Below are 112745 nucleotides of genomic sequence, written 5' to 3'. Positions count from 1 at the left end.
GTGATCCGCAAGCGGGCGGGCACCGCAGGCGGCGATGCCGATCTCGCCGCTGCCCGGATGATCGCGCCGAGGATCGACGAGGATTATGCCCGCTACGGGATCAAGCCGTGAACCCGGTTGGGAGTTTATTCACTCCGCCGCGCTAGGGGAGCAGCATGCCGACGCGTGTGTTCCTGACTGTCGATACCGAGCTGATGTGGCGCCATCACTGCGCCGGGCTCGATGCCGCGACGATCGTCCAGCGCTCGCTCGAGCCGGCGGGAGTCGGTGTCGGCTGGCAGCTGGCGCAGCTGGCGGAGCACGGATTGAAGGCGTGCTTCTTCGTCGATCCGATGCCGGCACTCGTATATGGGCTCGACCCGATAAAGCGCGTGGTGGGATCGATCCTTGCGGCGGGACAGGAAGTGCAACTGCACCTCCACCCCAACTGGACCGGCGCGCAAGCGGACGACCGCGGCGCGGCTTATGGCCCATTCGAACTGATCGACTATAGCCTTGCCGAGCAGCGCGATCTGATCGCTGGCGCGGCGGACATGCTGATCGCGGCCGGCGCGCCCGATCCGGTCGCGTTCCGATCGGGCTCCTATTCGGCGAGCGACGACACGCTGGCCGCGCTGGCGCAGCTCGATTTCGTCTATGATTCGAGCCACAACGGCTCCGAGCATCCCTGGCCGAGCGCGATCAGCCTCGACCCGCGGCAGATCGCGCCCGTTCGGCATCGCGGAGTGGTCGAAGTGCCGGTGACGCTGATCGAGGATCAGAAGGGGCATCTCCGTCACTTCCAGATTTGCGCGCTGTCTTCGATCGAGATGCGGGCGGCGCTCGATCACGCGGTGCGCGAGAACCATGCGGCCGTGACGATCGTCAGTCACGGCTTCGAGCTCGCTAACCGCGCGGGGACGCGGGCCAATGCTGTCCACGTCCGGCGTTTCGAGGCCTTGTGCCGGATGTTGGCCGAGCGTCGCGAAATGCTCGACACGGCGCATTTCGGTGACCGGCCGGAAATGGCGCTGGACCAGGCGGATGTGCCACTCGCGCCGAGCGTGTTGCGCACCCGGCTGCGGCAGGCCGAGCAGCTCTGGTCCAACTGGATCGAGGAACGCGCCGCATGAATGCCGTGCGCGAGATCGCGGCCGCGCCCCGGCCGGTGCGGCTCAAGTTCGAGATCGGCGCGCGTACGCTGCTGAGCGTGCCGCGCGCGCTGGTCCGCGTGCCGCTGACTCTCGCCGAGGCGCGCAGTGGGATCGCGCCAGTGTTGCCACCGATCCAGGACGATGCCGATGGCTATCTGGTGACTTCGCTTCCGGAAGCACAGATGGCCGCGCTGATCGCCGGTTCGGGCACGATGCTGCCCTTCGTGCGCCAGCATTACACGCGCTATTTTCTCGATTTCGCCGGGGATTATGACGGCTGGTTCGCCAGCCTGTCGTCGAACGCCCGGCAGGGATTGCGGCGCAAGGCGAAGAAGATCGCGACTGCCTCCGGCGGCGCGATAGATGTTCGGCGCTTCCGCACCACCGCAGAGCTAGAGGTGTTCCATCCCGTGGCGCGGGCGATTTCGGCGACCACCTATCAGGAGCGGCTGCTCGGCTCGGGCCTTCCCGAGGGCACGGACTTTCTTCGCACGATGGGCACGCTCGCCGCGGCGGACGAGGTTCGCGCGTGGCTGCTCTACATTGCGGGTGAGCCTGCCGCCTATCTCTATTGCCCGATCCATGGCGACACGGTGATCTACGCCTATGTCGGGCACGACCCGAAGTTCAACGACTGGTCTCCTGGCGCGGTGCTTCAGCTCGAGGCGATGCAGGATTTGTTCGGTGAGAACCGCTTCACTGCGTTCGACTTCACCGAAGGCGAAGGCCAGCACAAGCGCCAGTTCGCCACCGGCGGAGTGGAATGCGTGGACCTGCTGTTGCTGCGGCCGACCGTGGCGAACCGCGCGACCATGGCTGCGTTGGGCGGGTTCAACGGCGCGGTGGCGCTGGCCAAGCGGGTGGTGAACAAAGCGGGTCTCGCCGGCATGGCGAAGAAGTTGCGGCGGGGCGCCTGACTGGCTTGTCACCCCGGGGCAAGGCCGGGGTGACGGGTTGTGGTTGGAGGGGTAAGCCCTCCCCATGCATCTGCGCGCCGAAGCCATTCTCCTCAGCGTCCGCGCGCATGGCGAGCATGGCGCCGTCGTGCGGGCACTCACCGAAAGCGACGGGCTCCAGCCGGGCTATGTCCGCGGCGGACGATCGCGCGCGCTGCGGCCGGTGCTCCAGCCTTCGAACCTCGTGCTCGGCGAATGGCGGGCGCGGACCGAGGAGCAGCTGGCGGGGCTCACCGTCGAGCTGATCCACAGCCGCGCGCCTTTGTTCGGCGAGCCGCTGCCTGCCGCGGCGCTGCAATGGACGACGGCGCTCAGCGCGGCGGTGCTGCCCGACGCCCAGCCCTATCCGCGGCTCTATTCGGCGCTCGACGGAGTGCTGGCGGCAATTGAGGCGGCGCCGGCTGCGCGCGGCTGGGCGGTGGCTCTGGTGCGCTACGAATTGCTGCTGCTCGCCGAGCTCGGCTTCGGGCTCGATCTTGAGCGGTGCGTGGCGACCGGGCGCGACGACGATCTGGTCTTCGTAAGCCCGAAAAGCGGAGTTGCGGTGAGCCGGATCGGTGCTGTGGGCTATGAACGCCAGCTGCTGCGGCTGCCGCCGTTCCTGACCGCGGGCGGGGCGGCGGAATGGGACGATATCGTCGACGGGCTGCGCCTCACCGGCCACTTCCTCGAGCGCGATCTGCTGATCGGCAAGGGTGCGGAGATTCTCGCGGCGCGGTCGCGGCTGGTCGATCGGCTGATGCGGGCGGTTGCGTAACGGGGCATGGCTCGGCAAAGCGGCTGCGAATTCATTCTTGAGGAGCGGGAATGCCGCTGATTGCTGTTCTGCCCGGCGACGGGATCGGGCCCGAAGTCACCACCCAGGCGCGCCGCGTGCTCGAAGCGCTCGATCTCGGGCTGCAGTTCGAGGAGGCGCCGGTCGGCGGCGCGGGCTATCTCGCGGCGGGACGCCCGCTTCCGCCCGACACGCTGGCGCTGGCCAAGCGCGCCAATGCCGTGCTGTTCGGCGCGATCGGCGATCCGCGCTTCGAGGCGCTCGACCGGCATCTGCGTCCCGAGGCGGCGCTGCTCGGCATCCGGCGCGAGCTGGGGCTGTTCGCCAATATCCGCCCGGCGTCGTTGTTCCCCGGGCTGGAGGACGCATCGCCGCTCAAGCCCGAGGTGGTCGCCAATCTAGACATCGTCATCGTCCGCGAGCTGACCGGCGACGTCTATTTCGGCGAAAAGGGCCGGCGGACGAATGTCGAAGGACTGCGCCAGGGCTTCGACGTGATGACCTATAACGAGGCCGAGGTTGAGCGCATCGCCAAGGTCGGCTTCGAGATGGCGAAGCGGCGCAAGAAGAAGCTCTGCTCGGTCGACAAGGCCAATGTGCTCGAGACCTCGCAGCTGTGGCGCGACGTGGTCAACGAGATGAGCACGGACTATCCCGAAATCGAACTGACCCACATGTATGTCGACAATGCCGCGATGCAGCTGGTGCGGCGCCCGACCGCATTCGACGTGATCGTCACCGGCAATCTGTTCGGCGACATTCTTTCCGATCAGGCGAGCATGTGCGCGGGTTCGATCGGCATGCTGCCTTCGGCATCGCTGCGCGCGTGGAGCGGCGACAACGGCATGTACGAGCCGATCCACGGCAGCGCGCCCGACATCGCCGGACAGGGCAAGGCCAATCCGTGCGCGGCGATCCTGTCGGCGGCGCTGCTGCTGCGGCACAGTTTGAGCGACGAGGCCTCGGCGCAGCGGATCGAGAAGGCTGTCGGCGCGGCGCTCGCAAAAGGGGCGCGGACCGCCGATCTGGGCGGCAGCCTGAGCACCACCGAGATGGGCGACGCGGTGCTGCGGGAACTCGCGTGACGCCCGACCTGCTCGAGCTTGCAATCGTCATCCCGACGTTCAACGAGCGCGGCAATGTGGCCGTGCTCGTCGCCAAGCTCGATCAGGCGCTGACGGGCCGAAATTGGGAAGCGATCTTCGTTGACGATGACAGCCCCGACGGCACCGCGCAGGCGGCGCGCGAGCTGGGGCGAGTCGACAAGCGCGTGCGCGTGATCCAGCGGATCGGCCGGCGCGGCCTGTCCTCGGCGTGCATCGAGGGGATGTGCGCGACCGCCGCGCCGTTCGTCGCGGTGATCGACGGCGATCTGCAGCACGACGAGACGATCCTGCCGGCGATGCTCGATGCGCTGGAGAGCGACGACACGCTCGAGGTGGTAGTCGGCTCTCGCTTCGTGGCGGGCGGCGGCACCGGCGAATGGGATCGCGACCGCGTCGCCAAATCGGCCTTTGCGACGCGGCTGTCGCGGCAAGTGCTCAAGGCCGATCTCAGCGATCCGATGAGCGGCTTCTTCATGATACGCACGCAGATCGTCCGCGATCTCGTGCCGACCTTGTCGGGGATCGGCTTCAAGATCCTGCTCGACATCATGACCGCGGCGCCGCACCCGCTCAAGTTCCGCGAGCTGCCCTACACTTTCCGCATCCGTACCGAAGGCGAGAGCAAGCTCGATCACGTCGTCGCGATGGAATATCTGATCGCGCTCTACGACCGGATGTTCGGCAAGGTCGTGCCGGTGCGCTTCGCGATGTTCTCGGCGATCGGCGCACTGGGGGCGGCGGTGCATTTCGTCGTGCTCGGGCTGCTGTTCCGCGGGCTCGACTGGCCGTTCGTCACCGGGACGATCGTCGCGACGATCGTGGCGATGACCTTCAATTTCTTCCTCAACAACACGCTCACCTACCGCGAGCAGAGGCTCAAGGGCGCCCGGGCGCTGATCGGCGGCTGGGTGAGCTTCTGCCTCGTCTGTGTGGTCGGCGCGGCGGCGAATGTCGGCGTTTCGGCGTTTCTGCACAACGTCCAGCATGGCGACTGGCGGCTGTCGGCACTGGCGGGAATCGCCGTGGCGGCGGTGTGGAATTTCGCGCTGTCGTCGCGTTTCACGTGGGGGCGGTATTGAAGGCTCTCTCTCCCCTTGTGGGAGAGGGAGGGAGCCGATGAAATCAGCGGAAGGGTGAGGAGGTGTGTCGCAATGGACGTCCCCTCATCCCTCCCACGCCTTCGGCGCGGCCCCCTTCCTTCTCCCACAAGGGGAGAAGGAGTTAGGGTCACCGCCAGCTGGCGAACCACATCCAGCGGGTGAAGCCCTGATCGTTCTGCAGCGGCGACGCGGCGAGGATCGGGTAGAAATAGACGAACATCGCGAGGGCGGCGAAGACGAACCATTCCTCGCGGCCCTTGCCCCGGCCGCGGTCGAAATGGTGGAAAGCGGCTGCCAGCGCGAGGCACAGGAAGATCGCCGAGAGGTGGTAATAATAATAGAAGCCGAGCGACTTGGGGATGACGACATAGATGCCGAGGCTGGCGATCCAGAGGAGCGCCAATGCCAGCGGACGGTGCGCCTTCTCGCGGAACCCTGCCCATAGGCAGGCGAGGACGGCGAGCAACCCGCCCCACATGATCACCGGATTGCCGATCAGCAGCACGCCGCGCTGGGCGCCCTCGTCCCATTCATAGAAATACCAGATCGGCCGGAGCATCAGCGGCCAGCTCCACCAGTCGGATTGATAGGTGTGCCTTTGAAGCACTTGTGTCTGGAGCGCGTACATCTCCTGCTGAAGCGGGATCAGCCCGGCGAGGGTGAGCGGATCGCGTGCGTAGAAGAAGGCGGGCAGGAAGGTGAGGAAATAAGTGGCAATGCTCACCACTCCGAGAAGCATCAAGCCCGGGAAGGTGGCCAGGCCCGGCCAGTGCGGCTGGTTTTTGCCGGAGAATGCCGACGACAAGGGACGCCGCGCGACGCGGGCATCGCGCAGCCGGGTGACGAGGAAGGCGCACCCGGCCAGCGCGACATAGGGGATCGCCGCCCATTTTGTTCCGACCGCCAGCCCCAGCAGCACGCCCGCGCCGACCCAGCGGCGCGTCACTTGCCCCGACGCGCCCTTCGCCGCCCAGAGCATCACCACCATCGCCCAGAGCAGGAAGGCGCCGAGGAAGATGTCGAGCATCGCGGTGCGCGCCTGGACGTAGACGCTCTGGTTCAATGCGGTGAGCACCGCCCCGACGAGCGCGGCGCGCATCGAGCCGAGCAGGAGCCAGAGAAAGGCGAAGGCGCCGAGCACGGTGGCCGTGCCGGCAAACGAGGTAAGGGCGCGCCAGCCGATCGGATTGTCGCCGAACAGCACGATGCCGGCGCCGATCAATTCCTTGCCGACTAGGGGATGCTCGACATTGCGCGGGCCTTCGAGATCGAGCAGCGTCTGGGCGGCGGGGACGTAATGAACCTCGTCGAACATGATCCGGCTCGGCCGGTCGAGATGGACGCTGAAGAGCGTTTGCGCGGCGATGCCGAGCAGCAATGCAACAAGGTACGGGCGGGTGCGGAGAGCCTTGAGGCGGTCGAGCATAGGTGCGGGTGGTAGCGGTTTGCTTCCTTCCCTAAAAGGGAGCGCGTTGTGCCTGTCCGATGGTCACCTCACCCTTCCGCCGCCCGGCGCAGCCGGGTGGGAGGGTGAGAGTGACTTGCGTTGCGGAGGTTGACGCGGGGCGCCTCCCCCCTGCAAAGCAAAATCATGAAGCGTAATACCGGACAGGACCGTAGCGTCACACGCAACTGGAAGCCCGCAACGCAGGCGATCCGCGGCGGAACGATGCGATCCGGGTTCGGCGAGACCAGCGAAGCGCTCTTCCTGACTTCGGGCTATGCCTATGACTGCGCTGGCGACGCCGCGGCGCGGTTCGCCGGCGAGCAGCAGGGCATGACCTATTCGCGATTGCAGAACCCGACGGTGCAGATGCTCGAGGAGCGGATTGCCTTGCTCGAAGGCGCCGAGGCGTGCCGGACGATGGCATCGGGAATGGCGGCGATGACGGCGGCTCTGCTCTGCCAGTTGGAGACGGGCGATCATCTGGTCGGGGGGCGCGCGGCGTTCGGTTCGTGCCGCTGGCTGACCGACACCTTGCTTCCCAAGTTCGGCATCGAGACGACGATCGTCGACGCGCGCGACGCGCAGCAATTCGAGGACGCGATCCGGCCGAACACCAAGGTGTTCTTCTTCGAGACTCCGGCCAACCCGACGATGGACGTAGTCGATCTCGAAGCGGTGTGCGGAATCGCCAGGAAGCACGGCATCACCAGCGTGGTCGACAATGCCTTCGCCACGCCCGCGCTCCAGCGCCCGCTGGAATTCGGTGCGGACGTGGTCGCCTATTCGGCTACCAAGATGATGGACGGGCAGGGGCGCGTGCTCGCCGGCGCGGTCACCGGCAACGAGAAGTTCATCAACGAGACCTTGCTCGCCTTCACTCGCAATACCGGGCCGACGCTGAGCCCGTTCAATGCCTGGGTGGTGCTCAAGGGGCTTGAGACGCTCGACCTGCGCATCCGGCGGCAGAGCGCCAATGCGCTCACGGTCGGGCGTTTCCTCGAAGGGCGGGTGCCGCGGATCAACTTCCCGGCGCTGCCGAGCCATCCGCAGCACAATCTGTTCACTCGGCAGATGGACGATGCCGGCCCGATCTTCTCGTTCGAGGTCGAGGGCCGCCGCCAGGCGCATGCCTTGCTCGACGCGCTCGAACTGATCGACATCTCGAACAATATCGGCGACTCCCGCTCGCTGATGACGCATCCTTCGTCGACCACCCATGCGGGTGTCTCCGAGGAGAAGAGGATCGAGATGGGAGTGACCGAAGGCATGCTGCGTCTCAACGTGGGCCTCGAGGATCCTGAGGATCTGATCGCCGATCTCGATCAGGCGCTGGGCCGGGCCGGCCTGTGAGCGATGCGGTGATGAAGGCGCTGTTCACCGACGAGGCCGAGACCCGCGGCATCGTGGTGCGCGTCTCCGTCTCGTATCTGCCCGAACAATCCGAGCCGCAGCGCGGGCGGTGGTTCTGGGCCTATCATATCCGCATCGAGAACAAGGGTCCGTTCACCGTACAATTGCTCACCCGGCATTGGGTGATCACCGACGGGCGCGGCGCGCGGCACAGCGTCGAAGGCGAAGGCGTGGTCGGCGAGCAGCCGATGATCGAGCCGGGCGCGAGTTTCGACTATGTCTCGGGTTGCCCGCTGTCGACGCCGACCGGGTACATGCAGGGCAGCTATCACATGATCGGTGAGGACGGCGCCGCCTTTGACGTGGCGATCCCGAAATTTGCGCTGACCGCGCCGGCGGTGACGGGGTGACAAATATCGATCGTCATCCCGGCGGAAGCCGGGATCGCGTGCGGCAAGCGCGCGCCATGCGGCATCAGACCCCGGCCTTCGCCGGGGTGACGGTCGATGGAGCGGGGCAGGTATGAAGCGCACCCACCTCCCTCTCAACGGCCTGCGCGTGCTCGACGCGGCGGCGCGGCATTTGTCGTTCACCCGCGCTGCCGACGAACTGGCAGTGACTCCCGCTGCCGTCGGGCAGCAGATCCGCGCGCTCGAGGATACTTTGGGCGTGGTGCTGTTCCGTCGCACCACCAAGGGGCTGGAGCTGACGCCCGAGGCCGAGGCCGGGCTGGTCGCGCTGCGCGCCGGGTTCCTCCAGTTCGAGGAATCGGTGCGGGCGATGCAGGCGGGACAATCGTCCAAGTCGCTGACCATCGCCGCGCCGCGCGATCTGACCGCCAAATGGCTGATGCCGCGGCTCGCCGAGATCGCGCGGGGCGATAGCGAACTGCGCTTCATGCTGGTGCCCGCCGACGAGGCGATCGACTTCACCGAAGCCAATCTCGACCTCGCGATCCGCTGGGGCGAAGGCCCTGGCGAACATGAGGGCGAAGCGCTGGAGAGCGACGGCATGGTCACGGTCGAGCGGCCGGGCGGTGGCACCGACACGCCGATCGCATGGGCGGGCTGCCTTGCCGAGGATGCGGGATCGCTGGTGCGGGTCGCCGATGCCGGGCTTGCGCTCGACGCGGCGGCCGAGGGGCTGGGGCGCGCGACTGTGCCCGAGCTCATCGCGCGCGCCGACCTTGCGGCTGGCCGGGTCGTGGCGGTGGGCGCGCCCAAATCGTCGCGGCTCGGCTATTGGCTGGTCGCGCCGTTGCCGCAATGGCGCCAGAAGAAGGTCAAGACTTTGGTCGACGCGCTGGCGACGTGACGCCGCGCGAGACGCCCGTGCTGGAAAGCGCGCGGCTTCGCCTGCGCCCCGGCGTTGCGGCGGACGCCGAGGCGCTGCACCCCGCTTTTGCCGATCACGAGATGATGCGCTGGTGGTCGAACGCACCGCACGATTCGATCGCGCAGACCCGCGCCGATCTGGCCCAGCGAGCGCCCGAATGGCGGCGCTGGATCATCACGCTGAAAGACGACGATCGGGCGATCGGCTTCGTCGCCGCGGGCGAGAAGCGGCAGGGCAATGTCAGCGAGGTCGGCTATCTGCTGCGCCGCGAATATTGGGGAACCGGCATCGCCGCCGAAGCGGTGACACGCGTGATCGACCAGCTCTTCGCCGAGGGGCAACGGCGCGTGTTCGCCGACACCGACCCGGACAATATTCCCTCCCGGCGCCTGCTCGAACGGCTGGGCTTCCGGCTGGAGGGCGTGCTGCGCGGCGAATGGGAAACCCATATCGGGGTGCGCGATACCACGCTCTATGGCCTGCTGTGCGACGAATGGCGTGGCGCCGCCTGACCTGAAGGATCCGGCGCAGAGCGCTGCCTATCGGCGCGAGCTGGGCGGCGTGGCGCTGCGGATGCGGCGCTGGGGGATCGGGATATCGCTGGCCGGGGCGCTGCTCGTGCTGGCGTATCGGCGGGGTTTCGCGGTGCCGCTCTGGGCCGGCGCGGGGGTGCTCGGCATCGGCGTGCTGGTGCTGATCGCGGCGATCTCGACACGCGCGACCTACCACCGGCTACGGATGCGCGGATAGCCGGGGCTCGGTCTACGGCCTCGGCGCGACAAGCTCGGCGGCGCGGGCGATCAGGCTGGCGAAGCGCGCCTCGTTCACCGCCTGCGCTGGATCGTTCCAGCTGGCGGTGAGCACGTACCAGTCGCCGGCCCTGGCCTGGAGCAGCAGCGTCATGTTCATCACGCCCGGCTCGGATCCCCCCTTATAGCCGACCCATTGCCACTTGCCTGCCACTGTGGGGGAAATGCCCGGGTTCTTCGACAGCATTGCGCGGGCATCGGCGCCTTTGGGGCCTTCGGTGTTGCGACGCAACCAGTCCATCACGCGCACGAGGTCGGCGGGCGACAAAAACCATTCGAGCGTATCGATCCGCACCGGCTTGCCGTCGCGAAACAAGGTGGGGCGGATCATCAGCGCCGGCAGATTGGTGACTTCGCCGTCCAGCATCCGGCGGCGGCCGGCTTCGTCCTGTGCGAGATAGCGGCCGGCGAGGTCGTTCGCCTCGATGCCTTTGAGCTTGAACGCCTCCATCGTCGACAGGAAGGGGCGGTTGCGCGCCGGATCCGCGACACCGACGACCGGCAGCATCGCCTCGACCTTGTCGCGGCCGAGCGCGCTCAGGAGGATATCGGTCGCGCTGTTGTCGCTGATCGATATCATCTGCGTCGCGAGTTCGCGCAAGGAGACCTGCGTGCCCTTGGGCTTCAGGTTGTAGCCGCCACCGGGGAGCATGGATCCGTCGAGGGTGATCATGTCGTCCCATTTGCGCTCGCCGGCATTGGTGGCGCGGACGAGCTCGGCAAGGAGGATCAGCTTGAACGCCGAGCCGATCGCGAAGGGGCGGTCGCCCTGATGCGCAGCGACAGGTTCGGGCGCGCCGCGGCCGAGCCGCGCCAGCGTGTATCCGGTGATGCCGTGCAATTGATCGAGCGCCGCCGTCACCTCGGTCAGCGTGGTTTCGCGGGCGCCGATTTCCCGGATCAACAATCCCGATACGCGATGCGGCGCTTCGGGCTCGACAGCGATCTGGAACGTGACGGTCGCATCGCGATAGCCGACTCGCACCGTGGCCGAATGGGCATCGTTGGCGACGCTGCTGTCGATGCCCCGCACCGGCCCGTTGGCGGTGAGCAGCTGCGCGGTGGTCGCCTCAAACTGCGCCTTGGGGACGTTGGCCTGGAAGCCGGGCGCGAAGAAGCTCTCATAGCTTCCGCTGCCGGACAGAAGTGGAACCAGCTCGCGCACCCGCGCCTCCAGCGCGGGAGAAGGCGTTGGAGGCGCGGGTTGCTGTGGCTGTGGCTGCGTCTGTGCGGCGAGCGGGGACGCCAGCGCGAGCAGCAGCAACGCGAAAAGGCGGCGGTCCATACGGTGTTTCCTTATGTACCGCGGCGCCGCTCAGGGCGTTCCGACGGGCGGCTGGCCGGGAACGGCCCGCGGCGGCGCATCGTCGGTCAGGTCGAGTGACCTGATGCGGCCGCTCGCGGCGCGCTGGCGCAGGCGCGAGCCGGTCGGATCATACACATCATAGACCATGGTGAACCGTTCGATACGGGTCATGCCGTCCGCACCACCCGCGAGCTTGAACGGCGCGTAGCGGCGCAGGGCGAGGTTCTCGTGCACCTTCTTCGGCCAGCGCCCCTCGAAATGCGGCGATTCGCGCACCGTCTCGACGTCGTTCACCGTTCCGTCCGCCGCGATCCGGTAGCGCACGTCGATCCATTCGGGCGTCCTGTTGATGTTCTTGGGCGCCTGGATCCGGCCGTCTTCATGGCCGCTGACGCGATCGAGGCGGAGTGGTGGGGCGAACACCAGCACCGGGCGGTCGAGTTCCTGGCCCTTGAAAGCGGTGAGCGCGGTGTCGAGCGCCTGCTTGTCGCCGCGCTCGGACAGCAGGCGCGCCCGCAGCAGCCTGGCGGCGAAGCGGAACTCGGCGAGTTCCGGCTCGGTGGTCTGCTCTATCGCCTTGATCCGCTGCTCGGTGCCTTCGCGATAGGCCGGGTTCGAATAGCTGGCGGCGCCGTAGAGCACGGCTTCGCGCAGCATCGCGAAGCCCATCACCGCGGGCTGCCCGGCCTCGCGGGCCTGTTTGGCGACCTTGGTGTAGACATCGATCGCGGCGCGGAAGCGGCCCTGCTTGCCGAACTGGTCGCCGACCATGAGCCGCTGCATCAGCACACGCGAATCGCCTTTCTCGAGTCCGGCCTTCAAGGCGTCGAGCGCGTCGATCTGGAGGATGCGCCCGACATTCTGATAGCCATGATGTTCGCTCAGCCGGCCATAAGCGCGGGTGAGGTCGGCGACTTCGACCGGCAGGGTTGCGGCATAGCGCGCATTGCGGCCACGCGCGGCGGCGAGCGTCTGGCGGGCCTCGGTATAATATCCGGCGACGAACTGGTTCTCGGCATGCGCGAGGCTCGCATCGATGTCCTCGCGCGGCGGGCATTTGCGCGCGAGGCAATCTTTCAGGTCCGCTTCGGTTTTCGACAGCGGCGTGCCGGTGACGACGATCGTCTGGTCCGAAGGGCCGTCGCCCTGCGCGCACGCCGGAAAGGCCGCCAGCGCCAGCAACGCCGTGAAACCGCTACGCAAGAGCATGTCCGTTCCCCTGATGCGCCGAAGTATATGAAGACACCGCAACTCGCGGCGATGCTATCATTCACCGGCCGCGCGTCAACGGCGCGATCACGCGTCGATGACTTCCCCGTCGAGCCGCGCGGCATTTTCCTGGATGAAGGCGAAGCGGTGTGCGGGGTTGTTGCCCATCAGCCGGTCGACGAGGTCCTTCACGCCCGCGCGCTCCTCATATTCCTGTGGCAGCGTGACGCGCAGCATCCCGCGCGTCCTGGGGTCCATCGTGGTTTCCTTGAGCTGGTTCGGGTTCATCTCGCCGAGCCCCTTGAAGCGGCTGACCTCGACCTTTTTGCCCTTGAACGCGCCCTCCTCGATCTCGAGCCGGTGCGCGTCGTCGCGAGCGTAGAGGCTCTTCGAGCCGACGGTCAGGCGATAGAGCGGCGGCTGGGCGAGATAGAGATGCCCGCGCCGGACGATGTCGGGCATTTCCTGGAAGAAGAAGGTCATCAACAACGTGGCGATGTGCGCGCCGTCGACATCGGCGTCGGTCATGATGACGATGCGTTCGTAGCGCAGATTGGCCGGGTCGCAATCCTTCCGCGTGCCGCAGCCCATTGCGAGGATCAGGTCGGCGATTTCCTGATTGGCGAGGATCTTGGCCGAGGTCGCGCTGGCGACGTTGAGGATCTTGCCGCGGATCGGCAGGATCGCCTGGGTCTTGCGGTCGCGCGCCTGCTTGGCCGAGCCGCCGGCCGAATCGCCTTCGACGATGAACAATTCGGTGCCTTCGGGGCTGTCGGCGGCGCAATCGGTGAGCTTGCCGGGAAGGCGGAGCTTTCGCGATGACGTCGCGGTCTTGCGCTTGACCTCGCGCTCCTGCTTGCGGCGCAGGCGATCGTCCATGCGGTCGATCACATAAGCGAGCAACGCCTTGCCGCGGTCCATATGGTCCGACAGGAAATGGTCGAAATGGTCGCGGACGGCGCGCTCGACCAGTGCGGTGGCCTCGGGCGACGTGAGGCGGTCCTTGGTCTGCGACTGGAATTGCGGCTCGCGAATGAACACCGAGAGCATCAGCTCGGAGCCGGTCATCACATCGTCGGCAGTGATGTCCTTGGCCTTTTTCTGGCCGACCAGCTCGCCGAACGCGCGGATGCCGCGGGTGAGGGCTTGGCGCAGGCCCTGTTCGTGGCTGCCGCCGTCCGGCGTGGGGATGGTGTTGCAATACCAGCTGTAGCTGCCGTCGCTCCACAGCGGCCAGGCGACCGCCCATTCGACGCGGCCCTGATCCTCGCCGGGGAAATCCTGCTGGCCGATGAAGAATTCGGAGGTCGCGCATTCGCGGCCGGCGATCTGTTCCTTGAGGTGATCGCCGAGGCCGCCGGGGAATTGGAACACCGCTTCGGGCGGGGTCTCGTCGGAGAGCAGCGAGGGGTCGCATTTCCAGCGAATCTCGACGCCTGCGAAGAGATACGCCTTCGAGCGCGCGAGCTTGTAGAGCCGCGCGGGCTTGAACTGCATTTCGCCGAAGATCTCGGTGTCGGGGGTGAACGCCACCGAAGTGCCGCGCCGGTTGGGCGTTCCGCCGAGATGCTCGAGCGGTCCTAGCGTCTGGCCTTGGCTGAAGCGCTGACGATAGAGCTGCTTGTCGCGCGCCACTTCGATGACGGTGTCCACCGACAGCGCATTGACCACGCTGATGCCGACACCGTGCAGACCGCCGCTAGTGGCATAGGCCTTGCCGGAGAACTTGCCGCCCGAATGGAGCATCGAGAGGATCACTTCGAGTGCCGACTTGTCGGGGAATTTCGGGTGCGGATCGATCGGCATGCCGCGGCCATTGTCGACGATCGTCAGCCGATTGCCGGCGTCGAGTTCGATCTCGATGCGAGTGGCGTGGCCGGCGACCGCCTCGTCCATAGCATTGTCGAGCACTTCGGCGGCGAGATGATGGAGCGCGCGTTCGTCGGTGCCGCCGATATACATGCCGGGACGGCGCCGGACCGGCTCCAGCCCTTCGAGCACTTCGATCGAGGATGCGTCGTAGGTCCCCGATGGTACGCCCGGGGCGGCAAACAGGTCTTCAGCCATTTGCAGGGTATAGGGTCACGCTGAATTGCGGCGCAAGGCAAGGTTGCGTCGATCGCTGCGCCTGGCCTTCGTGCGGAGCGACGCGATTTCCCGAATCTCGCTCAGGATCGTCCCGATGCTGCGCGCTTCGGGCGCACGCGTGTCGCCGAGGTTCGACCATTCTCCGGGCTGCACATACATGAGGTTGTCCTCCTGTCGGCATCCCTAGCAGAAGGGTTCGCAGCGGAAAAGAACAAAAATAGAACACGACGGGGTTGCGCGTCGCGAGCGCTGTACGATCGCTTTGCTCGCGGGCGGCCGCATCAACTCGGCCCACCAAAGCAATCGCCCCGGAACCGGGTTCCGGGGCGATGCGAATTTCAGGACGAGATCAGCGCACCCGCGGGCCGCCGAAGGGCAGCGGGGGGGGGGGCGGCGATCGCGGCGCGGCAGCTGCGCCTGATAGGCATGGCCGCAATGCGCGACGCAATAGGGAAAGCCCGGGTTCACCTTGTCGCCGCAGAAATGGAAGTCGGGTTCGCCGGGATGGCCGAGCGGCCATTTGCAGATGCGATCGTTGAGATCGAGCAGGCTGGTCTTGCCCGCGATCGCGTCGCTCGGCTTGGCGGGAACCAGACGGCGCGGCGGCGCGGGGGCGATCGGCGGAGTCTGCTCGCCCGGATTCTGGCGCACGAAGCCGCCCGGACCGACCGAGCGGAGCACGGTGGCACCAGGTTCGCGCGGCTCGGGCGCAGTTGGCGCAGCCGCCGGCGCGGCAGCGCGAGGCGCCGGCTCGGCGGCAGGCGGCTGGGGTGCCGGCGCGGCGGGGGCGGGCGTTGGCGCTGCCGGCCTCGGCGCGGGCGCGGCGGCTTCCGCCTTGGGTTCGTTGGGCTTTACCGGCGAGGGGCGCGACTGGAGGCCCAGCCGGTGCGCTTTGCCGATCACGGCATTGCGCGACACGCCGCCGAGTTCCTCGGCAATCTGGGTGGCGGTCATGCCGCCGTCCCACATCTTCTTCAGCGTATCGATACGCTCTTCGGTCCAGCTCACTTCACTTCCTTCAACTTGCGGGCGGCGCGGGCAGCGTTTACGCGAACACGCGATGAGCAGCCACCCGGAAACAGGTCCCAAAACCGGCCCGATAACGAGCCATAGTCTCCCCGAGCCCGGCGTTCCGGTGATTCGCAACGTGAACTGGGGAGGACTGCGCACCCTCTATATCAAGGAGGTGCGCCGTTTCTTCAAGGTGCAGCTACAGACGGTGTGGGCACCGGCGGTCACGACCTTGCTGTTTCTGGTGATTTTCACCGTCGCGCTGGGCGGCGGTGGCCGTACGATCGCGCTGCAGGGGCGCAGCATTCACTTCGCCGACTTCATCGCCCCCGGGCTGATCGTGATGGCGATGCTCCAGAATGCCTTCGCCAATTCGAGCTTCTCGCTGCTGGTCGGCAAGATCCAGGGGACGATCGTCGATTATCTGATGCCGCCGCTGTCGACCGGCGAGTTGCTCGCGGGCCTGTGCGGCGGTGCCGTGACGCGGGCATTCTGCGTCGGCGGCGCGGTGTGGCTGGCGATGGTGTTCTGGCCGGGGGTGAACATCATTCCCCAGCATTTATGGGCGGTTTTGTGGTTCGGCTTCCTCGGCGCATTGTTCCTGTCGCTGCTGGGCGTGCTGACCTCGATCTGGGCGGAAAAGTTCGATCACGCCGCGGCGGTGACCAATTTCGTCGTGGCGCCGCTGTCGCTGCTCTCGGGCACCTTCTACTCGGTCGACAAATTGTCGCCGGTTTTCCAGACGATCAGCCATCTCAATCCGTTCTTCTACATCATCTCGGGTTTCCGTTACGGCTTTCTCGGAGTCGCGGACTCGCCGATCCTGACCGGCAGCGGAATCATCCTCGCGCTCGACGCGGTGCTGGGGCTGGTCTGCTACACGCTGCTGCGCAAGGGCTGGAACCTCAAGAGCTAGACGACGCGGGCGTACCGCCTTCGTTGGCGGGCGTTTCGAAGCCCGCGGCCGAAGGGATGGTGAAGCAGAACGATGCGCCGCCGCCGGGGCGATTGGTCGCGGCCAGCATGCCGCCATGCGCCTCGACGATGCGCTTCGAGATGTTGAGACCGATGCCGAGCCCGGCAATCCCCCCCTTGCTCGAGGCGAAGCGCTCGCCCAGCCGCTCGGTGAAGCCCTCGGGAAGGCCGGGGCCGTTGTCGGTGATTTCTACCTCGACCATGTCATGGATCGCCCGCGCCCGGATCACGATCAGCGGCTCGCTGTCGCCCTGATCGCATGCCTCGAAGGCGTTGCGGACGAGGTTCACCAACACCTGCTGGATCTGGATCCGGTCGACATAGACCGCCGGCAGCGATGCGGGAATCTCGATGAGCAATGCATGGAGCTTGCGCGATCCGACGAGGAGCAGGTTGACGGCGTCGTTGACCACCTCGCCCAGTTCCTCGCGTCGCAACTCGACTTCACGGTGCGACAGGAAGCTTCTGAGCTTTCGGATGATGTCGCCGGCGCGCAGGATATGGACCGAAATCTCCCGCAGAAACTCGACGGCCCTGGCATGATCCTGCTGCTTCTCCAGCGCCATCGCGGCGGCGGAGGCATAATTGGAGGCGGCGGCGAGCGGCTGGTTGATCTCGTGCGCGATGTCGCCGGCGAGTTCGCCGAGCGCGTTCTGGTGCGACAGCTGCATGAGCTGCAGCCCGAGATCGGCGACCTGATCCTCGAGCGAGAAGCGCTCGGACAAGTCGCGGACGAAGGCGGCATGGACCACTTCGCCGTCCTGCCTTGCTGCTCCCACGCGCAGCTCGGCGGGAAATTCGCTGCCGTCGCTGCGGCGGCCAGTGGTGGTGACGACGCCGCTTTCCGACTTGCCGATGCCGGGGTCCTCGGCGAGCAGCGCGTCGAAATCAGGACTCCTGGCTGCAAACAGCGTCTCGATCCGGGTGCCGCACGCATCCGCTTCGGTGCAGTGCCAGAGCCGCTGGGCGGCGGCGCTGAAGGCGCGGATCACCCGGTCCTGGCCGGTCACGATGAGTGCGTCGGGAACCACGGTCAGAATCGAATCGAGCTCCGCCTGGCGCACCGCGATGCGCTTGTTCTGTTCGGTTGCGCGGACTGTGACGTGGACGAGCAGGATCACGACGACGAGCAGATTGGCGTCGGCGATGAAGTAATAGAGTTCGCTGTCGTCCAGCTTTCCCGCTTCACGCAGGCCGACGAGCACCAGGGTGGGCAGGATCGTCAGGACGATGATTGCCGGCGTGATTTTCTGGAGCGTGTGCCAAGGCGAATCGGTAAAGGGCTGGACCGGATCGGCGAAACGGCTCTGGACGATGATCGCCATCGATAGCAGCAGCGCGGGGACGCCGGAGAGGGCGGAGGGTCCGACGAAGCGCGGCCCGAGCGGAATCTGGTTAGTGAGCGTGAGAGCGACGAGCAGCAGAGTCGCCGCCAGAGTCGCGCTCGCCAACGGCGCCGCCCAGCGCCGCAGCGCGTCGCGCGGCGAGCTGAGCAGATAGAGCGCGATCACCGCCATCGTGACGGCCGACAGCGCCCCGAGCTGGGGGACGCCGCCATTGCGGACATGGAGCGTCACGATCTGATCGCCGAACAACAGCCCGCCGATGCCGAAATCGCCGGCGAAATAGTGTAGGAGCACCAGCGCCCCCAATGCCGCGGGAAGCAGCAGGAAGGCGCGCGCGGCGCGGCGGTGGCCGGCGAGCAGCACCAGGCCTCCGCCCACGATCAGAAGGAAGATGAAGCTGAGCAACGGTTGAAACGCGACAGCAGGGTTGCCGAGCCCGCGCAGCCACGGATTTTGCAGGCTCCATCCAAGCAGGATGGCCGCCGGCAATATGCCGGCGAGCCCGGTCAATACGAGGGCCAGCCTCGATCCCTTCTGCACGTGTCGGGTTCCCCTCGCTTCTTCCGTAATCCGCATGTCTTTCCGTTATCGCGACCAGAGGAAAGGCACAGGCCGGGGAAGCGGCAGTCACAAAACTTGTAAGACTGTGAAGGAGTTCCCGCGTTTTGCAAGCCGGCTCCCGCGCGGTCGCCATGGCCACGGGGCATGGGCTTTGCCGAAACGAATATTGACGCACCTGTGGCGCTGCCCCTAAACACTCGCTCCGGGCGGTCCGGTTGGCCGCCCTTTTGCGTTTCTGGAGCTTCGCCCAGCTTTTCTCGAGGAGGTACCGTTCCCATGCCGATCACTGCGCTCATGCCCGTTTACCCGCGGTGCGGTGTGCGGCCGGTGCGAGGCGAGGGCGTGTACCTCTATGGCGAGCGCGGGGAGCAATATCTCGACTTCGCCGCAGGGATCGCGGTCAATGCGCTGGGTCACGGCCATCCGCATCTGGTGAAGGCGATCGCCGATCAGGCGGCGACCCTGATGCACGTCTCCAACCTCTACGGATCGCCGCAGGGCGAGGCGCTGGCGCAGCGGATCATCGATGTCAGCTTCGCCGACACGGTGTTCTTCACCAATTCGGGGGTCGAGGCGATCGAGTGCGCGATCAAGACCGCGCGCCGCTATCATTATGTTGCCGGCAACCCGCAGCGGCACAAATTGATCACCTTCAAGAACGCGTTCCACGGCCGCTCGATCGGGGCGATCTCCGCCACTGACCAGCCCAAGATGCGCGACGGCTTCGAGCCGCTGCTGCCGGGCTTCGACTATGTGGCGTTCAACGACCTCGCAGGCGCGCTCGCCAAGATCGACGACGAGACCGCGGGCTTCCTCGTCGAGACGGTGCAGGGCGAGGGCGGGATGACCGCGGGCACGCCCGAATTCATCCAGGGACTCCGCAAGGCGTGCGACGAACACGGCCTGCTGCTGATCCTCGACGAGATCCAGTGCGGCTATGGCCGCACCGGCAAGATGTGGGCCTATGAGCATTACGGCATCACTCCCGACATCATGACGGTGGCCAAGGGCATCGGCGCGGGCTTCCCGCTCGGCGCGTGCCTCGCCACCGAGGAAGCCGCCAAGGGCATGGTGATCGGCACCCACGGCTCGACCTATGGCGGCAATCCGCTGGCGATGGCGGCGGGGCAGGCCGTGCTCGACGTGATGCTGGAAGACGGTTTTCTCGAGCATGTCGAGCAGATGGGCGATCGGCTGCGGCAGGCATTCGAGCAGATGATCCCCAACCACGATCATCTGTTCGAGGAGATCCGCGGCAAAGGCCTGATGCTCGGCATCAAGCTCAAGGAGCCGGCAGTGGCACGCGATTTCGTGGCGCATCTGCGCGACAATCACGGGCTGCTGACCGTGGCGGCGGGCGAGAACGTGTTCCGCGTGCTGCCGCCTTTGGTGATCGACGAGAGCCATGTCGCGGAGTGCGTCGAGCGGCTGAGCGCGGGCGCACGCAGCTACGCGCCGCCGAGCGATGATTAGGTCGATCAAATCCTCCCTCGCGCCGCGGGGGAGGGGGACTAGCGAAGCTGGTGGAGGGGGCCTCTCCGCGCGCGTTTCGCCTGAGGAGACACCCCCTCCGTCAGGCTGCGCCTGCCACCTCCCCCGCTTCGCGAGGGAGGATTTTTGACGATGCGCCATTTTCTCGATCTTTCGGACGCCGGGGGCGACGGCGTCGCCGCGATGCTGGCCGATGCGCTTCAGCGCAAGGCTACGCGCCAGGGCTGGCCCAAGGGCAGGCCGGACGCCGACGCGCCGCTCGCCGGCCATGTCCTCGCGATGATCTTCGAGAAGAACTCCACCCGCACCCGCGTGTCGTTCGACATGGCAATTCGTCAACTCGGCGGCACCAGCATCGTAATGGACGCTGGCAGCATGCAGCTCGGCCGCGGCGAGAGCATCGCCGACACTGCCCGCGTACTGTCGGGCTATGTCGACGCGATCATGATCCGCACCGACGATCACGCTAAAGTGGTCGAGATGGCGGAATATGCCAGCGTGCCGGTGATCAACGGGCTCACCGACGCCTCGCACCCATGCCAGATCATGGCCGATCTGCTGACGATCATCGAGAAGGGCAAGGCCCTCCCGGGACTCAAGCTGGCCTGGCTGGGCGACGGCAACAACGTCCTCGCCTCGATCATGGAGGCTGGCGGGCTGATGGGCTTCGACGTCGTCGCGGCCTGCCCGCAGGGCTTCCAGCCGAGCGACGAAGACATCGCGCGGGGCCGCGGGCGTGCGCGCGTCGTCGGCAGCGCGAAGGAGGCGGTCGAGAATGCCGACCTCGTCGTCACCGATACGTGGATATCGATGGGGCAGGCGCATGCCGAGACCAAACTCGCAGCGATGATGCCGTTCCAGGTCACCGAGGCGTTGATGGCCGAGGCGAAGCCCGATGCCGCGTTCCTGCATTGTCTGCCCGCGCATCGCGGCGAGGAAGTGGTCGATGCCGTCATCGACGGCCCGCAATCGCTGATCTGGCCCGAGGCCGAGAACCGGCTGCACGCGCAGAAGTCGGTCCTGCGCTGGTGCTTCGGCCAGATCGGCTGAGTTGAAGCCGGAGCGTCTGTTCCCATATTCCGTCATGCCAGCGGAAGCTGGCATCTCTCTCCACCGAGCTTGCGCTTGCGGCACGAGATCCCGGCCTTCGCCGGGATGACGAGGAATTTGACGTGAATACCATTGCCCCCACCGATCTCGACCGTGTCGTCGGTTTCACCATTCCCAGCCGTCACGCGCGCGGCCGCGTCGCGCGGCTCGGGCCGGTGCTCGACCAGATATTGTCGGCGCACGCTTATCCGCCGGTGATCGAGAAGCTGCTCGCCGAGGCGCTGACATTGACTGCCTTGCTCGGCGCGACGCTCAAGGGCGCACAAGGGCAGATGACGCTTCAGGCACAGGCGCCGGGGGCGATCGTCAATCTGCTGGTGTGCGATTACAAGGACGGCGAACTGCGCGGTTACGTCCAGTTCGATGCCGTGCGGCTGTCGCAGCTGGGCAAGAACCCGACGCTCAACGCATTGTGCGCCAAGGGCTATCTCGCGGTGACTTTCGATCAGGCGACGACCAAGGAGCGCTATCAGGGGATCGTGCCGCTCGACGCGCGCTCGATCGGCGCGGCGGCGGAGCAGTATTTCCTGCAGTCCGAGCAGATTCCCAGCCTGATCCGGTTGGGCACGCATCGCGACCGGCAGGGCAAGCTGATCGCCGGCGGCATCTTCCTGCAGCATCTGCCCGAGGGCGAGGTCGGGCGCGAGCGGCTGCACGTGCGGCTCGACCATCCCGAATGGCAGCATGTCGAGGCGCTGGCGACGACGATGGGCGCCGACGAACTCGCCGACGCGGGCATCCCGCTCGAGAATCTCGTCTGGCGGCTGTTCAACGAGGAGCCCGAGGTGCGGCTGCTGAGCGGCACCGAACTCTCGCGTGGCTGCCGCTGTGATACCTCCTATATCAGCCAGGTGCTCGCCAAGTTCCCTGCAGAGGAGCGCGCGGCGATGGCCGATGAAGATGGCGTGATCAGCGTCGATTGTGCGTTCTGCTCGACCAAGTTCCCGCTGAAGCTCACCGATTTTGTTTCACAACCGTTGTAATCGGGAGGTGGCTTTCCATATCTGCCTCCGGCCGCAGGCGCGGTATTCGTTGGGGCGCCGGATACTGCCGCGCGGTGTGGGGAGTTGTTATGGTGCTTAAGCGTTTGATGCTCGCGGCGGTGATTCTGTTCGGAACCGCGGGCGCGCCTGCCCGGCAAAGCGCGGCGCCGAATGCGCTGGGCGGGATCGAGCGGGGCCAGTGGCAGCTGCGAAGCGTCGACGGCAGCTTGCGCAAGCTTTGCGTCGCCAATCCCGCGATGCTGATCCAGATCGTTCACGGCAACGCCCAGTGCGAGCATTTCGTGATGGAGAACACGCAGCGCTCGGCTACGATCCGCTATACCTGCCCGAGCCACGGCCATGGCCGCACGACGATCTCGGTCGATACCCCGCGCGTGATCAACCTCGAGACCCAGGGCGTCGCGAACGGCGCGCCTTTCGCGGAGCGGTTCGAAGGGCGGCGGATCGGCCCCTGCAGCTGAAATAGCGCTTACGCTTCGTTAACCTTGCTCGTTTAGAAAGGACCTCGCTCCTTCCTGGAGCATTTCCTCTCTGGCAAATTTCCCAACTGGGCCGCTTTACCGCGGCCCATTTTGCGTCGGGCGGCGAAAGCGGCTAGCGGCGGGATCATGACCGACAGCGTTGCAGTTGCCCTGATTTCAGGCGGGTTGGATTCGATGATTGCGGCCGCGCGGGCGCGTGAGGACGGGCACCGGCTGCTCGCGCTTTCGATCGACTATAACCAGCGCCATCATGTCGAGCTCGCCGCCGCCCGCCGGATCGCGCAGACGCTGGGTGCCGAGCGGCACGTGGTGCTGCCGCTCGATCTGCGCGCGTTCGGGGGATCGGCGCTGACCGCCGAGATCGACGTTCCCAAGGACGGCGTCGGCGACGATATCCCGGTGACCTATGTGCCCGCGCGCAACACCATCTTCCTCAGCCTCGCGCTTGGCTGGGCCGAGGCCGCGGGCGCGCGCGACATCTATATCGGCGTCAACGCGCTCGATTATTCGGGCTATCCCGATTGCCGGCCCGAATTCATCCTTGGCTTCGAGAAACTCGCCGAGCTGGCCACCAAGGCGGGGGTGGAGGGTGAGCCCTTTCACATCCGCGCGCCGCTGCAGGACATGACCAAGGCGGATATCGTCCGCGAGGGAATGCGGCTGGGACTCGATCTGGGGATGAGCTGGTCGTGCTACGATCCCGCACCCGGCAGCCTGCACTGCGGCTTGTGCGACAGCTGCCGCCTGCGCGCGAAGGGCTTCGAGGAGGCCGGCGTTCCCGATCCGACGCGCTACGCGACGATTCTATGAGCTATGCGGTCAAGGAGATGTTCCTCACGCTCCAGGGCGAGGGCGTGAATGCCGGCGCGCGCGCGGTGTTCGTCCGGTTCGCCGGCTGCAACCTCTGGTCGGGTCGCGAGCAGGATCGCGCCGCCGCGGTCTGCAGCTTCTGTGACACCGACTTCGTCGGCACCGATGGGCTGGGGGGCGGCAAGTTCGCCGATGCGGAGGCGCTGGCCGAGACCGTCGTCGGGCATTGGGGACCCGATCAGGCGCGGCGCTTCGTGGTGCTCACCGGCGGCGAGCCGATGCTCCAGATCGACGACGCATTGGTCGACGCGCTACACGCCCGCGGTTTCCGTATCGCAATCGAGAGCAACGGCACCTTGCCGGCGCATCCCGGGATCGACTGGGTGTGTATCAGTCCCAAGGCGGGAAGCGAAGTGGTGCAGCGCGCGGGCGACGAGCTCAAGCTGGTCTGGCCGCAGCCGGGGACCGATGTCGAGGCGATCGAGGCATGGGACTTCGCCCATTTCCTCGTCCAGCCGATGGACGATGCCGAGGGCGAGGCCAATATCCGCGCGGCCGTGGCGATGGCGATGGCGCGACCGCGCTGGCGGCTGTCGCTTCAGACGCACAAGCTGCTGGGACTGCGCTGAGGCGTAGGCCGCGGGCGGCGGACGTCTCCCTCTCCCACAAGAAGAGGGAGAAGAGGAGCGCCTGCTACCGAGGTTGTTGCCGCCGTGTGGCTGCCGACTTTAGCGGGTCGCCACGTGCAGGGCGCCGCACTTCTTTTTCTGATAGGTGCCCTTGCGCCAGCATTTGTCGTTGCCGAACGGCGGGAGCTGGGTGAAGCTCAACGCCTGATAGCTGATGCCGCGGCGGAACTGCTCGCCCCACGGGGCAAGACTGGCACGCAGCTCGCGTATCCGGTCCTGCGCCAGCTCGCCAAAAGTGCCGCGGCGCAGAAACAGCGCATCATGGCCGATTGTGGCGGCTGTCTGGCAGAATGAAAGCTGACCAGAGACGGTGGAAAAGCCCGAATAGACACGCGTGCCGAACTTGTCGAGTTCGGTTTGGCCGACCTTCTTGTTCTTGTTCACGCGTGTAAAATATTTCTCGAGCGTCACGTAAGATTCACGCAGTTCGACTTCGTGATCTTTGAGGATCGCATTGTAATTACCCAGCGTCAGCAACGTCGGTTCGAACTGGCATTGCAGCGCAGCGACGTTGAGCGCGGCGCGCAGATTCCACACCAAAGCGGCGCGGAGTTCGGCCGGAGTGGCGTCGGACAAAGCGGGGCCGGTCATGCCGGGCTCGGCGCCGGTTACACGGGCGCCCGAAAAGTCTCTCGATTTGAGGAAGAACTGCGCCGATGCCGGTACGGCGGCAAACAGGCCGGCCATCACGGCCACGACGGATACGATACGCGAAACGAGCATCACGCCCTCTTTTTGGCTGGTTGCACGGGTGGTTAAGGAGTTTTGACTCCGCGCCCAAGCTCTTTTTTCGCGGCCCCCTCCGCGCGCGGGCATTCCCCAATGGAAAAGGGCCGCCCGGTCGCCCGGACGGCCCCTTCAAACACGCTGACGCGCGATGATTACATCGCGTTGCCGACGGTGGTGTTCTCGGTGGTCGTCGTGGTGGTGTTCACCTCGGCGCCAGCGTTCTCGATCGGAGCGGCCGCGTCGATGTTGGTGACCATCGTGTCGGTCGTGGTGACGTTCTCGGTCGGCACGACTTCGGTGGTGTTCGTCACGTTGGTCGACGATTCGTTGCTGGTGCACGCCGAGGCCAGAAGGGCCGCGCCGGCGATCATCGAACCTGCAACGATCTTGGAAAGGACTGCACGCATGTAAAAGCTCCCTAGATAGTGGATTTGGACAGCGGATACGCCGTTAATAACCCAAACCGGACTGGACATTAGTCGGTTTAAGGCGAGCCCTCAAGACTCGATTTGACCTTCAGCCACTCAGAGCCTTCAAAAACGGCGAAAATGTGGCAGCCAGCGCCGAATCGAACTGGGTCGCAGTGATGGGCTTGCCGAGGGCGGCGGCGCTGGTGACGGGAAATTCGGCGATGCCGCAGGGCACGATCCCGGTGAAGTGATCGAGATCGGGCGAGAGGTTCACGGCGAAGCCGTGAAGCGTCACCCATTGCCGGATGCGCACGCCGATCGCGCCGATCTTGGCTTCCTTCCCGGTCTGGTCGAGCGTCCAGATGCCGATCCGGCCGGGCGCGCGGAACGCCGCGATGCCACATGCGTCCAGCGCGGCGATCACCCAGCCCTCGAGCGCGTGGACATAGCAGCGCACGTCGCGGCGGCGGTTGCGCAGGTCGAGCACGACATAGCCGATGCGCTGGCCTGGCCCGTGATAGGTGTAGCGCCCGCCGCGGCCGGTGCGATGGACCGGGAAGCGCGGGTCGAGCAACTCGGCGGTATCGGTGGCGCTGGTGCCGGCGGTGTAGACCGGCGGATGTTCGAGCAGCCAGATCAGTTCGCGCGCCTCGCCGCGGGTGACGGCGGCAGCGCGCGCCTCCATGTCCGCGAGCGCCTCGGCATAGTCGATCCGGCCGGGTTCGATCCGCCATTCGATATCGGATGTCATTCGGGCCGATTGCGCCGGGACGCGGGGTTTCGCAAGCATTGGCAACGTCCGGGCGCGCGGCTAACACGGGCGGTCGGGGTCAAAGGGAATGAATGGCATGGTGAAGATGGCAACCGTTTGGGATCGGACGGCCGAATTCCTGAGCGACAATATCGCCGCCATCGTGCCGATCGCCTTGCTCGCCTTCTTCGTGCCGGCGTCGATCGAAGGCAATTTCGAAGCGGCGATGACCGGGGCGGGGCCGGGTCTCACGGCTCTCCTCTCCGGATTGAAGATCGTGTTCGCTCTGGTGTCGCTCTGGGGATCGCTCGCGATCACCGCGATGGCGCTCGACATCGCCTCCGAGCGCAGCGCCGCGAACATCGCGACGCGGCGGTTCCTGCCGGCGCTGGTGGTTTGGCTGGTGATGTTTGCGGGTGCTGCCTTGCTCGTGCTGCCAATCCCGGCCGTGCTGACTTTCAACGGCTATGACATGGCGGCGATCGCGAACCGCGAGACTGTCGAGATGAGCAGGTCGATGGCCTGGTTCATCGGCATCTATCTCGTCGCGCTCACGATCTTTCTGCTCTGGGTGCTCGCGCGGTTGATCGTGGCGACGCCGGTGGTGGTCCGCGAAAACCGCGTGCTGAGCGCGTTCGGGCAATCGTGGTCGCTGACCCGCGGGACGGCGCTTCGCATCGTCGGCGTCATCCTGCTCTACGCGATCGTCAGCATGGTGGCGGGGCTGGCGGCAAAGACCGTGTTCGGCAGCATCTTCACCCTCGTGGCCGGGAATGACGGAGGGGTGACGCTGGCGAGCGTGATGACCTCGATCGTCGTCGCCGCGGTCCAGTCGGCCTTCATGGTGATTTCGCCGGCCTTCACCGCCAAACTTTATCTGGCACTGACTGCACAAGCCGGCTTCCGGCACGGCGAAACTGCGGTATGACCCTCGGCCTCGTGGGCGTGCTCTCGGACGCGCGCTCTCTCTGGCGCAGCGAGCGCGAATTGCTGGTGCCGATCGCCGGCATGTTCTTCGTCGTGCCGATGCTCGGCATCGTCCTGATGCTCGCCGACAGCGGCTTCGCCGACGTCGCGCCGGAAAAGCTGCGCGAGGCGGTGATTGCGTTCTACGTCGCCAATCTGCTGCCGATCCTGCTCGCCAATCTCGCGATCGACTTCGGCACCTTCGCGGTGCTCAACCTCTATCTGCAGGGCGGCGGACGCACGCTTGGCGAAGTGCTGCTGCTGACGCTGCGGCGCTTCCTGCCTTATGTGCTCATCGACATCACGGCCGCCTTGCTGTTCAGCTTCGGCTCGTCGCTGTTCCTGCTGCCCGGGCTGTTCGCCTTCGCGCGAACCTGGCTGGCGGGGCCTGCCTTCGCCGTGGCGCCCGAACGCGGGGTGATCGAGGCGTTTCGGCAAGGCTGGCGGCGCAGCGCGGGGTTCGGCTGGATCGTGCTGCTGGCCGCCGCCGGGCTAACCTTCCTCGGCGCGATGCTGCTGGTCGTGGTGTCGACCGGCCTGATCGGCGGTCTCGCCGCGCTGATCAATGCGCGGGCGGCCCTGGCGGTCGGCTATGTCGCGACCGCGCTGATCGGCGGGCTGGCCTGGTCGGTGCTCGCGGTGCTGCGCGTGGCGGCCTATCGCCGGAGCGAACCCAGACAGGGGATGTGAGGCGCCGCATCGGGCGCGAGGATCCCGCCGATCCGCGGATCGGCGAAGCTCTCGACGGTGCGCTTATAGGGCACGAAGCCGTGGCGTCGGTAGAAGCCGAGCGCCGCCGGATGATCGAGCGTGCAGGTGTGCACCCAGACCCGCTCCACGCCTTTGCGCCATGCCAGCCCCAGCGCCTGCGCCATCAGCCAGCCGCCATTGCCCTTGCCGGTGAGTTCGGGGACCAGCCCGACATAAGAAAGCTCGCAATTGCCTTCGACGCGAAAGTCGAGCTCGAGCATGCCAAGCTCGATCCCGGCGCGATCGGTAACGGCATAGACCTCGACCTTGTCGTCATCGAGGATCCGGCGCAGCGCCTCTTCCGGGATCACCAGCCGCGAGAACCACAGCCACGGCGCGCCGACCCGGCGGAACAGCGTCTTGTATTTCTCGCTCGCCGGCGCGGGCCAATGGGCGAGGCGAAGCGGCGAGGCCGCCGCCGGGCGCAGCGGCGGCTTGCTCCGCATCTCCAGCGAAGTGACGATCGTCGCGACGTGATCGTCGGGAACGGGGTTCAGGGGCATCTGAGCTTCCCGCACCCACCCTCACCCTTCCGGCGCCTGCGGCGCCTCCCTCCCTCTCCCATTGGAAGAGGGAAGGGGCCCGCCGCCGCAGGCGGTGGGAAGGGCGAGGGTGATGCTCGCATCAGCCCCAGGTCGCCATCGGGGGCAGGCTCATCAGGATCGCATCGACATTGCCACCGGTCTTGAGCCCAAACAGAGTACCGCGATCGTAGATCAGGTTGAATTCGGCATAGCGGCCGCGCCATTCGAGCTGCTGCGCTTTGTCGGCCTCGGTGAAGGGCAGGTGCATCCGGCGGCGGACAATACGCGGGAAAATCTCGAGAAACGCGCGGCCGACATCTTGAGTGAAGGCGAAATCGGCGTCCCAATCGCCTTCGAGATGATCGTAGAATATCCCGCCGACGCCGCGATGGACCTTGCGGTGGGGGATATAGAAATAGTCGTCCGCCCACTTCTTGAAGCGCGGATAATGCTCGGGATCGTGGGCGTCGCACGCGGTCTGCAACGCGGCGTGGAACTCAGCGGTATCCTCGTCATAGGGAATCGGCGGGTTGAGATCAGCACCGCCGCCGAACCAGCGCTTGGTGGTGACAAGGAAGCGCGTGTTCATGTGCACCGCGGGTACGTGCGGATTGGCCATGTGCGCGACGAGGCTGATCCCGGTGGCGAAGAAGCTCGGATCCTCGGCGGCGCCATGGATCGTCCGCGCGAAATCGCCTTCGAAGCTGCCGCCGACGGTCGAGACGTTGACGCCGACCTTCTCGAACACCTTGCCCTTCATCACCCCGCGCACGCCGCCGCCGCCGGGCGCGCCCGAAGGATCGGCGCGGTCCCAGGCGAGATAGTCGAATTTCGCGTCCGAGCCCGCCTCGGCCTCGATCGCCTCGAATTCGGCGCAGATCGACGTGCGCAGATTTTCGAACCAGGTGCGGGCGGCTTGCTGCCGGGGGTCGGGCTCTTGCATGCGCCGGCTGATAGGCGCGGGCAGGGAAGCCTGTCGAGGGGACAGAATGTCCCGCTCAGACCGGCCAGCCATCGGTCTGGCGCAGCGCCTCGCCGAACGCGATGCCGACATTGCCGGCGATATCGGGCTGGAACAAAGCGAGGCGCATACCCGGCCGGGGTTAGCGGCCCCGGTCGCGCGTCATCCTGATTGCTGCATTGTTAGTCATGGCGAGGGATGAAATTGGGTGGACAGCGGACTATCAGGTTTCGACGAGCTATGATGGTTTGCGAGCGCCAGCCATCGCGCTAATCTCGCCGAATGAAGCGTTTCGCCTTGGCATTCGTGGCAGTATGCTCGTCATGCGCAGAGGCGGATCAGCCGGAGAGCGCACGCACGGTGGCAGCATTTGAAGTCCCGCTACCGACGCAGGCAGACAAGCAAGCATTCTTGAACGTCGTCCGGGAAGAGGCTTCCCGCGTCGGCTACCATCTCGATGCGGCCACGCCTGATGAACTGCGGTATCTTTCGGTTGCGTCGCCGATCACGATGAATGCGGCGGTGTGGCGAGGAAACGATGAAGAGGCCGTCGCGTCTGCGATGGACCTGCCCGACAATCTGGGTTTCGTCTGGTTCAGCTTTTCCAAGGGGACCCAACCCGAGCGCGTAGCGGCGTTCCGCGACAGCGTAATGCGCCGCGTCTCGGCTCGTTGGGTGCAAACTATACGACTGCCGATCATGCCGACTGGCGCAATCCCTCATCGAATGGATTTGGTGAGGACCCCATCTGGTTATGAGGTCGATCCTCTGGAGAAAGCCAAGTATCAACTTGATGCCGGTTCTAGATAGGTCTGGGTGGCTTTACCCTCCGACGAGCGCGGTGAAATGAAGGGGAATCGAACCCGCCAAGCACCTCGTCGCCCGACGCGCGCTCGGACGGCGTCGAGGCGAAGACCAACTTACACGATGATCGAACGTCCGCAATCGGGCGGCGCTCTGCTGGCCCGGAATGACGGGAACTGGGGCATAAGCCGACATCCCGCTCAGGCAGGGCCTCGTCCGGAGACTGGCACTGGTAATGTAGGATTTGTTCTGCTTCCATTCGACGATGGACGACGGATGGCAAAAGTGGCGGGCAGCGTCTCCGCGTATCGGGTTGACGCTTGACTGTGTTGACGCGAACGGGTCAAGCGGGTGTCAAGCGCCGCCGCGTCGAGAAGCGCGAAAACCGCGCAAATCCGCGCTTTGTGGATCCAGCCAAAAGGTGGGGGATCGTCGTCCATGCCAACCTTTTGGTTGGCGTCGGCTTGACTCGAAGACGCGCGGCGCCACCGGATCGAAAGCGTGCCGACATTGCCGGGGATCCCGGGGTAGAGCGGGGCGAGGCGCACAAGCGCCCTCGGCGTTCGGCTCCGTCCGCGGGAGAGAGTGCGCGAGTGTGCGCCACACCGCCGACAAAATCCTTGTTGGCAAAGCCGCTTCGCCACGTCTATCAGGCCGGCCAAGCCACCGGGGGCACCGGGCGGCTCTGGGTGCGTATGCGCCTGCGTCCCGTTACCCCGCGCGGTCGTCGCGGATTGTTCTGAAGTGCAAGGGCTGAAGCATGGCAACGCTTGAAGACGGTGTTTCCCCGACCCAGACCGTGGTCCCCCCAGGCGATGTGATCGAGAACCCGCGCCGCCGCGATTATCTGCAGATCGCCGCCGTCGCCTTCGCCGGGGTGGGCGGGGCGGTGACCGTGCTGCCGCTGATCAATTCGATGAACCCGTCGGCCGACGTGCTCGCGCAATCGACCACCGAAATCGACGTTACGGCGATCGAGCCGGGCCAGGCGATCAAGACCAGCTTCCGTAAGCAGCCTTTGTTCGTGCGTAACCTGACGCCGGCGGAGATCGCCGCGGCCGACGCGGTTCCGGTGTCGAGTCTGCGCGATCCGCAGACGCTCGCCGAGCGCACCAAGGAAGGGCACAGCAACTGGCTGATCACGCTGGGCGTGTGCACCCATCTCGGCTGCGTGCCGCTGGGTGCGGGCGAAGGCGAGAATCGCGGGCCGTTCGGCGGCTATTTCTGCCCGTGCCACGGCTCGGCCTACGACACCGCCGGCCGCATCCGTCAAGGTCCGGCTCCGACCAACCTGGCGGTTCCCGATTATGAATTCACGTCGCCCACGGTCGTCGTGGTCGGTTGAGGATAGACGCAGATGAGCTTCCCCTGGGCACGCCATTACCAACCCAAGAACCCGCTGACGCAGTGGATAGACAGCCGTCTTCCGCTGCCGCGCTTCGTCTATAACGCAGTCGGCGCCGGCTATCCGGTGCCGCGCAACCTCAACTATTTCTGGAATTTCGGCGTGCTCGCCGGGGTGTGTCTGGTCATCCAGATCGTCACCGGCATCGTGCTCGCGATGCACTTCCATTCGTCGGCGGCCGGTGCGTTCGAATCGATCAACGGCACGATCATGCGCGACGTCAACGCTGGCTGGTTCCTGCGCTTCGCGCACGCCAACGGCGCCAGCATGTTCCTGCTGGTCGTCTATATCCACATCTTCCGCGGCCTTTATTACGGATCGTACAAGGCACCGCGCGAGATGGTGTGGCTGATCGGCGTGGTAATCTTCCTGCTGCTGATGGCCACTGCGTTCATGGGCTATGTGCTCCCTTGGGGGCAGATGAGCTTCTGGGGCGCGCAGGTGATCACCGGCTTCTTCTCCGCCATTCCGGTGGTCGGCGAATGGATCCGGGTGTGGCTGCTCGGCGGCTACGCGCCGGACGACGCCGCGCTCAATCGCTTCTTCTCGCTCCACTATCTGCTGCCCTTCGTGATCGCGGGCGCCGTGATCCTCCACATCTGGGCACTCCACATTCCGGGCTCGTCGAACCCGACCGGCGTGGAAGTGAAGGGCGAGCAGGACACCGTCCCGTTCCATCCTTACTATACCGCGAAGGATGGTTTCGGGGTCGGCGTGTTCCTGATCCTGTTCTCGACGCTGATCTTCTTCTACCCCGATCTGCTCGGCCACCCGGACAATTACATCCCGGCCAACCCGCTCTCGACTCCGGCGCACATCGTTCCCGAATGGTATTTCTGGCCGTTCTACGCGATCCTGCGCGCGTTCACTGCGGATGTGATCATCCCGGCGAAGCTGTGGGGCGTGATCGCGATGTTCGGCTCGATCCTGCTGCTGTTCTTCCTGCCGTGGCTCGACAAGTCGCCGGTGCGCTCGGCGAACTTCCGTCCGGCTTACCGCATCGCTTTCTGGGTGTTGGTGCTCGATGTGCTGGTGCTCGGCTATTGCGGCGGTTCGGCGGCGACGCCCGCGATCGTCATCATCAGCCAGATCACCGCTGCGTATTATTTCGCGCACTTCCTGATCATCGTGCCGATCATCTCGCGCCTCGAGCGTCCGAAGCCGCTGCCCAACTCGATCACCGAGGCAGTGCTGGGCGACGCCGGCGGCTCGCGGATGACCGAGACGGCGCTGAGCGCGTAAGGGGAAACCAGGACAATGCTTCCGCTCTTCATCCGCTCGATCAAGTTCCTCATCGGCGCCGCATTCGTCGGCGTGCTCGGATGGGCGCTGCTTTGGACTGTGGTCGACACGGTTCAGAACCCGCCCGCCGAGACCGCCGAAGAGGCGATGCACCACCATCCCAAGGAGTTGCACCTCGCTTCGAACGGCCCGCTGGGCAAGTTCGACAACGCCCAGATCCAGCGCGGCTTCCTCGTCTATGAGAAGGTCTGCGCGAGCTGCCATTCGCTGAACCTCGTCTCGTTCCGCGATCTGCAGCAGATCGGCTATAACGAGGCCGAAGTGAAGAAGATCGCCAAGGATTGGCCGATCAAGCAGCCGGTGCAGGATCCGAAGGCAGGCACCTGGGGCGAGCGTGACAATCTCGCTTCGGACCGTTTCCCCAAGGTTTATTATCCGGGCACCGGCACGCCGCCGGACCTGAGCCTGATGACCAAGGCGCGGCATGACGGCGCGGCCTATGTTTATTCGCTGCTGACCGGATATGACGAAAAGCCCTCGGCCGAAGCGCTCAAGCACTTCCCCGAATTCGCCAAGCCGCCCGAGGGGATGTATTTCAATCCCTATTTCGCCAACCTCAACATTTCGATGCCGCCGCCGCTTACCGGCGACGATCAGGTCACCTATTCGGACGGAACGCGTGCGACCAAGGACCAGATGGCGAAGGACGTGGCTGCGTTCCTCGTCTGGACGGCAGAGCCGACGATGCAGCGCCGCCACTCGGCGGGCCTCGCGGTGGTGCTGTTCCTGCTGATCGCGACCGGCCTCGCTTATGGCGCCTATCTGACCGTGTGGCGGGGCGTGAAGCACTAAAGCCGGGACCACCACATCGCTGAACTGACGAAACCCCGCCGCGGCCCTGCCCGGCGGGATTTCTTTTTGGATCGGGACGCACATGGCGAATGACAATGACGACATCCGGCGGCGGATCCGGACCATCCCCGATTTTCCCAAGCCGGGGATCCTGTTCCGCGACATCACCACACTGCTGCTCGACGCCGAAGGGCTCAGGCTGACGATCGAGCGGATGGCTGAAAAGGTCGAGGGCAAGATCGATCTCGTCGCTGGCATCGAGGCGCGCGGTTTCCTGTTCGGCGCGGCGCTGGCGGTGAAGCTCGGCACCGGCGTCCTGCTGATCCGCAAGGACGGCAAGCTCCCCGGCGCGACGATCGCCGAGGATTATGCGCTCGAATACGGCACCGATCGGATCGCCATCCATGCCGATGCCTGTGCGCCCGGCGCCCGGGTGCTGCTGGTCGACGACCTGATCGCCACCGGCGGCACGGCCCGGGCGGCGGTGCGGCTGCTGCGCAAGGCCGGGGCCGAAGTGACCCAGGCGGCGTTCGTGGTCGACCTGCCCGAACTGGGCGGCGCCGATGCGCTGCGTGGCGAGGGGATCGCGGTCAACGCACTGGTGGCGTTCGAGGGGCATTGAGGCCGAAGCGGAACCTCGCTTCCGGCGCAAACGTTCTCAAGCCGTTAATCGTACCTGCGGCTACGCTCGAGAGGATCGTCACCATGTGGATACGCCGCATCTCCGCCGTCGGGCTGCTCGCCGCGCTCGGGCTCACTGCCGCGGCCTGCACCGAAGACGGCTATGGCTATTCGGGTGTGTCGGTCGGCTATTCGAGTGCCGGCTATTATGACGACGACTATTACGGCGGCGGCTATGGGAGCGGCTTCGGCAGCCCCTATTACGGCTGGTACGGCGACTATTATTATCCGGGCTCGGGCTATTACGTCTACGACCGTGATCGCCGTGCGCATCGCTGGAATGATGGCCAGCGGCGCTATTGGGAAAACCGGCGCAGCGGCTGGCGCGGCGACCGGCGCGAGATCCGCGAGAATTGGGGCCAGTTCCGCAACGAGCGGCGCGACGACCGCCGCGCGTATCGGACCGAGCGCCGCGAGGATCGCCGGGCATACCAGCAGGGGCGGGTGACCCGGCCTGAATTTCGCGAGGATCGCCGTCAGGACCGTCGCGAGTTCCGCCGTGACCGGACGCAGGACCGGCGCGAGCTGCGTCGGGAGAACCGCCGCGATCGCCGCGACTGACGGGGCTAGTCGGCCGGACGCCGCCGCATCAGCGCGAGCGCGGTGAAGCGCAGCACCGGTTCGTCGTGCTGGTTGAAGGTAGTCATGCTGTTGCGCACGCTGCCCATTTCGGGGCGGCTCTGCGATGGCCGTACTTCGAGCACTTCGCTCTCGCAGCGCAGCACGTCGCCGGGATAAACCGGCTTGAGCCAGCGCAGATCGTCGACCCCCGCTGCGCCGAGGCTCGCCTGCGGATGGAGCTTCATATGTTCGACGAACATCGCCATCGTCATCGCGCAAGTGTGCCAGCCGCTCGCCGCTAGCCGGCCGAAATGGGTCTGCGCGGCCGCCTCGTCGGAGAGGTGAAAGGGTTGAGGATCGTATTTTTCGGCGAAGGCGAGAACTTCCTCGCGGGTGACTTCATAACCGCCGAAGCTGCGCTTCATGCCGACTGCGATATCGTCCAGATAGAGCATCAGTTGAGTTTTGGATGAAAACTGAAATTTGGCAACCCCCGTTCTGTTTGTCAGACAGGGGGACCACGGTACTCTTCCAAAAATGGGAGGAGATGTCATGATTCGGAATATCGTGCTCGCGGGCTTGCTTGTGCTCGGAACCGGCGCCGCTGTCGCCGGCCCGGATGGGCCGACCAGCGCCCGCGCCGCGCCCTCACCGGCGAAGATCGGTGGCATGGCCGCCAAGGCCTATCTCGCCCGTCCGGACATCGTACCGCTGCGTATCCCGCAGACGCGCGGAGTGCATTATGCCGACGTCGCCTCGGGCTATGGCGCCGCGCGACTTGCCGAGGCCACCGGCGACAAGGCGCTGCTCGACCGGGTGATCGCCCGCGAACGGGTGGCGAGCGCCCTCGAGAATACCGCGAACCATGTCGATGTCAGCGTCTATGGCACCTGGCCGCTCGAAATCGCGCGCCAGACCGGTGACAAGGACGCGTTGCGCCGCGGTCTGGCGCTCGCCGACAATCAATGGGCGACGCTGGGCGATGACGGGCTGACGGCGCAGGCGCGGTACTGGATCGACGATGTCTGGATGATTGGTTCGCTGCAGGTGCAGGCTTGGCGCGCCTCTAAGGATGGCAGATATCTCGACCGCGCGGCGCTGATGGCGCGGCGCTATGTCGAGCGGCTCCAGCAGCCGAACGGACTGTTTTTCCATGGCGACGCGGCGCATTTCTTCTGGGGGCGCGGCAATGGCTGGGTCGCGGCGGGGTTCGCGGAGATCCTAACCGATTTGCCCGCGACGCATCCCGAGCGCGGCGCGATTGAGGCCGGGTATCGCAAGATGATGGCGGCATTGCTCGCCAACCAGGCCAAAGACGGCATGTGGCGCCAGTTGATCGATCATCCCGAGAGCTGGCAGGAAACGTCGGGCACCGCGATGTTCGGATTCGCGATGGCGCGCGGCGTGCGGCTCGGTATCCTCACCGATCCGGCCTATGCCCGGGCTTACAAGCGCGCCTGGTCCGGGCTTGCCGCCTATGTCCAGCCCGATGGTCAGATCAGCGAAGTGTGCGTGGGCACCAACAAGGCGGACAATGTCGCGCATTATCTGAACCGTCCGCGGGCGACCGGCGACTTGCACGGGCAGGCGGCGTTGCTGTGGTTCGCGGCGGAGCTGGCGGACCGGAAGGTGCCTGCGCTCTAGCGTCCGTTGTCATGCTCCGGGGGGCGCGCTCCTTAACCGCTTCGTATGAGTCGCGGCGTTACCAAGCACCTCATGCGGCGTGCTTATTTGCCCGAGGGTAGCGGTTCGAGCCGGTTCTTGCGTGTCGGCGGCTGGCTGCTGGCGGGCGCCGGAGTCGTGGCAGGCGCGGCACTCGGCTATCCGGCGCTCTTTTTTGGCGCGATGGCGGCCGTGTCGCTAGGCGCGGCGCTGCGGATGCGGCGGCGCGTCTCGGCGGTGGCCGCGCGGCTGGCGGGGTTGGCGCGGATCGAGGTGGCGACATCGCCGTGGGAAACCTTGCGGCGCGCGACTGCCCTGCTCGAAGATCGCGTCCGCAGCACCGAAGACCGGCTGGAGCAGCGCCACGCGCTCACCGGCCTGCCTACCCGCGAACCTTTGCTGGTGCAGATGAAACGCGAAGGCGCCGGGACGCTCGGGCTGATTGCGCTCAACGATTTCGACCGGCTCTGCGCATTCGACCCGGCGCTCGCCGATCGCGCGTTGAAGCATTTTGCCGAGCGGATCACCCGGATGGTCGGCGACGCGCGGATGGTTGCGCATGTCGATCGCTCGCATTTCGCATTATGGCTCGGATCGGGCGTATCGGCGGACGAGGCCGAGCGCCAGCTGGTTGCCATCAGCTATGCCTTGGGCGACGTGATGCACGAGGACGGACGCGAGCTGGTGCCCGAGGTCAGGGTGCATCATGCCGAATGGTCGGCACTGCAGGAGGCTGCGCCGGCCACCTTGGCGCGGGTGCTGGCGGCATGCGCGGCGGGAACCGAGGGGCCGCTACAGGTCCAGCGAGTCGATGCGACCTCGGCAACTGCCGAGCGCGATCGCTATGCGCTTGAGCAGGATTTGCGCGGGGCGCTGCACAACAACGAGTTCGAGCTGCGTTATCAGCCGCAGATCGACGCGGCGAGCGGGCGAGTGATCGGCGCCGAGGCATTGTTGCGCTGGCACAATCCGATGCGCGGAATGGTCTCTCCGGGGCTGTTCATCCCGGTGCTCGAAAGCGCGGGGCTGATCGAGGAGGTCGGACTGTGGGTGCTGAACGCAGCCTGCCGGGAAGCGCGGAGCTGGCATCGGCTGGGGCAGGGGCCGCTGACCGTCGCGGTCAATGTCTCGGCGCATCAGCTCGACCGGCCCGACATTCATACCCTCATCAAGCGCACGCTCGAGCGCCATTCGCTTCGCGCGGGATTGCTCGAGATCGAACTCACCGAGAGTGCCGCGGCCGCCGATGTGGGCCGTGCCGAACGCCTGTTCGAGACGCTGCACGGCTTGGGAATCCATATCGCGATCGACGATTTCGGCACGGGTTTCTCGAGCCTTTCAGCGCTGCGCGTGCTCGCCTTCGACAAGATCAAGATCGATCGCCAGTTCGTCACCGAAGTCGAGCACCGTCGCGACAGCCAGGCGATCTGTCAGAGCATCATCGCGCTTGCCCGCGGGCTCGGGATCCGGGTGCTCGCCGAAGGCGTTGAGCGCCAGGAGGAATATCTCTGGTTACGTCGCCACGGCTGTTCCGAATTCCAGGGCTATTATTTCTCGCCGCCGCTGGGTGGTACCGAGTTCCAGTCTTTCGTCTGCAATTCCGCCCCGCTTCGCGACCGGCTCGTGCTCGATGCGCGGCAGGTCCAGACCTCTCTCTCCCGAAAGCTCGCCCGATGAACTATCGCTCGCTCCTGCGCCTCGTCGCGTTCGCCAGCCTGGCGCCGCTCGCCGCCTGCTCGAAACGGCCGGCGCCGCAGCCGGCCGCGGTCCCGGCGCCGCTGGCCGAGAGCGAGATCCAAGGCGTCCAGGCGCTGCTGATGCTGGGTGATCACAAAGGCGCCGAGAAGAGCCTCAAGCCGCTGCTCAAGCGCGAACCGATGAACCCGAAGCTGCAGTTGTTGCGCGATTCGATCTCGGGCGATCCGAAGGAACTGCTGGGGCCGACCAATTACCCCTATACGGTCCGCGTCGGCGAGACGATCGAGCAGTTGGCCGAGCGCCTGCTCGGTAACCGGCTGAAGGCCTATCAACTCGCGCGCTACAACGATCTCGCCAATCCCTCGGCGCTCACCGCGGGGCAGATCCTGCGCATTCCGGGTTCGCCGCCACGGCCCAGACCGCAGCCCGCCCCCGAGCGCGCGTCGCGTCCTGTGCCTGCCGCGCCGCGGCCCAAGGCCACGGCGACGGCGCCCGCTCCAGCACCGGTAAAGTCCGTCGCCAATCCGGCGGCGGCGCAGCGCGCGCGTTCGGCCGGGCTGGCGGCGCTCAATCGCGGCGCGGTCAATCAGGCCGTGGGGCTGCTGCAACGCGCGCACGCGCTCGATCCGGGCAACACGGTGATCCTGCGCGATCTTCAACGTGCGCAGCGGATCGCGGCGACCGTGCGCGCCCGCCAATAGGAAGAAATCCTTAAGTTCCCGCCGCTAAGCTGATTCTCTCAGCAGTTGGAAGGCGTAATGGAAAGGCTGGGCCGGTACAGGATCGAAGCGCGGATCGGCGAGGGCGCGATGGCCGATGTGTTTCGCGCGCACGATCCCGATATCGGCCGAGTCGTCGCGATCAAGGCGCTCAAGCCCGATTATCGCCGTGACCCCGAACTCGGCGCCCGCTTCCTGCGTGAGGCGCGCGCCGCCGGTGCGCTCAACCATCCCAATATCGCCACGATCTACGATGTCGGCGAGGCCGACGGTGTTCCCTATATCGCGATGGAGTTGATCGACGGACGCCCGCTCGACATGGTGCTGCAGGCGCAGGGCCGGATGCCGTTCGAGCGTGTGCTGGCGCTCGGCGCGCAGCTCGCGGACGCGCTGTCCTGGGCGCATGCGCAGGGCGTCGTCCACCGCGATGTGAAGCCGTCGAACATCCTGCTCTCGTCCGATGGCAAGACCGCCAAGCTGCTCGATTTCGGCGTGGCGCGGATCAGCGAGAGCGACGCCGGCATCGCCGATCGCCAGATGGCGCGTACCCAGGCGGGCCAAATGATCGGTACGCCGCGTTATATGAGCCCGGAACAAGCGCTGGGGCTTCCCGTCGATCCGCGCTCGGACCTGTTCTCGCTTGGCGCGGTGCTCTACGAGATGGTCACCGGCAAGATCGCGTTCGACGCCAGCGGGCTTGCGACGCTCGCGCTGCAGATCGCACAGGAGAAGGTCGCGCCGATCGAGCGCTCTGCCGCCGATTGTCCTCCGGGCCTGCGCCAGGTTATCGACAAATTGCTCGCCAAAAAGCCCGATCAGCGCTTCGCTGACGGCGCGCAGCTCCTGCAGGCGCTGCGGCGCGAAACCGCGGCTCTGACCGCTGAAGATACTGTGACGCGTCGCGGGCTTTCGCTGCGCTTCAAGCTGCCGCTGGCGCTGGTGAGCATTACCTTGATCGCGCTGCTGCTCAGCATCTCGACGATCCTGACGCGCCAGCAGCATGCGCTCGAGCATATGGCGATCGCCTCGGGGGAGACGATCGCGACCTTCGTGACCAAGAATGCCGCGGTTTCGCTCGCCGACAATGCGGGGCTTGCGCCCGAGCAGCAGGATTGGACGCCGCTTCAGGCGTTCGTCGCCGCCGCCAGCCAGGATGGCGGCGTGCGCGGCATCATCGTGGTCGACGCGGGCGGCACGATCCGGGCGGCCAGCGACGCCCGCCGCGTCGGGCAGCGTTATGCGGCGCCTGCGGGCGAACAACGACTTAACGATGGAAGCCTCGCGGTGACCAACGTGGCGGACGGGAAAGGCGGGGCGCTGCGCTTCGTTCGGCCCATACGCTATGCCGACGCCGATTTCGGCTCGGTCGACATTCTGCTCCCGCGCACGGCGCTCGATGCGGCGATGGCCAATGCGCGGACGCTGATGATTGCGCTCGCCTCGATCATCATGCTCGTCGTGCTGGCTATCGGCTATATGAGCGGCGCGATGGTGGTGCGGCCGCTGCGCCGGCTCCAGCAGAGCTTCGACGCGGCGCGCGAGCAGGGCTTCGCGCTTCGCATCTCGCATCGCCGCCGCGACGAGATCGGCGCATTGTTCGATGGCTTCAACCAGCTCGCTGCCGAAATCGAGCCGCGGCTGCACGGCACGGCCAGCGAGGAGCCCGCGCTCGACGCCACTTGTATCCAGATCACGCCGAAGCGCGCGGCATAGACATGTACATGCTCCAGCTCTTCGACATGGACGATGCGGTCCAGCCGATCGATGCACGGTTGTTGCGCGAGGGTGCGATCAGCATCGGCCGCGACACCAAATGCGACTGGCCGATCGCCGATCCGGACCGCGCTCTCTCACGCGAGCATTGCCAGGTGGCGGCCTCCGCCGACGGCCTGATCATCCGCCCGATCGGCACCAACGGCGTGTTCGACGATGAGACCGGCGACCGGCTTCCCGACCTGGTTGACGTACCGGTCGGAGTGCCGTTCACGCTCCGCATGGGGCGGTTCCGCATTGCCGCGACGCGGGCGCCGCTTGGCGACGAAGTGACGGACGCGTCGCGGACAATGGTATTGACGCCGCCGCTCGGGGCGTCGGTCGCGATCCCGACCGACTGGGTCGATGCGCAGCCGATCGCGGCGTCCGGCGGCGAATCTTTGCTGGAGGCGTTTTGCCGCGGAGCTGGGCTCGACGCATCCTTGCTGTCGAGCGAGGAGCCGGTGGAGGTGATGGAGCGTGCCGGGGCGGTCTATCGCCAGATGGTGCTTGGTATCGCCGACCTGATGGTCGAGCGCGATCGCGCGCGGGGCCGCTACAATCTCACCCGCACAACGATCGGCGGCTCGGGCAACAACCCGTTCAAATGGGCGCCGACCCAGCGGCTCGCGATTGACTTGCTCCTCTCCGGCGTCGGCGGCTTCTTATCGGGGCCGACGGCGATCAGCAGCTCGCTGCAGGACGTCAAACGGCACCTGATCGCGACTTTCGCGGGATTGCAGGCGTCGCTGCGCCAAGCAGTATCCACCTTCGATCCGCAGGTAATCGACGCTGCGGTGTCGAAGAACAGCAGGCTGTTGAAAAGTCGTCACGCGCTTCAGGCGCAGGAGATCGAGGCGCGGCACGCCGATCTGGCGAAGCAGCTCGACGGCGCCGAGGGTACGCTCGATCGTGCCTTCGTCCAGGCCTATGCCGTCGCCGAGCAGGGCAAGTGAGAATCAGCCTGGCGAACTCAGGCGGCTCCCGAGAGCCATTCCCCGAGCCATTCCGCTCGATATCACGAAGCCATGTCGGGCGCGTGCGTCAGGTCAATGAGGATCGCGTCCTCGACCGGCCTGATCGCGCTCTATGGGCCGTGGCGGACGGGATGGGGGGGCATCGCGGCGGCGACATCGCGGCCGATCTGGCGATCGCAGCGCTTCGAAACCTCGCCGATGCTCCCATCGCAATCACCGGAGCAGCGATCCTCGCCGCGCTCGAACGCGCGAACGAGGATATCCTCGCACGCGGAGAGGGCGTGGGGGGCATCATCGGTTCGACGATCGTCGTGCTGCACATTGCGGAGGGTGAGGCGCATATCTTCTGGGCGGGCGACAGTCGCGCCTATCGCGCGCGCGCCGCCGGCTGGCACCAGGTCACCCGCGATCACAGCCTCGTCCAGCAGCTGATCGATCAAGGCCTGATCGATCGCGAGCAGGCGGCGCGCCATCCGCAGGGCCATGTGATCACGCGTGCTCTGGGGGTCGACAGCCGCGTCGAAGTGGAGACCATGTCGTTTCGAGTGGAGAGAGGTGAGGTTCTGCTGCTCTGCTCGGATGGTCTCAGTCGTTCGTTCGATCCCGAAATACCTGCCGAATTCGACTCGACCGATCCCTGCGTCGCGGACCGGATTCTCGGCGATGCCCTTGAAAGAGACGGTAGCGATAACATCAGTTTCGTGATCGTTTCCCCTCGACGCTGATCGAGCGGACCGAGATCGTCACTGGCGGCTCGTCGGCGGTCTACGGGTCGGACGCGATCACCGGCGTGGTCAACTTCATCACCCGCGACGACTTCCAGGGCGTCGAGACGCGTATGCAGCTCAATGTCGACTATCCGACCGGAACGCCGGTCTACAATGTCGACCTGACTGCGGGCACCAACTTCGCCGATGGCCGCGGCAATATCGTCGTCTCAGGCAATTATCTGATGCGCAACAGCATCACTCGCGGTGAGCGTGGCGACTTCGCGTATGAATCGCTGTCGGACGGCTGCACGGTTCCCGGCTCGGGCGGGCGCGACACGTCAGGCGCGCCCTTCGCGGTGCCCGGTGGGCAGACCTGCACCAGTGCCGGCGGCGAGCTCGGCTTCCTCGCCGGCGGGTCGGGCGATATCCCCAATGGCCGCTTCTCGGGTATCCCGGCTGCGGGCGGAGCCAACGCCGCGCTCAACGCGGCTTATGCGGCTGCCGGACTGAGCGGGCTCGGCTCGCGCGGTTTCACCTTCAACAACCTCGGTAGCGCGGCGCGTCCCGCGATCACCCCGCAGGACGATTTCAACCTCGGCCCCGACAATTACCTGATCCAGCCGCAGGAGCGCTGGATGGTCAACAGCTTCGGCCATTACGACCTGAGCGACAACATCACTGCCTATATGGAGCTGCATTACTCGCGCAATAAGGTCGCCGCGCGGCTGGCGCCGACCAATGTCGGCTCGCCGACCTTGTTCAACGTCAACAACCCCTATCTCACGCCCCAGCTGCGCGAGGTATTCCGCCAGCTCGACCTTGCCGAGACCGGCACGATCACGGTGACCAGCGGCACGGCGACGCGCACCACGGTGGCGGGCGACGGACTCGCACTGGTCACCGCAGGGCGGCGCTATGTCGAGGTGGGCCCGCGCAAGGCGACCGAGACCCGCAACGTCTATCGCGGTGCCTGGGGCATCCGCGGGGATATCGGCAGCGTGTCGGACAGCATGCTGAGCAACCTGAAATTCGACCTCTATTACACCCACTCGCGCAGCGAGAACACGCTGCAGCTCCAGAACGCGCTGTCGCGCAGCCGGCTGCAGGCGTCGTTGCTCTCGGCCGGCGGCGCCGCACCGGTGTGCAACATCTTCGGGCAGAACATCTCGCAAGCCTGCATCAGCGCGATCGCGATCGGCGCGACCAACCGCACCGTCGCCACTCAGCAAGTCGCGCAGGGGAGCCTGACCGGCGACCTGATCGCGCTGCCCGCCGGACCGCTCGGCTTCTCGGTCGGCGGCGAATGGCGCAAGACCAGCGCGACCTTCTCGCCCGACGCCTATCTGTCGTCGGGCGACGTCGCCGGCTTCAATCCCGGACTCTCGACCAAGGGCAGCGTCACGGTCAAGGAAGTGTTCGGCGAAGTCCGCGTGCCGCTGATCCACGATACACCGCTGATCGACAGCCTCGTCGCCAACGGCGCCTTCCGTTACTCCGACTATAATCTCGACGGGATCGGCGGCGTGTGGACCTATCTGGGCGGGGTCGACTGGAAGGTGAGCCCCGACATCGCGTTCCGCGGCCAATATCAGCGGGCGATCCGCGCGCCGAATGTCGGCGAATTGTTCGGCGGGACGACGCGGGTGGTGAGCGTCGCGACCGACCCATGCTCGAGCCGTGCGCCCGCCGCGCAGCAGACCGCAGCCGTCCGGGCAGTGTGCATCGCTACTGGCGTGCCGGCGGTGCAGGTGTTCGGCGCCGGTGTGCAGCCCAACACGATCTTCCCGGCCGATTTCGGCGGAAACGCCAATCTCGGCGCCGAGAAGTCCGACACCTACACGGTGGGCGTAGTGTTCACCCCGCGGTTCGCGCCGCGGCTCAGCATCAGCGTCGACTATTTCAACATCACGCTCAAGGGCGCGATCGCGGCGCTGGGCGGCGGCCTCCAGAACACGCTCAACCTCTGCTACAACGTCCTTCAGGATGCGGGCAGCGAGTTCTGCCAGGCGATCAACCGCAGCCCGACGACCGGCGAGATCAACGACCCCTATGTCGCGCAGATCCGCAACGCGAATACCGGAGCGCTGCGTACCTCGGGCATCGACTTCGCCGCGCGCTATCATTTCGATGTAGGATTCAATCCGTTCGGCGGCACCAGCTCGTTCGATATGAGCACCAACGTCACGTATCTGCATGACTTCACCTCAACTCCGGTCGAGGCCTTCCCGAACATCAAGAATTACTGCGCGGGATCGTTCGGCCCGACCTGCGGCCAGCCGCTGCCGAACTGGCGCGGGATCAGCCGCGTGACGTGGAACATGAACGATCTCAGCCTCAGCCTGCGCCATCGCTATATCGGCAAGGTGACCACCGATCGCTACATCGTGCCGACCCGGCAGGGTTCGGCCTCGGCGCCGGCGCTGTCGAGCATCGCCTATCCGACGCTTGCCGCGCAGAATTATTTCGACGTCTCGTTCGATCTCGACGTGAACGACAAGGTCGAGGTGTTCGGCGGAGTCAACAACGTCACCGGCAACATGCCGCCGGTCACCACGCAGGGGCCGAACGCCAATACCTGGTCGGCGACCTATGACGTGCTCGGCAGCGAGTTCTTCCTCGGCGCCACGTTCAAGTTCTAAAAGGGGCGGGCCGGCGCTTCATGGCGCCGGCCCCGCACGGGAGCATCGGATGACCCTCGATCGGCGTAGATTGCTTCTCGGTGGCACGATCGGTGCGGCGGCGTTTTTCGTCGGACGATCGGCGCGGGCCGCGTTGAGCGAGGCCGAGCGCGCCCGCGGCTGGATCGACGTGCGCGATTTCGGGGCGAAGGGCGACGGCGTCGCGATCGACACCCCTGCGATCAACAAGGCGATCGACCATGCGGCGGCACGCGGCGGCGGGACGGTGTGGTTTCCCGCGGGCATCTGGGCCAGCTACACCATCCGGCTGAAGAGCAAGGTCACGCTGCATCTCGACAATGGCGCGACGATCCTCGCCGCGCCGGCGCCGCAGGACGGCCGCGGCGGCTATGACCTCGCCGAGCCGATCGACCCGGCGATCTCGACCTTTCAGGATTTCGGGCACAGCCATTGGCGCAACAGCCTGATCTGGGGCGAGGGGCTCCACGATGTGGCGGTCACCGGGCAGGGGCTGATCTGGGGCAAGGGGCTCGGCCGCGGCGACGGCAAGGACGCGTGGCTCAAGGATCCCAACGGCCCCGGCACCGGCAACAAGGCGATCGCGCTCAAGAATTGCCGCAACGTGACGCTCAGCGACTTCAAGATCCTCGAAGGCGGCTGGTTCGCCTTGCTCGCCACCGGCGTCGACAATCTGACGATCGACAACGTCCTCGTCGACACCAATCGCGACGGTTTCGACATCGACTGCTGCAAGAATGTCCGTGTCTCGAACTGCACGGTCAATTCGCCGTGGGACGACGCGATCTGCCCCAAGAGCAGCTATGCGCTCGGCTATCCCCGAGTGACCGAGAACGTCACCATCTCGAACTGCCTCGTGACCGGCAATTACCAGGTCGGCTCGGTGCTCGACGGGAGCTGGAAGAAGATGCCGGCCGAATTCGCCAAGGACATTCACGGCCGGATCAAGTTCGGCACCGAGACCAATGGCGGCTTCCGCAACATCACGATCACCAATTGCATCTTCGAGGACAGCCGCGGGCTGGCGTTCCAGACAGTGGACGGCGGCATGGTCGAGGACGTCACCGTCTCGAACCTGACGATGCGCGGGATCGTCAACGCACCGTTCTTCCTGCGGCTGGGCAAAAGGATGCGCGGGCCGGCGGGGCGGCCGATCGGGACGATGAAGCGGATATTGATCCAGAATGTCGTCAGCTCGGGCGCGAACCTGTTGCCCTCGGTGATCGCGGGGCTGGCCGATCATCCGATCGAGGATGTCCGGCTGTCCAACATCTATCTGCAGCATGTCGGCGGCGCGCCCGCTGCGATGGCTGGGTTGACGCCGCCCGAGGCGGAACTCGGCTATCCCGAAGCGACGATGTTCGGCGATCTGCCCGCGACCGGCTTCTTCATCCGCCACGCGCGCCGCATCGAGATGCGCGACGTCGAGGTCGCAGTGGTGGCGCCGGATCCGCGCCCGGCGTTCCGGCTCGAGGATGTCGAGGACGCCGACTTTACCGGCGTGCGGGTGCCCAAGGGGCCGGCTTTCTCGCTGGAAAAGGTCGTCGGCTTCCGCAGCACGGGAAACCGGTGGCTGAAGGACCGGGTGGTTGACGGGCCGGTCTCGGGGAGCTTTTAGGCCGAAAGTTGACTCCCTGCTTGACTCGCTGGCTGATTTTCCGAGGAGTCAACTTCTATTAAGATACTGATTTATAACAATAAAAATCAAGACGAAGTTGACTCGATATCGTCCGCGTCCGTGAGGCGACGCGATGCGAAGGTCACGCGCACCGCTAGTCAAGCGCGCCAAGGCAGCCTGCGCCACGCGCGTTGCGGGATCGCGTAATGCGTTCGGTCCGACGATGTCAAAGAGCAGGCCGGCGACGCCGACCGCCCTGGGCAAGCAGACGAAATCCTACATTGCAAGCATGGCCCGGCGCTTCCCGCACCCTCCGGGGGATACTCGATCCGGCCGTCGGACCCGCGACATGGACTGGCGGACCGCGACAGCCGCGAATGTGGCAAATCCGCAAGCTATGGATATGGTGCGGCGATGTTTGCGCAAATCTTTGCCAGTGGCTCTTTCAACCCTGTTCCTCATTTCATCGCGATGGGCATCGCCTATGTTCTCGCGTTTCCAATCGGCTGGAATCGGGAGCGAGAGGAACGCAGCGCCGGGCTGAGGACCTTTCCTCTGGTCGCCGTTGCCACCTGCGGGTTCATTCAGGCGGCGGAATCGGTGACCGCGCAGAGCCCTGAGGCGATGGCCCGGATCGTCGAAGGGCTGATTACCGGCATGGGGTTTATCGGCGGCGGGGCGATCCTGCGTCTGAAGGATTCGGTCAAGGGAACCGCGACTGCGGCGAGCCTTTGGATAACCGGAGCAATCGGGACCGCGGTGGGCCTTGGCAGCATAGACGTCGCGGTGATGCTTGCGCTGGTGACCCTGATCACCCTTCACCTATTGTCGCCACTAAAGCGGAGCGCGCTCGTCGCCTCCGCTGACGACAAGACTTCCGACGCGATCGACTGATGTGCGATTACCTTGGGGCCGGGATCCGCCACGTCGGAGCAGCAAGGTCTTCTTCTGGTGGGAAGCTGCCGTTCTGCCCAAATGGAGAGTTACGACGGCGAAAGCCCATGTAGGGCGATAATGCCGATGTATCCCACGATCACTGCGATTGTCGCTCTGACCCAAAACCGTGAGATCTTCGCCTCCGCAATACACCAATAGAGAACCGCACCCATGGCAGCAAAAATGGCTCCGCCCGAGCTGATGAAAAGCAGAACGGCGCGGGTTTCCTCCGGCGTCGAAGGTTGCCCGGTATTCCGATTGTGGATGGGCACACCGTAGAAAAAATGGGCGATGCTGATTGCGCCGATAAACAAAACCATGAGCGAACCAACTATGATCCAGCCACGAGCCACACGACGAAGCACCTCCCGGTGATCTTCCATCGATTTCGGAATGTGTCGCTTCATCCAATCCATAAGTGATCAGGGCCTTCGACGCGAATGGCAGCAAGTGGGGCGGAAGCTGCCATGGCATAGACTGGGTGGAAAGCCGATACGGGACTAAGTCGGCGAGCGTTTGCGCCCGACGCACTTCGTGTGCCAGGCTGATGCTATGGGCGAAGGTTACGAACCACCATCGGATTTCCTGAAGGCGATTATGCGGGATGAGGTGCCGTTCATCGGGAGCCTCGGGGATGCGAATGTCGCGAGGCTCATCCAGATGACCCGAGACCCGGATCGAGCGAACCGCGATTGGGCAACCTTGCTCTTGGCGCAGCTAGAGCGGGACACGGAGGAGGTCAGACAGGCTTTGTTCGCTGCCGCCGCCGATGAGGACGCGTACGTTCGCGGAGAGGCCATTTTAGGCATAGCCGAGCGGGAGCCTTCGCTGGCCCTGCCGCTCATCCTTACGGCACTTCAAGAGGAGACGGTCTGCCTTCAGATCTTTGAAGCGGCTGCCGTCGTTGCACACCCTTCTTTAATCGACAGCTTGCGCGACTTCACGGATGGAGAGGATCACATCGATCAACTCGCCCGCGATGCTCTGGCCGCCTGTGAAGAGGGGCGTGCCATCTGAGCTTCAATGTCCGCTACTGGGGCGTTATCAGCCGTTCACGTCAGGGCTTTGCGATCTAGGCGAGGACCCCGACCACCGACTTGACCTCGAGGAATTCGGCGAGCCCGAACTTGCCATGCTCGCGGCCATTGCCCGATTGCTTGTAGCCGCCGAAGGGCAGGTTCGGATCGGGCTGGCCGCCATTGACATAGACCATGCCCGCGCGCAGCCGCGGGGCGACCCGCCTGACGCTCTCCGCGTCGCCGAACACCACTGCCGACAGGCCGTAATCGGTGTCGTTGGCGATGCGGATCGCATCTTCCTCATCCTCGTACGGGATGATCGTGACCACCGGCCCGAAGATCTCCTCACGCGCGATCGTCATGTCGTTGCGGACATTGGAGAAGAGCGTCGGCTTGACGAAATAGCCGGTTTCCACGCCGTCGGGCCGGCCGGGACCCCCGGCTTCGAGCTTCGCGCCTTCCTCGAGCCCCTTGGCGATCAGCCCCTGGATCTTGTCCCATTGGGTCTTGTTGACGACGGGGCCGATATGGCGGCCCTCTTCCGAAGGATCTCCGCATTGCGTGGCCTTCATCACCTCGGCAGCCGCTGCCGCGACCTGCTCCTGCAAGTGGCGCGGGACCAGCAGGCGGGCAGGGGCGATGCAGCTCTGGCCCGAATTCATCAGCACGCTGAACAGAGTCACGGGCACAGCCTTGGCCAGGTCGGCGCTTTCGAGCACCAGCGAAGGCGATTTGCCGCCGAGCTCCTGATGGACGCGCTTGACCGTGTCGGCGGCGTTCTTCGCGACGAGTATGCCGGCGCGGGTCGAGCCGGTGAAGCTCACCATGTCGACGTCGCGGTGCTGCGACAGCGCAGTGCCGACGCCGGGGCCGTCGCCGTTGACGAGGTTGAACACGCCCGCGGGGACGCCGGCGGCATCCATCACTTCGGCGAAGATCGCGGCGCAGCCGGGCGCTTCCTCCGAGGGCTTGAGCACCATCGTGCAGCCCGCGGCGAGCGCGGGCGCGACCTTGGAGACGATCTGGTTGAGCGGCCAGTTCCACGGGGTGATCAGCGCCACCACGCCGATCGCTTCGTGGACTACGAGGCTGTTGCCGATCTGCTCCTCGAACCGGAATTCCTTGAGCGCGCGCGCGGCGGACAGCAGATGGCCGATGCCCGAGCCTACCTGCGCGGTTTTGGCGAGGCTGAGCGGCGCGCCCATTTCGAGGCTGATCGCTTCGGCCATGTCGGCCGCGCGCGCCTTATAGGCTTCGAGGACGTGCTCGATCAGCGCGATGCGCTCGTCGACGCTGGTGCGCGAGAAGCTTTCGAACGCGCGCTTGGCTGCGGCGACGGCCTTATCCACATCGGCGGCGGAGCCGAGCGTGATTTCGCTGACGGCGGCCTCGGTGGCCGGGTTGATCACTTCGTGCCGGGTGCCGCCATCGCTCTCGACCCAAGCGCCGTCGATATAGTGCTTCAGACTGCTGCGCATCCCGCCTCTCCCGATTCGAACTTCCGGTATGGCGACTAGATGGCGGCCGGCGAGGACGGTTGCAAGCTGCAACCCGGACAACGCAAACGCCCGGACCTTGCGGCCCGGGCGCTTCGTTCGTCTAAGGCTCGAAGATTACGAGCTGTAGTACATGTCGTATTCGACCGGGCTCGGCGTCATTTCCCAGCGGGCGACTTCGCCGCGCTTGATCTCGACATAGGCGGCGATCTGATCGCGGGTGAACACGTCGCCCTTGAGCAGATAGTCCTGGTCGGCCTCGAGGCTGTCGAGCGCTTCGCGCAAGCTGCCGCACACGGTCGGGACCTGCTCGAGTTCCGCCGGCGGCAGATCGTACAGGTTCTTGTCCATCGGATCGCCCGGGTGGATCTTGTTCTGGATGCCGTCGAGGCCGGCCATCAGCAGCGCCGCATAAGCGAGATATGGGTTGGCGAGCGCATCTGGGAAGCGGAACTCGACGCGCTTGGCCTTGCTGCCCGCACCATAAGGGATGCGGCACGAAGCCGAGCGGTTGCGGCTCGAATACGCGAGCAGCACCGGCGCCTCATAGCCCGGGACCAGCCGCTTGTAGCTGTTGGTCGACGGATTGGTGAAGGCGTTGAGCGACTTGGCATGCTTGATCACGCCGCCGATGAAATACAGGCACATGTCGCTGAGGCCCGCATAGCCGTTGCCGGCGAACAGCGGGTTGCCCTTGTCCCAGATCGAAATATGGGTGTGCATCCCCGAGCCGTTATCTTCCTTGATCGGCTTGGGCATGAAGGTCGCGGTCTTGCCATAGGCATGCGCGACCTGATGCACGACGTACTTGTAGATCTGCATGCGGTCGGCGGTTTCGACGAGCGTGCCGTAGGTCAGGCCGAGCTCGTGCTGCGCGGCGGCGACTTCGTGGTGATGCTTGTCGCAGGGCAGGCCCATTTCGAGCATCGTTGCGACCATCTCGCCGCGGATGTCGACCGCGCTGTCGACCGGCGCGACGGGGAAATAGCCGCCCTTGGCGCGCGGACGGTGGCCGAGATTGCCGCCTTCATATTCCTTGCCCGAATTGCCCGGCAGTTCGATGTCGTCGATCGCGTAATACGAGGTCGAATAGCTGTTTTCGAAGCGGACGTCGTCGAACATGAAGAACTCGGCCTCGGGGCCGACATAGACGGTGTCGCCGATGCCGAGCGTCTTGAGATAGGCCTCCGAGCGCTTGGCGGTCGAGCGCGGATCGCGCGAATAGAGCTCGCCGGTCGAGGGCTCGACCACGTCGCAGACGAGGATCAGCATCGGCGTCGCCGAGAACGGATCGACCCACACCGCGTCGAGATCGGGCTTGAGGATCATGTCCGATTCGTTGATCGCCTTCCAGCCCTCGATCGAGGAGCCGTCGAACATCAGGCCGTCGGTCAGCTCGTCCTCGCCGAGGATCTTGGCGACCATGGTCAGGTGCTGCCACTTGCCCTTGGGATCGGTGAAGCGGAGGTCGATCCACTCGATCTCGTGCTCCTTCACCATCTTCAGGATGTCATTGGCCGAATTCGCCATCGTAAAAGCCCTTTCGCTCTCTTTCGTCTGCCCGCCGAATCGGGCAATAAAATTACTTGTGCGCGCGTCGCAATATAACAGTGCTGCGCTGCGTCAAATCGCGTTCTCGTTGCGCTCGCCGGTGCGGATGCGCAGCGCGGTCTCCACGGGAATCACGAAGATCTTGCCGTCGCCGATCCGGCCCGTCTGCGCCGCGGCGGCGATCGCCTCGACGACGCGCTCGGCGAGACTGTCGTCGACCACTACCTCGAGCTTCACCTTGGGGAGGAAATCCACCACATATTCGGCGCCGCGATAGAGCTCGGTATGGCCCTTCTGGCGGCCGAAGCCCTTGGCTTCGGTGACGGTGATCCCGCTGACGCCGACTTCGTGCAGCGCCTCCTTCACTTCATCGAGCTTGAACGGCTTGATGATCGCTTCGATCTTTTTCACGTGTTCCCCCAAAGGAGTGAGGCAGTTCCCCTAGCGCGCGTCTGGCAACAACCGTGCCAGAGGCGGAGTCGGGGATGCCCCTCGGGTCGCACGCCGCGCAAGGCTTAACAAGTGCCTGTCAAACGGGCAGCGGCGGCCCGGCTGCCTTATTCGAGGGCAAGGCCCCCGGCCCGCCTCAATAAGGCGGGTTGTGCAGGCCCGTGGGGCTGGTCGTGAAGATCTCGCAGCCGGTTTCGGTGATGCCGATCGAATGTTCGAACTGCGCCGAGAGCGAGCGGTCGCGCGTCACCGCCGTCCAGCCATCGTCGAGCAGTTTCACGTCGGGACGGCCGATGTTGATCATCGGCTCGACCGTGAAGAACATCCCCGGGCGCAGCTCGGGACCGGTGCCGGGGCGGCCGACATGGACCACCTCGGGCGCATCGTGGAAGATCTGGCCGAGACCGTGGCCGCAGAAATCGCGAACCACGCCGTAGCGATGCTTCTCGGCATGCTGCTGGATGGCATGGCTGATGTCGCCGAGATGGTTGCCCGGCTTCGCCTGTTCGAGTCCGAGCATCAGGCATTCATAGGTCACATCGACCAGCCGGCGCGCCTTGATCGGGACGTCGCCGACCAGATACATCCGGCTGGTGTCGCCGTGCCAGCCGCCGAGCATCGGCGTGACGTCGATATTGACGATGTCGCCGTCCCGGAGCGTGCGATCGGACGGAATGCCGTGGCAGACGACATGGTTGATCGAGATGCAGCAGCTGTGCGTGTAGCCGCGATAGCCGAGCGTCGCGGGGACGCCGCCGCCGGCGGTCGTCATGTTGCGGACGATGTCGTCGAGCTCGTCGGTGCGCACGCCGGGGACGACATGCGGCACCAGCGCGTCGAGGATCTCGGCGGCGAGGCGGCCGGCCTTGCGCATGCCTTCGAAGCCCGCGGGTCCGTGGAGCTTGATCGCGCCGTCGCGCGCCTGCGGCATGTCTTCAGTGACAGTGACATATTCGGTCATGGCGGGCGATATAGGCGTTTGCGTGGACGTTTGCGAGGCTCTAGGCCGGGCAAATGAGCGAGCGCATCTGGACCGCGGCGTGTGTGGTGATCGGCGACGAGATCCTGTCGGGCCGCACCCAGGACAAGAATGTCGCGCAGCTCGCCAGCTGGCTCAACGTCCAGGGCATCCGGCTACGCGAAGTGCGGATCGTGCCCGATGTCGAAGCCGCGATCGTCGAGGCGGTCAATGCGCTCAGGGCGCGCACCGACTATCTGTTCACCACCGGCGGGATCGGCCCGACGCATGACGACATCACCGTCGATGCGATCGCCGCCGCTTTGGGCGTACCGGCGGTGGTGCATCCGGAGGCGCGGGCGGTGCTGGCAGCCTATTACGAGACGCGCGGCGGGCTGACCGACGCGCGGCTGCGAATGGCGCGAGTGCCCGAGGGCGCCGACCTCATCCCCAACCGCATGTCGGGCGCGCCGGGGATCCGCTGGGGCAATGTCTTCATCCTCGCCGGCGTGCCGCACATCACCGCGGGGATGCTCGACGCGCTTACCGGCACGCTCGAAGGCGGGCTGCCGGTGCTGTCGCGTACGGTGGGGGCGTGGGTCGCCGAGAGCGAGATCGCGGATCTGCTGCGTGAAACCGAGCACGCGCATCCGGGCGTCGCGATTGGCAGCTATCCGTTCTTCCGCGAGGGGCGGGTGGGCGCGAACTTCGTCGTGCGGGCGACGGAGCAGACGCTGGTGGACACGACGATCGACGCGCTGATCGAAGGTCTGCGCGCGGCGGGCAGAGAGCCGGTCGACGGGGGAATCTAGAGTGTCCAGGTTACAGGACAGTCCTGCCACACTCCCGGCGTGACAGAACGTCGCAAGTGCGACGGCCCTATTTGGCCAGCTCGGTGATCACGCGCTTGTAGAAAGTCACCGCCGGCGCGATCTCGCCGACCGGGATGCGCTCGTTGAGCCCATGCGCGAAGCTGTCGCTCGACTTCATGAACAGCGGGCTGACGCCATAGCTCGCTACGCCCTTGCCGCGAAACCACATGCTGTCGGTCGCGCCCGCCGACATCACCGGCACCACCGGCACATCGGGGAAGCGCGCATGCACCGCTTTGGCGATCACCTTCATCAATTCGGGGCGGAGCGGCGAGGCGTCGCTGGGCACCGAGCCGCTTTCGACCTTGGTCACCATGACCGCGGGATCGGCGATCAGCGCGGCTAGCTTCGCCTGCACTTCGGGGATCGGCGTGCCGGGGAAGATCCGGCAATTGACGTTGGCAGTCGCGCGCTGGGGCAGCGCGTTGGTTGCGTGCCCGGCATTGGCCATGGTCGCGACGCAGGTCGTCCCGGTCTGGCCGACATAGCCCGGATCGCCGCGCAGCAAGCCGCGCGCCTCGGCATCCTCCGGATTGGCGGCGAAGCGGCGCATCGCGTCGGCGAGCTTCGCGTCGGGGGTGCGGGCCGCGGTCGCCAGCCAGCTGGCTTTGGTGATCTCGTTGACCTGACCGGGGAATTCATACGCCTCGATCTTCTGCAATGCGGCGGCGAGCTGATAGATCGCATTGGGCTTGCGCGGCGCGCTCGAATGGCCGCCGGGATTGGTCACGCTCAGCTCGAAATCGGCATAGCTCTTCTCGGCGCCCTGCACCCCGAACATCACCGGCTTGCCGGCCTCGTCCATGTCGCCGCCGCCGCCGTCGATGTTGAGCAGCAATTCGGCGTCGTGGAACTGCTCGGAGAGTGCGGCGGTGGTCTTCATCCCCGTCTCCTCGTCGCCCGAGAAGAGCAGGACCACATCGCGGCCGGGCTTGAAGCCCTCGCGCTTGAGCTGGATCATCGAGGCGACGAAGGTCGAGACGTCGAACTTGTTGTCGCTGGCGCCGCGGCCGAACAGATAGCCGTTCTCGACCACCGGCGTGAACGGGTCGCGCTCCCAATCGGCGGGCTTCGCCTCGACCACGTCCATATGCCCCGAGATCAGGATCGGCTTCGCGCCGTTTTTCGCCTTGCCGGTGCCGCGATAGCGCGCGACCAGATACGCCGTGTCGCCGAGCTTCTCGACGCGAACATCACTATCGGCGAACCCGCCGGCGACGAGCTGCGCCTTAAGATAGTTGGCATAATCGAAGGTCTGGTTGCCCGGCCCCGCGACGGTGCGGAAGGCGATTCCACGCTTTAGCAACTCGAGCGCCTGCGCCTCGGCGGACGAGCTGGTCTGCGCCTGCGCGGGGATGGCGGCGAGCGCCCCGGCGAGAAGGATCGCGAGGTGGCGCATGCGGCGGGCTCCAGTTCAGAAGGGATTGGAGCGGGTGAAGGGAATCGAACCCTCGTCGTAAGCTTGGGAAGCTTCTGCTCTGCCATTGAGCTACACCCGCCCGAGCGGCGGAAATCCGAGCTTTTGCAGCTTGTGTCAAGCGGACATTCCGACGCCGCACTCGTCGGAATGCTGACGCGACCGACATCTGCGGAGCAAGGCGTCGCTGACGCCGCAGGATGCGCCGCCGCTTGCCGAATGGGGTCGCCTCATGGATAGTGGTGCCGGCTATACGGGGAGACCTGTCATGTACCGGTATGCCGTCCTGGGCCTTTTGCTTGCCATGGCTTCGTCGCCTCCGAGTGCCGCGAGAGCACCTACGGCTCTGCTGGACGCCCATCATAAGGTTGCGGCTGCGCACCAGGCGTTGCGCGCGGCGCTGCTGGGCGGCGACCCCGTCGCGCTCGCGTCACGCTACGCCGACGACGCGATCAGCATGCCCGAATATCAGCCTGCGCTGCCCGGCCGGGCGAGCGTGCTCGCTTATTGGCTGGCAATCGCGCCACGGCTGCGGCTCACCGAATATGCCCCGGTTACCGAGGAAGTGATCGATCTTGGGGGCAAGATCCTGGAGACGGGCTCGTTCACGCTGCGCTGGCGGGCGGCGGGTGGCGAGGAACGCAGCGAGACCGGCAAGTTCGCCAATCTATGGGTGCGCGGCCCGGGCGGGCTGCTGCTGAAGGCTGATGTCCGTGGTTTCCATCGCCGGCTCGACGATGCCGCCAGCTTCCACGTCGCCTTGCCTGACAGACCCGCACCGGCGCCGGCCGATACACCGCTCGCGCGCGAGCTGGCAGCCCTCGCCCGCGCCAGTGCCGAGGCGGTGCGGACCTATGACGCGGAGGCGAGGATCGCCCAATATGCCCCGGACGCAATATTCATGCCCTTCGCCGACACGCCGAAGCGCGGCATCGCCGCCATCCGGGCGCATCTGATGCCCTATGTCGAAGGGGGCCGGGGAGTCGTGTTCGACGAGGTGCGCGTGTGGAATGTCGGCCATGAGGATCTCGGCGACCATGTGATCGAATACGGCAAATTCTACGTGGCTTCGCACCAGGGCGCGCAGCATTATCAGACAAGCGGGGGAGGGCTGCGGCTGTGGAAGCGCGGGTCCGATGGCAAGCTGCGGATCTATCGCCAGATCGCAACGCATGATCACCGCGACTGAGGCATGGGATCAGGCAAAGGTCGCCTTGGGGATATGCGTGATCCGGCAAGCGAGGTCGGCTTCGCCCGAGGCGACGACATAATGATCGCCGGCGTCGGCGATGCCGGTGGTGAACACCACGTCGCGGAGGTACATCTTGTCTTCGAGCGGACGAGTGAGCTCGGCATCGGGCTCCAGCAGGGGGACGTGCTCGGTGCGGATCACCTTCGAGGGATCGTCCTTGTCGAGGAGCGACCAATAAGTGCGGTAGATGCCGACGATCTCCTTGGGCTCGACGCCGTGCCACAGCGCCAGCCACCCCTTGTCGGTGAGGATCGGCGGGGTGCCGCCGCCCATTCGGGCGGTGTGCAAGGTCACGGCGTGGGGGCGCAGGCCGGGATCGCGGTGCGGCTTCCAGTGGAGCGCGTCGGGCGAGGTGGCGAGGTTGATCGAGGGGCCACCGCGCCATTCGCTGCCCGGTGGATAGGTGAAATAGAGATCGCCCAAGGGGCGGGTCTGCGCCCAATACCGGCCGTCGATCAGCCCCTCGAAGATCAGCATATCCTTGTTCTGGTGATCGAGGACGATGTCCTCGAAGACCCAGTCGAGCCCGTTGGTGGAGGTGTAGAGCGTGGTGCAATGCCGTTCGGGGCTGACCGAGCAAGTCGTCATCAGCCAGCGATTCCCCACCTTCGAGACGCGCGCGTCCTCGACGCCGTAGCATTGGAAGCTGGCGTGCGGGGCGATCGGCTTGTCGTAGTGGACCGTGACTATTTCGAGCCCGTCGGGCGATAGTTCGACCGGCAGGATCCACGACAGCGAAGTCAGCGCCATCACTTTCCACCGCCCGCCGCGGATCAGGAACTTGCGCGGGTCGGCGGTGTCGACCTGATCGAGCGGCCAGGCGTCGAGCACGTATTTGCCTTCGTGCCAACGGATCGCATGGACATGCCCGTCGAAGATCGGCGTGCGCAGCGCTTCGGCCACCCGCACGAAGATCGCGAGGTTGCCGTTGGGGAGCCGGGTCAGCGCGGGGTTGAACGCGCCGAGCACATAGGTCTCGGCATCGAGATGCCCGGCAAGCGGCGAGCGCGAAAGGTCGATATCGTCGGGGCCGAAGATCAGCCGGTCGGTCGCGAAGCTCATCGAGTCTGGAGGCGCGGCTCGACACGCATCAGCGAGACCGCCGTGCGGCGCGGCTGGGTCAGCATGAAGTGCGTCGCCGCGGCGATGTCCTCGGCACGGAGCATGTCGCCCTTGTGGATCATCTCGCGCTGCTTCTCGGGTGGGATGTCGGGCAGCTGCATGTCCGATCCGGTGAGCCCGGGCTCGATATTGCCGACCTTGATGTCCTTCTCGGCGAGCTCCTTGCGGAGCGCTTCGGCGAATGCCTGCACGCCGGTCTTGGTTGCGGCATAGACCGTCGATTCGCCGCCGCGCGACTGGGCCGACATCGAGCCGATGATCACCACGTCGCTGCCTGGGCCGAGATGCTCCAGCGCGGCCTTGGCGGCGGTCATGTAGGCAGTGAGGTTGGTGTCGACGATATAAGGGATGTCGTCCGCTTGCGTGTCGGAGAGCGAATCGGCGGGGATCGCGGCGTTGAGCACGGCGATGTCGATTCCGCCAAGATAGCGGGCCCCCTCGGCGACGAAGCGCTTCACTTCGGCAGGGTCGGTGAGATCGAGGCTGAGTCCGTCGCCGTCGCCGACTTCGCGGATGCGGGCGAGGGCGTCGTCGAGATGCGTGGGCGTGCGGCCGCAGACGAACACCTTGGCGCCCTCCGCCGCGAGCAGGATCGCGATCGCACGGCCGATGCCGGTGGTGCCGCCGGTAACGATCGCCTTGCGGCCGGCGAGGCCAGGCTGCCCGGTATGCGCGTCGGTTTCGTCGCGGACGGGCGGTTCGGCAAGTTGGGACATGGCTGGGCTCCGTTGTGCAGCTTCGGGGCGGACAAGGATCGGGCGGCGGTTAGGTTCCTCTCACCACGCCACCGTGATGCGACCGTCCGCCGGAACGCGGAATTCGATGCGGTCCTCGACCTCGTGGCCACGCACGCGATCCCCCGCCATCGTCGTGACGGTGAAGGCGGGGAGCGTGGCGCGACCGCTGCGCAGCAGGCACAGTCGCGCCTCGCAGCCTTCGGCGCCGCCGAGCTGGAAGCTCAGCGACTTCTCGCCGGGGCGGTCGCTCGCCAGCAGGAAATGGTCGCAGAAGAGGCGGAAGGGTGCGTCGCTGACGCTGTGGAAAGCGCGGCTGGCGAAGACGAACGCCGCACCCGCCCCGTAGATTTCCTGCCCGACCTGTCCCGCCTTCTGCCCGTCGACATAGAGGTCCTCGACCGGGAAGGAGAGGGCGCGGTCGACATAGGAGTTGCGGACATTGTCGGTCTCGATCGCGTCCTCGGGCAACGCATCGGGGTAATAATACCAGGCGCGATCGAGCGCGTAGCGGCAATATTCGCTGAGCAGCAACCGCACCGCGGGATCGACGTCGGGGCCGCTGTCCTTGAGGAAGCGCTCGAACGCCGCGAAGCTGTCGAAGCACTCGTACATCGCCATGTACGGCGCGTCGTGCAGCGCCGTGACGCCGAGGAAGTTCCTGTAATATTTGGCATAGCCGATCTCGGACTCCCACATCGCATTGTTGTGGAAGAAGCTGGCGAGGAAAACATAGGCCTGATCGAGATAGGCCTTTTCGTTGGTGATCCGCCACAGCCGCAGGCACGCCGCGGCGCCCCAGGCAGTGAGATTGGCCTGATAGTTGAGCTCGAAGCGCATGCCGCGGGTGGCGTCGATGCTCGCCCGCGCTTCGTCGAGGAAGCGCTTGTCGTCTGTCAGCTCGAAAGCCTGGAGCATGACATAGGCATAGATGCCGCCGACATCGGTCTGGCCGAGGCCTTCGTCGTCGCGCGCGGCAGTGATCACCGAGCGATCGGTGACATTGTACTGGATCGGCCATTTATAATCGAAATGGTGCGCGGACTCGATGCCATAGTCGATCGACTGGAGGAACAGCCGCTTCGCCTTCTTGTTGCCGTCGAGCGCGAGGCGGCCGAGGTTGAGCATCGGGTGGTAGAGATACCAGCTGTCGACGGCGTCCTTGTCCTTGTCTGCGCCGACATTAGGCAGATAGCGCCGCATCGTCTTGAGCCGGGGATCGTAGAATTTGCGCAGTCCCGCCGCGAATTCGGCGAAGAGCGGAATCTCTTCCTTCTTCCACGCCTCATAGTCGCGGATCGAGGCGAGCACCGAGAGCTGGACCATCGAGTCGGGATATTCGGCGGCGGTGTAGGGGTGGACGTAGCGGAAGCCGTAGTGGCGGATCGTCGCTGCGGGCGCCTGGTCGAGATCCTTGAGCGCGCGTTCGGCGCGGTCGATCCAATCGTGATAATCGGTCTCGGGATGCTCGAGCCGGCGATACACCGCACCCAGCAAGCTGAGAAAACGCCGCGCCATCGCGGTCTCGTCGCCGCGCGGATCCGCGTGGAACGCCAGATAGGTATCCGAGATCGCCGTTTCCTGCCCCTCGGGAAGCGGGTCGAGCGGCGGCTTGCCCTTTTGCGGCGCGGTCGGCGGCAGATAGCCGATCTCGGGCCATTCGCCGCCCACCGCGCCGTCGGGCGTGGTGCGGGTCGCTTCGAAATAGGGGTTCAGCGTCGTGAAGTTCTGGAAATAGAGCGTGCTGCCGAAGCCGGGCTCGGTCAGCCGGAAATAACTGTAGCCGGCGTTCAATCCACGCTGCGCCGCCTCGACCTGGCCGACTGCGCGCGTGGGATCGTCGTGCACGTCGAGCGGATAGAGGTCGCGCGGCAGGAAAGGGACGAGCAAAGGGACCGCGGGGGTCAAGCGGGTGGTGACGCGCAGGATCGGGACTTCGTCTTCGTGCAGGCGGAACGCCACGCTCTGGCGGCCGATCGCGCAGTCGAATTCCAGCCGCAGCGCTTCGCCTTCTTCCGGCTTGCGGGTGCGGACCTTCCCGCAGCCGCCGGGCGCATGCGCCGCGCGCAGCGCCAGCCCGCCCCGGCCCTTGCGGCGGACGATCGCCCAGAGCGAATCGCGCCCGGCGCTGATCTCGATGTCGAGATCCCCGAGCGCCAGCGTCGCCACCTGTTCCATCGCGTCCGAGCGAAGTTCGTCGCGGAGAAGCAGGACATTGGGGCTGACCCCGGGGAGCTTGCCGGCCTTTGCCGGGCGTACGGGGAGGGTGTCGATATCTGCCATGGCGCCGACAACCCGGGAAAAGTGAAATCGTTTCGCGCGCTAACCTGGTTTAGTCTAACGCCGCTGCCGAGTGCCCGGCGGTGCTTGACGGGTTCCCTGCCTGCGGGGGATGACAGGCATATGTTTCGTTTGCTCGCCTCGCTCCTGTTGTTATTCGCCGCAGCCCCCGCCGCCGCGCAGATGCCGCATCTGAAAAACGATCAGCTGATCGTCGATGGCAAGCCGTTCCTCGTGCTGGGCGGCGAACTGGGTAATTCGAGCGCGTCGGATCGCGCATGGCTCAAGCCGCATTGGCCGCGGCTCAAGGCGATGCATCTCAACACCGTGCTCGCCCCGGTGAGCTGGGAGCTGATCGAGCCGCAGGAAGGCACGCTCGACTTCACGACGGTCGACTGGCTGATCGAGGATGCCCGCGCGCACGATTTGCGGCTGGTGCTGTTGTGGTTCGGCAGCTGGAAGAACTCGATGTCGACCTATGTCCCCGCCTGGGTGAAACGCGACGAGCGCCGCTTCCCGCGGACGATCGGCGCGGACGGCAAGGCGCAGGAGATATTGTCCGCGTTCGGCACGGCGACGCGCGATGCCGACGCCAGGGCCTTCGCGGCGCTGATGCGGCACCTCAAGCAGGTCGACGGTGATCGCCACACCGTGATCATGATCCAGGTCGAGAACGAGATCGGCTTCCTGCCGACCGCACGCGAGCACGGGCCGGTAGCTGATGCCGCGTTCGCCAGGTTCAAGGGATCGCAAGAGGCGTTCACCGCGGATGCCTATGCGCGCTTCACCGAGGCCGTGACGCGCGCTGGCAAGCGCGAATATCCGCTGCCGATGTACGTCAACGGCGCGCAGGGGCGGCCGGGCAAGCTGCCGGGCGAATATCCGAGCGGCGGGCCGCTGGCGCATCTGATCGAAGTGTGGCGCAAGGGCGCGCCGTCGATCGATTTCCTCGCGCCGGACATCTATTTCCCGAACTTCGCCGGGATCCTCGCGGGCTATGCGCGGCCGGGCAATCCACTGTTCGTGCCCGAGGCCAACAATGCCGGCGATCCGCGCGCGGCGGCGAATGCCTTCGGGGTGATCGCCCGGCACCGCGGGATCGGGTTCAGCCCCTTTTCGATCGAAGGGATCGACGGCCCCGGTGCGGCGAAGCTCGGCGCATTGTACGGATTGCTCGACAGCATGGCGCCGGAGATCCTGCGGGCGCAGGCGAGCGGGCGCATCCTCGGCTTCTCGCCGCCGGTGACGTTCGAGGGCGCGGTGGATGAGAAGCCGCAGGTGCAGACTTTGGGTGGCTACCGCTTCACCGTCAGCTTCGTCGATCCGTGGACGGCGAAGGACAAGCAGGTGCCCGCCGAGCATGGCGGCATGATCCTGTGGCTGGGCGGAGAGGATTATCTGATCGCGGGGAGCGGGATCACCGTGACGATGGAGCCTGTCGATGGCAAAGGCCGGGCCGGGCTCGACCGGGTCGAGGAGGGCGCCTTCATCGACGGACGCTGGGTGCCTGGCCGCCTGCTCAACGGCGACCAGACGCATCAGGGCCGGCACGTGCGGCTGCCGCCGGACGCGCAGGGCGTCCAGCGCGTGCGGCTATATCGTTACGGCTGAGAAGCGACCAAAAGCGGGTTCGCGCGTTGCGGGCGGCATGGAAAAACTCTGGTTCATCACCAATCCCGATTCCGGCACCACCAACCGCGCCAAATGCGAGGCGCTGGAAGCGGTGTTCGAGGAGAGCGGGCTCGCGCTCGCGGGCCGCACCGACTTTCCCGAAGAGAAATTACCGACGCCCGAGGATCTCGATGGCGCCAAGGTCGACACGGTGGTGCTGTTCGCCGGGGACGGGACGATCAACGCGGCGCTCTCTGCGCTCGAGAAGTGGCAGGGCGCATTCCTGATCCTGCCGGGGGGCACGATGAACCTGCTCGCCAAGGGCCTGCACAGCGAGACCGACCCGCAAAAGATCCTGCGCGCCGCGCACATTAGCGATCGGCGGGTGGCCTTGCCTTATGTGATCGCCGGCGAGCATCGCGCCTTTGTCGGGCTGATCCTCGGGCCGGCCGCTTCGTGGTTCCGCGCGCGGGAGGCGGTCCGCAAAGGGAGGCTGGGGCGGCTGCGTGCTGCCGTTCGCGGGGCGTGGCGCAAGACCTTCGGCGAGCGCGGCATTCGCGTTGCGGGGGCATCGGGGCTCGGCGATTCCTACCAGGCGGTGTTCGTCACCCCCGATCTCAAGGGCCTCGAAGTCGCCGCGGTCGATGCCCGCGACTGGGGCGCGATCGTCCAGCTCGGCTGGGACTGGCTGACCGGCGACTGGGTAACCGCGCATGCCGTCAGCGAGGCCTCAACTCAGGAACTGCGCGTGCGGGGCCATCGCCCGGCGCTCGCATTGTTCGACGGCGAACCGGTCACGCTCCAGCCGCATGAGAAGATCCGCGCGGGCAAGAGCCTCGAGACGTTCATCGCCACGCGCACCGACGAGGAGGTACCGGCGTCATGACTCGCCTGTTTCACGTCAGCGACGTCCATTTCGGCCGCGAGGATCGCGAGGCGATCGACTGGTTCGGCCGCAAGGTTCTGGAAGAACAGCCCGATGCAGTGATCATGACCGGCGATCTGACGATGCGCGCGCGGGCGAGCGAGTTCGCGGCGGCGGGTAAGTGGCTGGAGAGCCTCGGCCGGCCGGTGACGGTCGAGGTCGGCAACCACGATCTGCCCTATTTCAATCTGTGGGCGCGGTTCGTGACGCCGTACAAACGCTATAAGGCGATCGAACGGATGATCGAGAAGCCGCTCGACGTGAAGGGCGTGAGCGTGGTGCCGCTCAAGACCACCGCGCGCTTTCAGTTCCGCACCAACTGGTCGAAGGGCTATGTCAGCACGCGATCGTTGCAGGAGTCGCTCGCATTGGTCGAGGCGGTGCCCGGCGACGATCTGATCTTCGTCGCCGCGCACCATCCGCTGATCGAGGCGGGGACGATGGCGACTTCGCAGACGCGCCGGGGGAGGGCGGCGCTCGATGCGCTGGCGACGGCCGGGGTGCATGCGGTGCTGACCGGCCATGTCCATGATCCGTTCGACGTCGCGCATGAGATCGAGGGCCGGACCGTGCGGCTGATCGGGGCGGGCACCCTGTCCGAACGCGTGCGGAGCCAGCCGCCTTCGTTCAACGAGATCCGGGTGGAGGGCCGCAGTTTCGAAACGATCGCCCGGTTCAAGGGCGAGGGGAGCGTGGTGCTTTAGCCACTTCCGTCACCCCGGCCTTGGGCCGGGGTCCACGGTGCGGCAGGCGATGTCCTTTGCGCGTCACGCTTTTTCCCGGGCGGCCTGGTGGACCTCGGCACAAGGCCCGGGTGACGCGTGAGGCTGGTTCAGCCCTGCGCCCGCGTCAGATCCTGTCCGAACACCAGCAGATTGCCGTCGGGCGCCACCACCATCAGCTCGCGCTGGCCATAGATCTGGTCGATCGGGCCATAGATGTCGCCGTCGTTGAGCAGCGGTGCCCTGGGCGCGAGCTCGGCGGCGATCGCGTCGACGTCGTGCACGTCGACATAATAACAAAAGCGGCGATTGCCCGGTGGGGCGCCATCGTCGCCGATATTCTCGACGAGGCGGAACGCCGCCGCCTCGCGCTGGACATAGGCATAGCTGCCTTGGCGGAAGCGGCATTCGAAGCCCAGGATCTCGGTGAAGAAGCGCACCGCCGCTTCGATATCCGGCACATGCATGAAGGGCGTGATGCGATAGAAATTGGACACGGGGGTTCCTCCCGCATCCACCGTATCCGACGCTGATATGCCGCGGTAGTGAAGTTCCATGCGATACTCCCTCTTGTCGCGCGATAGCTGCGCGACATGGAAGGAATGTGGAAGAACGCCGTTAAGTGCGGAACAACCCTAAGGGGCCGCGTCCGCCGGTGTTCCATGTCGACCAATTGGGGAAGACATAGGGCATGTCGGCATCGCTCACGCCGTGCCAGCGGGCGATCGCGCCGATATATTCCTCCTGCGCGATCGCGGGGACGAAGCGGCCTTCGTTGCTGACGTCGTGCGCGCCGCCGATCACCGGATCAGGATAGGCGCCGAAGATGCCGCCGGGGGTGACGTTGCCGCCGACGACGAGGTGGTTGCTGCCCCAGGCGTGATCGGTGCCGTTCTGGGCATTGCCTTTGAAGGTGCGGCCGAAGTCGCTCATCGTGAACGCGGTGACGTTTTCGGCCATGCCGATCGACTGCATCGCGCGGTGGAAAGCCGCGAGCGCCATGGCGAGATCGGCGAGCAGATTGGCGTGAGTGCCGGTGTCGTTGTTGCCGCCATTCACCTGGCCCGAATGATTGTCGAAGCCGCCCTGGCTGACCATGAAGGTCTGGCGGTCATGCCCGAGCGTCGAGCGCGCGGCGATCATCCGGGCGACGCGCATCAGCTGGCGGGCGACGTCGCTGGTCAGCGCGGCGCCGGTGACCGGGTTGACGAAATAGCCGTCGAGCGCGCTGGTCGCGCCGATGATCGTATTGGCAGTGACGGCCTGGCCGTAGGCGCCGGTGATGTCGCGGGCGGTGGTCTCGGTCATCGCGCCATAGGTCGTGCCGTTGGCGAAGGCGTCTACCGCCGCATTCTTGGCCTGGTTGGCGGCATTGCCGCCAGCGCTGTAGCCACTGCGGCCCAGCGTGCCGGTGGAAGGGAGTACCAGCGCCGAGCTGGTCCGGCCGATCGTCGCGAGGTTCGATCCCGCCAGCGAGATCATCGAGGGTGTCGAAGACGCGGCCATGCGATCGGTCATCCGGCCCATGAAGCCGTCGATGCTGACGTCGCGGGCGCGCAGACCCTGCCAATGCGCCTGCTCGTCCGAATGGCTCATCAGATTGGTCGGGCGCAGATCAGGGCGCGACTGATAGGTCGCTTTGGTCAGCGGCGCGAACAGCGTGCCGGCGTTGAGCACCAGCGCGAGGCTGCCTTCGTCCCAGAGCGGGCGGAGTGCGGCCATCGACGGGTGGAGCGCGTAGGCGGCGTTGGTCAGTGGGGTCAGCGCCGGCGCCTTGATGCCGACCGAGCCGCGCGAGGCGAGATAGGTCGCGTGACGCGCATCGGTGGGGATCACCATGTTCCAGCCGTCATTGCCCCCGAACAGGAACACGCCGACCATCGCGCGGTAGCTGCCGCTCGGCGCCGCCATTGCGCTGGTGCGGCCGAGCTGGCCCATGGCAGCCACCGCGCCGGTGCCGGCGACGAGGCGAACGAAATCGCGGCGGGACAAGGTCATCTGGTTTCCTTACCGGTCGACGAGGAAGAGCGGGCTCGAGGCCGCGACATAGAGCATCATCTGGGCGCGCTTGCGGGCCTGGAGCAGCGGATCGGCATTGGTGATCGCCGTCGCCGCGGTCTTGAGCGCGTCCTTCTGCGGCTGGTTCAGCGTGTTGGCGAACATCAGCAGATCGATGCGGGCGATCATCGCATCGAGATCGGTGCCGAACGCCTCCCATCCGCTCCACAGCGGCTGGCTCAGCGAGGAATTGGGCATGCCCGAGGCGAGCGTGAATTCCGCCCGCGTGGCGTCGCCGCCCACCGTCCAGTCATAGACGAAATTGTGCCAGCGCAGCACGTTCGAGGTGTTGAGCAGCTTCGACGCGGGGCTCTTGAGCGTGGTGCTGCCGGGCAGCGGATAATCGGTGGGATAGAAATTGAATACCGAGGGCGCGCGCATCACCGGCTGGCCCATGCTGGTGTCGCGATTGACGAAGACATAGCCGTCGGTGGTGAAGCCGATGACGCGGGCGAGGCCGGTCATCAGCAGCACCGGCTCCTTGACCTTGCCCGAAGCAGCGCCGGGCGCGGCGCGGGCCTCGGCATCGGTCAGGATCGTGCGGACGACGGCCTTGAGGTCGCCGCGGACGCCGCCGCCATTGTTGGCGAACACCGCCGCGACGCGGCCGACATAAGCGGGCGTCGGGTTGGGCGTGACGAGATGGGTGATCAGGAACTTCGAGACGAAGGGCGCAGTCGAGGCGTTGTTGAACGCGGCGTCGACCACCGCGGCGACGCTCGCCTCCTGCGTGGCGCCCGCGCCGACCGAAGTGCCGAGGAACGCCTTGGCGGTGCTGTCGTAGCGCGCCGCCACTGCGATCATAGGCTGCGAATAGTCGCGGGCATTGCCGTCGGTGATCGCCGCGCCGCCGACCCGGGCATAGGTCCAGCCGGTGAGCGCGCGGGCGACGCCGCGAATGTCTTCGGGGGTGTAATTGGGCTGGCGCGCGCCGGTGGCGTCCAGTTTCGGCGTGCCGTCCATGTTGAGCTGGTCGGGGCCCATCGAGAACAGCTGGAGGAATTCGCGGGCGTAATTTTCCGACGGCGCCGACTTGTTGCTGTCGGCCATGTCGAGATAGTCGCCCATATAGCCGAGCATCGTCGCCCGGGCGAGCACGTCGCGGAAATTGCCGAAGGCGCTGTCGAGGAAGATCTGGTTGAACGCGGCGATGCCGGCGGCCGAATTCACTTCGGCCTCGGACGCGACGATCATCTGGCCGAGCGCGAAGGCGACGCGCTGGCGGAGCTGATCGGGCGCCATCACGGCATCCGAATAGAAACGCATCGCCGCGGGCACGCGCGAGAAATGCTGGCGGGCGCAGACGGTGTCGCCGCTGGTGCAGAAGTCGCGGCGGACCTCGACGGCGAGATCGGTATAGGTGCTGCCGGTCGCGGCGAACTGCTCGTCCAGCCACGCGTTGACGCCCAACTCCTTGATCCGCGAGACCAAAGCAGGCGTCGGGCCGAAGCTCGCCTGTCTGGCGAGGCGCGCGGCGTCGGCTTCGGTGAAGCTCGGCGTGGGAGTGGGCGCGGGCGTGACCGAGACGACGCCGCCACCGGCGGACCCGCCGCTGCTGGCGCCGCCGCCGCCGTCGCAAGCCGACAGCATCGTGAGAAAGGCTACGCCGAGCGTGGCCGAAACGCGTGATCTGAACACTGAATGATCCCCCGCCGCCGCGCGCGCGCAACCTGCATCCTTATGAATAGATGTAGACGGTTAATCGGATAAGGTGAGGGAATAGCTAAGAAAAATTTAGCCAGAGTTCATTCCGCGGAGTGAGGCGCCAAATCTCTTTCCTCGGGGGCGCGCATGCAAACGAAAAGGGCGGCCCGTTGCCGGACCGCCCTCTCGTTGTTCTGGGTAGAAAGCTTAGCGCTTCGAGAACTGGAAGCTACGGCGGGCCTTGGCCTTGCCGTACTTCTTGCGCTCGACCGTGCGGCTGTCGCGGGTCAGGAAGCCGGCTGCCTTGACTGGCGCGCGGAGCACCGGCTCGTAGCGCGTCAGCGCCTGGCTGATGCCGTGCTTGACGGCGCCGGCCTGGCCCGAAAGCCCGCCGCCCTTGACGGTGCAGATCACGTCATACTGGCCCTCGCGCTCGGCGACACCGAACGGCTGGTTGATGACGAGACGCAGCGTGGGACGCGCGAAATAAACTTCCTGATCGCGGCCGTTGATCGTGATCTTGCCGCTGCCCGGCTTGATCCAGACGCGCGCGACGGCGTCCTTGCGGCGCCCGGTCGCATAGGAACGGCCGAGGCTGTCGATGATCTTCTCGCGCAGCGGCATGGTCGGTGCCGGCGGTGCGTTCAGATACTCGTCGGCGCTTGCGGGCACGCCCGCAGGTGCTTCACCGGCGGCGATGGCGCCGAGATCGGAGAGGGACTGGCGGTTGTCGGACATTATGCGCCCACCTTGTTCTTGCGGTTCATCGACGCGATGTCGAGGAGTTCGGGGTTCTGCGCGGCGTGCGGATGCTCGGTGCCGGCGAAGATGCGCAGGTTGCGCATCTGCTGACGGCCGAGCGGGCCGCGCGGGATCATCCGCTCAACGGCCTTTTCGAGCACGCGCTCCGGGAAACGACCCTCGAGCACCTTGGCTGCGGTGATTTCCTTGATGCCGCCGGCATAGCCGGTGTGCTTGTAATAGACCTTGTTCGCCAGCTTCTTGCCGGTGAAACGGATCTTGTCCGCGTTGATCACGACGACATTGTCACCGCAATCGATATGCGGGGTGAAGCTCGTCTTGTGCTTGCCGCGCAGCACGTTGGCGATGATCGTCGCAGCGCGACCGACCACCAGGTCCTCGGCATCGACGAGATGCCACTTCTTCTCCACCTCGGTCGGCTTTACCGACTTGGTGGTCTTCATCAGCGCCTTCATGGCCTGTGACCTTTTTTCGAGTATGAAATACAAGCGCGCCAGCCTTCCGGCCGGCGCGGTTGAGTGCGCATTTGGCTGAGAGGCTCCCGAAAGTCAAGCAAATCGGGGTGTTTGCTGACGGGTATTATAATACCAGGCGCTCAATCGGGCCAATCGGAAGGGTTTGCGCGCGCGACGCTGAGGCGAGTGACGAGCACGGTCTGGCGTGTGGCAGTGCCGTTGCGCAGGGTGTCGAGCCCGTTGGCGATCAGGCCCGTCCGTGGATCGGAGGTGCGGACCCGCTCGAGTGCGACCGAGCCCGAAGCCGCGGGCTGGCCATTCGTGGGCAGGGCCATGGTCGCCGCGGCAAGGGTCGTGGTGCGGATCAGGCCATTGTCGGCAGCGGCCGTGCGGCGAGTGCCCTCGAGCACGATCGGGGTGCCAAAGGGCGAGGTGCCGGGGAGCTTGATCGGGACGACGGTACCGACAGGGTCGAGCGGATCGGAGATGATCGCGGCGGTGACGAGCGTGGCGAGGAGCGCGCGTTGACGCTCGGGCGGGAGTGCGCGCAGGGGGGCGGCGACTTTCTCGGCCAGCTTCCGGGCTTCCCCCGGCGGCAGGCTCTGCCGGGTGGCGGCCGCGTCGGAGATGCGTTGGCAGACCCGCTCCCACAAAGTCGCGATCTCGTCGACCTCGACCACCCGGCCTTCGCTATCGAGATGCAGCACGATCTTGCGACCGGCCAGCGCGGAAAGCCCGCGCTCGACGAGATTGCCGAGTGGCTGCGGAGCCTCGCTGGCGCTGCCGAGTATCAGCGCCTCGGCGCGATACCCGTTGCCCTCCTTGTTGAAACGGACGAGCCGTTCGAGGCGATAATGGCGCTCGGGCGCGGCCTCGGTACGCTCGGTCAGGATCCGTAGTGGGGTGTCGACAGGCGGCGCGAAGATCGGCGCGGCGATGCTCGCCTGCAGGGCGATGGCCGCCAGCAGCATCAGCCGGTTTCCGCCGCGACCCAGTCGCTCACCGCCGCGCCGGCGGCGACGGGCCAGGTCTCGACTACTGCCAGATCATAAGGATGCAGCACCTCGATGCGGGCCCGCAAGCGCCCCGCGAGCTGAGGCGTCGTCTTGAACAGCGCCGGAACCTCGTCGCCGCGCTCGACCGCGCCCTGCCAGCGATAGATCGAAGTGCAGGGCGCGAGGATGTTGACGCAAGCGGCGAGGCGCTCGGCGAGGACGGTTTCTGCGATGTGCTCGGCTTCGGCACGGCCGGGAAAAGTGGCGTAGAGCAGAGCGATGTCGCTCATCGACGCTGGCCGACCGCGTGCGCGCCCCAGGCGGTTGCGATCACGAGCAACGCGCCGGTGAACTGGTGGAGCGCCGCGAGGGTGATGTTCATGTTCGACATGACCGTGGCGATGCCGAGCAGGATCTGGATCCCGAATGCGCTGTGGATCGCGATCGAGGCGCGGCGGTCGATCCCGCGGGTGGCGCGGGCGAGCAGGATCAAGGCGGCGACCGCCACCCATGCCCACCAGCGATGAACGAAGTGGACGATCGCCGGATCGTTGAACAACGCATCGAGGAACGGCCGGCCTTCGACAGTGGCGCCGGGGAAGAAGCGGCCGTTCATCAGCGGCCATTGATCGGTGACGAGCCCGGCGTTGAGGCCGGCGACCAACGCGCCGAACAGCAACTGGACGAACAGGATCATGCCAGTGAGCGCGCCCAGTCCGGTCAGGCGGGCGGGGCGGGCCTGCGGGTTGCGGATGAGCTTGCGCAAGTCGAGCGCCGTCCAGACGATTCCGGCCAGTGTGAACAAGGCGACGAGCAGGTGCACGGCGAGGCGGATATGGCTGACGTCGGTGCGGACGCTCAGCCCCGACTGAACCATCCACCAGCCGATCGCGCCCTGCAGCCCGCCGAGCGCGAGCAAAGCCACCAGCCGCCAGCTATAGCCGCGCGGAATCTGCCGGCGCACGGCGAACCACAGCAAGGGCAGCGCGAAGGCCAGACCGATCAGCCTGCCCAGCAGCCGGTGGAGATATTCCCAGAAGAAGATCGCCTTGAACCCGGCGAGCGTCATGCCCTGGTTGAGCTGCTGATATTCGGGAATGCGCTTGTAATGTTCGAATTCAGCCTGCCATTGCGCATCGCTGAGCGGCGGCACGATCCCCGAAATCGGCTTCCACTGGGTGATCGACAGACCGGACTCGGTGAGGCGGGTGATCCCGCCGATCACTACCATCAGCACGATCAGCGCTGCGACGAAGAACAGCCAGTTGGCAAGGGCACGCGGCCGTGCGGTGGGGGAGAAAGAAATCTTCTGAAGCACGGCGCCGGTTTAGGCGCGGATCCTCTCAAAAGCTAGGCGCGCGCCGCCAGCGACGACGCCAATCCAGGTTGAGAACCATAATCTGCCGGGCTGGCGCGGCGCCAGAGTCCGATAGGCCTCGATAGCCGGCTGCTTAGAAGCGCAACGACGCTATGTGCCAAAAGGTGGCATGCGCGAGCTTCGGCACCTAATTCTGCACGGGCCAGTGTAAGCGTTCGTTCGGGCGACCGATCTAGCCCTCCATCACCCTTACCGCCCGTTCCAGATTCGCCCGCAAGATCGTACGGTGGAATGGCGCGATCACTGCCAGGTAGGTCCGCCCCAGCCGGTTATGGCAATGCACTACTGTCACCACGACCAGCTCCCGCCCGCCCGCCGCGCCCGTGCGCAGCAGGATCGCGGCTCGGAAGTCGAGATGCCGGTCGTCCCCGCCCATCACCAACTCCCCCGCACTCTTCGACAGCAGCGGAAGGTAGCCGATCACCTGTAACCCCCGCGCCGCCGCGGCAGCACCGATCGCGCGAGACGATTTGACGCCGACGGTCGCCATCACCGCATCGCGCACCCAGGTCAGCATGCGAATCCACCCCGCCTGCCGCTCGAACGCGATGCGTGCCAGCACTTCGAGATCGCCGCTCGCCCCCGCCGGCAGGTGAATCGCGAACGCATCCAGCAGGTCCGCGCCCACATAAAGCGGTGCCAGCACGCTGTCGGACGGCACGGGCACCGCATGTGCTTTGATTATACCGCCAGCTTTTCCCAAAGTGTCATCGGCCGCAAGGGGTGAAGGCAACCAAGTTGCCCGATCCACCGCGTCTTCCCGCGTGGGCCCGGCCGGCTCGATGCGAGGTACCATTTTGCGCGTCCTTCTGCTATCATTTTCTTAGCAAGAGAATTACCTCGACCGCTACGAAAAGTATAGCATGAAATTTCCCAAACCTGGCCAGCCCGTACGCGGGTCGCAAACCGGACGCCCAACTATGGCGCTTCTCGATCTGCTGGGGCGGCGCATGAGTTTGCGCGTGTTGTGGGAGCTTGCCCACGCCGGACAACCTCTAACGTTTCGGGAACTGCAAGCGGTCGCGGAAACAAATCCGAGCCTCCTCAACACGCGCCTCAAGGAACTGCGGGCCGCCGCTATCGTAGTCCATCACACTGGCGGCTATGGCCTAAGCGAAGAAGGGAAGGCCTTGGTCCGCCTCATCATGCCGCTTCACGAGTGGGCCGCCGCGTGGGGTGCAAGACTCGCGCCCGAAGATGATGCGCCGGCAGCGCTACATGCGATGCAAGACACTCTGAAAGGGACTGGCCAAGATCACAAAAAGTGAGGTCGTGAACTCATAAAGCGTAAGGCCGATTAGCGGTTTGCACAGAAGCGACTCGACCTGACCATTGGTCTAGGGGTGGTTGGGCTTGGTGAGCCGGTGCTCGATGGCGTTTGCCTCGCAGATTATGTCGAAGCGCATCTGGCGCGACCAGGCGGTGTGGCGGTTGCGTGGTTGGTCAGCGAAACAGCATCCGGTTCGACCGGCTGATCGCCTCGATCGCGGGCATGTTCGACGCGGTCGGCCTGGCGGGTCTTCATAGCGACCAGGACAGTGCCGTTGGCGGACGTCGAGCGCGTCTGGCGCGACGAGGGCGCCCAGCGGATCGTCTTCACCGTCGACGCAGGTTGAAGGCCTAGGCCTCCGGAAGCTGGAGCGGCGGCGGGGCGGGGCGCCGCTTCATTGCGATGTCGATCAGCGTCTCGAGCTGGATCAGCCGTTCGCGGGTCTCCTGCGAGTCGCGGCGCGCCTCTTCGGCGACCTTGAGCGCCTGCTCGACCTTGTACTGGAGCAACGTGACCTGCTGGAGCGCCCGGAGCGCGTCGCTCCAGAAGCTCATTGGCGCGTGCCGCCCGACAGGGCCTCGCCGAGCGCGTTCCAGTCGATGTCGGTGCGCGTCAGCAACTGTTCGCGCACCTGCGTGCGATAGGCATTTTCGTCGAAGGTCGCGGCGCGCGCCTGTTCAGTCTCGAGCGCCGCGAACGCTTTTTCGGTACTCGCGTTGGCGGCCTCGAGCTGGATGAGCAGTTCGCGCATCAGCATCTGCTCGGCTTCGCTCGGCTCCGAATAGCGTTCGGCGGCGGTGCGCATATAGTCGCTGACGGTCATGTCCGCCGCGGCGGCGCTGTCGGCGATGCGTTGCTTTTCGGCCGGGGACACCAGCACGACGACGCGGCTCGATCGCGGATGCTGAAGCTGGGTAGCCATGCACATGTACATGTCATGTGCTTGCAGGATTTTCAAGGACCTCAGGCGCGCGCGTCGGTCACCGCGGCTTCGTTGTAGCGCAGCGCCTTGAGCACCGTATCGACGATGTTCGCGGCGTTGAGGCCGGCTTCGTCATATTGCTTCTCGGGCTTGTCCTGATCCTGGAAGATATCGGGCAGGCGCATCGTCCGCAGCTTGAGGCCAGCGTCGATCAACCCCTGATCGCTCGCAAGAGTGAGCACATGCGCACCGAGGCCGCCGATCGCGCCTTCCTCGATCGTGACCGCGACTTCGTGGCTGGTGAGCAGCTTGCGGATCAGTTCCTCGTCGAGCGGCTTGGCGAAGCGCAGATCGGCGACGGTGGTCGAGAGGCCGCGTGCCTCGAGCGCGTCGGCGGCCTTGAGCGCTTCGGCGAGGCGGGTGCCGAGCGACAGGATCGCCACGGTCTTGCCTTCGCGGACGATGCGGCCCTTGCCGATCTCGAGCCGCTGAGGGACCTCGGGAAGCGCGATGCCGACGCCGTTGCCGCGCGGATAGCGCACTGCGATCGGACCCGTATCATGTTCGGCGGCGGTGTAGGTCATATGGACCAGTTCGGCTTCGTCGGCGGGGGCCATCACTACGAAATTGGGGAGCGTCGCCAGATAGGTGACGTCGAAGCTGCCGGCATGAGTCGCGCCGTCGGCGCCGACCAGCCCGGCGCGGTCGATCGCGAAGCGCACCGGCAAATTCTGGATCGCGACATCGTGGACGACCTGGTCGTAGGCGCGCTGGAGGAAGGTCGAGTAGATCGCGCAGAATGGCCGCATGCCCTGCGCGGCGAGGCCGGCGGCGAAGGTGACGGCATGCTGCTCGGCGATGCCGACGTCGAAGGCGCGGTCGGGATGCGCCTGCGCGAACTTGTCGACCCCGGTGCCCGAGGGCATCGCCGCGGTGATCGCGACGATCCGTGGGTCGGTGTCGGCGAGCTTCGCCAGCGTCTCGCCAAAGACGTTCTGATAGGAAGGCGGCCCCGGGGGGGCCTTGTCCTGCGTGCCGGTGATCACGTCGAACTTCTGGACGCCGTGATATTTGTCCGCCGATTCCTCGGCCGGGCCATAGCCCTTGCCCTTTTTGGTGACGACATGGACGAGGATCGGGCCATGCTCGCTATCGCGGACATTCTCGAGCACCGGGATCAGATGGTCGAGATTGTGCCCGTCGATCGGACCGACATAATAGAAACCGAGCTCTTCGAAGAGAGTGCCGCCGGTCGCCATGCCGCGGGCGAATTCCTCGGCCTTCTCGGCGGCGTTGTGGACGCGCTTCGAGATGCGGCGGATCGCGCGCTTGGCGAAGTTCCTGAGGCCGAGATAGTTGGACGAGGACACCGTCCGCGCGAGATAGGCGGAGAGCCCGCCCACCGGCGGCGCGATCGACATGTCGTTGTCGTTGAGGATCACGACGAGCCGATTGCCCGCCGCCTCGGCATTGTTCATCGCCTCATAGGCCATGCCTGCACTCATCGCGCCGTCGCCGATCACTGCGATGCCCTTGCCGGGCTGGCCGTTCAGCTTGTTGGCGACCGCGAAGCCCAGAGCGGCAGAAATCGAAGTAGAGGAGTGCGCCGCGCCGAACGGGTCGTATTCGCTCTCGCTGCGCCTGGTGAAGCCCGAGAGGCCGCCGCCCTGGCGCAGCGTGCGGATCCGGTCGCGGCGGCCGGTGAGGATCTTGTGCGGGTAGCATTGGTGCCCGACATCCCAGATCAGCCGGTCGCGCGGCGTATCGAACACATAATGGATCGCGACGGTCAGCTCGACCACGCCGAGCCCCGAGCCGAGATGCCCGCCGGTCGTGCCTACCGCCGAAATCGTCTCCGCGCGCAGCTCGTCGGCGAGCTGGCGGAGGTCGGCCGGCTTGAGCTTGCGGAGGTCGGCGGGCGTGTCGACGGTGTCGAGCAGCGGCGTGCTTGGAAGGTCGGCCATCGAATCGCCTTACCCCAGCGTTTCCCGCAAGTCGAACGCTCGAATCATTGAAAAGACGTGCAGTTTCCGTGCAGCGTCGCCGCCATCTAGTCGCAGTCGGCGCATTTCCCGCGCACTTCGATCACCGGGCGCACCGGCGAGAAGCCCGCCGTCTTCGCCGCGGACCTTACGTTCTTGGTGATCGTATCGTCGTCGAGATGGGTGGTCTGGCCGCAACTGTCGCAGACGAGGAAGATGCAGTCGTGCAGGCAGTCCGGATGCGCGTTGGCGACATAGGCATTGGCGCTCTCGACACGCCGGGCGAGGTTCGAGCCGACGAACAGGTCGAGGATGCGATAGACGCTGTTGGCGGCGACGCGGCGCCCCTCCGCCTTCGAGACGGCTTCGGCGATGTCATAGGCGGAGGCGGGTTTGTCGAACCCGGCCAGCGCCTCGAACACGCGCTCGCGCATCGCCGTCCACTGCTCGCCCGATTTCTCGAGCGTCGCCTGCGCGGCCTGAGTCAGGTCGTGGCCGTGATGCTCATGATGGTCGTGTACAGGCATGGCATAGATTTAGGGAGGCGGAGGGCCTCCGGCAAGCGCCTCAGTAGGTGGCGCGGCGGTTGAGGTCGTGGCCGAGCGCGACGAGGCTCACGCCGATCAGCGTCCAGAACATCTCGAACCCGCCATGCGGAAGCGACAGCGCGCCGGCCATGATGCCGATCCCGAACGCGCCGACCAGAGCCGGAGCCATATAGCCATGCGAGAGCACGCCCTTGCCCAGCGCGATGATCCCGAAGCCGATTGCGAGCGTGAGGCCGATTTCATGAATCGCCGGATGCACCAGCGCGCCGGCCGAGGAGAGAATCGTCAGCAGCACCGTCGTCGCGACGCAGTGCACGAGGCACAGACCGCTGAGCCCGATCGCGATGCGATCGAAGCTTGCGTCGATACCGCCCCAGAAGCGGGATATCGGGAGACTCACCAGCATGGGCAGGGATATAGGCGGGAAAGGATGAAGGTACAATATATCATCGTCGAGCCGATGCGCGCTGCGACGAATAGAATTCGCGGGATCGGGATGTCTGGAAAAAGAGAGTCGGACGTAGGCCGAGTGACGCTCTAGGGCACGTCACCCGGCCACGCCCGCTGTCACCCTAAATAGGTGTGCCGCGGGTCGTTTTCCACCCCGGCTGCGCCGGTGCGGATTTCTGCTGCGTCGGGGCGAGTTGAGTCACGCCCGCGCACCATAATAATGCGCCTGTGCGGCTTCGGTTGCGCTCACGGCGAGCAACGAGCGCGCGTCGTTGGCGGTGCGCACCTTGCCGGTCCGGTCCGACGCCGCATCGAGCACGCGATCGAGCAGCGCCTGGCCTTCCTCCCACCAGCCGATGCCGCTTGCGGCATTGAGATGGCCCTGCGGCCCGGCATCGACGAAGAAGCTGCCCCAGCCGCCGGCCAGCGCACGCGCCTTTTCAGGCGCGATCCACGGGTCGTCGCTGCTTGCCACGACGATCGAGGGGAAGGGCAGGGGCTTGGTGGGCGTCGGCTGGAACGCCGCGAGCTCGGGCCGGACCTCGTCGCGGTCGACATCGGCGGGGGCGACCAGCAATGCGCCGGCGACCGGCCAGCCGAAGGGCTGCCCCGCCAGTTCGGCCCACCATGTGACGGCGAGGCAGCCGAGGCTGTGCGCGGCGAGGACAACCGGCGCCTGCGCGCTGCGGATCGCCTGGTCGAGCTTGGTCACCCAGGTGTTGCGATGCGGCGTATCCCACATGCCGAGCTCGACCCGGTGGGTGTCGGGGCGCGACTGCTCCCACAAGGTCTGCCAGTGGGAGGGACCCGAGCCGCCGAGCCCGGGGACGGTGAGGATGATCGGCGAATGGTCGTCGATAGGCGAGAAAATAGACATTCTTTCCGCTCCTGCGGGAGGGAGGCCGGAGCTTGGATATATATCCTATCGATTTAGTGGGCAATAGGACTGCGTCGGATAGTCGCGGGTTTGCGATGGTCCGTTGTTGGAGGCCTGACCGTAGCTGCTGGCGTTCCCCTCCCGCTTGCGGGAGGGGTTAGGGGAGGAGATCTCCGCGAGCGAATGGGGCGTCATTCAGCCCCTCCCCCGGGGCCCCCTCCCGCAAGCGGGAGGGGGGCGGAAGGCTGGCGGCGGATGCCGAGCCTCGCCTCAGATGTGCAGCGCACGCCCATAGGCGCCGAGCACGCTCTCGTGCATCATCTCGCTCAGCGTCGGGTGCGGGAACACCGTCTCCATCAGCTCGGCCTCGGTGGTCTCGAGCGTCTTGCCGATCGTGTAGCCCTGGATCAGTTCGGTGACCTCCGCGCCGATCATGTGCGCGCCGAGCAGCTCGCCGGTCTTCGCGTCGAACACCGTCTTCACGAAGCCTTCGGCCTCGCCGAGCGCGATCGCCTTGCCGTTGCCGATGAAGGGGAAGTTGCCGACCTTCACCGCGTAACCCGCTTCCTTCGCCTTGGCCTCGGTCAGGCCGACGCTGGCGATCTGCGGGTGGCAATAGGTGCAGCCCGGGATGTTGCGCGGGTCCATCGCGTGCGGGTGGTTGCCGGCGATCGCCTCGGCGGCGATCACGCCTTCGTGGCTTGCCTTGTGCGCGAGCCAGGGCGGCGCGGTGATGTCGCCGATCGCATAGAGCCCGTCCACATTGGTCTTGCAGGCGGGATCGGTCTTGAGGAAGCCGCGCTCGTCCATCGCGACGCCGAGCTCCTTGAGCCCGATATTCTCGGTGTTGGGCACGATGCCGATCGCGACGATGACATGGCTGAACTCGCTTTCGGTCGCCTTGCCGTCGTGGGCGATGATCGTCGCCTTCACCCCGTTGGCGTCGGCGGCGATCTTGTCGATCTTCGCGCCGGTCAGGATCGTCATACCCTGCTTCTTGAGTGCCTTTTCGAGGAAGGTGGACACATCGACGTCCTCGACGGGGACAATCCGGTCGAGCATTTCGACCACGGTCACCTCGGCACCCATATCGTTGTAGAAGCTGGCGAACTCGATCCCGATCGCGCCCGACCCGATGACGAGGAGCTTCTTCGGCATTTCGGGCGGGGTCATCGCGTGGCGATAGGTCCAGACGCGCTTGCCGTCGGTGGGCAGATTGGGGAGATCCCGCGCGCGCGCGCCGGTGGCGAGGATGATGTTCTTCGCCTCGAGATCGGTCTTCTTGCCGTCCTTGTCGGTGACGCTGAGCTTGCCCTTTCCGGTGAGCTTGCCCTCGCCGAAATGCACCGCGATCTTGTTCTTCTTCATCAGGTGCGTGACGCCCTGATTGAGCTGCTTGGCCACCCCGCGCGAGCGCTTGACCACTGCCTCGATATCCGCGCTGATCCCCTGCGCGACGAGGCCGTAATCCTTGGCGTGCTGCATGTAATGATAGATCTCGGCCGAGCGGAGCAGTGCCTTGGTGGGGATGCAGCCCCAGTTGAGGCAGATGCCGCCCAGCAATTCGCGCTCGACGATCGCGACCTTGAGTCCAAGCTGCGCGCCGCGGATCGCGGCGACATAGCCGCCGGGGCCCGAGCCGAGGACGATGAGGTCGTATTGGTCAGCCACGAAGAAACTCCTTTGTCATTCGGCGAATATGGTATCCGCCGCCGCCCATGCCAGGCCGGTGATCATTCCCAGAATTGCGGTAGCGACGACGACGAGCCAGGACCCGTTGGATCGCGACTTGTTAGTCGATGCCAGCACGATGAACCACACGATCAGCGGCCCCGCGGCGAGGATCCCCGCAAGCGGATAGCGCAGCCAGCGGTTCGCGGGGAGCCATTGCGCGGTCATTGCGCTGTCCGCCATCGGAAAGCAGATTGCGGCCCATGCCCCGACAAAAACCAGCGCCGCCAGGATCGCGCGCAGCTTCGTGTCCGGGCGCCGTGTCAGCCGCTCGACCAGGAAGACGATCGGCAGCGCGGCCAGCGGCGGCTTCAACAGCGCGGGCGCGACAAGCCTGTGCGACTGGAAGACATTCGGCGTCAGAACCAACGACACCAAACCCCAGGCCACGAGGTAGCCGGCGAGCAGCATCGCTATCCCGCGCGTGCATCCCGCCATGCCATAGTCGCTGCTTCGATAGGCGAGCCAGAACCCGACCAGCCCCGCCAGCATGATCAGCAGCATTGCGGCAAGCGGCGCGCCGTCGGTGAGGATCGCCGCGCCCAGCGTGGCGCCGATCAGCAAAGGTATCGCCAGCACCGGGCCGCTCATCGCCATGACGGCCAGGGCGAATTGCGTCCGTCGCAGGATCGAGCGGAGCAGCGTGGTGCCCTCGGGCTCCCGGTGGCGCACCGCCGCGCCGATGCCGAAGCTCGCCGCCACCAACGCCGCACTCACGATCGAAATCGTAAGCGCGGGCTCGGCGGCCGCGAGCAGCATCAGGCTTCGACACCGTCCACCAACCGGGGCCGGCGCCCCTCGTCGATCGCGACGAAGACGAACTGCGCCTGCGTGACGAGGCAGCTTTCCTCGGCATGGCGCGCGCGGCGCCACGCGGCGACGTCGATCGTCATCGAGGTGCGGCCGACCTTGACCAACTCGGCAAAGACCGAGACTTCGTCGCCGACTGCGACGGGCGCGTGGAACTTCATCCCCTCCACCGCGATGGTCACCGCGCGGCCGTGCGAGTGGCGCGAGGCGACGAGACCGGCGGCCATGTCCATCTGGCTCATCAGCCAGCCGCCGAAGATGTCGCCATAGGGATTGGCATCGGCGGGCATCGTGGTGACGCGGATCGCGGGCTGGCGATCGGGCGGGCTGTCAGCCATTGACGGTGTCTCCAGATTCAGGGTCCAGCTTCGCGCGGTCGGGCGCATAAGCGCGGCGCACCGGCCCGATGCCCATCAGCACCACTGCGGCCATGCAGGCAAAAGCGACGAGCCAGATATCGTCGGTCGCGCGCGGATAGGACCAGGCCGCCGCCCACGCGATCAGCACCGCGGCGACCAGCCCGATCAGGATGTGCGCGACCTCGATCACGACGCGCACGTTCCTGTTCTCGGCGACGTCGAAGCCGATGGCGGTGCGGAATATCTTGATGAGCCTGCGCACCGCCGCGGCCTCAGGCGATCATGCCCATCGGGGCTTCGACGAGCGCCTTGAACGTCTTCATCAGCTCGGCGCCGTCGGCCCCGTCGATCGCGCGGTGATCGAAGCTGCCGGTCGCGCTCATGATCGTCGCGATCTGCAGCGAATCGTCGATCACATAGGGGCGCTTCTCGCCCGCGCCGATCGCCATGATCATGCCCTGCGGCGGATTGATCACTGCCTCGAACTGCTTGATCCCGAACATGCCCATGTTCGACAGGCTGGCGGTGCCGCCCTGATATTCCTGCGGCTGCAGCTTGCCTTCCTTGGCGCGGCCCGCAAGGTCCTTCATCTGGGTCGAGATGGAAGAGACGCTGACTCCCGCCGCGTCGCGGATGATCGGAGTGATCAGCCCGGTGGGGGTCGACACCGCGACCGAGACGTCGGCGCGGCTGTACTTGATGAGCCTGTCGCCAGTGTAGGTGACGTTGCACTTCGGCGTCTGGATCAAGGCGACGCCGAGCGCCTTGATCAGCAGATCGTTGACCGAGAGCTTCACCCCGCGCGGCTCGAGCGCCTTGTTGAGCTCGGAGCGCAGCTTGAGCAGCGCGTCGAGGCGGATGTCGACGGTGAGATAGATGTGCGGGATCGTCTGCTTCGACTCGGTGAGGCGGCGCGCGATCGTCTTGCGGATGTTGGAGAGCTTCTCTTCCTCGTGCGGGATGCTTTCGTCGTACCAGACCGGCTTGTGCTCGGCGGGCGCGGCTGCAGGAGCGGGCGCGGACGGAGTCGGAGCCGCGGCGGCGGGCGCGGCGCCGGGCTTGGCACCGTCGAGGTCGGCCTTGACGATGCGGCCGTTCGGACCCGAACCGCTCAGCGAGGCGAGGTCTACGCCCTTCTCGGCGGCAAGACGTTTGGCCAGCGGGCTTGCCTTTATGCGGCTACCGGTGTCGGCGCCGTTCGCCTTTGCGGATGTGGCAGTGGGAGCAGGAGTCGGGGCCGGAGTAGCCTCGGTCTTCGCCGCAGGGGCGGGCGCCGGAGTCGGGGCCGGCGCAGCGGCGGCCGGGACGTCCTCGCCTTCGCCGGCCATCACGGCGATGACGGTGCCCACCTTCACATTGTCGGTGCCCTCGGGAACGGTGATCTTGCCGATCACCCCCTCATCGACGGCTTCGAATTCCATCGTCGCCTTGTCGGTCTCGATCTCGGCGAGGAGGTCGCCGGACTTTACCGTGTCGCCTTCCTTCACCAGCCATTTGGCGAGGGTGCCCTCCTCCATCGTGGGGGAAAGCGCAGGCATCTTGATTTCGATCGACATGGAGGTTCCCGTCGTTGGTCCCTGGGGTAGGCTCGTCCCCCCTTTGCCGCCGCTACGGCGCCGGTCAAGACCTTGGCGGCAAGACCTTGGGCTTGCGCGGCGCAGAATGAGCGGGCAGTCAACGCGTGGGACGAGGAATGCATCCATGCGCACCTATCTGGTGGTGATCGACGAAACGCCGGAATCCGAGATCGCGTTGCGCTTCGCCGCGCGGCGCGCGGTGAAGACGGGGGGCAGCGTCGAGATCCTCGCGCTGACGCCCACGCCCGAATTCGTCCAATGGGGCGGCGTGATGGCGACGATCGAGGAGGAGGCGCGCCAGCACGCCGAGGCTCTGGTGACTCGCGCGGCCGGGACCTTGTTCACCGAATCGGGGCTCAAGCCGTCGATCACCGTGCGCGAGGGCGACGGCGCCAAGGTGGTGCGCGAGATGATCGCGGCTAACGGCGACATTGCCGCGCTGGTGCTCGGCGCCGCGGCGAGCGGACCGCCGGGAACCCTGGTCAGCCATTTCACCGGGGCGGATGCGGGGACGCTCAGCGTGCCGGTGATGATCATTCCGGGTTCGCTGGACGTGGCGGCGATCGATCGGTTGAGTTGAGGCCGCGAAGGGTTGAGCGCGAACGTCTTTCCCGCCACCCTGCCCGAATGCGCATCCTTGCCCTTGCTCCGCTCGCCCTGATCCTGACTCCCGCCACTGCTCAGGCGCAGGGCCGGCCCAGTCCCGCCCGGCTCAAGGCCGATGTCGAGAAGCTCGTCGGCTTCGGCACCCGGCACACGCTCTCCGACCCTGATCACCCGACGCGCGGTATCGGCGCGGCACGGCGCTGGTTCGCCAGCGAGCTGGGGCGGATCGGCGAAGGATGCGGGGGCTGTATCGAAGTGGCGAACGTCGCGCGGACCTTCACCAATGATCGCGCACCGAAGGGCGTCGAGGTGGTCGACGTGCTCGGCTTCCAGCCGGGCAGGGACCCCAAGCGCGTCGTCATCGTGATGGGACATATCGACAGCCGGGTGAGCGACGTGATGAACGCGACCTCGGATGCGCCGGGCGCCAATGACGACGCCTCGGGAGTGGCATTGGTGCTCGAGGCGGCGCGGATCCTTTCGAAGGAGAAGTTCGACGCGACGATCGTCTATGCAGCACTTTCGGGCGAGGAGCAGGGGCTGTTCGGCGGGACCTTGCTCGCCGAGACGGCAAAGGAGCGCGGCTGGACGGTGAGCGCGGTGCTCAACAACGACATCGTCGGCAACACCATCGGGCAGGACGGCAGGCGTGTCGCCGATCGGGTGCGGGTGTTCTCGGAAGGGATCCGGGAAGTCGAGCCGATCGAGGCGCAGCGGGCGCGGCGTGCCGATGGCGGCGAGGATGACGGCCCTTCGCGTGCGCTGGCCAAAGCGGTCGACGGGGTGGCGGGAAAGCTTCGCGGCGGTCTCGACGTGTTCGTGGTGCGGCGCTTCGATCGGTTCGGCCGCGGCGGCGACCATTCGCCCTTCCTCAAGCTGGGCTATCCCGCGGTGCGCTTCAGCGTCGGCGTCGAGAATTACGACCAGCAGCATCAGGACCTGCGCAGCGAGAACGGCAAGGTCTATGGTGACACCGCAGACAAGATGGACTTTGCGTATCTGGCGAAAGTGACGGCGATCAACGTCGCGACGCTGCGCCGGCTGGCCAAGGCACCGGCGGCGCCGGCGAGCGTGACGATCGGGGGTGCGCTGGCGACCGATACTTCAGTGAAGTGGGAGCCGGTGCCGGGTGCGTCGGGCTATCGCGTTCATTGGCGGCGTGCGGATGTGCAGGCGTGGCAGCGCCATATCGACGTCGAGGCCAATCAGGCGACGCTGAAGGGCGTCATCGTCGACGACACGCTCGTCGGCGTTTCGGCACTAGCCGCCGATGGCTCGGAGAGCCTCGTTACCTTCGGCGGGCGCGAGCGGCGATAGAGTTCAGTCCCAGCCCGGCAAAGGCTGGGACCAGTGGAACCTAGCGGCAGCCGCAGTGGGGCTTGTACTTGCGCAGCAGGCGCTTGGCTGGCCGGCGCGTATAGCTGCGCTCGACATATTCGGTGACCGTCGTCGTGGTGGTCACCGCGGCGGGGATGACGACAACCGTCGTCGTGCCGCCGGCATAGCTGCTCACCCATGCGCCGTTCTGCCAGCTGCCGCCTTGATAGCCGGCGCCGGGGCACGTCTGCGCACAGGGCTGGGCATAATGCACCACCGGCGGCGCGACCGGCGCGGAATAACCGCCCGGATAGGGGCCGCGATAGGGCTCGCGGTCGTCATAGTCGCGCGGCGGCGGCGGAGGGCCGTCGTCGCGATCGTACCGATCGTCGCGGTCGGCATAATAATCGTCGGGATCGACCGGCTCGATCCGGGGCGGGGGGTAGCCTGCGCCGCCGCGCCCCGCGCTGCTGGCCGAAGCATAGCCTGCGCTTGCGCTCGCGGCGGCGATGGCGCCGCCCCAGCCGATGCCGTCGATCGAATCCCAGACCCGGTCGTCGCGATCGACGAGCACTGCGTCGTCATAATAACGCACCCACGAATAGCCCGGCTGCGGCGCGGCGAGGCCGAAGCTCAGATAGTCGTGGACGCGAAAATCGCCGCCGCGCCAATAACCAGGCAGCGTGTTGCCGCGATGCAGCCGGCGATAGCTGTTCCAGCCGCCCGGCGCGCGGAAGCCGGCTTCCCAGCGGCCGTCGCGCATTGCCCAGCGGTGCGGATTGGTGCGCATCACCGTCGGCGCCGAGTGCCGCGGCATCACGACCCAGCGGCCGTCCTGCCATACGCGCTGCGCCGTCGCGGGCGTCGCGCCCACTACTCCGGCGATCACCGCCGCTGCCAACCAATAGCTGCGCACTTTATTCGACTCCTTCGATGCAAGCCCCCGCTCGCGCTTGCCGAAGAAATAACCGTTACGGGGCGCGCACGAAATCGCAGGTGCGGATCAAACCTGTCCCAATGCGGGGCAGCGTCTCATCCTGAGATTCGGGGAGCGAGGATGCGCATCAAGGCTTCGCAACCCGCAGCGTCGCCGGCGTCGAAACGGCCGGGGAGCGGGCTGTCGAGATCGAGCACGCCGAGCAATTCGCCCTGATGGACGATCGGCACCACCAGCTCGGAGCGGCTGGCGGCATCGCAGGCGATGTGGCCGGGAAAGGCATGGACGTCCTCGACCAATTGAGTCTCGCGAGTCGCCGCGGCCGCACCGCAGACGCCCTTGCCGAACGGGATGCGGATGCAGGCGGCCTTGCCCTGGAACGGGCCGAGGACGAGTTCGTCGCCCAGGTTGCGGTAAAAGCCGGACCAGTTGAGGTCGGGGAGATATTGGCCGATCAGCGCCGAGACATTGGCCATGTTGGCGACTGCGTCGGGCTCGTCTGCAGTGAGCGAGTCGAGCGCGGCGGCGAGGTCTCGGTAGAGCTCGGATTTGGAGCCGGCGGCGATGTCGAAGCTGTACATTGGGGGGTATGTAGGAGTGCGGGCCGGGCAAGGCGACCCCGCAACCAAAGTTCGTCGCCCCGGCCCAAGGCCGGGATGACAGAAACTAATCCAGTCGCACTTTGCCGCGGCCTTCCTTGATCTGGCTGCGGCCTTTCTTCGCGTCCACTCGTCGCGCCTTGGCGGCTTTGCTCACCTTGGTCTTCACCCGGCGCGCCTGGCGTTCGTGCGCCTTGGTCAGCAGCTCGGCGACGCGTTCGCGGGCGTCGGTGCGGTTGGCGTCCTGCGTGCGGAATTTGCGCGCGGTGATCACCAGCTCGCCGGCACTGGTCAGCTTGCTGCCGGCGAGGGTCTTGAGCTGCTGATAGACCCAAGGTTGCAGCCCGAGCGCGAACACGTTCACGCGCAGCTGCACCGCAGTGGCGACCTTGTTGACGTTCTGCCCGCCGGGACCCGAGGCGGCGAGGAACTTCTCCTCGACGATCGCCTCCTCCAGGTCAGTCACGGCCGAAACCGATATTGCCGAAGCGCGCCGGCAAAGGCGCTTCCGCCTCGATGTCGGGCTTTCCCTCGCGCGGGACGATCAAGGCAGCGGCATGGAGCATCACGGCGGGGCCGCCTTTGCCATAGACCGGGTCGCCGAGGATCGGCAGGCCGAGCCCTTCGGCGGCGTGGACCCGGATCTGGTGGGTGCGGCCGGTCTCGGGAAAGAAAGCGAGCATCGCCTTGCCACCGATGCGCTCGACCACTTCCCAGCGAGTGCGCGCGGACTTGCCGCCAGGGTCGCCGGTCATCCGCCAGCCGGTTTCTTCGGTGGAGACCTTGATCAGCGGCAAGTCGATCTCGCCGCTATCGTCCGCGGGCTCGCCGTCGAGGATCGCGAGATAGCGCTTGGTGACAGTCCCCGCCTCGAACGCCTGACCGAAACGCTTGTGTGCCTTGGGGTTGCGCGCGAGCAGCAGGCACCCGCTGGTGTCGCGATCGAGCCGATGCACAGGGAGCGGCAGGCGCTGGAAGCCGAAGGTGAGCTGGCCGAGCATGTCCTCGAGGCTCTCGGAGCGGTCGCGCGGGCGATCGACCGGCAGGCCCGCGGGCTTGTCGATCACGATCGCTTCGCCGTCGATGAAGAGTACGCGGTCTTTGAACATGCGGCTGCATATAGACCAGTCCGCCCAAACGGAAAGCGGCGGCCGGGCTTTCGCCTGGCCGCCGCTCCGTCGAGACCGCGGGGGGAGGGGGCTTTACGCGGTCTCGGTCTCGCGGGCGGGGGAGGGCGCCGCGATCTTGTTGGCCAGCTCAGCGATGCGGCGGCCCTGGTAGCGCGCGCCGTCGAGTTCGACTGCGCTCGGCAGGCGGCTGCCGTCGCCGTCGGCGATCGTCGTCGCGCCGTAAGGCGAGCCGCCCTTGACTTCGTCGACGCCCATCTGGCCCTGGAAGCCGTAATCGAGCCCGACGATGGTCAGCCCGAAATGCAGCAGATTGGTGATGATCGAGAACAAGGTCGCTTCCTGACCGCCATGCTGCGACGCGGTCGAGGTGAAGGCGCCGCCCACCTTGCCGTTGAGCGCGCCCTGATACCAGACGCCGCCGGCGCGATCCCAGAAGCTCGCCATCTGGCTCGACATCCGGCCGTACCGCGTCGGCGCGCCGACGACGATGCCGTCATAATTGGCCAGTTCGTTGACGTCCTCCAGCACCGGATGGCTGTGATCGGCGACGAAACCGGCAGCCGCGGCGACTTCGACGGGCGCGGTCTCGGGGACGCGGCGGACATCGACTTCGGCGCCGGCGCTGCGTGCGCCCTCGGCAACTGCGTCAGCCATCCTCGCGAGGTGGCCGTAGGACGAATAATAGAGGACGAGGATCTTGGACATGGAGGTCTCCTTGCGAATGAAGCCGACGAGGCAGGTTATTCGGCGTCGACGAGGACGATCTCGGCGTCTTCGAGCGCCTTGATCGTGACGGTCTGGCCGCCCGAAAGCGCCGCGCCGTCGCGGGCCTCGAAACGCTGGCCGTCGATCTCGATCGCGCCGACGGCGGGGACGAGATAGGCATGGCGGCCATCGCCGACGCTGTGGGTGACGCTCTCGCCCGCCTTCAGCGTCGCGCCGAGGACGCGGGCGTCGGCGCGGATCGGCAGCGCCTCGTCGTCACCCTCGAAGCCCGACGCCAAAGTCACGAACTTGCCCGAGCGATCGCCCTTGGGGAAAGGCTTGGCACCCCAGCTCGGCTGGCCGCCGGTCTCCCGCGGCAGGATCCAGATCTGGAAGATGCGGCTGGTCTCGGGCTCGAGATTATATTCGGCGTGACGCACCCCGGTGCCCGCGCTCATCACCTGGACGTCACCGGCGCCGGTACGGCCCTGATTGCCCATCGAGTCCTGATGGGTGATCGCGCCCTGGCGAACATAGGTGATGATCTCCATGTCCTGGTGCGGGTGCGCCGGGAAGCCGGAATTGGCGGCGATCTCGTCGTCGTTCCAGACGCGGATGGCGCCCCAGCCCATCCGGGCGGGATCATAATAATTGGCGAAGCTGAAATGGTGCTTCGCATTGAGCCAGCCATGGTCGGCATGGCCGAGACTTTCGAAGGAGCGTTTCTCGATCATCGCTGATCTCCCTATTTGTTGAAGCCAAAATAGGGAGCGGGATCATGCGGTAAATGGAAACGTTGGAAACCGATCGTTTCCATGATAGGCATTTGGAATGAAGTTACCCGATTTCGAAGCCTGGGCGATCTTCGCCAGCGTGGTCGAGCATCGCTCCTTCTCGGGCGCAGCGGACGCGCTGGCGGTTTCCAAGGCGACCGTCTCCAAGGCGATCACCCGCCTGGAAGCGCGGCTGGGGACGTCGCTGTTCCATCGCACGTCGCGGCGGCTGACGCTGACCGACAGCGGGCGGGCGCTGGCCGATCATGCCCAACGCATCCTTTCCGAAGGGCAGACCGCCGAGGAAGCGGCGTTCGAATCCGCCAGTGCCCCGGTCGGCCTGGTGCGGCTCGCGGCGCCGCTGACCTTCGGCATCCGCCACCTTGCCCCGGCGCTGGCCGAGTTCATGGCGCTGCATCCGGGGATCAAGATCGATCTGCGACTGTCGGATGCGTTCGTCGACATCGTCGGCGAGGGGATCGATATCGCGATCCGCATTGCCGAATTGCCCGACAGCTCGTTGCGCGCGCGGCGGCTGGGGCCGGTCAACGGCCATATCGTCGCGTCGCCGGCCTATTTCGACCGGGTCGGACGGCCGCGCCACCCGGCCGACCTCGCCCACCATGCCTGCTTCGTCTACACCAACACCGCAACGCCCGACGTCTGGCGCTTTCGCCGTGCAGGCGGCGAAGAGGCCGCGGTCCGCATCGACGGGCCTATCCGTACCGACAATGGCGACGCGATGCTGCCGGCACTGCGCGCCGGGCTCGGCGTCGCGCGGCTGCCCGACTTTCTGGTGAGCGAGGAACTGGCCGCCGGGCGGCTCGAGTCCGTGCTCGACGATTGGGCGATCGGGGCCGCGGGGCTGCATCTGCTGACTCCGCCCGGAACCTTGCGGCCGGCGCGGGTGGAGGCGCTGATCGAATTCCTCAGCGATCGGCTCAAGCGGATGTGCGGCGAAGTGCATCTTTGACTCGACAGCGAAACGAGTTTGAGTCTGCCCATAAGTAGATTCCCTACGACTCATGGAACAAGGCCGGTTAGGCGGAAATTAACCTTTTGCCTTCAGATGTGCTTAGGTTAATGAATTCGTCCAACGCGGCGGCCGTAGGGGCCTGCAACGCGTGCTTGGGACAGGGGAACCGACGATGCGCGTGTTGCTGATCGAGGACGAGCCTTCGACTGCCAAGGCGATCGAGCTGATGCTCTCGACCGAAGGGTTCAACGTCTACACCACCGATCTCGGCGAAGAGGGCCTGGATCTCGCCAAGCTCTATGATTACGACATCATCCTGCTCGATCTCAACCTTCCCGACATGCACGGCTATGACGTGCTCAAGAAGGTCCGCGTCGCCCGCGTGCAGACGCCGGTGCTGATCCTGTCGGGCATCAACGAAATGGATTCGAAGGTGCGTTCGTTCGGCTTCGGCGCCGACGATTACGTCACCAAGCCGTTCCACCGCGAAGAGCTGGTCGCGCGCATCCACGCCGTCGTCCGCCGCTCCAAGGGCCACAGCCAGTCGGTGATCCGCACCGGCAAGCTCGCCGTCAATCTCGACGCCAAGACCGTCGAAGTCGACGGTTCGCGCGTGCATCTGACCGGCAAGGAATATGCGATGCTGGAGCTTCTCTCGCTCCGCAAGGGCACCACGCTCACCAAGGAAATGTTCCTCAACCACCTTTATGGCGGGATGGACGAGCCCGAGCTCAAGATCATCGACGTCTTCATCTGCAAGCTGCGCAAGAAGCTCAGCATGGCATGCGATGGCGAGAACTATATCGAGACCGTCTGGGGCCGCGGCTATGTGCTGCGCGAGCCCGAGGGCGCCGAGGGCGCGGACCCGGTTCCAGCGGTCGCCTGACACGAGACACATGGGGGTGAGAAAGCCGCGGTCCGCAAGGTCCGCGGCTTTTTCGTGTGGCGGCTCGATCAGGACGAGCCGCTGGGATCGGTGACTCCGCCCAGTTCACGCGGATCGGGCGCGCGTGAGGCGGGGAGCGAGCCGGTCTGGCGCTCGATCCGGCGATGCACCACCGGCTCGCCATCGCCGATGCGCAGCCGCCGCAGCGCTTCGCTATTCGCATCGTCGGCATGGGTGCGGCGATGGTTGTGGCGGACATAATCGAGCCATGTCGCGACGTGGTAGCGCTCGATCCACAGCTCGGTATCGCCGAGGTCGCGCAGCAGCGCCCAGTGCTGCGCGCCGTCGCGGCGGCGGATGCGGCGGCGCTCGCTCATCACCGCGAGGAAGGCGGATATGTTAGCCTCGGCGATACGATGTTCGATCGTGATGACGATCGGCCCGCTGCGGGGCTCGACCGGCACCGCGGTCTGGGGCTCCCGCCAGCTGTCGCGCGGGTCGAGGTTCAACTGGCTGATCGCCGGCAATCGCCAGACGAAGCCCGCGGCGACGCTGAGTATCTGAAAGGCGGCGGCGGCGAGCAAAGCGGCCTCGACGCTCCGCGCGCTCGCGATCATGCCGAACACCCAGCTGCCGCCGGCCATGCCGCCGAACGCCGCCATCTGGTACAGCGCCAGTGCGCGCGCCACGACCCAGCGCGGCGACGCCATCTGGACGCTGACATTGAAGGTCGACAGCGCCACCACCCAGCCGGCGCCGCACAGCGCCAGCGCGAGGAGCGTGAGTGCCAGCCAGCCGGATACCGCGGTAGTCGCCGCGCCGAGCGCCAGTACCGGCGCGGCCAGCCGCACCAGTCCTTCGGTCGACAGCCGGCGCCGCAGCCGCTGGCTGCCCAGCGCCCCGGCCACTGCGCCGAGACCGAAGCTGCCGAGCAGAAGGCCGTAGGTGAGCGGTCCGCCGCCGACGATGTCGCGCGCGACGAGCGGCATCAATGCCGGGACGGCGCTGGCCGCGAAGCCGAACAGGGCTGCCCGGACCAATACCGTGCGGATCGGCGGCGAGAGCCGGGCGTAACGGATGCCGGCGATCATCGCGAGGCCGATCCGTTCGCGCGGCAGGCGTGCCGGCGGCAGATCGGGCTTCCAGCGGGCGAGCACCACGATCAGCCCGACATAGCTGACGGCATTGACCAGAAAGGCTGCCGCGGCGCCGGCGGCGGCGACGATCGCGCCGCCGATCGCCGGGCCGAGGCTGCGCGCGAGGTTGAAGCCCATGCTGTTGAACGCGACGGCGCCGGGCAGCATCGCGCGCGGGACCATGTCGCCCACCGAAGCCTGCCAGGCGGGGCCGTTGATCGCAGTGCCGCAGCCGATCAGGAACGTGAAGCCGAGCAGCAGCCACGGGGTGAGCACGCCTGCCCAGCCGCCGAGGGCGAGCAGCGCCGAGACGATCAGCATGAAGAATTGCGCCGCGAGCATCACCTTGCGGCGATCGAGATTGTCGGCCACGGCCCCGGCCCATAGCGAGAGCAGCATGATCGGCAGGCTGATCGAGGCCTGGACCAGGGCGATCATCTGCGGGGAGCCGCTCAGGCTGGTCATCATCCACGAGGCGCCGACCGACTGGATCAGACCACCGAAGTTCGAAAAGAGGCTGGCGACCCAGATCGCGCGGAAGAGCGGAAGATCGAAGGGAGAGCGGGTTTCGCGGCGGGCGTCCATGCTCCTCCAATTCCTCAGTCGCGCAGGTGATCCCGGTACGCGCCGGATTGCCGGTGTCGCAAGCGCGTCGAGGCACGCCGCCAAAGAAAAGGCCGGGCATCGAGCCCGGCCCTCCTCACTCCACCCCGACCCTTCCCGCGAACGGGGAGAGGGAACGGGATCAACGCAGGTTGAAGCGGATGCCGACGCGGAATTGCCGGCCCAACATGTCCGAATAGGTGCTGTTCGCGGCCATGCCGGTTTCGGGCACGAGAAGAGGCCAGCGATTGAAGAGGTTGGTCACGTTGAAGAACATCTCCGCTTGCGAGCTGCCCATCGCGATCTTCTGAGTCAGGTTGAGGTCGGCATAGAACAGCCCCGACACGTGATTATTGTCATAGGTCGGGAACTGCGTGGTCGAGACCGGACAGCTGGTGCTGCATTCGATGCCGCTGGCGACATATTTGCCGGCGCTGACACCGCGGCCGACCACCGTCGCCGAGAAGCTCGGAGAATCATAGGTGAGGCTACCGCGGAAGATCCAGGTCGGCGTGCTCGCCTGGCCGCCATTTGCGCCCACGGTATTGACTGGCACGACACCGGTGATGCCGGTGGTGGTGATGTTGTCGATATAGCGGGTGGCAACGCCACGCAGCGTGACCGACCCTTCGCCGCCCACCGCCAGGCGATATGAGCCATCGAAATCGACGCCGCGCACCAGTTGCGTGGTGAAGTTGTAGGGCCGCGTCGTGAACAGCAGGCGCGTGGCGTTGTTCGGATCCTGCTGGATCTGGGCGCAGAAATCGGCGAGCCCTTCGAAACAGCGATTGATGATCTGCTGAGCGCTGTACGTGCCGATCGCATCATCCATCTCGATGCGGAAATAGTCTGCCGAGAAGTTAAAGCCGGGCAGGAAGGTCGGCGAGAAGACCGCTCCGATGTTCCACGAATCGGCCCGTTCTGGAACGAGGTTCAGGTTGCCCAGCGTCGTGCCGGTGTAGCCGACGCCGGTCGCGGCATAGCTGCCTCCGTTCGGGCCGGAGCCTGCCCCAAACGGATTGGTCACCGAGTCGCTGTTCTGCGCCACCTGGTAGAGGTCGGCGAGGTTGGGCGCGCGGATGTCGCGCGAGCGCGTGACCCGGAAGCGGATGTCCGGGATCGGCGCCCAGGTCGCACCCGCCTTCCAGGTCGTGACGTAACCCGACGAGGAATAATCCGTCGCGCGCACCGCCCCGTTGAACTCCAGCCCGAAGCCGAGCGGGATCACCGTCTCGAGATAGGCTTCCTTCACGCTGTACTCGCCTGCCGTGGGCACATAATTGCCGACCGACCAGCGGGTGGTGACGAGGTTGTTCGTGACGATCGGCTGGAACTCGGCCGGCACCGTCCCGCGGATCTTCTCCTTGCGGTATTCGCCGCCAACCGCGAGGCTGACATCGCCCGCCCAGGTGGCGAAGGGCGTCAACGACAGGTTCACGCCCGTGACGAACTGTTCCAGCCTTTCGTCACGATAGGGATTGCCGAATGCATAGGCGATCGCTGCAGGATCGGAGACGCCGAGGCCAATGCGGCTGAGCGGACGGCAGGCCGCATCGTCGTCGGCTGTGCTAGCATTGACGTTGATGAAGCATTGGATCGAGCCCGTGGCATAGCCGCGCGGGTTGCCTGCCGGCGCGAACACGGCATTGGTCGCGTTGATCAACCGCTGGGTGTTCTGGATGTTCTGCAGTTCTTCATGCAGGTCGGCGCGACCATATTGGGCATAGATATCCCAGCGTGCGTCCTTGCCAAATGCCCCAAAACTGCCCTCGGCACCGACCAGGTAGCGCTGTACCTTCCGCTCGTTGTCGACCGCGCGGAAAGGCAGGTCGGCTCCGCTGGTCGCCAGCGTCACAGATGTGACGCCGGTCAAAGCCGTTGGGCCCAGCGCATTATAGAGAAATGCGTTGCAGGTGATCGGTACCGGCACCACGTTGCAGTTCACCGCCGTCAGGCCTTGCGTGGCGCCGATGCCAGTCTGCAGGTTTGGGCCTGCGTTGAAATAGACGCGCTGGCGATTGTAGGAAGCCTCGCCAAACAGTTCGACTCCGTCAGCCACTTCAAAGCTGACGCGGCCGAAAAAGCCGTAACGGTCGTCCTCTGGCATCAGGCCGATGCGGCGGCCCGTATCGTTGACCTGCCACGATCCGCCTTGGATCAACGACGGCGCGGTGGTGGTGCTGACGCGATTGAAGCCTGCCGGCGCGAGTGCACCATAGTCGAAGATGTTCACCGAGCCGCCCTGGCCGAAATACAGGCCGCGTAACGCATTGGTGGTGCTGCCGCCCGACGCGGTGATCAGGCCACCGGGCGCGGAGTTCCCCTGGCCAATCGGGCCGCGGGTCGTGAGATATTGCGGTGCCGTGGTGCTGGTCGAGGTCCAGGCCGGATTCTGGACGCGGACATAACCGGTGTGATTCCATCCGCGCTCGTTCGTATTGACGTCGTAGATCCCATCCTGATGCGCAATCTCGGCACTGAACAGCACGTGGCCGCGGCCGCCGGCGAACGACTTGCCGCCTGCGATACTGCCCGAATAGTTGAAGCCGTCGCCATAGCCGGTGATGCCACTGTCGGCGGTGATGCGCAGACCCTCGAACTTGTTGTTGAGGATGAAGTTGACGACGCCTGCGACCGCGTCCGAACCATAGGCCGACGAGGCACCGCCAGTGGACACTTCGACGCGATCGATCAGCGATTGCGGGATGGTGTTGACGTCGACTACGCCGTTGACGGCCGAGCCGACCGACCGGCGGCCGTTGACCAGGATCAGCGTGCGGGTCTCGCCCAAGTTGCGTAGGTTTAGAGCATTGATGCCGGCCTGACCGCTCGACAGGTTCAGGCGCGAATTGGCCGGCTTGGTCGAACCGGCGAGTTGCGGCAACTGGTTGACGAAATCGGCGATGTTGTTGGTCGGCGAGCCGTTGTCGATATCGTCGCGGCTCAACACGGTCAGCGGCGTCGGTGCCTGATAGCCGTCGCGGACGATGCGTGAGCCGGTGACGACGAGTTCGTCGCCAGTCGCTTCAGACGGTGCCGGCGCTTCCTGTTCCTGAGGAACCGTGGCGGCTGCGCCTTCCGTCTGCGCGGCGGCGGGCAGCGCCGTCAGCGACGCAAAGGCCAGCACGGCGATGCTTGAGAAACCGGCAAGATACGATTGCCGCTGTGGATTCGTCATTTCGACCCCCCTGTTGGGATGAACCTTCGGGACCGGCGGACCGGCCTGCGCGAATGCCCTCCGCGGCAACGCACCACACGCGCGCCGCGGCCTCTTGCGGGCCGGCATGCGTTCGTGCCGGGGGAAGGGTGCGCCGTGCCCGCGCGAAGCGTCAACCGGTGGCGGGCTTCTATACGTTCGTCACGCCATAGCCGCAGACTATGGCTTCGATCCATAGCTTCGCTCTATGGGCGGCGAAGCGCTTGCCATGCGACGCGGCGGCGCGCGGCGCTAGCTTGCCGCGACCGCCACCGCAGGAAGATTTGCCGATGCTCGCCCGCCGTTCCTTCCTGCTCGGCTCGGTCGCGACTCTGGCGCTGGCGCCGGCCGCCGCCGCGCGAGTTCAGCGCGGGGCGCGCGCCACGGCGGAGACGGTGGTCCGCGGTGCCGACGCGCCGATCGAGATCATCGACGATGCGTTCGGGGTGCCGCACATCCGCGCCGCATCGATTCCCGATGCCTTTTTCGGCCAGGGCTATGTCGTCGCGCGCGATCGGCTGTTCCAGATCGACTTGTCGCACCGGCGCGAGCTCGGGCGGCTGGCGGAAGTCTTTGGGCGCGACTTCGCGCGGCACGACGCGACGGCGCGGCTGTTCCATTATCGCGGCGATCTCGATGCCGAGCTGCGGCGGGTGCCGCCCGAAATACTCGCCTGCGCCCGCGCCTATGTCGCCGGGATCAATGCGCGGATCGACGAAGTCCTCGCCGATCGCACGCTGCTGCCGCTCGAATATGCGATCCTTGGCGTGGCGCCGCTGCGCTGGGACGTGCGCGATCTGGTGCTCGCGCGCGGCGCCTCGATCGACAATGCCGATGACGAAGTGCGCCGCGCCCGGCTCGCCGCGCTGGGGCTGCTCGATCTCGACGCGATCATCGCGCCGCTGCGGCCGAGCTGGCGGATGCAAGTGCCCGACGGCCTCGATGTCGCTGCGGTCTCGGAAGCCGATCTCGGCATCCTCCAGCTCGGCGGATTGCCGTTCGGACCCGAGACGCCGGTGGCCGATCCCGCCGCGGGGCCGGCCGAGCGCGCCAATGCCGGCAGCAATGCGTGGACGGTGGCGCCGTCGCGCACTGCGACCGGCCGGCCGATCCTCGCCAACGATCCGCATCTCGGCATCGGCAGCTTCGGTCCGCGCCACGTCGCGCATCTGAGCGCGCCGGGGCTCGACGTGATCGGCGGCGGCTCGCCCGGACTGCCCGGCATCATGCAGGGACACACCGATCGCTTCGCCTTCGGGCGGACCAATTTCCACATCGACCAGCTCGACCTGTTCGTGCTCGAACTCGATCCGGCGGATCCCGAGCGCTACCGGCATGAGGGCGGCTGGAAGGCGTTCCGCCGGGTCGAGGTGGCGATCGCGGTCAAGGGCGGCGCGCCGTACGTCACCACCTTGCGCTACACGGTGCAGGGGCCGGTGGTGTCGCACGATTCCGGTCGACGGCGCGCGACCGCGATCGCGTCGATCGGGATGCAGCCGGGCGGGCATGGCGCATTCGCGATGATCGCGATCAATCTGTCGAAAGACTGGAAGAGCCTGCGCAAGGCCTTTCCGCTCCACCCTTCGCCGACCAATTTCCATTATGCCGATGTCGACGGGAATACCGGCTGGCAGGTGATCGGCTTCGCGCCGGTGCGCAAGAAGGGCGAGGGGCTACTCCCGGTGCCCGGCGACGGGCGCTACGACTGGACCGGGATGCGCGACTTCGCCTCGCTGCCCAGCGAATATAATCCGGCCAGGGGCTGGTTCGCCTCGGCCAACCAGAACAACCTCCCCGCCGACTGGCCGCGCGACCGAATTCCCGCTTTCTCGTTCCGAGATCCCTATCGCTACGAGCGGATCGTGGATGTCCTCTCGCGGCAGGAGCGGCACAGCCTCGCCGACAGCGTCGCGCTGCAGCACGACACGCTGTCGACGCCGGCGCGGCAGTTGCTCGCGATCCTGCCCGAACGCCCGTCCTCCGCCGCGGCCCCGGCGGTGGCGATGCTGCGATGCTGGGACGCGCGGATCGATGCGGGCAGCGGCGCGGCGGCATTGTTCGAGATCCTGTGGCGCGACCTCGGCCAGCGCGTGCTCGCCGCGATCGTGCCCGCCCGCGCGAAGCACCTCGTCAGGGAGATCGCGCCCTCCGTTCTGCTCGGACTGCTCGCCAAACCCGACGATCGCCTCGGCACCGATCCGATCGCGGCGCGCGACGCGATACTCGATCGCGCGCTGACCGCGGCGTGGGGCGCGGCGCATTCCTTGCTCGATGCCGATCCTGCGAAATGGCGCTGGGACGCGCTCCATAGCGTCCGCATCCAGCATCCGCTGTCGCGCATCCCGGCGATCGCCAGGGCCTTTCCGCCGATCGAGGGCGAAGGATCGGGCGGCGACGGCTATACGGTGATGGCGCGGTGGCTCGGCGGCGGCCCCGGCTGGCGAACCGGCGGCGGCGCGAGCTATCTGCAGGTGATCGACGTCGGCGCGTGGGACAATTCGTTGATGCTCAACCTGCCGGGCCAGTCGAACGACCCGCGCTCGCCGCATCATCGCGATCAATATGCGCCGTGGATCGCCGGGGCGATGCAGCCGATGCTGTTCAGCCGGGCGGCAGTGGATGCGCGGGCGGCGGGGCGGACGATGCTGGTGCCGAAAGGGTAACCAGCCGCACGCTCCCGTTCGCGCTGAGCCATCGAAGCCAGGTTCTGCTTGCGCAGCCATGCCGCAGGGTCACGGTCACGGATGGCGGCAAGTGGTTAGCTGCCCGTCGCTTTCAGCCGCAAACACCCTTTTTTGGACACTTCTTCAGCAAGATCACACGATCGACAATGATCTCGTGTCCCGACATTCCCAAGTGCCCGTGGTGGCCCGGATACAGCGTTTTCCGCCCGATGAATTCGATGAGCATTTCGCGGCCATCATACTCGGAGCCGCGACCTGGCTTGACCCGTGAAACATCAAGCCAGATCTTTGCTGCCCGAACGCGTTCGAACCCCTCTCGCCAGCCGGGCGATTTTGCATCTCCCCCGGGCCATTCGGCTGCGGTCGTGCCTTCGGGTATGAATTCCTGACCTTCGAAGTCGTTGATCCAAATTCCGCGATACCGGCGCGGCTCTTGCATCTTGTAGCACTGGTCGGTCGCCAATGACCCGATTGCACCCTCTTCGTCGTGAAAGGCGCAGGGAGGTTCCCGCACTGCCCCATTGTCAAAGCGGTAGCACCCGCGTCCCACATCCGCCTCGGTGCAGGGCGTGCTGAGTAGACGTGCCCGTTCTTGATCCTCTGCACGAAGGTACACTCGGGGATCCGGCAAGTCTTGAGCACCGGCTTTGGCCACGCCGCAGGCGAACATCGCGCCTGCGGCTATCAGTGTCAGGCTCTTCCCCATAGTCTTTGCTCCTCAGGCTCCACATGTGACGGTGCGGCTGGTCGCATCAGAGCCGTCAGCTGCAAAGCAAGCGGCCCCATCTGTTGAATGTCTGCAAGCTGGGAGTCAGCTGTCATTGCCGTTCCAGGTTCATGGTCTGGAAGAGGCGCCCCTGGCAAGCGCAGACCGAAGAGCGCCACGCCAACGCGCTAGCCGTGCAGGTTGAGCAGCGAATCCATCAGCCCGTCCTCGGCGCTCGAGCACACCCCCAGCACCACCGCCTCGTCGCAGCCTTCGCCAGTCACATAAGCATGGCCCATGTTCGAATCGATGTAGATCGATTCGCCCGCCTCGAGCGTCACCGGATCGTAGAATTCGGTGTGGACGACGATGCGGCCGCTGACGATGTAGATGAATTCCTCGCCCGAATGGTGGACGAGATCGCCGAACTCCTCGACCGATTTGGCGCGCACGCGAGTGATCACCGGGATCATCCGCTTCCGGCGCAACTCGGTGCAGAGGTAATAATAATCGTAGTTCGGCGTGTTCACCCGCACCGCGCGCTCGAGATCGCCGATGCTGCGCCGCGCCGTGACCGGCGGCTCGGCGACCGAATCATTCTCGGCGAACAGTTCGGACATGCGGATGTTGAGCCGCTGGCTGAGCTGGAGAAGCTTGTCATAGGTCAGCGTCAGCCGGTCGTGCTCGACCTTGGACAAGGTCGAGACCGGGATGCCGCTGCGCACGCTCATCTCCTTGAGCGTCCAGCTGTTCCGGGCACGCAGCGCACGCAGCAGCGCGCCCAATGTCGGTTGCTCCGGTTTCAGCCGCGTGGCCATTTGGCACCCCAGTTTGACATTTCTCTGAACAGGCTCATTATGTCTCAATCAGGCGTAACAAGTTCGTATAGAGACACAGCCTAACCGCAGACGCAAACCGGCGCAATCGACATGGCCGGAGCGCAGCGGGGACAAAGGGGAACAGCGCGATGTGGAAACGTTCGCTTACGATGCTCGCAGCAGGATTGCTCGGCATCGCGGTCGGTGTACCAGCCTTCACTCAGGCGCCGGCGCCGCTGACCCCGGTCGCGCAAGCGCCGGCACCGACCGTCCCGAGCGCTCCGGCAGGCACCGCGACGCTCACCAAGGTCGATGCCGATGCGTGGCTCGACGGCTTCATGCCCTATGCGCTCGCGCGCGGCGACGTCGCCGGCGCGGTGGTGGTCGTGGTCAAGGACGGCCAGATCCTCACCCAGCGCGGCTTCGGCTATGCCGATGTCGCCAAGCGCAAGCAGGTGGATCCGGCGACCACGCTGTTCCGCCCCGGCTCGGTCTCGAAGCTCTATACCTGGACCGCGGTGATGCAGCAGGTCGAGGCAGGCAAACTCAACCTCGACGCCGACGTGAACCAGTATCTCGACTTCAAGATACCGGCATATCAGGGCAAGCCGATCACGCTGCGCAACATCATGACGCACACCGCCGGCTTCGAGGAGATCATCAAGGGCCTCCTCACCTTCGACAAGCCGGTACCGAGCCTTGGCGACGTGCTGAAGCGCCGCATCCCCGAGCGGATCTATGCGCCCGGTACCACCCCGGCTTATTCGAATTATGCGACCGCGCTCGCCGGCTACATCGTCGAGCGCGTCTCGGGTATGCCGTTCGACGATTATCTCGACCGCAACATCTTCGCGCGGCTGGGAATGCAGTATGCGACCTTCCGTCAGCCGCTGCCATCCAGGCTCAAGCCGTTCATGTCGCAGGGCTATGAGCTCGGTTCGGGCGAGGCGAAGAAATACGAAGAGATCGGCATGGCGCCCGCCGGCTCCTCGGCGATCAGCGGCGGCGACATGGCGAAGTTCATGATCGCCCATCTGAACCAGGGCGGCGCGCTGCTCAGCCCCGCGACCGCGGCGCAGATGTATACGCCCCAGCAGAGCGCGATCCCGACGATCAACACGATGGCGCTCGGCTTCTACGAACAGAAGATCAACGGCCACCGCTCGATCTCGCATGGCGGCGACACGGTCTATTTCCACAGCGATCTGTGGATCTTCCCCGAGGACAATGTCGGGCTCTACATCTCGATGAACAGCAACGGGAAAGACGGCGTCGCGCGTGTGCTGCGTGGCCGACTGTTCGAGGAGTTCGCCGACCGTTATCTCCCCGATCCCAAAAAGGCTGCCCCGGTCGAGCTGCCCACAGCCAAGGAGCACGCCAAGCTGCTCGTCGGCACCTGGACCAATAGCCGCCGGATCGACTCGAGCTTCGCCAAGATCATCGGCCTGATCGGGGACATCAAGATCGGGCTCGACGCCGATGGCCGCCCGGTCATCCCCGCACTCACCAGCCCCGGCGGCGCCCCGCGCAAGCTGATCGAAGTCGAACCCTTTGTCTGGCAGGACGCCTATGGCCATGAGCGGCTCGCCGCGCAGGTCGTCGACGGCAAGGTCGTGCGCTGGAGCTTCGGCGAAGTGTCGCCCTTCATGATCTGGTACCGCACCCCCGGCGCGCTCGACGGCGCGTGGCTGATGCCCGCTTTGCTGTTCGGGATCGGTGTGGTGTTCCTGACGGCACTCGCCTGGCCGATCGGCTGGTTTAACCGCCGCCGCTACGGCGCACAGTTGGCGCTGCAGGGCGAGAGCCTGCGCACCTTCCGGACGGTTCGTGGCTTTGCCTGGCTGGTGCTGGCGGTTTTGGTCGGCTGGATGCTGGTGATCACCGGGCTCGAGGATTTCGAGAGCCACGGCTCGACCGATTGGCTGATCCTGCTGCTCCAGATTGCCGGCACGCTCGCTTTCTTCGGGCTGTTCGGGCTGGCGATCTGGAACGCCTGGCTCAGCTGGAAGGACAAGCGCAGCTGGTTCGCGCGGGTGTGGAGCGTGCTGCTGGTGCTCGGTGCGTTCTTCATCCTGTACACCGCTCTGGTCTACAAGTTGATCTCCTTCGGCACCGAGTTCTGAAGGCGGTGGTGATGCGTCTCTCGCTCGACGTGGCAGTGGAACGGCTTCCTTTCGCGAAGCCGTTCCGGATCTCGGGGCACGTCTTCACCGAGTCCTCGGTGGTGGTCGTCACTCTGTCCGACGGACTCCACACGGGGCGGGGGGAAGCGAGCGGGGTCTATTATCTGGGCGACGATGTCGACGCGATGACTGCGGCGCTGGAGACGGTGCGCGACGACCTGCAGGGCGGGATGACGCGTGCCGAACTCCAGCAGGCGCTGCCACCGGGCGGGGCGCGCAACGCCGCCGACTGCGCATTGTGGGAGCTCGACGCCAGGCGCGCGGGCGCACCGGTCTGGAAGCTGGCGGGCTTGCCCGAGCCGAAGCCATTACTCACCACTTTCACGCTTGGCGCCGACGAACCCGGGGCGATGGCTGAAGCCGCATCAGGGTACCGGGATGCGCGGGCGCTCAAGCTCAAGCTCACCGGCGATCTCGATCTCGACAGCGCACGGATCCGCGCGGTGCGTGCTGCGCGCCCGGAATGCTGGATCGGAGTCGACGCCAATCAGGGTTTCCGCATTGACGAGCTGGAGGCGCTCTTCGCCGTGCTGGTCGAGGCGAAGGCCGCTTTGCTCGAGCAGCCGCTCGCCCGTGGGCGCGAAGCCGATCTCGACGGGTTCGATTCGCCGATCCCGATCGCAGCAGACGAGAGCGCGCTCGGGCTCGCCGATCTCGACGGGCTTGTCGGGCGCTTCGACACGGTCAACATCAAGCTCGACAAATGCGGCGGCCTGACCGAGGCGATCGCGATCGCCCGCCGCGCGCGGCTGCTCGGGCTCGACGTGATGGTCGGCAACATGGTCGGCTCCAGCCTGGCGATGGCGCCGGCGTTCCTGCTCGGCCAGCTCTGCGACGTGGTCGATCTCGATGGCCCGACGTTCCTCGCGGCCGACCGCCAGCCGGGCATTCGCTACAACGACGGCTATATCCACTGCCCCGAAGCCGTCTGGGGCCACCGCGCGCTGAACGCAGTGCGCGCGTGACGCAACATAGTTGCAATAATAGTTGACTCTTCTCTAATCAGGATAATACCATCCTGATTAGATAATCGCTCAAGGGAGAGCGGCAATGCAATCATTGCCCAAGGTCTCGCGTCGCCGGATGCTCGGCGGCGCGGCTGCTGTCGCGGCCACGGGGTTCCCGATGGTCAATAGCGGCCAGTTCCGGCTGTCGGCCGCCTCGCCCGTCCTTTATTCGCGCCGCGCGGTCGATCTGGTGCGCGCGTCGCTCGTGATCGACATGCTCGAAGTGCTCAAGATCGACGATCGCCCGCAATTCTATGGCGCGCCGCTGAGCGCGAAGGACGAAGCCGATTTCCGCGCCTGCGGGATCACCGGTTTCCACCATTCGATCGGCATTTACGGCCCCAATGCGCGCGAGGAGACGCTCACCTTCCTCGCGCTGAGCCAAGGCTATGTCGGCCGGGCGTCGCATCTGTTCACGCTGGTCGACAAGGCGGCCGATCTCGATCGCGCCAAGCAGGAGGGCAAGATCGCCGTGATCCTCGGCATGCAGAACAGCGAGCATTTCCGCACCGTCGCCGACGTCAAACTGTTCCACCAGATCGGCCAGCGCTGCTCGCAGCTGACCTATAATTCGCAAAATCTGCTCGGCTCGGGCGCGACCGAACGCGTCGACGGCGGCGTGACCGATTTCGGTGCCGAGATCATCAAGGCGATGAACCAGGTCGGCATGCTGGTCGACGTCTCGCATTGCGGCGATCGCACCACGCTCCATGCGATCGAGATATCGTCGAAGCCGATCGCCATCACCCACAGCAATTGCCGCGCTCTGGTCGAGCATCCGCGCCTCAAGACCGACGAAGCGATCAAGGCGATGGCGGCCAAGGGCGGCGTGATGGGGATCACCGGGGTCCGCATGTTCGTCAGCGCCAGCGAGCCGACCGCGGTGCCGCAGATCGCCGATCACATCGATCATGTCGTCAAGCTGGTGGGGATCGATCATGTCGGGATCGGCTCGGACGCCGATCTCAACGGCTATGAGGACATGCCGCCCGATATGTATGCCCAGCTCAAGGCCGCATACAAAGCGAGCTACGCCTTCCGCGCGAAGATCGACACCGATGGCTACGACCATCCACGCAAGATCTACGACCTCACCGAAGAACTGATCCGACGCAATTATTCGGACGCCAACATCGCCGCCGTGCTCGGCGGCAACTTCCGTCGCCTGCTTGGGGAGATCTGGGGCGACTGATTTCGTGCACTCATGGGGAGAGTTAAGATGAACCGGTTCGCCTTGTCCGTACGCGCGCTGCTGGCGGTTTCGACTGCCGCGGGGGCGCTGGCTTTCTCCTCCGGCGCCGCCGCGCAGGAAGTGCCGGCTGCCGCGCCCGGCGACGAGATCGTCGTCACTGCGCAGAAACGCGAGCAGAACCTTCAAGACGTGCCGATCTCGATCAGCGTGGTCAGCGGCGACGACATGCAGGCGCAGGGCGCGGCCTCGCTCACCGATTACGCCGGCTATATTCCGGGCATGCAGGTGTCGACCGGCGGCACGCCAGGGCAGACCACCGTCACGCTGCGTGGCGTCGCGCCGCTCACCGCCAGCCAGACCGTCGGCATCTATCTCGACGATGCGCCGGTGGGATCGAGCAGCATCTACAATCGCGGCGGGCAATTCTCGCTCGATCTGCTGCCCTATGACATCGAGCGCGTCGAAGTGCTGCGCGGGCCGCAGGGCACGCTCTACGGCGCCAGCTCGATCGGCGGGCTGGTCAAATACGTCACCGTCGCGCCGAGCACGACCATTTTCAGCGTCCGCGCCGGCGGCGAAGTGTTCGGGATCAATGGGGCAGGCGATCTCGGCTGGGCCGGGCAGACGATGTTCAACGCACCGCTGGTGCAGGGCAAGCTGGGCGTCACCGGCAGCTTCGCGTGGCGCAAGACGCCGGGCTTCGTGAACAGCACCAACAATGCCGCGCTCAAGGATCAGAACGCTTACGAGCAGATCGGCGGGCGCTTCAGCCTGTTGTGGCAGGCGAGCGACCGGTTCAGCGCGAAGCTATCGGCGCTGTACCAGTCGGTCGATGCCGACGGGAACGGAGTCTACGCCGCCGACCTGACGGGCAAGCGGCTGGGCGACGGATCTTCGTACAACAATTACGTTGCCGAGGCCTTCCAGACCGACCTGCAATATTACGCGGGCACGCTCGATTATGATTTCGGCGGGGTTAGCGCCACGTCGAGCACGACCTATAGCAAGCGTTCCGCCCGCCAGCTGCAGGACGCGACCTATGCGTTCGGCGTGCTCTTTCCGCTGCTCACCGGCGGCGCGATCGCACCCGGCATCACGCCGTTCGACATCAACCTCGATCTAGAGAAGTGGACGCAGGAAGTGCGGCTCGCCTCGGCGAGCGGCGGCACCTTCGAATGGTTGGTCGGCGGCTTCTACACATCGGAGAAGAGCGACAATACGCAGCTCGTCCGCTCGTACGACATGGCCGGCAACGCGATCCCGCCGCTTGACCCGCTGGCGACGGTCGCGCTGCCGGCGAAGTACAAGGAATATGCCGTGTTCGGCAACGCGACCTTGCGCCTCGGCGAGCGCTTCGAGGTCACCGGCGGGGTGCGCTGGGCGCGCAACGAGCAGAATTTCCGCCAGATCAGCCAAGGCGCGATCGTGCCTACGGCGGACGATCCGGGCAGTTCCGAAGAGGACGTCTTCACGTGGAGCGTCAGCCCGCAATTCCATGTGAACGAGAATGCGATGCTCTATGCGCGCGTCGCCACGGGCTATCGCCCGGGCGGCCCCAACGTGATCGTCCCCAACGTGCCGCCGAGCGTCGAATCCGATACGCTCACCAATTATGAAGTGGGCTTCAAGGCGGATCTTGCCGGGCGCGCGGTGACGATCGACGTCGCGGCCTTCTACATGGACTGGAAGGACATCCAGGTGACGCGCAGCTTCGGCGGCGTGGCGGGGCAGGCCAATGGCGGTGCGGCGGTGAGCAAGGGCGTCGAAGGCGCGCTGACCATCCGGCCGGCGACCGGGCTGTCGCTGGGGCTGACTGCGTCCTACACCGACGCCACGCTCGCCGAGGACGTTCCGGACATCAGCGGCGCCGATGGCGACCAGCTGCCGGGTGTGGCCAAATTCAGCGGCTCGGCGCGGCTCGATTATCATGCCGAGCTGGGCGGCGATCTGAGCGGCGATTTCGGCGTGGGCGTGCGGCATGCGAGCAGCCGGCTGTCGCTGGTCGAGAGCGATCCGCTGACCGCGCGAGCACGGCCCTATACGGCGGTCGACCTGAATGCCGCGCTCAACATCGGCGAGCATTGGAAAGTGAGGGCCTATGCCCGTAATCTGCTCGACAATGACGGGGAGATCGCGCGCTCGACGCTGGCCAACGGGCTCAACCAGCCGAGCTTCCTCGCGATCACGCCCCTCCAGCCGCGCACGATCGGCCTCGCCTTCGATCTCTCATTCTGATTTGCAGGAAGCGCATCCCATGAATGCTCCCTTCGGCCTGAAGGCCGACACGCTTGCCCTGCCGCAGCCATATCTGCTGTTCCTCGGCGACACGGTCGAACGCGGCTTCGCCAAGACCGCTTTGGGACTGCGCGACTGGGCGCCCGAGAAATGCGTCGGCGAGCTCACCCTTGCTGGCGCGGCGGTGACCACCGGGCTGCCGCAGCTCACGCCAGTCGAGGCTTATGCGCAGGGCGCCCGGGCGCTGGTGATCGGCGTGGCGAATGCCGGGGGGGTGATCCCGCAGAGCTGGCGTGCCTCGCTGGTCGAGGCGCTCGAGGCGGGACTCGACGTGGTCGCGGGGATGCACACGCGGCTTTCCGACATTCCTGAGCTGCGTGAAACCGCTGCGTTGCTCGGGCGGCGGCTGATCGACATCCGGGTGCCGCCGGCGCAGATTCCGGTGGCGACGGGGCGCAAGCGGACGGGGAAAAGGTTGCTGACGGTGGGAACCGATTGCGCGCTCGGCAAGAAGTACACCGCGCTGGCGCTGGCGCGCGCCTTCGCGCAGCGCGGTGTGGCGAGCGATTTCCGCGCCACGGGGCAGACCGGGATCATGATCGCCGGCGGGGGCATGCCGATGGACGCAGTGGTCTCTGATTTCGAGGCGGGCGCGGCGGAGATGCTCTCGCCTGACGCCGCGCCGGAGCATTGGGATGTGATCGAAGGGCAGGGCTCGCTCGCGCATCCGGCTTATGCGGCGGTCTCGCTGGGGCTGCTCCATGGCAGCCAGCCGGACGTGTTCGTGGTGTGTCACGAGCCGGGGCGGACCGAAATGCTCGGCACCGCGGGCTATCAGGTCGCGACGATCGAGGAGATCGTGGATCTCACCTTGGCGCTCGGGCGGAGGACCAACCCGAACATCCGCTGCGGCGGGCTCAGCTTCAACACGTCGGCGCTGGATGAGGCCGAGGCTGCCGAGGTGATGTGGCGCGAGAGCAAACGGCTCGGGCTTCCGGTCGCCGATCCGGTGCGCGGCGGGCCGGCGTTCGACGCGCTCGTCGATAGCTGCCTGGCATGAGCGCAGCCGCCGCAGGATCGAGCTGGTTCCAGCGCTTCCTGTTGCCCGGCTTCGCGATGAAGGCCGTGATCATCGGCGGCGGCTATGCCACCGGGCGTGAGCTGGCGGAGTATTTCCTGCCGGCGGGGCCGTGGGGCGGACTCGCCGGCATGCTGCTGGCGATGCTGCTGTGGAGCGTGATTGCGGCGACCACCTTTGCCTATGCCCGGCTGGCGGGGGCGCTCGACTATCGTGCCTTTTTCGCCGATTTGCTCGGCCCGGCGTGGATCGCGTTCGAAGTGGCGTACATCCTGTTCGTGGTGCTGATTCTTGCGGTGTTCGGGGCAAGCGCGGGCGCGATCAGCGCGGCGATGTTCGGCTGGTCGAGCTTCGTCGGGGCATTGCTGCTCGCGGGGGGGATCCTCGCCACCGTTTCGTTGGGCAATGCGGCAGTCGAAGGCGTGTTCAAATATGTCTCGTTCCTGCTCTACGGCGTCTATGCGCTGTTCCTGATCCTCAGCCTGCTCAGCTTCGGCGACCGCATCGCCATGGGCTTCGCAACGCCGGCGCCGCGGACCGGCTGGGCGTCGGGCGGGCTGACCTATGCCAGCTACAACATCATCGGCGCGGTGGTGATCCTGCCGGTGCTGCGGCATTTGACCAGCACGCGCGACGCCGTGGTCGCGGGCCTCATCGCCGGGCCGTTGGCGATGGCACCGGCGATCCTGTTCTTCGTCTGCATGATCGCTTTCTATCCCGCGATCGGCGCCGAGACTCTGCCTTCAGATTTCCTCCTCCGGCAATTGAACGCGCCGGCGTTCCATTTGCTGTTCCAGGCGATGATCTTCGCCGCCTTGCTCGAGAGCGGCACCGGCGCGGTGCATGCGATCAACGAGCGCATTGCAGGGGTCCTCCGCCGTCGCCGCGAAGCCGAGCTCAGCGCGCGTGCCCGCGCCGCGATCGCGGGGGTGCTGCTGCTGGTGTGCATGTTCGTCGCCGAGCGCGTCGGGCTGATCGCGCTGATCGCCAGCGGCTATCGGCTGCTGGCGTACCTGTTCCTCGCCGTGTTCGTGCTGCCGCTGATGACGCTCGGGTTGGCGCGGCTGCTCCGGCGCCGTTCCGCCGCATCCAAGGAGATCGTCGCATGAAGCTGCATCATCTGTTCGCTCTGCCGCTGCTCGCGCTCGGGGCTCCTGCGCTTGCCGATCCGCCGGCGGGGCTCGACGCGAAGGTCGAGGCGCTGCGCAAGGCGAGCGGCGCGCCTGGTATCGCGGTCGCGATCGTCGAGCATGGCAAGACCACGCTCGCCAGGGGCTGGGGCGTCCGCAAACTCGGCGAGGCCGCCAAGGTCGACGCCGACACGATCTTCCAGACCGGATCGACGGGCAAGGCGTTCACTGCCACTGCGATCGCGATCCTCGTCGATCAGGGCAAAATCGGCTGGGACGACAAGGTGATCGATCACATGCCGTGGTTCCGCATGTACGATCCGTGGGTGACGCGCGAGATGACGGTCCGCGACTTGCTCGTCCATCACAGCGGGCTCGGGCTGGGGGCGGGGGACCTGCTGTTCGTGCCCCGCGGCAGCCTGTCGCGCAAGGAGACGGTCAAGCGGCTCGCCTGGATCAAGCCCGCCACCAGCTTTCGCTCAGGCTATGCCTATGACAACATCCTCTACACCGTCGCCGGCCAGCTGATCGAGGAAGTCAGCGGCAAGACGTGGGAAGAGTTCATGGCGCGCGAAGTGCTCAAGCGTGGCGGAATGAGCGACGCGACAGCCACGTATGAAGCGCGCTGGGCGACGCCCGATCGCGCCTTCGCGCATGCCCGGGTTGGCGGCGTGGTGCGCGGCGACGGGCCCAATTCGGTGCTCGACGAGCGCGAGGAACTCGGCCGCGCCGCGATGCCGGCGGGCGGACTGGCGCTCAGCGCGCGCGATCTCGCGCAGTGGCTCAAGATCCAGCTCGGCCACGGCGCGCTGCCCGGGGGCGGACGGCTGTTCAGTGAGGCGCAGGCGGCCGAAATGTGGAAGGGCGTGACCGTCCAGCCGATAACGCAATATCCGGGCAGCCTCGCCCCGCTCACGCCCAAGTTCAGCACCTATGCGCTGGGTTGGGAAGTCGAGGATTATCGCGGCGCGCGGATCATCTCGCACGGCGGCGGCGTGTTCGGATCGATCACCCACATCATCCTGCTGCCCGATCAGGAGGTCGGCATCGCGGTGGTGGTCAATTCGGAGGAAGTCGCATTGCTCCGCGGCGTCGCGCACATGCTGGTCGATCACTATCTCGGCGTGCCCGATCAGGATTGGCCCGCCCGCTTCGGCGCGTTCATGACCCAGCGGATCGAAGGCGGAAAGGCGGCGCTGGCCGGCGTCAAGGCCGCGCCGGCCAAGATCGGGCCGTCGCTGTCGCTCGCGCGCTATGCCGGGACCTATCGCGATGCCTGGTATGGCGACGTCGCCGTGACCAGCGGCGCCGACGGCTTGCGGATCGACTTCAAGACCACGCCCCGCATGGCCGGCAAGCTGGTCCACTGGCAATACGACACCTTCGTCACCCGCTTCGACGACAAGGCGATCGAGCCGGCCTATGTCAGCTTCGCGCTCGACGCCGAGGGCAGGGTGGAGCGCGTCTCGATGAAGCCGGAGAGCCCGATCGCCGATTTCAGCTACGATTATAAGGATCTCGACCTGCGGCCGGTGGCGGAGGGGGCGAAGTGAGGCGGGCCGATTTTCTCCCCTCCCTGAAAAGGAGGGGAATGGCGGGGCTGGCCCTGCTGCTCGCCGGCTGCGCCACCACATCGGCGCCGGCGCAAAAATCGCATCGCGATTTCCTAACGCTCGACACCCATCTCGACACGCCGATCCACTTCGCCCGCCCGGGCTGGAGCTTTGCCGGGCATCACGACCCTGCCGCCGACCTCGTCCAGGTCGATCTCGAGCGGATGGATTCCGGCGCGCTCGATGGCGGGTTCTTCGCGATCTATACCGAGCAGGGGCCGCTGACGGCCAAAGGCTATGCCGACGCGCTCGCCTTCGCGCGCAAGCGATCCGACCTGATCGACACCACGCTCGCGGCCTTCCCCAACCGCATCGACTTCGCGATGACCGCCGAAGACGCGCGCCGGATCGATCGTATGGGACTGCGCATCGCGTTCAAGAGCATGGAGAACAGCTATCCGCTCGGCGAGGATCTTTCGCTGCTCGAGGACTTCCACGATCGCGGCGTGCGGCTGGCCGGGCCGGTGCACGGCGCCAACAACCAGTTCGCCGATTCCTCCGGAGACACGCCGAAATGGAATGGTCTCTCACCCCTCGGGCGCAAATGGGTAGAGGAGATGAATCGGCTGGGGATGGTGATCGACGCCAGCCACGCGTCCGACGCCGCGTTCGATCAGATGCTGGAATTGTCGAAGACGCCGTTGCTGCTCTCGCATTCGAGCGGGCGCGAGGCGTTCGACCATCCCCGAAATCTCGACGACGGTCGCATCCGCAGGCTCGCTGCGAAGGGCGGGGCGATCTGCGTCAGCACGATCTTCCTGTCCAACATGAACATGACGCCCGAGCGTGCGGCTTTGTTCACGCAATATGAGCATATCGCCGACCTAAGCCCCGAGCAGCAGGCGGATCTGGCCCGCAAATGGCGTGCGCTCGACGCGACCCAGCCGATGTGGGCCGCCGATTTCGAGCGCTACATGGCGATGGTGCTCCACGTGATCCAGGTCGCGGGCGTCGATCATGTCTGCTTCGGCGCCGACTGGGACGGCGGCGGCGGGCTGCCCGGGATCGCGGACATCTCGGCGCTGCCCAAGGTCACCGAAAGGCTCAGGCAGGCGGGTTATTCCGACGCCGACCTCGCCAAGATGTGGAGTGGCAATATCCTGCGCATCGTCGAGGCGGCCGAGCGCGCCGCCCGCTGACGCTCAGGCGACGTCGTAGAGCAATGCCAGTTCGTCGAGCGGGAGGGTGAAGCAGATCGCCGCGCCGCCCAGCGGGCTGATGCTGCTCCAGATGCGGCCACCATAGGAATCGACGATCGTGCGGCAGATCGACAGCCCGATGCCGAGGCCGTTGCGATCGGCGGCGCCGAAGGGTGCGAAAATGTCGCCGCCGTTGCCGGGGAGCCCTTTGCCGTTGTCGCCCACGCTGACCATCACCATTCCCGCCGCTTCGCGGTGGCTCGTGACGATCACCTGCGGCTTGTCGACGTCGGCGACTGCCTGCGCGGCGTTGCGGATCAGATTGAGCAGGACCTGCTGGATCTGCACCTTGTCGGCGGCGACATGGCCGGTGTCGGGTTCGAGCTGCGCGCTGATCGCCGCGCGTGCGACGGCCGGATCGGCGACCTTGCTGAGTGCGATCGCCTCCTCGACGATGTCGTCGAGCGACGCCATCTCGCCGATGCGGCGATCCGAGATCATCTCGCGTGCGCGCGAGATGATCTTGCCGCTCAGCCCGATCTGCCGGCCCGCTTGCCCCAGCAGGACTGCCAGCCGCTCCTGATCGACCAGCGAATGTCTGCCCTGCTCGGCCAGATAGATCGCGGCGCTGAGATAATTGCCGGCCGCGGTGAGCGGCTGCGAAAGCTCGTGCGCGATCGTTGCGGCCATTACGTTCACGGCCTCCACGCGGGTGATATGCGCCACTTCGGCGCGAAGCTGCTCGTGCCGCCGCTCGGTGGTGACATCCTGCTCGGTGCCGAGCACGGTCCGCACCCGGCCGTCGGGATCGACCACCGGCGACATCCGGATCCGCAGTGGTGCGACCCGGCCATCACCCATGGTGCTGACGACTTCGCATTGCGCCGGCTGCTTCGACAGGATCGCGGTACGTAACGTCCGCTGGATCTCCTTGCGGCCCGCCAGGTCATGGAAGGCGAGCGCCTCGTCCGAGGTCATGATGTCCTGTGCTGGATCGCGGCCGTGCATCCGGCAAGTTTCCTCCGAGCAGGTGAGCAATTTACTCTCCAGATCGAGTTCCCAATCGCCGATCTTGCCGATAGCCTGCGCCTCGCACAGCCGCTTGTTGATCGCGGCAAGACGCTGGATGATCGCTTCCCGACGGCGCAGGCCCAGCCAGAAAGCGAGGGTGCCGCCCAGCAGCGCGAGCGAGAGGGCGGCCACGGTAAGGTAGAATATGCGCGTTCTCGCATAAGAGAGTGCCAGCGCGTCGTCGATGCCGAGTCCCACGCTGACGAACAATCCGTAACGCGGCAGTCGTCGCTGGCTGAAGATGCGCCTGATGCCGTCCACCGAGCTGGGGCCGATATAGGTGCCCCAAGGCTGCGCCGCCTGTCGCTGCATGGCGAGTTTGCCGGCGAGATTCTGGCCATAGCTGACGACTGCGCCCTGGCGCCGGGCGAGAGTCAGCCCGTCGAGGCGGATGACCGAGATCAGGTCGTGTGGCCGGAAATCGGCGCCTTCGTAGAAGCGGGTCAGGCGGTCTATCGGAATATGCAGCGCGACGACCCCGCCGAACTTGCCGTCCTCCGCCAGTATCGCGCGGGCGAAAGTGATCGAGACCTTGCCGGTATTGCTCTCGCGAGCGGGATCCGTGAGGATCGGCTGGCGCGTCGCGTCAGTGCGAAGCTGCTCGAACGCGGGTTCGCCCACCAGGCTTCGGGCGGTGTTTCCAGGCCGGCTCGACCATCGCACGCGCCCAGCGGCATCGGCGACATCGACCTTCGCGAACAGCGGATCGACGGCGGCGGAATCGATCAGCGACGCGGGGGCTGCGCCAGGCCCGCCGGCACCGCCGTCATGATACCGCGCGAGCTGCGTGGCGGCGGTATCGGCGCGCTCGAGGATCCCCGAGATGAAATGGTCATAGGCAATCACGCGATTACGATTCTCGCGCACCGCGCTGGATATCACGCCGGCACGCTGGACGTTTGCGATCTGGATTGCCACCAGCCAGATCGCCCCGCAGATCAGCACAGCGGCGAGGGGAAGCACGAGCGTCAACCATCGTGGAGCAGTCTGCGCCGGTCCGCGCAGTGGATAGCCAAATTCAGGCAGGGGAATGGTTGTAAGCTTCACACTTTGATCTGCCCGGCAGCTACGACAGCGAGGTAGCTAGAATAGCATCTTCAAGCTTTGTTAACTAAGTACTTGTGCGGGGAAAAGCTGTATGCCGGCTGCTCGCTGGTGATGCGGATCGCGGTCTGCGTCTATTTGGCGCGATACATCGCCATACATGCCGCGGGACGCGCAGGTGCCGAGCAGCGAAGGCGTGGGCGCGGCGAGGCCCGGCGCCGCGTCATCGCGGCGCCGTTGTATATCAATGCTCTGCGCGGGGAAGTTCGCGCGTCAGACGTTGAAGCGGAACAGCA

The 112745-nt window shown here is 66.0% G+C and carries 108 protein-coding genes, 1 tRNA gene and 1 pseudogene (2 of these 110 cut by a window edge); 55 read left to right on the top strand and 55 right to left on the bottom strand.

Features of this window, described 5'->3' with window-relative positions; all coding sequences use genetic code 11:
• The 6 genes from CVN68_RS10370 to CVN68_RS10345 all read left to right on the top strand — a co-directional run.
• Positions 1–111: the end of a DUF3857 domain-containing protein gene (locus CVN68_RS10370; protein WP_233503675.1), read on the top strand. 2676 nt of this gene lie to the left of the window's left edge; 111 of the gene's 2787 nt are visible here — the last part of the coding sequence; the start codon falls outside the window, past its left edge; its stop codon occupies positions 109–111.
• A gap of 44 nt (positions 112–155) precedes the next feature.
• Complete coding sequence (locus tag CVN68_RS10365) at positions 156–1112, top strand: polysaccharide deacetylase family protein (protein ID WP_100282142.1); 957 nt, start codon at positions 156–158, stop codon at positions 1110–1112.
• Positions 1109–2050, top strand: coding sequence for a GNAT family N-acetyltransferase (locus CVN68_RS10360; RefSeq protein ID WP_100282141.1), 942 nt, complete (start codon positions 1109–1111; stop codon positions 2048–2050). Before CVN68_RS10365 ends, CVN68_RS10360 begins: the two co-directional genes overlap by 4 nt.
• A gap of 64 nt (positions 2051–2114) precedes the next feature.
• Entirely contained in the window at positions 2115–2846 is a 732-nt protein-coding gene (recO, locus tag CVN68_RS10355; RefSeq protein WP_100282140.1) for a DNA repair protein RecO, read from the top strand.
• 50 nt (positions 2847–2896) lie between these two features.
• Positions 2897–3949, top strand: a complete 1053-nt coding sequence (gene leuB, locus CVN68_RS10350) for a 3-isopropylmalate dehydrogenase (RefSeq protein ID WP_100282139.1) — start codon at positions 2897–2899, stop codon at positions 3947–3949.
• Positions 3946–5049 (top strand): glycosyltransferase, encoded by a 1104-nt coding sequence (locus tag CVN68_RS10345; protein WP_100282138.1) that lies wholly within the window; start codon positions 3946–3948, stop codon positions 5047–5049. The genes leuB and CVN68_RS10345 overlap by 4 nt, the downstream gene beginning before the upstream one ends.
• Positions 5050–5197: 148 nt before the next feature.
• Here CVN68_RS10345 and CVN68_RS10340 read toward each other — a convergent pair whose 3' ends face one another.
• Positions 5198–6496, bottom strand: coding sequence for a phospholipid carrier-dependent glycosyltransferase (locus CVN68_RS10340; protein ID WP_100282137.1), 1299 nt, complete (start codon positions 6494–6496; stop codon positions 5198–5200).
• Positions 6497–6661: 165 nt separating this feature from the next.
• On the opposite strand from CVN68_RS10340, the gene CVN68_RS10335 reads away from it, so the two are divergent.
• From CVN68_RS10335 to CVN68_RS10315, 5 genes are all read left to right on the top strand, one after another.
• On the top strand, positions 6662–7867 hold the full coding sequence (locus CVN68_RS10335) for a trans-sulfuration enzyme family protein (protein ID WP_100282136.1): 1206 nt from the start codon (positions 6662–6664) through the stop codon (positions 7865–7867).
• Between the two features lie 11 nt (positions 7868–7878).
• Entirely contained in the window at positions 7879–8277 is a 399-nt protein-coding gene (apaG, locus tag CVN68_RS10330; RefSeq protein ID WP_100284336.1) for a Co2+/Mg2+ efflux protein ApaG, read from the top strand.
• A gap of 112 nt (positions 8278–8389) precedes the next feature.
• Entirely contained in the window at positions 8390–9181 is a 792-nt protein-coding gene (locus CVN68_RS10325) for a LysR family transcriptional regulator (protein ID WP_100282135.1), read from the top strand.
• Positions 9133–9714, top strand: a complete 582-nt coding sequence (locus tag CVN68_RS10320) for a GNAT family N-acetyltransferase (protein WP_100282134.1) — start codon at positions 9133–9135, stop codon at positions 9712–9714. The genes CVN68_RS10325 and CVN68_RS10320 overlap by 49 nt, the downstream gene beginning before the upstream one ends.
• Positions 9701–9952: a hypothetical protein gene (locus tag CVN68_RS10315; protein WP_100282133.1), complete on the top strand. Its 252-nt coding sequence runs from the start codon at positions 9701–9703 to the stop codon at positions 9950–9952. Before CVN68_RS10320 ends, CVN68_RS10315 begins: the two co-directional genes overlap by 14 nt.
• Before the next feature lie 12 nt (positions 9953–9964).
• Here the strand turns inward: CVN68_RS10315 and CVN68_RS10310 are convergent, their stop codons facing one another.
• From CVN68_RS10310 to CVN68_RS10295, 5 genes and pseudogenes are all read right to left on the bottom strand, one after another.
• Positions 9965–11296 carry a serine hydrolase gene (locus CVN68_RS10310; RefSeq protein ID WP_100282132.1) on the bottom strand — a complete coding sequence of 444 codons (1332 nt, stop codon included), beginning with the start codon at positions 11294–11296 and terminating at the stop codon, positions 9965–9967.
• Between the two features lie 30 nt (positions 11297–11326).
• Positions 11327–12526: a hypothetical protein gene (locus tag CVN68_RS10305; RefSeq protein ID WP_100282131.1), complete on the bottom strand. Its 1200-nt coding sequence runs from the start codon at positions 12524–12526 to the stop codon at positions 11327–11329.
• An 87-nt stretch (positions 12527–12613) separates the two neighbouring features.
• The gene (gene parE / locus CVN68_RS10300; RefSeq protein ID WP_100282130.1) at positions 12614–14593 is read right to left on the bottom strand and encodes a DNA topoisomerase IV subunit B; all 1980 of its coding nucleotides are present in this window, start codon (positions 14591–14593) and stop codon (positions 12614–12616) included.
• Between the two features lie 15 nt (positions 14594–14608).
• The gene (locus CVN68_RS23155; RefSeq protein ID WP_158298827.1) at positions 14609–14773 is read right to left on the bottom strand and encodes a hypothetical protein; all 165 of its coding nucleotides are present in this window, start codon (positions 14771–14773) and stop codon (positions 14609–14611) included.
• Between the two features lie 190 nt (positions 14774–14963).
• Positions 14964–15622: pseudogene (locus tag CVN68_RS10295) on the bottom strand (GcrA family cell cycle regulator).
• A gap of 52 nt (positions 15623–15674) precedes the next feature.
• Between CVN68_RS10295 and CVN68_RS10290 the strand changes: the two are divergent.
• Positions 15675–16541, top strand: a complete 867-nt coding sequence (locus CVN68_RS10290; RefSeq protein WP_100282129.1) for an ABC transporter permease — start codon at positions 15675–15677, stop codon at positions 16539–16541.
• On the opposite strand, the gene CVN68_RS10285 is transcribed toward CVN68_RS10290, so the two are convergent.
• Entirely contained in the window at positions 16531–18486 is a 1956-nt protein-coding gene (locus tag CVN68_RS10285; protein ID WP_158298826.1) for a sensor histidine kinase, read from the bottom strand. The two genes, CVN68_RS10290 and CVN68_RS10285, sit on opposite strands and share 11 nt — an antisense overlap.
• A 297-nt stretch (positions 18487–18783) precedes the next feature.
• Between CVN68_RS10285 and CVN68_RS10280 the strand changes: the two genes are divergently transcribed.
• The 6 genes from CVN68_RS10280 (at position 18784) to queE (ending at position 24033) form a co-directional block, all read left to right on the top strand.
• Entirely contained in the window at positions 18784–19980 is a 1197-nt protein-coding gene (locus CVN68_RS10280; protein ID WP_100282127.1) for an aspartate aminotransferase family protein, read from the top strand.
• A gap of 150 nt (positions 19981–20130) precedes the next feature.
• Complete coding sequence (argF, locus tag CVN68_RS10275; protein WP_100282126.1) at positions 20131–21048, top strand: ornithine carbamoyltransferase; 918 nt, start codon at positions 20131–20133, stop codon at positions 21046–21048.
• A 122-nt stretch (positions 21049–21170) separates the two neighbouring features.
• Complete coding sequence (hslO, locus tag CVN68_RS10270) at positions 21171–22091, top strand: Hsp33 family molecular chaperone HslO (protein WP_100282125.1); 921 nt, start codon at positions 21171–21173, stop codon at positions 22089–22091.
• Positions 22092–22183: 92 nt separating this feature from the next.
• Complete coding sequence (locus CVN68_RS10265; protein WP_158298825.1) at positions 22184–22573, top strand: DUF3617 domain-containing protein; 390 nt, start codon at positions 22184–22186, stop codon at positions 22571–22573.
• Between the two features lie 147 nt (positions 22574–22720).
• Entirely contained in the window at positions 22721–23404 is a 684-nt protein-coding gene (gene queC, locus CVN68_RS10260; RefSeq protein WP_100282123.1) for a 7-cyano-7-deazaguanine synthase QueC, read from the top strand.
• On the top strand, positions 23401–24033 hold the full coding sequence (queE, locus tag CVN68_RS10255; RefSeq protein ID WP_100282122.1) for a 7-carboxy-7-deazaguanine synthase: 633 nt from the start codon (positions 23401–23403) through the stop codon (positions 24031–24033). The genes queC and queE overlap by 4 nt, the downstream gene beginning before the upstream one ends.
• 99 nt (positions 24034–24132) lie before the next feature.
• Here the strand turns inward: queE and CVN68_RS10250 are convergent, their stop codons facing one another.
• The 3 genes from CVN68_RS10250 to lipB form a co-directional block, all read right to left on the bottom strand.
• Positions 24133–24816, bottom strand: coding sequence for a hypothetical protein (locus tag CVN68_RS10250; protein WP_100284335.1), 684 nt, complete (start codon positions 24814–24816; stop codon positions 24133–24135).
• Between the two features lie 158 nt (positions 24817–24974).
• Positions 24975–25229 (bottom strand): hypothetical protein, encoded by a 255-nt coding sequence (locus CVN68_RS10245; RefSeq protein WP_100282121.1) that lies wholly within the window; start codon positions 25227–25229, stop codon positions 24975–24977.
• Positions 25230–25338: 109 nt separating this feature from the next.
• Complete coding sequence (gene lipB / locus CVN68_RS10240) at positions 25339–25983, bottom strand: lipoyl(octanoyl) transferase LipB (RefSeq protein WP_100282120.1); 645 nt, start codon at positions 25981–25983, stop codon at positions 25339–25341.
• Positions 25984–26080: 97 nt separating this feature from the next.
• Here lipB and CVN68_RS10235 point away from each other — a divergent pair, with 97 nt between their 5' ends.
• Both CVN68_RS10235 and CVN68_RS10230 read left to right on the top strand, forming a co-directional pair.
• Entirely contained in the window at positions 26081–26911 is an 831-nt protein-coding gene (locus CVN68_RS10235) for a glycerophosphoryl diester phosphodiesterase membrane domain-containing protein (protein ID WP_100282119.1), read from the top strand.
• Positions 26908–27639, top strand: coding sequence for a hypothetical protein (locus tag CVN68_RS10230; RefSeq protein ID WP_100282118.1), 732 nt, complete (start codon positions 26908–26910; stop codon positions 27637–27639). The genes CVN68_RS10235 and CVN68_RS10230 overlap by 4 nt, the downstream gene beginning before the upstream one ends.
• Here the strand turns inward: CVN68_RS10230 and CVN68_RS10225 are convergent.
• Positions 27606–28202 carry a GNAT family N-acetyltransferase gene (locus CVN68_RS10225; protein ID WP_100282117.1) on the bottom strand — a complete coding sequence of 199 codons (597 nt, stop codon included), beginning with the start codon at positions 28200–28202 and terminating at the stop codon, positions 27606–27608. The two genes, CVN68_RS10230 and CVN68_RS10225, sit on opposite strands and share 34 nt — an antisense overlap.
• Positions 28203–28323: 121 nt before the next feature.
• Positions 28324–29166, bottom strand: coding sequence for an oxygen-dependent coproporphyrinogen oxidase (gene hemF / locus CVN68_RS10220; RefSeq protein ID WP_100282116.1), 843 nt, complete (start codon positions 29164–29166; stop codon positions 28324–28326).
• Positions 29167–29466: 300 nt separating this feature from the next.
• Between hemF and CVN68_RS10215 the strand changes: the two genes are divergently transcribed.
• The 6 genes from CVN68_RS10215 to CVN68_RS10190 all read left to right on the top strand — a co-directional run bounded on the left by CVN68_RS10215 (position 29467) and on the right by CVN68_RS10190 (position 34729).
• Positions 29467–29994 (top strand): hypothetical protein, encoded by a 528-nt coding sequence (locus tag CVN68_RS10215; protein ID WP_100282115.1) that lies wholly within the window; start codon positions 29467–29469, stop codon positions 29992–29994.
• 754 nt (positions 29995–30748) lie between these two features.
• On the top strand, positions 30749–31333 hold the full coding sequence (gene petA, locus CVN68_RS10210; protein WP_100282114.1) for a ubiquinol-cytochrome c reductase iron-sulfur subunit: 585 nt from the start codon (positions 30749–30751) through the stop codon (positions 31331–31333).
• 12 nt (positions 31334–31345) lie between these two features.
• Complete coding sequence (locus CVN68_RS10205) at positions 31346–32635, top strand: cytochrome b (RefSeq protein WP_100282113.1); 1290 nt, start codon at positions 31346–31348, stop codon at positions 32633–32635.
• Between the two features lie 15 nt (positions 32636–32650).
• Positions 32651–33487 (top strand): cytochrome c1, encoded by an 837-nt coding sequence (locus CVN68_RS10200; RefSeq protein WP_100282112.1) that lies wholly within the window; start codon positions 32651–32653, stop codon positions 33485–33487.
• Between the two features lie 82 nt (positions 33488–33569).
• Entirely contained in the window at positions 33570–34109 is a 540-nt protein-coding gene (locus CVN68_RS10195) for an adenine phosphoribosyltransferase (protein ID WP_100282111.1), read from the top strand.
• Positions 34110–34192: 83 nt separating this feature from the next.
• Positions 34193–34729 carry a hypothetical protein gene (locus CVN68_RS10190; protein ID WP_100282110.1) on the top strand — a complete coding sequence of 179 codons (537 nt, stop codon included), beginning with the start codon at positions 34193–34195 and terminating at the stop codon, positions 34727–34729.
• A gap of 5 nt (positions 34730–34734) precedes the next feature.
• On the opposite strand, the gene CVN68_RS10185 is transcribed toward CVN68_RS10190, so the two are convergent.
• Complete coding sequence (locus CVN68_RS10185) at positions 34735–35184, bottom strand: MaoC family dehydratase (RefSeq protein WP_100282109.1); 450 nt, start codon at positions 35182–35184, stop codon at positions 34735–34737.
• 97 nt (positions 35185–35281) lie between these two features.
• On the opposite strand from CVN68_RS10185, the gene CVN68_RS10180 reads away from it, so the two are divergent.
• From CVN68_RS10180 to CVN68_RS10140, 9 genes are all read left to right on the top strand, one after another.
• Complete coding sequence (locus tag CVN68_RS10180; protein ID WP_158298824.1) at positions 35282–36373, top strand: glycoside hydrolase family 88/105 protein; 1092 nt, start codon at positions 35282–35284, stop codon at positions 36371–36373.
• Positions 36374–36445: 72 nt separating this feature from the next.
• The gene (locus CVN68_RS10175) at positions 36446–38068 is read left to right on the top strand and encodes a putative bifunctional diguanylate cyclase/phosphodiesterase (protein WP_233503673.1); all 1623 of its coding nucleotides are present in this window, start codon (positions 36446–36448) and stop codon (positions 38066–38068) included.
• Positions 38065–38790 (top strand): LysM peptidoglycan-binding domain-containing protein, encoded by a 726-nt coding sequence (locus CVN68_RS10170; protein WP_100282106.1) that lies wholly within the window; start codon positions 38065–38067, stop codon positions 38788–38790. The genes CVN68_RS10175 and CVN68_RS10170 overlap by 4 nt, the downstream gene beginning before the upstream one ends.
• Positions 38791–38847: 57 nt before the next feature.
• A complete protein-coding gene (locus CVN68_RS10165; RefSeq protein WP_100282105.1) occupies positions 38848–40521 on the top strand; it encodes a serine/threonine-protein kinase in 1674 nt (557 codons plus the stop codon).
• A gap of 8 nt (positions 40522–40529) precedes the next feature.
• On the top strand, positions 40530–41516 hold the full coding sequence (locus CVN68_RS10160; RefSeq protein WP_233503672.1) for a type VI secretion system-associated FHA domain protein: 987 nt from the start codon (positions 40530–40532) through the stop codon (positions 41514–41516).
• 83 nt (positions 41517–41599) lie between these two features.
• On the top strand, positions 41600–42262 hold the full coding sequence (locus CVN68_RS10155) for a PP2C family protein-serine/threonine phosphatase (RefSeq protein ID WP_233503671.1): 663 nt from the start codon (positions 41600–41602) through the stop codon (positions 42260–42262).
• A gap of 65 nt (positions 42263–42327) precedes the next feature.
• Positions 42328–44886: a TonB-dependent receptor domain-containing protein gene (locus CVN68_RS10150; protein WP_233503670.1), complete on the top strand. Its 2559-nt coding sequence runs from the start codon at positions 42328–42330 to the stop codon at positions 44884–44886.
• Between the two features lie 49 nt (positions 44887–44935).
• A complete protein-coding gene (locus tag CVN68_RS10145; protein WP_100282102.1) occupies positions 44936–46522 on the top strand; it encodes a rhamnogalacturonidase in 1587 nt (528 codons plus the stop codon).
• 414 nt (positions 46523–46936) lie between these two features.
• Positions 46937–47416: an MgtC/SapB family protein gene (locus tag CVN68_RS10140; RefSeq protein WP_100282101.1), complete on the top strand. Its 480-nt coding sequence runs from the start codon at positions 46937–46939 to the stop codon at positions 47414–47416.
• Positions 47417–47505: 89 nt separating this feature from the next.
• Here CVN68_RS10140 and CVN68_RS10135 read toward each other — a convergent pair whose 3' ends face one another.
• Entirely contained in the window at positions 47506–47874 is a 369-nt protein-coding gene (locus CVN68_RS10135) for a hypothetical protein (RefSeq protein ID WP_100282100.1), read from the bottom strand.
• Between the two features lie 136 nt (positions 47875–48010).
• Between CVN68_RS10135 and CVN68_RS10130 the strand changes: the two genes are divergently transcribed.
• Positions 48011–48475: a HEAT repeat domain-containing protein gene (locus CVN68_RS10130; protein WP_100282099.1), complete on the top strand. Its 465-nt coding sequence runs from the start codon at positions 48011–48013 to the stop codon at positions 48473–48475.
• 55 nt (positions 48476–48530) lie between these two features.
• On the opposite strand, the gene CVN68_RS10125 is transcribed toward CVN68_RS10130, so the two are convergent.
• From CVN68_RS10125 to map, 4 genes are all read right to left on the bottom strand, one after another.
• Positions 48531–49955, bottom strand: a complete 1425-nt coding sequence (locus tag CVN68_RS10125; RefSeq protein WP_100282098.1) for an aldehyde dehydrogenase family protein — start codon at positions 49953–49955, stop codon at positions 48531–48533.
• A 135-nt stretch (positions 49956–50090) separates the two neighbouring features.
• Positions 50091–51503 (bottom strand): type I glutamate--ammonia ligase, encoded by a 1413-nt coding sequence (gene glnA, locus CVN68_RS10120; RefSeq protein ID WP_100282097.1) that lies wholly within the window; start codon positions 51501–51503, stop codon positions 50091–50093.
• Between the two features lie 93 nt (positions 51504–51596).
• The gene (locus CVN68_RS10115; protein ID WP_100282096.1) at positions 51597–51935 is read right to left on the bottom strand and encodes a P-II family nitrogen regulator; all 339 of its coding nucleotides are present in this window, start codon (positions 51933–51935) and stop codon (positions 51597–51599) included.
• 175 nt (positions 51936–52110) lie between these two features.
• On the bottom strand, positions 52111–52935 hold the full coding sequence (gene map, locus CVN68_RS10110; RefSeq protein ID WP_100282095.1) for a type I methionyl aminopeptidase: 825 nt from the start codon (positions 52933–52935) through the stop codon (positions 52111–52113).
• Positions 52936–52988: 53 nt separating this feature from the next.
• Here map and CVN68_RS10105 point away from each other — a divergent pair, with 53 nt between their 5' ends.
• Entirely contained in the window at positions 52989–53744 is a 756-nt protein-coding gene (locus tag CVN68_RS10105) for a competence/damage-inducible protein A (RefSeq protein WP_100282094.1), read from the top strand.
• A gap of 67 nt (positions 53745–53811) precedes the next feature.
• On the opposite strand, the gene CVN68_RS10100 is transcribed toward CVN68_RS10105, so the two are convergent.
• Positions 53812–55203, bottom strand: a complete 1392-nt coding sequence (locus CVN68_RS10100) for a M20/M25/M40 family metallo-hydrolase (protein ID WP_100282093.1) — start codon at positions 55201–55203, stop codon at positions 53812–53814.
• Positions 55204–55229: 26 nt separating this feature from the next.
• A tRNA-Gly gene (locus CVN68_RS10095) sits at positions 55230–55303 on the bottom strand.
• A 306-nt stretch (positions 55304–55609) separates the two neighbouring features.
• On the opposite strand from CVN68_RS10095, the gene CVN68_RS10090 reads away from it, so the two are divergent.
• On the top strand, positions 55610–56410 hold the full coding sequence (locus CVN68_RS10090) for a DUF4440 domain-containing protein (protein ID WP_233503669.1): 801 nt from the start codon (positions 55610–55612) through the stop codon (positions 56408–56410).
• Between the two features lie 9 nt (positions 56411–56419).
• Here CVN68_RS10090 and CVN68_RS10085 read toward each other — a convergent pair whose 3' ends face one another.
• From CVN68_RS10085 to CVN68_RS10075, 3 genes are read right to left on the bottom strand one after another with little or no spacing between them, the layout of a single operon-like run.
• Positions 56420–57535 (bottom strand): glycoside hydrolase family 130 protein, encoded by a 1116-nt coding sequence (locus CVN68_RS10085; RefSeq protein ID WP_100282091.1) that lies wholly within the window; start codon positions 57533–57535, stop codon positions 56420–56422.
• Positions 57532–58311 (bottom strand): SDR family oxidoreductase, encoded by a 780-nt coding sequence (locus tag CVN68_RS10080; protein ID WP_100282090.1) that lies wholly within the window; start codon positions 58309–58311, stop codon positions 57532–57534. The genes CVN68_RS10085 and CVN68_RS10080 overlap by 4 nt, the downstream gene beginning before the upstream one ends.
• Before the next feature lie 60 nt (positions 58312–58371).
• Positions 58372–60612: a hypothetical protein gene (locus CVN68_RS10075; RefSeq protein WP_100282089.1), complete on the bottom strand. Its 2241-nt coding sequence runs from the start codon at positions 60610–60612 to the stop codon at positions 58372–58374.
• Positions 60613–60732: 120 nt separating this feature from the next.
• Here CVN68_RS10075 and CVN68_RS10070 point away from each other — a divergent pair, with 120 nt between their 5' ends.
• The 3 genes from CVN68_RS10070 to CVN68_RS10060 are packed head-to-tail and all read left to right on the top strand — an operon-like array spanning position 60733 to position 63849.
• On the top strand, positions 60733–62220 hold the full coding sequence (locus CVN68_RS10070; protein WP_100282088.1) for a DUF5597 domain-containing protein: 1488 nt from the start codon (positions 60733–60735) through the stop codon (positions 62218–62220).
• Positions 62221–62257: 37 nt separating this feature from the next.
• The gene (locus CVN68_RS10065; RefSeq protein WP_100282087.1) at positions 62258–63106 is read left to right on the top strand and encodes a diacylglycerol/lipid kinase family protein; all 849 of its coding nucleotides are present in this window, start codon (positions 62258–62260) and stop codon (positions 63104–63106) included.
• Entirely contained in the window at positions 63103–63849 is a 747-nt protein-coding gene (locus CVN68_RS10060; RefSeq protein ID WP_100282086.1) for a metallophosphoesterase family protein, read from the top strand. Before CVN68_RS10065 ends, CVN68_RS10060 begins: the two co-directional genes overlap by 4 nt.
• A 128-nt stretch (positions 63850–63977) precedes the next feature.
• On the opposite strand, the gene CVN68_RS10055 is transcribed toward CVN68_RS10060, so the two are convergent.
• From CVN68_RS10055 to CVN68_RS10015, 9 genes are all read right to left on the bottom strand, one after another.
• Complete coding sequence (locus CVN68_RS10055; RefSeq protein WP_199560256.1) at positions 63978–64424, bottom strand: bleomycin resistance protein; 447 nt, start codon at positions 64422–64424, stop codon at positions 63978–63980.
• A gap of 61 nt (positions 64425–64485) precedes the next feature.
• Complete coding sequence (locus CVN68_RS10050; RefSeq protein ID WP_100282085.1) at positions 64486–65865, bottom strand: DUF1501 domain-containing protein; 1380 nt, start codon at positions 65863–65865, stop codon at positions 64486–64488.
• A gap of 9 nt (positions 65866–65874) precedes the next feature.
• Positions 65875–67563 carry a DUF1800 family protein gene (locus tag CVN68_RS10045; RefSeq protein WP_158298821.1) on the bottom strand — a complete coding sequence of 563 codons (1689 nt, stop codon included), beginning with the start codon at positions 67561–67563 and terminating at the stop codon, positions 65875–65877.
• A gap of 213 nt (positions 67564–67776) precedes the next feature.
• Positions 67777–68307 carry a 30S ribosomal protein S9 gene (gene rpsI, locus CVN68_RS10040; protein WP_100282083.1) on the bottom strand — a complete coding sequence of 177 codons (531 nt, stop codon included), beginning with the start codon at positions 68305–68307 and terminating at the stop codon, positions 67777–67779.
• On the bottom strand, positions 68307–68786 hold the full coding sequence (gene rplM / locus CVN68_RS10035; RefSeq protein WP_100282082.1) for a 50S ribosomal protein L13: 480 nt from the start codon (positions 68784–68786) through the stop codon (positions 68307–68309). The genes rpsI and rplM overlap by 1 nt, the downstream gene beginning before the upstream one ends.
• A 140-nt stretch (positions 68787–68926) precedes the next feature.
• Complete coding sequence (locus CVN68_RS10030) at positions 68927–69757, bottom strand: hypothetical protein (RefSeq protein WP_100282081.1); 831 nt, start codon at positions 69755–69757, stop codon at positions 68927–68929.
• Entirely contained in the window at positions 69757–70071 is a 315-nt protein-coding gene (gene cutA, locus CVN68_RS10025; RefSeq protein ID WP_100282080.1) for a divalent-cation tolerance protein CutA, read from the bottom strand. Before cutA ends, CVN68_RS10030 begins: the two co-directional genes overlap by 1 nt.
• Positions 70068–71099, bottom strand: coding sequence for a COX15/CtaA family protein (locus CVN68_RS10020; RefSeq protein WP_233503668.1), 1032 nt, complete (start codon positions 71097–71099; stop codon positions 70068–70070). The genes cutA and CVN68_RS10020 overlap by 4 nt, the downstream gene beginning before the upstream one ends.
• 232 nt (positions 71100–71331) lie before the next feature.
• Positions 71332–71955 (bottom strand): DUF2867 domain-containing protein, encoded by a 624-nt coding sequence (locus CVN68_RS10015; protein WP_199560255.1) that lies wholly within the window; start codon positions 71953–71955, stop codon positions 71332–71334.
• Positions 71956–72079: 124 nt separating this feature from the next.
• On the opposite strand from CVN68_RS10015, the gene CVN68_RS10010 reads away from it, so the two are divergent.
• The gene (locus tag CVN68_RS10010; RefSeq protein WP_199560254.1) at positions 72080–72427 is read left to right on the top strand and encodes a winged helix-turn-helix transcriptional regulator; all 348 of its coding nucleotides are present in this window, start codon (positions 72080–72082) and stop codon (positions 72425–72427) included.
• A 352-nt stretch (positions 72428–72779) separates the two neighbouring features.
• Here CVN68_RS10010 and CVN68_RS10000 read toward each other — a convergent pair whose 3' ends face one another.
• The 11 genes from CVN68_RS10000 to CVN68_RS09950 all read right to left on the bottom strand — a co-directional run bounded on the left by CVN68_RS10000 (position 72780) and on the right by CVN68_RS09950 (position 81664).
• Positions 72780–72983, bottom strand: a complete 204-nt coding sequence (locus CVN68_RS10000) for a hypothetical protein (protein ID WP_100282078.1) — start codon at positions 72981–72983, stop codon at positions 72780–72782.
• On the bottom strand, positions 72980–73351 hold the full coding sequence (locus CVN68_RS09995) for a plasmid mobilization protein (RefSeq protein ID WP_100282077.1): 372 nt from the start codon (positions 73349–73351) through the stop codon (positions 72980–72982). The genes CVN68_RS10000 and CVN68_RS09995 overlap by 4 nt, the downstream gene beginning before the upstream one ends.
• 41 nt (positions 73352–73392) lie before the next feature.
• Complete coding sequence (gene dxs / locus CVN68_RS09990; RefSeq protein ID WP_100282076.1) at positions 73393–75315, bottom strand: 1-deoxy-D-xylulose-5-phosphate synthase; 1923 nt, start codon at positions 75313–75315, stop codon at positions 73393–73395.
• A gap of 86 nt (positions 75316–75401) precedes the next feature.
• Complete coding sequence (locus tag CVN68_RS09985) at positions 75402–75860, bottom strand: Fur family transcriptional regulator (protein WP_100282075.1); 459 nt, start codon at positions 75858–75860, stop codon at positions 75402–75404.
• 40 nt (positions 75861–75900) lie between these two features.
• Entirely contained in the window at positions 75901–76287 is a 387-nt protein-coding gene (locus CVN68_RS09980; RefSeq protein WP_100282074.1) for a MerC domain-containing protein, read from the bottom strand.
• A gap of 243 nt (positions 76288–76530) precedes the next feature.
• Complete coding sequence (locus CVN68_RS09975) at positions 76531–77208, bottom strand: RBBP9/YdeN family alpha/beta hydrolase (RefSeq protein ID WP_100282073.1); 678 nt, start codon at positions 77206–77208, stop codon at positions 76531–76533.
• 270 nt (positions 77209–77478) lie between these two features.
• On the bottom strand, positions 77479–78879 hold the full coding sequence (gene lpdA, locus CVN68_RS09970) for a dihydrolipoyl dehydrogenase (RefSeq protein ID WP_100282072.1): 1401 nt from the start codon (positions 78877–78879) through the stop codon (positions 77479–77481).
• 15 nt (positions 78880–78894) lie between these two features.
• A complete protein-coding gene (locus CVN68_RS09965) occupies positions 78895–79698 on the bottom strand; it encodes a hypothetical protein (RefSeq protein WP_100282071.1) in 804 nt (267 codons plus the stop codon).
• Positions 79698–80087 (bottom strand): acyl-CoA thioesterase, encoded by a 390-nt coding sequence (locus CVN68_RS09960; RefSeq protein WP_100282070.1) that lies wholly within the window; start codon positions 80085–80087, stop codon positions 79698–79700. Before CVN68_RS09960 ends, CVN68_RS09965 begins: the two co-directional genes overlap by 1 nt.
• Positions 80080–80370 (bottom strand): hypothetical protein, encoded by a 291-nt coding sequence (locus tag CVN68_RS09955; RefSeq protein WP_233503667.1) that lies wholly within the window; start codon positions 80368–80370, stop codon positions 80080–80082. Before CVN68_RS09955 ends, CVN68_RS09960 begins: the two co-directional genes overlap by 8 nt.
• A gap of 10 nt (positions 80371–80380) precedes the next feature.
• A complete protein-coding gene (locus CVN68_RS09950; protein ID WP_100282069.1) occupies positions 80381–81664 on the bottom strand; it encodes a pyruvate dehydrogenase complex dihydrolipoamide acetyltransferase in 1284 nt (427 codons plus the stop codon).
• Positions 81665–81809: 145 nt separating this feature from the next.
• Here CVN68_RS09950 and CVN68_RS09945 point away from each other — a divergent pair, with 145 nt between their 5' ends.
• Both CVN68_RS09945 and CVN68_RS09940 read left to right on the top strand, forming a co-directional pair.
• The gene (locus CVN68_RS09945; protein ID WP_100282068.1) at positions 81810–82265 is read left to right on the top strand and encodes a universal stress protein; all 456 of its coding nucleotides are present in this window, start codon (positions 81810–81812) and stop codon (positions 82263–82265) included.
• Between the two features lie 47 nt (positions 82266–82312).
• Entirely contained in the window at positions 82313–83608 is a 1296-nt protein-coding gene (locus CVN68_RS09940) for a M20/M25/M40 family metallo-hydrolase (RefSeq protein WP_100282067.1), read from the top strand.
• 40 nt (positions 83609–83648) lie between these two features.
• Here the strand turns inward: CVN68_RS09940 and CVN68_RS09935 are convergent, their stop codons facing one another.
• The 6 genes from CVN68_RS09935 to CVN68_RS09910 all read right to left on the bottom strand — a co-directional run bounded on the left by CVN68_RS09935 (position 83649) and on the right by CVN68_RS09910 (position 87713).
• Positions 83649–84524: an RcnB family protein gene (locus tag CVN68_RS09935; RefSeq protein WP_100282066.1), complete on the bottom strand. Its 876-nt coding sequence runs from the start codon at positions 84522–84524 to the stop codon at positions 83649–83651.
• Positions 84525–84640: 116 nt separating this feature from the next.
• A complete protein-coding gene (locus CVN68_RS09930; RefSeq protein ID WP_100282065.1) occupies positions 84641–85126 on the bottom strand; it encodes a GAF domain-containing protein in 486 nt (161 codons plus the stop codon).
• An 85-nt stretch (positions 85127–85211) separates the two neighbouring features.
• On the bottom strand, positions 85212–85610 hold the full coding sequence (gene arfB, locus CVN68_RS09925) for an alternative ribosome rescue aminoacyl-tRNA hydrolase ArfB (protein ID WP_100282064.1): 399 nt from the start codon (positions 85608–85610) through the stop codon (positions 85212–85214).
• Positions 85603–86253, bottom strand: a complete 651-nt coding sequence (locus tag CVN68_RS09920; protein ID WP_100282063.1) for an RluA family pseudouridine synthase — start codon at positions 86251–86253, stop codon at positions 85603–85605. The genes arfB and CVN68_RS09920 overlap by 8 nt, the downstream gene beginning before the upstream one ends.
• Before the next feature lie 93 nt (positions 86254–86346).
• Positions 86347–86979: an NAD(P)H:quinone oxidoreductase gene (gene wrbA, locus CVN68_RS09915; protein ID WP_100282062.1), complete on the bottom strand. Its 633-nt coding sequence runs from the start codon at positions 86977–86979 to the stop codon at positions 86347–86349.
• A 35-nt stretch (positions 86980–87014) separates the two neighbouring features.
• A complete protein-coding gene (locus CVN68_RS09910) occupies positions 87015–87713 on the bottom strand; it encodes a pirin family protein (protein WP_100282061.1) in 699 nt (232 codons plus the stop codon).
• 97 nt (positions 87714–87810) lie between these two features.
• On the opposite strand from CVN68_RS09910, the gene CVN68_RS09905 reads away from it, so the two are divergent.
• Entirely contained in the window at positions 87811–88725 is a 915-nt protein-coding gene (locus tag CVN68_RS09905) for a LysR family transcriptional regulator (RefSeq protein WP_100282060.1), read from the top strand.
• Between the two features lie 175 nt (positions 88726–88900).
• Entirely contained in the window at positions 88901–89614 is a 714-nt protein-coding gene (gene ctrA / locus CVN68_RS09900) for a response regulator transcription factor CtrA (protein ID WP_100282059.1), read from the top strand.
• Positions 89615–89682: 68 nt separating this feature from the next.
• Here the strand turns inward: ctrA and CVN68_RS09895 are convergent, their stop codons facing one another.
• Complete coding sequence (locus CVN68_RS09895; protein WP_100282058.1) at positions 89683–91335, bottom strand: MFS transporter; 1653 nt, start codon at positions 91333–91335, stop codon at positions 89683–89685.
• A gap of 160 nt (positions 91336–91495) precedes the next feature.
• The gene (locus CVN68_RS09890) at positions 91496–94531 is read right to left on the bottom strand and encodes a TonB-dependent receptor plug domain-containing protein (protein WP_100282057.1); all 3036 of its coding nucleotides are present in this window, start codon (positions 94529–94531) and stop codon (positions 91496–91498) included.
• Between the two features lie 308 nt (positions 94532–94839).
• On the opposite strand from CVN68_RS09890, the gene CVN68_RS09885 reads away from it, so the two are divergent.
• The gene (locus CVN68_RS09885; protein WP_100282056.1) at positions 94840–97212 is read left to right on the top strand and encodes a penicillin acylase family protein; all 2373 of its coding nucleotides are present in this window, start codon (positions 94840–94842) and stop codon (positions 97210–97212) included.
• Positions 97213–97324: 112 nt separating this feature from the next.
• Here CVN68_RS09885 and CVN68_RS23150 read toward each other — a convergent pair whose 3' ends face one another.
• The gene (locus tag CVN68_RS23150) at positions 97325–97939 is read right to left on the bottom strand and encodes a hypothetical protein (protein WP_158298820.1); all 615 of its coding nucleotides are present in this window, start codon (positions 97937–97939) and stop codon (positions 97325–97327) included.
• Between the two features lie 188 nt (positions 97940–98127).
• Entirely contained in the window at positions 98128–98757 is a 630-nt protein-coding gene (locus CVN68_RS09875; RefSeq protein WP_100282054.1) for a helix-turn-helix domain-containing protein, read from the bottom strand.
• Between the two features lie 149 nt (positions 98758–98906).
• Here CVN68_RS09875 and CVN68_RS09870 point away from each other — a divergent pair, with 149 nt between their 5' ends.
• The 8 genes from CVN68_RS09870 (at position 98907) to CVN68_RS09835 (ending at position 110334) form a co-directional block, all read left to right on the top strand.
• Entirely contained in the window at positions 98907–100880 is a 1974-nt protein-coding gene (locus CVN68_RS09870; RefSeq protein WP_100282053.1) for a serine hydrolase domain-containing protein, read from the top strand.
• Between the two features lie 11 nt (positions 100881–100891).
• Entirely contained in the window at positions 100892–101905 is a 1014-nt protein-coding gene (locus CVN68_RS09865) for a dipeptide epimerase (RefSeq protein ID WP_100282052.1), read from the top strand.
• An 85-nt stretch (positions 101906–101990) separates the two neighbouring features.
• Positions 101991–103139, top strand: coding sequence for a dipeptidase (locus CVN68_RS09860; protein ID WP_100282051.1), 1149 nt, complete (start codon positions 101991–101993; stop codon positions 103137–103139).
• A gap of 27 nt (positions 103140–103166) precedes the next feature.
• Positions 103167–105374, top strand: a complete 2208-nt coding sequence (locus tag CVN68_RS09855) for a TonB-dependent receptor (protein ID WP_158298819.1) — start codon at positions 103167–103169, stop codon at positions 105372–105374.
• Between the two features lie 19 nt (positions 105375–105393).
• On the top strand, positions 105394–106434 hold the full coding sequence (locus CVN68_RS09850; protein WP_100284329.1) for a DUF1611 domain-containing protein: 1041 nt from the start codon (positions 105394–105396) through the stop codon (positions 106432–106434).
• Positions 106431–107561, top strand: coding sequence for a YkvI family membrane protein (locus CVN68_RS09845; RefSeq protein ID WP_100282049.1), 1131 nt, complete (start codon positions 106431–106433; stop codon positions 107559–107561). The genes CVN68_RS09850 and CVN68_RS09845 overlap by 4 nt, the downstream gene beginning before the upstream one ends.
• Positions 107558–109135, top strand: a complete 1578-nt coding sequence (locus tag CVN68_RS09840; RefSeq protein ID WP_100282048.1) for a serine hydrolase — start codon at positions 107558–107560, stop codon at positions 109133–109135. The genes CVN68_RS09845 and CVN68_RS09840 overlap by 4 nt, the downstream gene beginning before the upstream one ends.
• A gap of 38 nt (positions 109136–109173) precedes the next feature.
• Positions 109174–110334, top strand: a complete 1161-nt coding sequence (locus CVN68_RS09835) for a dipeptidase (RefSeq protein ID WP_100282047.1) — start codon at positions 109174–109176, stop codon at positions 110332–110334.
• A 3-nt stretch (positions 110335–110337) separates the two neighbouring features.
• Here CVN68_RS09835 and CVN68_RS09830 read toward each other — a convergent pair whose 3' ends face one another.
• Both CVN68_RS09830 and ychF read right to left on the bottom strand, forming a co-directional pair.
• The gene (locus tag CVN68_RS09830; RefSeq protein WP_233503666.1) at positions 110338–112323 is read right to left on the bottom strand and encodes an ATP-binding protein; all 1986 of its coding nucleotides are present in this window, start codon (positions 112321–112323) and stop codon (positions 110338–110340) included.
• A gap of 399 nt (positions 112324–112722) precedes the next feature.
• Positions 112723–112745, bottom strand: partial view of a redox-regulated ATPase YchF gene (gene ychF, locus CVN68_RS09825; protein WP_100282045.1) — the 3' end only. Its footprint extends 1078 nt past the window's final position; 23 of the gene's 1101 nt are visible here — the last part of the coding sequence; its start codon lies beyond the right edge, outside the window; its stop codon occupies positions 112723–112725.

This window comes from Sphingomonas psychrotolerans (genome assembly GCF_002796605.1).
GTDB classification, from domain to species: Bacteria; Pseudomonadota; Alphaproteobacteria; order Sphingomonadales; family Sphingomonadaceae; genus Sphingomonas; species Sphingomonas psychrotolerans.
The sequence above is the reverse complement of the archived record's forward strand: the minus strand, read 5'-3'. Positions and strand labels throughout refer to the sequence as shown.

What these genes read in the sequence shown, in the direction of transcription:
- CVN68_RS10360 (WP_100282141.1), top strand. Translation starts at nt 1,109, where the DNA reads ATGAATGCCGTGCGCGAGATCGCGGCCGCGCCCCGGCCGGTGCGGCTC.
- CVN68_RS10190 (WP_100282110.1), top strand. Translation starts at nt 34,193, where the DNA reads ATGTGGATACGCCGCATCTCCGCCGTCGGGCTGCTCGCCGCGCTCGGG.
- CVN68_RS09860 (WP_100282051.1), top strand. Translation starts at nt 101,991, where the DNA reads ATGCAATCATTGCCCAAGGTCTCGCGTCGCCGGATGCTCGGCGGCGCG.
- CVN68_RS10215 (WP_100282115.1), top strand. Translation starts at nt 29,467, where the DNA reads ATGAAGCGTTTCGCCTTGGCATTCGTGGCAGTATGCTCGTCATGCGCA.
- CVN68_RS10205 (WP_100282113.1), top strand. Translation starts at nt 31,346, where the DNA reads ATGAGCTTCCCCTGGGCACGCCATTACCAACCCAAGAACCCGCTGACG.
- queC (WP_100282123.1), top strand. Translation starts at nt 22,721, where the DNA reads ATGACCGACAGCGTTGCAGTTGCCCTGATTTCAGGCGGGTTGGATTCG.
- CVN68_RS10000 (WP_100282078.1), bottom strand. Translation starts at nt 72,983, where the DNA reads ATGAGCTTCTGGAGCGACGCGCTCCGGGCGCTCCAGCAGGTCACGTTG.
- CVN68_RS10320 (WP_100282134.1), top strand. Translation starts at nt 9,133, where the DNA reads ATGGCGCCAGAAGAAGGTCAAGACTTTGGTCGACGCGCTGGCGACGTG.
- CVN68_RS09995 (WP_100282077.1), bottom strand. Translation starts at nt 73,351, where the DNA reads ATGGCTACCCAGCTTCAGCATCCGCGATCGAGCCGCGTCGTCGTGCTG.
- lipB (WP_100282120.1), bottom strand. Translation starts at nt 25,983, where the DNA reads ATGACATCCGATATCGAATGGCGGATCGAACCCGGCCGGATCGACTAT.
- recO (WP_100282140.1), top strand. Translation starts at nt 2,115, where the DNA reads ATGCATCTGCGCGCCGAAGCCATTCTCCTCAGCGTCCGCGCGCATGGC.
- CVN68_RS10130 (WP_100282099.1), top strand. Translation starts at nt 48,011, where the DNA reads ATGGGCGAAGGTTACGAACCACCATCGGATTTCCTGAAGGCGATTATG.
- CVN68_RS10250 (WP_100284335.1), bottom strand. Translation starts at nt 24,816, where the DNA reads ATGCTCGTTTCGCGTATCGTATCCGTCGTGGCCGTGATGGCCGGCCTG.
- CVN68_RS10010 (WP_199560254.1), top strand. Translation starts at nt 72,080, where the DNA reads ATGGCGCTTCTCGATCTGCTGGGGCGGCGCATGAGTTTGCGCGTGTTG.
- CVN68_RS09960 (WP_100282070.1), bottom strand. Translation starts at nt 80,087, where the DNA reads ATGGCTGACAGCCCGCCCGATCGCCAGCCCGCGATCCGCGTCACCACG.
- CVN68_RS09985 (WP_100282075.1), bottom strand. Translation starts at nt 75,860, where the DNA reads ATGCCTGTACACGACCATCATGAGCATCACGGCCACGACCTGACTCAG.
- CVN68_RS09945 (WP_100282068.1), top strand. Translation starts at nt 81,810, where the DNA reads ATGCGCACCTATCTGGTGGTGATCGACGAAACGCCGGAATCCGAGATC.
- petA (WP_100282114.1), top strand. Translation starts at nt 30,749, where the DNA reads ATGGCAACGCTTGAAGACGGTGTTTCCCCGACCCAGACCGTGGTCCCC.
- CVN68_RS10145 (WP_100282102.1), top strand. Translation starts at nt 44,936, where the DNA reads ATGACCCTCGATCGGCGTAGATTGCTTCTCGGTGGCACGATCGGTGCG.
- CVN68_RS09980 (WP_100282074.1), bottom strand. Translation starts at nt 76,287, where the DNA reads ATGCTGGTGAGTCTCCCGATATCCCGCTTCTGGGGCGGTATCGACGCA.
- CVN68_RS09890 (WP_100282057.1), bottom strand. Translation starts at nt 94,531, where the DNA reads ATGACGAATCCACAGCGGCAATCGTATCTTGCCGGTTTCTCAAGCATC.
- CVN68_RS10195 (WP_100282111.1), top strand. Translation starts at nt 33,570, where the DNA reads ATGGCGAATGACAATGACGACATCCGGCGGCGGATCCGGACCATCCCC.
- CVN68_RS23155 (WP_158298827.1), bottom strand. Translation starts at nt 14,773, where the DNA reads ATGTATGTGCAGCCCGGAGAATGGTCGAACCTCGGCGACACGCGTGCG.
- parE (WP_100282130.1), bottom strand. Translation starts at nt 14,593, where the DNA reads ATGGCTGAAGACCTGTTTGCCGCCCCGGGCGTACCATCGGGGACCTAC.
- wrbA (WP_100282062.1), bottom strand. Translation starts at nt 86,979, where the DNA reads ATGTCCAAGATCCTCGTCCTCTATTATTCGTCCTACGGCCACCTCGCG.
- CVN68_RS10170 (WP_100282106.1), top strand. Translation starts at nt 38,065, where the DNA reads ATGAACTATCGCTCGCTCCTGCGCCTCGTCGCGTTCGCCAGCCTGGCG.
- CVN68_RS09840 (WP_100282048.1), top strand. Translation starts at nt 107,558, where the DNA reads ATGAAGCTGCATCATCTGTTCGCTCTGCCGCTGCTCGCGCTCGGGGCT.
- CVN68_RS09850 (WP_100284329.1), top strand. Translation starts at nt 105,394, where the DNA reads ATGAATGCTCCCTTCGGCCTGAAGGCCGACACGCTTGCCCTGCCGCAG.
- CVN68_RS09940 (WP_100282067.1), top strand. Translation starts at nt 82,313, where the DNA reads ATGCGCATCCTTGCCCTTGCTCCGCTCGCCCTGATCCTGACTCCCGCC.
- CVN68_RS09975 (WP_100282073.1), bottom strand. Translation starts at nt 77,208, where the DNA reads ATGTCTATTTTCTCGCCTATCGACGACCATTCGCCGATCATCCTCACC.
- CVN68_RS09910 (WP_100282061.1), bottom strand. Translation starts at nt 87,713, where the DNA reads ATGATCGAGAAACGCTCCTTCGAAAGTCTCGGCCATGCCGACCATGGC.
- CVN68_RS09885 (WP_100282056.1), top strand. Translation starts at nt 94,840, where the DNA reads ATGCTCGCCCGCCGTTCCTTCCTGCTCGGCTCGGTCGCGACTCTGGCG.
- CVN68_RS09845 (WP_100282049.1), top strand. Translation starts at nt 106,431, where the DNA reads ATGAGCGCAGCCGCCGCAGGATCGAGCTGGTTCCAGCGCTTCCTGTTG.
- ctrA (WP_100282059.1), top strand. Translation starts at nt 88,901, where the DNA reads ATGCGCGTGTTGCTGATCGAGGACGAGCCTTCGACTGCCAAGGCGATC.
- CVN68_RS09870 (WP_100282053.1), top strand. Translation starts at nt 98,907, where the DNA reads ATGTGGAAACGTTCGCTTACGATGCTCGCAGCAGGATTGCTCGGCATC.
- CVN68_RS10030 (WP_100282081.1), bottom strand. Translation starts at nt 69,757, where the DNA reads ATGCTGCTGGCGGCCATCGCCCTGCAGGCGAGCATCGCCGCGCCGATC.
- CVN68_RS10105 (WP_100282094.1), top strand. Translation starts at nt 52,989, where the DNA reads ATGAGCGAGCGCATCTGGACCGCGGCGTGTGTGGTGATCGGCGACGAG.
- CVN68_RS10365 (WP_100282142.1), top strand. Translation starts at nt 156, where the DNA reads ATGCCGACGCGTGTGTTCCTGACTGTCGATACCGAGCTGATGTGGCGC.
- CVN68_RS10125 (WP_100282098.1), bottom strand. Translation starts at nt 49,955, where the DNA reads ATGCGCAGCAGTCTGAAGCACTATATCGACGGCGCTTGGGTCGAGAGC.
- CVN68_RS10015 (WP_199560255.1), bottom strand. Translation starts at nt 71,955, where the DNA reads ATGGTACCTCGCATCGAGCCGGCCGGGCCCACGCGGGAAGACGCGGTG.
- CVN68_RS10060 (WP_100282086.1), top strand. Translation starts at nt 63,103, where the DNA reads ATGACTCGCCTGTTTCACGTCAGCGACGTCCATTTCGGCCGCGAGGAT.
- queE (WP_100282122.1), top strand. Translation starts at nt 23,401, where the DNA reads ATGAGCTATGCGGTCAAGGAGATGTTCCTCACGCTCCAGGGCGAGGGC.
- CVN68_RS10180 (WP_158298824.1), top strand. Translation starts at nt 35,282, where the DNA reads ATGATTCGGAATATCGTGCTCGCGGGCTTGCTTGTGCTCGGAACCGGC.
- CVN68_RS10230 (WP_100282118.1), top strand. Translation starts at nt 26,908, where the DNA reads ATGACCCTCGGCCTCGTGGGCGTGCTCTCGGACGCGCGCTCTCTCTGG.
- CVN68_RS09905 (WP_100282060.1), top strand. Translation starts at nt 87,811, where the DNA reads ATGAAGTTACCCGATTTCGAAGCCTGGGCGATCTTCGCCAGCGTGGTC.
- hemF (WP_100282116.1), bottom strand. Translation starts at nt 29,166, where the DNA reads ATGCAAGAGCCCGACCCCCGGCAGCAAGCCGCCCGCACCTGGTTCGAA.
- CVN68_RS10165 (WP_100282105.1), top strand. Translation starts at nt 38,848, where the DNA reads ATGGAAAGGCTGGGCCGGTACAGGATCGAAGCGCGGATCGGCGAGGGC.
- map (WP_100282095.1), bottom strand. Translation starts at nt 52,935, where the DNA reads ATGACCGAATATGTCACTGTCACTGAAGACATGCCGCAGGCGCGCGAC.
- CVN68_RS10085 (WP_100282091.1), bottom strand. Translation starts at nt 57,535, where the DNA reads ATGAGCTTCGCGACCGACCGGCTGATCTTCGGCCCCGACGATATCGAC.
- leuB (WP_100282139.1), top strand. Translation starts at nt 2,897, where the DNA reads ATGCCGCTGATTGCTGTTCTGCCCGGCGACGGGATCGGGCCCGAAGTC.
- CVN68_RS10100 (WP_100282093.1), bottom strand. Translation starts at nt 55,203, where the DNA reads ATGCGCCACCTCGCGATCCTTCTCGCCGGGGCGCTCGCCGCCATCCCC.
- glnA (WP_100282097.1), bottom strand. Translation starts at nt 51,503, where the DNA reads ATGGCGAATTCGGCCAATGACATCCTGAAGATGGTGAAGGAGCACGAG.
- CVN68_RS10305 (WP_100282131.1), bottom strand. Translation starts at nt 12,526, where the DNA reads ATGCTCTTGCGTAGCGGTTTCACGGCGTTGCTGGCGCTGGCGGCCTTT.
- CVN68_RS10280 (WP_100282127.1), top strand. Translation starts at nt 18,784, where the DNA reads ATGCCGATCACTGCGCTCATGCCCGTTTACCCGCGGTGCGGTGTGCGG.
- CVN68_RS10070 (WP_100282088.1), top strand. Translation starts at nt 60,733, where the DNA reads ATGTTTCGTTTGCTCGCCTCGCTCCTGTTGTTATTCGCCGCAGCCCCC.
- CVN68_RS10160 (WP_233503672.1), top strand. Translation starts at nt 40,530, where the DNA reads ATGCTCCAGCTCTTCGACATGGACGATGCGGTCCAGCCGATCGATGCA.
- CVN68_RS09920 (WP_100282063.1), bottom strand. Translation starts at nt 86,253, where the DNA reads ATGTTCAAAGACCGCGTACTCTTCATCGACGGCGAAGCGATCGTGATC.
- CVN68_RS10075 (WP_100282089.1), bottom strand. Translation starts at nt 60,612, where the DNA reads ATGGCAGATATCGACACCCTCCCCGTACGCCCGGCAAAGGCCGGCAAG.
- CVN68_RS09950 (WP_100282069.1), bottom strand. Translation starts at nt 81,664, where the DNA reads ATGTCGATCGAAATCAAGATGCCTGCGCTTTCCCCCACGATGGAGGAG.
- apaG (WP_100284336.1), top strand. Translation starts at nt 7,879, where the DNA reads ATGAAGGCGCTGTTCACCGACGAGGCCGAGACCCGCGGCATCGTGGTG.
- CVN68_RS10310 (WP_100282132.1), bottom strand. Translation starts at nt 11,296, where the DNA reads ATGGACCGCCGCCTTTTCGCGTTGCTGCTGCTCGCGCTGGCGTCCCCG.
- CVN68_RS09855 (WP_158298819.1), top strand. Translation starts at nt 103,167, where the DNA reads ATGAACCGGTTCGCCTTGTCCGTACGCGCGCTGCTGGCGGTTTCGACT.
- CVN68_RS09865 (WP_100282052.1), top strand. Translation starts at nt 100,892, where the DNA reads ATGCGTCTCTCGCTCGACGTGGCAGTGGAACGGCTTCCTTTCGCGAAG.
- CVN68_RS10325 (WP_100282135.1), top strand. Translation starts at nt 8,390, where the DNA reads ATGAAGCGCACCCACCTCCCTCTCAACGGCCTGCGCGTGCTCGACGCG.
- CVN68_RS09965 (WP_100282071.1), bottom strand. Translation starts at nt 79,698, where the DNA reads ATGCTGCTCGCGGCCGCCGAGCCCGCGCTTACGATTTCGATCGTGAGT.
- CVN68_RS09895 (WP_100282058.1), bottom strand. Translation starts at nt 91,335, where the DNA reads ATGGACGCCCGCCGCGAAACCCGCTCTCCCTTCGATCTTCCGCTCTTC.
- CVN68_RS10200 (WP_100282112.1), top strand. Translation starts at nt 32,651, where the DNA reads ATGCTTCCGCTCTTCATCCGCTCGATCAAGTTCCTCATCGGCGCCGCA.
- CVN68_RS10050 (WP_100282085.1), bottom strand. Translation starts at nt 65,865, where the DNA reads ATGACCTTGTCCCGCCGCGATTTCGTTCGCCTCGTCGCCGGCACCGGC.
- CVN68_RS10055 (WP_199560256.1), bottom strand. Translation starts at nt 64,424, where the DNA reads ATGGAACTTCACTACCGCGGCATATCAGCGTCGGATACGGTGGATGCG.
- dxs (WP_100282076.1), bottom strand. Translation starts at nt 75,315, where the DNA reads ATGGCCGACCTTCCAAGCACGCCGCTGCTCGACACCGTCGACACGCCC.
- argF (WP_100282126.1), top strand. Translation starts at nt 20,131, where the DNA reads ATGCGCCATTTTCTCGATCTTTCGGACGCCGGGGGCGACGGCGTCGCC.
- rpsI (WP_100282083.1), bottom strand. Translation starts at nt 68,307, where the DNA reads ATGTCCGACAACCGCCAGTCCCTCTCCGATCTCGGCGCCATCGCCGCC.
- CVN68_RS10175 (WP_233503673.1), top strand. Translation starts at nt 36,446, where the DNA reads ATGCGGCGTGCTTATTTGCCCGAGGGTAGCGGTTCGAGCCGGTTCTTG.
- CVN68_RS10340 (WP_100282137.1), bottom strand. Translation starts at nt 6,496, where the DNA reads ATGCTCGACCGCCTCAAGGCTCTCCGCACCCGCCCGTACCTTGTTGCA.
- rplM (WP_100282082.1), bottom strand. Translation starts at nt 68,786, where the DNA reads ATGAAGGCGCTGATGAAGACCACCAAGTCGGTAAAGCCGACCGAGGTG.
- CVN68_RS10235 (WP_100282119.1), top strand. Translation starts at nt 26,081, where the DNA reads ATGGTGAAGATGGCAACCGTTTGGGATCGGACGGCCGAATTCCTGAGC.
- CVN68_RS10290 (WP_100282129.1), top strand. Translation starts at nt 15,675, where the DNA reads ATGAGCAGCCACCCGGAAACAGGTCCCAAAACCGGCCCGATAACGAGC.
- CVN68_RS23150 (WP_158298820.1), bottom strand. Translation starts at nt 97,939, where the DNA reads ATGGGGAAGAGCCTGACACTGATAGCCGCAGGCGCGATGTTCGCCTGC.
- CVN68_RS10335 (WP_100282136.1), top strand. Translation starts at nt 6,662, where the DNA reads ATGAAGCGTAATACCGGACAGGACCGTAGCGTCACACGCAACTGGAAG.
- CVN68_RS09835 (WP_100282047.1), top strand. Translation starts at nt 109,174, where the DNA reads ATGGCGGGGCTGGCCCTGCTGCTCGCCGGCTGCGCCACCACATCGGCG.
- CVN68_RS09875 (WP_100282054.1), bottom strand. Translation starts at nt 98,757, where the DNA reads ATGGCCACGCGGCTGAAACCGGAGCAACCGACATTGGGCGCGCTGCTG.
- CVN68_RS10225 (WP_100282117.1), bottom strand. Translation starts at nt 28,202, where the DNA reads ATGCCCCTGAACCCCGTTCCCGACGATCACGTCGCGACGATCGTCACT.
- CVN68_RS10080 (WP_100282090.1), bottom strand. Translation starts at nt 58,311, where the DNA reads ATGTCCCAACTTGCCGAACCGCCCGTCCGCGACGAAACCGACGCGCAT.
- CVN68_RS10135 (WP_100282100.1), bottom strand. Translation starts at nt 47,874, where the DNA reads ATGGATTGGATGAAGCGACACATTCCGAAATCGATGGAAGATCACCGG.
- CVN68_RS10245 (WP_100282121.1), bottom strand. Translation starts at nt 25,229, where the DNA reads ATGCGTGCAGTCCTTTCCAAGATCGTTGCAGGTTCGATGATCGCCGGC.
- cutA (WP_100282080.1), bottom strand. Translation starts at nt 70,071, where the DNA reads ATGAGCGACATCGCTCTGCTCTACGCCACTTTTCCCGGCCGTGCCGAA.
- CVN68_RS10140 (WP_100282101.1), top strand. Translation starts at nt 46,937, where the DNA reads ATGTTTGCGCAAATCTTTGCCAGTGGCTCTTTCAACCCTGTTCCTCAT.
- CVN68_RS10065 (WP_100282087.1), top strand. Translation starts at nt 62,258, where the DNA reads ATGGAAAAACTCTGGTTCATCACCAATCCCGATTCCGGCACCACCAAC.
- CVN68_RS10185 (WP_100282109.1), bottom strand. Translation starts at nt 35,184, where the DNA reads ATGCTCTATCTGGACGATATCGCAGTCGGCATGAAGCGCAGCTTCGGC.
- CVN68_RS09930 (WP_100282065.1), bottom strand. Translation starts at nt 85,126, where the DNA reads ATGTACAGCTTCGACATCGCCGCCGGCTCCAAATCCGAGCTCTACCGA.